Below are 115,343 nucleotides of genomic sequence, written 5' to 3'. Positions count from 1 at the left end.
TAGAGAACTTTCGGATAGCGCCCCCCCAATTCTCATCCGGGATCGGGAGTTCAATCAAATTGTATTCTTTCAGGATTTCATAGGCCTGCTCTTCCAGGGGAAGGGATCTCCATTTAATTAGGCGTTTGTCAATATAAGCGATATGCTCCTCGACTTGCCGTTCAATCTTCAGATTGAGTTCCACTGTCTCATCTAAGTTTTTGCTCGTAATCCGCACGTTCCAACCCCCTCAACGTAAATACAAAGAATAAATATCCAAAATGTTATCCAAGCCATCTAAAAGCTCCCTAACCATCGGGTCCTTCGCTGAACCATCACCATGATCGGAGTAAGCATAGGCTGGGGGAGTGGACGGCAGAGAGATGCGCGATGTGATAAAGTAGTCTTCCGGCAAATCAAAGGCGTGATTGATCTTTTCAATTTGCGAGTTGTATTGCTTAGGGCTGGGGCTTTCGCCTTTAATGATTTGATCGATGGTTGGGCGGGAGATCCCTGTCTGTTTCGACAAAGAGAGTTTAGAGAACCCTTTCAGCCGCAAAAAGTTCAGCACATTCTTAGCAATTGTCTCCCGGTGCTCGAAATAATTGATGGTCATGTTATACACCTCACTTTGTGTAAGATACGTTGTATTATATTTTGTATTATAAAGGAATTGAAAATGATTGTAAAAATTTTTTTTACAAAATGTAAATTTATAAATTAGTATTGGTGGGAAGCTGGAAGAATATACTGGGATCTTGAAAAGAACAGGATGAGGTAATCAAAGTGGGAGCGAGTTGAAGAAATTATTATTTTGCAGAATATGAGCTGTGGAGTAATATGGAATAAAGAGCTGGTGCGAATGCCAAGCTCCCATGAAATCCCTGGGAGATTCGCATCTCGGAATTTATCGGAAGTTTATAAATATGAGGGTAGTCTTTAGAAGTCAAGGATGGTAGTATAATCTTTCCAAGAATAGATTAGGGGAACAGTTAGTGAATTTATATGAGAAAAGCATGGGGTACGCTTTTTCCGTTGTCGCACTCTACATGAGTACGTGGATTGAAATACTACTGCTGCGGTTGCAGTGCTCACCTTGGCAGCATAGTCGCACTCTATGTGAGTGCGTGGATTGAAATATGTTGTGTTTTCGCATGTACTTTGTTAAAGTTCCGTCACACTCTACGTGGGTACGTGGATTGAAATATCGTGCATCCAATCCGGTTTCCATGGAGCCTTGGGTCGCGCTCTACGTGAGTGCATGGATTAACCATAATACTCACACAAAAGAAGCTAGTTCCAGACTACTCTGGACTAGCTTCTTTTTTAATAATATTTAACCACAAGTTTCAATCCACGCATCCTTGGGGAGCGACTAAGCACTTTATTTATATTATATGGAGTACTTGCAGGATGCAATACATGGAGGATGGTATATTTCGGATCATATTGGATTTTTTTGTATACAAATCATCAGAGATAAGTTAAAATATAAACAATATTTAATTTTTAAACACAAGAAAGTTAATATGAGGTGAATAATGTACTACGCGCACAGTACAGATTCTGCAGATAAAAGTGAGTGGCAGCTATTATTGAATCATCTAACTGAAGTGGCCCAATTAACAGCTAAATTTGCTAGTCGATTTGGAATGGAGAAATGGGGTTACATAGCCGGATATCTTCATGATCTTGGGAAATATTCTGATGAATTTCAAAGTAGGCTTAAGGGATCAAGTAGAAGAGTGGATCATTCCACAGCAGGAGCAAGAGAAATCATTGAGGCTGGTTCTAATCAACGCTTGGCTGTAATCTTATCCTACATCATTGCTGGTCATCATAGCGGCTTGCCAGACTATGGGACAATTTCTGGAGCGGATTCTTGCCTTGCGCGCAGACTGGTAAAAGATTTGGATGATTATAGTGCAGCATTTCGTGAGATCAAAATTCCTGAACTGCCAACACAGTTTTCGTTGCAGCCGGGAATATCATCATCTTTTCAGTTGTCTTTTCTTACTCGAATGCTTTTTTCTTGCCTGGTCGATGCAGATACTTTGAACACAGAACGCTTCTTAAATCCGGATCAAGCGGATAAGAGAGGAGTGGTTGCCAATTTCCCTGTTTTACTTAAGCGCTTTCAGGATTTTATGGCGAAGCGATTCTCTAAACCTAGTAGTCAAATTGATTATTTGCGCACCGAAATATTCAATGAGTGTATGGGCATAGCCTCACAGCCCCGGGGCCTATTCTCATTAACCTTACCTACCGGCAGTGGTAAAACGTTGATCTCGCTGGGCTTTGCTTTGGGACATGCAGTGCAGCATAAGGAATTGGAGCGAATCATATACGCAATTCCTCATACCAACATAATCGAGCAAAACGCTGCTATTTTTGGTGATGTATTAGGGGAAGAGGTTGTGCTGGAGCATCATTCCAATGTTCACCATGACACGGATGAGTCGGAAGAATTATTAGAAGAAGAGAAGGAAGTGCGCAGGCTCCGTGATACGAGAAGGCTTTCTGAAGAGAATTGGGACATGCCTGTTATCGTGACGACAAATGTGCAGTTTTTTGAATCCCTGTTTTCTCACAAACGTTCCCAGACCCGCAAGCTGCATAATCTTACGAACAGCGTTATCGTGCTGGATGAGGCACAGATGATGAATGGAGCTTTTTTCAAACCTTGTATGTACGCACTGGAGGAGCTTGTTCGGAATTATGGGTGTACTGTGATTATGTGTACTGCAACACAACCGCCAGCTTCGGAAACATTGAATCACCCCCGTATGAAGCGGCAAATTGATGTTAAAGAAATTGTGACTCACCCGGAATTACGCTTCAGACAATTTGAACGTGTAAAAGTATTCAGCCGTGGAATTGTAAGTCTTGACGGCTTAGCTGAAGAATTGAATGGTCTGCGTCAGGCATTGTGTATTGTTAATACCCGTAAGACTGCCCGTGAGCTATTTAAGTCTTTGCAGCGCCTACATTCCAAATCCGCTAATACACTTGAGGGATTGTATCACTTAAGTGCGAGAATGTGTCCTAGACACAGAATGGATATATTAAACGTGGTTCGTCAACGCCTTGAGTCTGATCAGCCTTGCCTCTTAATCAGTACGCAATTAATTGAAGCAGGAGTGGATGTAGATTTCCCGGAGGTTTACCGTGAGTTAGCTGGACTTGATTCAATTGCTCAGGCGGCTGGACGATGTAACCGGAATGGGAAATTGTCTCATGGTAAAGTACATGTTTTTGAACTGGAGCGGGGGCTACCTGCGGGTTGGATGAGTTTAACGGGCAATATAGCTAGAACTATTCTTAAAGATAGTTTGGAGGAAGGGCTTGATCCGCTATCCGTCTCAGCAGTTGAGCGGTATTTTGCCGAACTTTCTTATTTTCAACACATCGGGAACAAAGACTCTACGGACGGCAAGGAGATTATTGCCAAGATTGAAAGAAACGGCAGACAGCTCGCCTTTCCTTTTGCTGAGATCGGCCGGGAATTCCGGATGATTGATGAGCAGATGGAGCCGGTCATCATTCCCTACAAGACTGAAGAGGAAATGCTTGTAGAGGATAATAACACTGCATTCTCGATTCTGCTTAAGCGTCTTCGCCATGCTCCTCAATTAAGTAGAGAGCTTGTGAGGAAACTTCAGCCTTATACGGTTCAACTATATGAACGGGAATATGAGGCTTTTAAGCAAGCGGGAGAACTTACAGAGATTAGCCCGGGCATCAGAATGCTAGAACGTCCTGAATTATGGTACAGCCAGCAGACGGGAGTCAAGCCTTACTCTGCTTAATGAGCAAGAAAGCTACCTTAATAGCTAACGGAGGTGAACATATGGGATACGGTATTAAGCTCCATGTTTGGGGGGACTATGCATGTTTTACGCGCCCGGAAATGAAGGCTGAGCGAGTCAGTTATGATGTCATCACTCCTTCTGCAGCTCGAGGTATTCTCGAGAGCCTTCACTGGAAGCCGGCCATCCGGTGGGTGGTCGATCGTATTCATGTACTGAACGAAATTAAATTTGAATCCATTCGCCGCAATGAGACAGAATCTAAACTATCTGCTGCTATTGTTAAGTCAGCTATGAACGGCAAAACAAGCAATGTTCGTCAGAATGTGACGGAGGAACGGCAACAGCGGATGACCTTAATGCTAAAGCAGGTCGGATATATTATAGAGGCACACTTTGAGATGACCTCAAAAGCGGGAGCTATGGACACTCCACAAAAGCATTATAATATTTTTCTCCGCCGTGCGCGTTTAGGACAAGTGTTTCAACAACCCTACTTAGGTTGTCGGGAGTTTCCTGCCAATTTTCAATTAATTGAGAGCGGACAAGCCGCGCCTATTTCTTATTATGCCGGGGCTGGAGAACGAGATTTGCAGTGGATGCTCTGGGATCTCGATTACGAAGCTAGTATGGAGGCAAAATTTTTCCGTGCTGTAATGAATGCGGGAATTATTGACGTACCGGATTTGAGTAAAGGAGGGAAATAAGATGATCACCCAGTCTCTTTATGAGCGTTATCTAAAGCTCTCTCAAGATCCGGCTTCAGGTATGGCTCCACCTGGTTTCAGCACGGACAAGATCTCTTTTGTGCTGGAGCTTGCTACAGACGGCCGACCGCTGCGTATTTTGGATATCCGTGATAATCGTGGCAAAAGGCCTTTGTCCATTTCGATGGATGTACCGGAGCATGGAGCACGTTCAAGCGGGGTGAAGCCTTACTTTTTATCGGATAAAGCAGAATATATTTTTGGTCTGATTGAAAAAAACGGAGTTCTTTCCACATCGCTCAAGAAATTTGAGGCCAGCCGCGTGTTGCACCGTTCTCTGCTCGATGGTTGTGTTTCACCTGATGGCCTTGCAGTCTTGAATTTTTTTGAACGTTGGAATCCTGAAGAGCCTGAAGGTGATGAATTTTTTCAACTGAGTCTGAACAAAGCGCTATCTGGAACAGATAATAACTTTATCTTTAGGCTGCAAGGAAGCGATCCCTTCGTTCACCAGACAGCTGAAATGATAAGTATCTGGACCCATTCTCGAAGAGAAGACAAGGAGGGAGCCGTCTATGGAACCTGTCTCATCTCCGGTGAAGCGAACCGTCCCATTGCCCGTACTCATGAGATCAAGATCAAAGGGGTTGCAGATGCTCAATCCGTTGGAGCTAATTTGGTTTCTTTTAATTTTCCTGCACTCCTATCCTATGGTAAAGAACAAAGTTATAACGCACCAGTGAGCGAGGAAGCGGCAGCAGGATATGCTAAAGCATTAAACCATCTGCTTGCCTCTAGGGAGAATCGGCTGCGGGGCGTAGGTGATATGACAGTTGTCTTCTGGGCGGACCGTCAGCCAGGGCAAGGAAAGGAGTGGGCTGCTCAAGAGGAAATGTTCGGAAGTTTTTTTGATAACGAACCGGAGGAACAACTGGAGGAGGATTCTCAGGGTACTGAACAGCTAAAGGATATAATGCTTCGTGTTCGCAGCGGTATAGAAGTGTCAGAAGATATGTTGCCTGCTCCACAGGCACTGTTTACTGTACTGGGGCTATCGCCGAATGTTGCCCGTCTGGCTGTTCGTTATTTCTGGCAGGGTACTTTTGATTCTCTATTTGTACGATTGTCACAGCATTCCGCAGACATGGCTATGAGTCGTCCTGGGGACAAGTCTCCTGTGCTGCCAAGCCTTTATCGGGTTATGCGGGAAACGGTCCACGCAAATATGGATTCAGGCAAAATAAAAAAGGCAACCGCTGCAATGGCTGGTGCATGGTTTCGTTCTGTACTTCAAGGCAGCGCCTATCCATATTCAGTATTTGCAGCAATTATCGGTCGTATTAGGGTGGACGGAAGAATATCACCTTATGGTGAATCGGCGGGAAGTGCATGGGTTCGGGCATCAGTCATCAAGGCGTATTTGCAGCGTTATGCACGGATCAATAACAATGATGTGCTGAAAGGAGCACTGACGATGGAGCTTAACGAGAATAGTGAGACACAAACCGTAGCCTATAGACTTGGCAGATTATTCGCGGTTCTGGAACGGGCGCAGATCGAAGCCTCAGGGGGGTACGGCAAATTAAATACGACGATTAAAGATCGGTACTTTTCCTCTGCTTCTACTACCCCATTGGCGGTTTTTCCGAACCTAATCCGTTTGGCGCAGGCGCACATCTCTAATCCAAAGGCAAAGTTCGGAAAGTTTAGAGACCGGGATATCGGTGAGGTATTATCCGGCGTTCCTAAATTTCCAACCCATTTGAATCTTGAAGAGCAAGGCTTGTTTATTCTTGGATACTATCATCAGGCGCAGCATACTGCCAGTAAAATAAGCGGGACTGGCACTAATTCGGAAACGGATGCCCCTACTCCAAATAACAAGGATAAGAAAGGTGAGGATGAACAATGAGTACCCCTATTAACCGCCATGAGTTTACGATCTTTTTTGATGTTAAGAATGGCAATCCGAACGGAGATCCTGATGCTGGTAATATGCCGAGAATTGATCCGGAAACAGGGCATGGAATCGTAACAGATGTATGTCTTAAACGCAAAATCCGCAACTATGTAGAGGTAACAAAAAATGGGCAAGAAGGCCATAATATTTATGTGTCTGAGGGCGCGGTGCTCAATGAACAACATCGTCAAGCCTATCGGGCGTTGCGCGAAGAGGATACAGATAAATTGAAAGAGTTGAAACCTGCGGATAAAGCAGAAAGCTATAAACTTACCCGCTGGATGTGTGATAACTTTTTTGACGTTCGCACGTTTGGGGCGGTTATGACTACTAAGATTAACTGCGGACAGGTTCGTGGTCCTGTACAGTTTACTTTTGCAAGAAGTATTGACCCCGTATTCTCTCAAGAGCTAACCATAACCCGCCAGGCTGTTACTCAAGAGGGAACTGATAAGGAGCGGGAGATGGGGCGCAAGCATATCATCCCCTACGGACTTTATAGAATGGATGGTTACATCTCGGGGCATTTGGCTCAACAGACGAACTTTACTTCGGATGACCTGGAATTGTTGTGGGTTGCGATTGAGAACATGTTCGAATATGATCGCTCTGCCGCCCGTGGACAGATGGCACTTCGCAAATTGATTATTTTTGAACATAGTTCTGTCTTAGGTAATGCGCCTGCTCACAAGCTGTTTGAACGTATTCATGCTGAAAGTGTTCCTGGAGTGCCAGCGAGAGATTATAAGGATTACCATATCACTATTGATCGTTCCGAGTTGCCTGAAGGGGTAAATATGATTGAGAGATAGAATTATTGGACAAAGAGGGTCTCATGCTTAAGTATTGCTGCTTGCCCGCCATTTGCATAATGATCTGTATGAGTCTTCGGAAATAGGTTTAGGAAGTGTTAGTGCTAATCAAGTATGATGTAAGTACAACCACGAGTACAGGTCAGAGCAGGCTGCGGCGGGTAGCTAAGGTCTGCCAGAATTACGGGCAGCGTGTTCAGAGCTCAGTGTTCGAGTGCATAGTGGAAGCAGCGCAATTTACTGAGCTGAAGTTGAAGCTGAAGGACATTATTGATCAGAAGGAAGATAGTCTCAGATTCTATCAACTGGGAAAAAACTATAAAAACAAGGTTGAACATGTGGGGATTAAGGAATCCTTTGACCTTGAAGGCCCGTTGATCCTGTAGTGCGAATGTGAGGCTCACATGAAATCCCTGGGAGATTCGCACCACGGTTTTAGAAAATTATGTTAATATATTGATGGGTTTATGTTTGAAAGTAATTAAATACATGAATTTTCATCTATAAGGAGGAGTTGTTTCCTTTTTTTGATGTAAAATCGCTGTCGCTCCTAGTGCGGGAGCGTGGATTGAAATTTGTTAATCAGCATCAAGACGAATTTATCGGCCATGTCGCTCCTCATGCAGGAAGGTGGATTGAAATTGGTTGGTGAGCCCCCGGATCTGCTTTTGCAGTTGTCGCTCCTCGTGCAGGATCGTGGATTAAAATGCTGATACATACTGGGGTGACTTGAACTTTGACGGTCGCTCCTCATGCAGGAGCGTGGATTGAAATAAAGCAGAGCAAGCAAAAAAGATCCAGCAACAAGTCGCTCCTCATACAGGAGTGTGGATTGAAATCGGATGAAGCCTGGCTTCGCGATCGCGCGCCGCTGTCGCTCCTCATGTTGGAGTGTGCATTATCACAGGCATGGTCTGTCCCCTCCATATGTACAAACATGAATTGAAATCGCACAAAGAATAATCACCCACATACCAACACCTGCCCCCGATATCCAACCCAACTTCTCCCCTAAACATCTCCCGTACATATCCCACAAGTGAGTATCCGACCCGGACACTGGCGTGTTAAAATAGGAGAAATGTGTACATCCTAGTGAATTTAATCGGGGGGCAACAGGTGAGAGCGTGGAGATTGAGAGATTACATGGGCCCTTCGGAGACTTCTGCGCACCGGCAGGCGAAGTGGGTCAAGCGGTTTCTGTATACGTACTGGCTGGTGATTGTTCTGCATTTTCTAGCCCAGCTTGGGTCTTTCATCTGTTTGCCGTATCCCATGGGGGCGCATGAATTCTATTATGAGGTGCTGCTGTATCCGACGGTGCTGATGAGTGCGGTGGTCGGGTTGACGCAGCTGGTGGATGTTGCGGCACCGAAGTATTCCTTCGTGCTGCTGTTTGTGGCGGGGACGATTATCGCGATGATGATTATTCACCTGAATATGGACATCCGGATTATCGGGGCGTTGATGCTGCTGCCGATTATGGCGTCGGCGATCTTTTTTCGGCTGGATCTGACCTTGTTTACGTCTGCCCTCCAGGGGGCCGCATTCTTCATTCTGTATCGCTGGGATTACTGGTTCAAGTATTATCTGACGGATTTCGATCTGATTGCGATCCCGCTCTTCCTGCTGGTCGGCACACTGGTCGCGGGGATTATTATCATTAACGGGCGTGAGCTGGCGAGCGATCTGGAAGCTACCTTAACGGCCAAGCAGGATCTGATGATCGAGAACGCGGTGATCCGCAAGCTGTCGAGCACCGATGCGTTGACGGGGCTGTATAACCATATTTCTTTTCACGAATTCTATGAAAAAGCGCTGGAATACGGCAGCCAGGGCGCCCCGTTCCATCTTGCGCTGGTGGATATCGATAATTTCAAGCAAATTAACGATAAATATGGACACCGTACGGGGGATCTGGTGCTGGCCCGGGTCGCGCAGATCATCAAGGACCATCTCTCTGCGGCAGATATTGCTGCCCGCTACGGCGGCGAGGAGTTTGCGGTATTGCTGTTCGAGAAGAGCTTCGAGGAGGCTTATGAGCTAATCGATTGGATACGTCACCGGCTGTCGGAGACGCTCCATGAAGAGATGGAGAACCGGGCGGTGACCGTCAGCATTGGCCTCAAGAGCTATGCCGAAGGCACCACCAAAGAAACGCTCTTCGAAGAAGTTGATAATCTCCTCTATACGGCCAAGCACTCCGGCAAAAATACTACGCTGACGCAGCGGAACGCTGTGTAGTCAAATTTGTCTCAACTGGTAACTTGCTTACGCTGCCGATGATTCATCCGCCGTCGGTAACACGCTTACTCCTTCGAAGCTTCACCCTCCGCTGCTTTTTTGCGTGCCCGGAACCGCCGCACCTTCATCAGATTCCCGCACAGCTTGTCGTCACAGTACCGCTTCGAGCGGTTGCGGGTATCGTCGTAATAGACCCAGAGACAGTCAGGATTCCCGCAAATGCGGAAGCGGGAGGGTTCCTTCTCCAGCAGCGCAGCCGCAAAAGAGGCGGCAATCTCCGCCATAATCTGCCCCCAGTCCGCACGCTGCGGCTGGAGGGAGATCTCTGCGTCACCTGCGGGCGTCCAGACCACACGGCGCACAACCGGCCCGTTGCCCATGTACGTATTTAACTGCGCAATCAGTTCTGTAGACGGAGACTCTCCCGCGACCAGCCGCTGCAGCTCGTCCCACAACAAGCCGCGCAGTTCTTTCAGTTGCTCCAGCTCCTCCGGGAGGAGAGGGCCGGCCGCCGGCAGTTTCTGCTCCTCCAGCCAATTCTCCACCCATTCCGGCTCGTCCAGCCGGTCCTGGTCTGTGCTCCGGTCACTAGTCCGCCAATTCCGCCAATAGCTGTTCATGAAATCTACCCACAGCAAGCTTCATCTGTCCCTTCGCATGATCTTTCCCTTGATTGTAACAGTTAAAAATAAGTTATGCTAGTTACTTGATACACTCCGGCAAATATGTTAAAGTGCTCGTGTAACTGTTATTATGGTTGTTTAGTCGTTACCAAATCATTGACACCCACAAATTACAGGAGGAATTCAAATGGAAAACAAAATCAGCGATGTTCTATTGGAGAATTGGGATTATGTAATGGATGTAGAGGATTGGCAACCGCCGCTGAGTGCTGCGCTTGAAGGTGTGAACAGTGAGCAGGCCCTCTGGAAGCCGGAGGGAGCGGCGGGCAATTCGATCTGGGAGAACGTTAACCATCTGACGTATTATAAGGAGCGTCTGCTGCGTAAGCTTAAGGGGATGGAGAAATTTCCTGATCTGGAGAGCAATGACGCCACGTTCACTGTAACAGGAAGCGGGGAAGAGGACTGGAAGCAGGCGGTAGACAAGCTGAAGTCCATTCATGCCTCACTGCGCGAGATTATTGTAGCTCTGGAGGAAGGCGCTTATGAATGGGGCGGCTCCGGACATGCGCCGGGCGAAGAGGTAATGAGCCTGATTCTGCATGATGCCTATCATACGGGACAGATTGTACTGGTCCGCAAGCTGCAAGGCTCCTGGCCAAGCACCCGCCGTTTCGATTAAGGCGACAGCCATATTTTACAAGAAGTCTGCGCCCTTACACCTCTGTTTCAGCTCCAAATCCCCGGGTTAATGGAAGACATGCAAGTACAACCCGAGAGGAGAGATTGAAGATGGAGCCGAATTACAAGGACAGAAGCGTAGAGTTTGAACGGACAGAGGTGCAGCGGAAGTCGGATTCCAGTCTGGTCGCCTCCACTTTTATTAAATATGCAGCCTACATTATTATCACCTTCGGAGTTCTGTTTTTCCTGGTGAAATACGTATTCCCGATGTTCAAATAATCCGGCAGCCCCGTGCAGGCTTGGACGGATTCACGCCAAAAAGCCACGATACCTCTCAGGGGATCGCGGCTTTTTTGAATTCAACCGGTTATACGTTCTTCTGGATCATCTCGTGGGGATCGGCGGTATTCCGGTAAAAGAACCAGCATTCATTCAGCAGTCTAATCTGACGGCAGTCCTTCTTGAAATAGGCCTTCATAAGCTGTTGGCGAAGCCATTGTGGCAAGGGTACCCCTCCTCTGCATGCTTCCTGTGTATAGATAGCATATGGGGGAATTCGCCCAAAGGTGCACGGTTAGTTTCAGATAGCCAAGCCGAATTTCACATGGACGTTCGGAAACGGAGTTACTGCACCCGTTCTTCTTCCTCTTCATACCATTGTTCAAGCTGGGCCTGGAGCGCCCGGATTTCGGTCAGTAGTGAGATCAGCGGGTAATGCTCCTCCTTAATAGAGGCAAAAGCCTGCTCCAGCCGGTTAATATACGCCAGCCCCGACTCCAGGTGATGCTCTTCGCGCAGCAGCTCCAGCGCCTCGCATTCGGCCACCGCCCGCGGCAGTCCGGGCACATTCTCGGCGGTCAGCTTGTCGATTTCTTTGTTCAGGCGAAGATTGAGGGCGCTTAGCTGGTAAGCATATTCCTCCGGCATCTCCACGAATAGCAGTTCCTGCTCCTGCTGCATAATTACGTAACGCATTCTCGGCATCTTTCATTCTCCCTCCGAACTTGTCTTCCTTCTTGACAGTGTAGCCCATGGGCAAGTTACAATTCAAGTAGAGATCTGATTTCCTTGAGGAGAGGACCGTGAAGGACCGTTATGACAAGTATGAGCAACGAAGAGCTGCAGCTGTGGATTGAGCAGGTGTCGCTGAACAGCTTCGGCGTGCCTTTCCGGCATACGGCGAGCTTTAACAGCAGACTTACGACAACCGGCGGACGGTATTTTACCAAGAGCCATAATATAGAGATTAACCCCCAGCAGCTGGCGATGTACGGACGGGAGGAGACGGAGCGAATCATCAAGCACGAGCTCTGCCACTACCATCTGCATCTGGCGAAGCGGGGGTACATGCACCGGGATGCCGATTTCAAAACGCTGCTGGCCCGCGTCGGCGGCAGCCGGTATTGTCAGACCCTGCCGGGAGCCAAGGCCCGCAAGCCGCAGCCTTACCGGTATAAGCTGGTATGCATCACCTGTGCCACTGAATATCTGCGTAAGCGCCGGGCTGATCCCGGGCGGTACCGCTGCGGTAAATGCTCCGGCAAGCTGAAGCTAATTGCGCTAGAGGCGGGCGCGGGTCCGGCTACTTAATTTTTGATAACCAGACCTAGTAGTCCGGCAAAAGAAGCCGCCTGCTCCGCAGAGATGATGCAGCCCTCCAGATCCTGGAGATCCACCAGAAGGCCGGTGAACTCGCAGTCGCTCAGGTCAACGCCCTTCAGCTTGCATCCTGCCAGCGTGGCCTGCTCCAGATTACATTCCGAGAAATACAGGTCTTTCAGGGTGGACTGGTAATAATCCGCGCTGACCAGCGAGCTGCGCTCGAAGGAAGCCCCTTTGAAGTTGGCGAAACGGAAGACCGCGAATTCCCCGATACATCCGGTGATGGATACATTTTGAAATCGTGCTCTGGTGAAGTCTGTGCCGATCAAGCGGCAATCCCTGAATTCGGTCCGGTGTATGAAGGCGTCGCTGAAATCCACATTGGACAGGTCGCAATGATCGAAGATCACATCGGTAAGCTCGATGCGCTCCAGCGAGGATTCGGTGATGGTGACGTTTTTGAAAATGGTTTTATCGAAGGCTACCCGCGTAGCCTCCTGATATTCAATGAGCGCCCCTTCAATGAGGCAGCGGCTAAATTCGTCTTTGGAAGCAAGGGTGTGAATGTCCTGCGGCGTAAGTAGCCCGGGATCTGGGATTCTGGGTGGTTCTATCTTGTTATTCATGTCGGCCTCCTTGGCATTTCCTATCCTTATTTGTCTCTATTTAATCTGGCCCATGTCCAGGTTGACCCGGTAATTCCCATACTTCAGTAATTCGTCCAAAAAAGCGTTCAGCGCGTCCTGATCCACAGTGCGGACCCTCATCCAATAACAGCCTTCCCCGCTGATGCGGTACAGCTCAGTGACACTCTCATGGGTCTTCGCAAAAGCCTGAAAAGGCGGATGATCCTTGTTGCTGCTGAGAAAAACCGTTATAAAGGCATGAATGCTCTGACCCATCCGCAGCGGGTTATAACGGATGGTGTAGCCTTCAATGATGCCAAGCTCCCGCATTCTGCGGACACGTGCGCCTACCGCCTGGCCGGTCAGATGGACCATCGCCCCGATATCCTTATGGCTTAATGTGGAATCTTCGATCAGGAGCTGAAGGATGCGGTAATCGGTGTTGTCGAAGAGATAAGGGGACATATTCGTGATTTCCTTTCCGGCTGAAAGCAGAACGTAAGAATCTCTTTCGCGGCACAATGTCTTCTGTTCTTGCGCTGATCTATACTTATTGTATCAGAATTTGATCTTAAGGAAGAGATCCGGGAAGAGGTGCATATGATGAAAATAAAGCTGATCCGCCACGCCACCCTATGGCTGGAATACGGCGGTACGACGTTTCTGATCGATCCCATGCTGAGTGCGCAGGGTGTGAATCCGCCGATTATGAATTCGGGCGATGAACGCCGGAATCCCCTGGTATCCCTGCCCGGTCCGGTTCAGCAGTGGCTGGAGCCGGATGCTGTGCTGATCACACATCTTCATCAGGATCACTGGGATGCAGCAGCGGCAGAAGCACTGTCCAAGGCACTGCCGGTGTATTGCCAGGAAGGTGATGGGGAGCGAATTGCTGCCCAGGGCTTTGGGCGTGTTACAGAAATTATGGATACCGGCTCTGTGTCCGTCGGCGGTGTGACCCTGACACGTACAGGCGGGCATCACGGGACAGGGGAGATAGGAGAATTAATGGGCAAGGTCTCCGGCTTCGTCTTCCGGGCGGAGGGCGAACCTGTGCTGTACCTGGCGGGAGATACCATCTGGTGCGAAGAGGTTCAGCAGGTGATAGCCGGGGAAGTGCCGGAGGTGATTATTGTCAACGCCGGAGGCGCCAGCTTCCTCAGCGGTGGCCCCATTACTATGAATGAACAGGATATTGTGGAGGTGTGTCATGCTACTCCGGCTGCTTCGGTCATTGCTGTGCATATGGATACGATTAACCACTGCCATGTGACGAGGGAGCTATTGAAGCAACGCCTTGAACAGGAAGGCTTGTCCGGCCGTGTTGCGGTACCGCTGGACGGTGAGTGGATCTGATGCAGGAGAGTCAGGCGGGATGTGGAGTAATTGTAAACGATCTCATAATCTCTCTTTCCCCGCTTGACTAACCTGTAGAATCATGATAAATTAATCCTTGTTCATGTTAATGTTCCCTGATAGCTCAGTTGGTAGAGCACTCGACTGTTAATCGAGTTGTCACAGGTTCGAGTCCTGTTCGGGGAGCCATTACTTGGAGAGATACCCAAGTGGCTATAAGGGGACCCTCTGCTAAGGGGTTAGACTGCGTAAGCGGTGCGAGGGTTCGAATCCCTCTCTCTCCGTTTTGATTAAACTTCCCTGCTAGGGATGAGAACCCTCGGTGGTTCGTTGGAGCATAAGCTTCGTTAGGGTTGCTTCGCAATCTTTCGCGCAGCGAGAGTATCCCTCTCTCTCCGTTCTTCAATTAACACATAAGGAGCTCATATTGAGCTCCTTTTTTGCGTTCACCCAGCGGGAGTAGCTGAATCTCTGGATGATACGATCTCCCTGTCTGATGTCGTAATTCCATATAATCGATGTCGCATTTATCTACTAAAAATCCTGCTTATTATATGATACTTTATAGGTGATGTCAGAATAATGTATATGGAGGTGCAGGTGAGTGAGCATTAGGATTGGCAAGATTAGCTTTTGGCATGTACATGCCTGGGATTATACGAAGCAGGCTCAGGAGCATGGCGATACGGAAATTGCTGCGGTATGGGACGAGGATGCGGAGCGGGGCAGGAAGGCGGCAGAGAGCTTGAATGTCCCGTTCTATGATTCTTTGGATGACATGCTTGCCCGGAAGGATATAGATGCCGTTATTGTCGATGCGCCAACCCAGATGCACCGGGAGGTCATGATTGCGGCGGCCAGAGCAGGTAAGCATATCTTCACCGAAAAGGTTGTAGCTGCAACGCTGAGTGAGGTTAACGAAATCCTCTCAGAGGTCGAGACTCATGGAGTGAAGCTAACCGTATCCCTGCCGCGGCTGAATGACGGTTATACGTTATCGGTTCAAGACATTCTAAGCCAGGGACTACTAGGGGAGATTACGTATGTCAGAGTCCGCTTATCGCATAACGGTGCAACGGCCAACTGGCTTCCCGAGCATTTCTATAGCCTGGAGCAATGCCAGGGCGGGGCTTTGATTGATCTGGGATGTCATCCCATGTACCTGACCAGGTTGTTTCTGGGTCAAGAGGTGACCGGAGTAAGTGCGAGCTTCGGATATGTGACGGGCAAGGAAGTGGAAGACAACGCAGTAGCGATGCTCTATACCGATTCGGGAGCGATCGGTGTGGTGGAAGCCGGCTTCGTGAACAGCTACTCCCCGTTTACCATAGAAGTGCATGGAACGGAAGGAACTATACTCTATGGAACGCCTGAAGCGAAGCTGCTCGTCAGAAGTACTAAGGCGGCAGATCAAGGAGCTTCCTGGAACGATACGCCTGTGCTTGCTAACCGGGACAGCGCTTTCCAGCAATGGGTCGCCCACATCCAGAACAACACACTTGCTTCTGACAATATTCAAGCGGCAACCGAGCTTACCCGGTTAATGGAGGCGGCGAATCTCTCGGCGAAGGCAGGACGGGTGTTCCGGTTAGCCGAACTGAAATCTTAATCACTTATCCGGGTACAGAGCGCAGCTTAAGCAGGAGGTTAACATGAGCCCTTTTCCCTTCGAGATTATGTTTGAGAAGATGGATCTGCTGGAAAGACTGGATATTTCCATCCTGTGGGGACATTATGAAATTTCTGTTCTCCGGTTTCATTTGACCTCTTTTCCGCCGGGGAAGGTCATTGATTTCCATAACCATGCTGAATTTGAATTTCATTTCATCCCGCGGGGCAAGGGAACGGTCATTCTTGGGGATCAGCAGTATCCTTTATCGGAGGGAATGCTCTATTTGACCGGACCGGGAGTGATGCACCGTCAGGAAGCGGATGCGGAAGAGTCGATGGAGGAGTTATGTCTGCATGTCAACATTACGGAGAAGCAGAGAGACGATGCAGACCCATGGGAGGTTGCGGAAGCGGAAGAATGCGTGGAGAAGCTGAGGAGGCTGCCGCTGATCCCTGCGCAGGATTATCACAGGGCGATGAAGTGTTTTCTGGAAGCCTATGAGGCCTGTGACGGCAAGCTTGCGGGATATTACACCTCTATCAAGCATCTCGTGATCAGTATCCTGCTGAAGGTAACCAGAGCATATGATGCAGGCGGGATGGGAGCTGCGGCACCCGTACGGGATATGGTGACCTACCGCTATCAATATGCCGTTCAATACATGGAAGCGAATTATTCAGCAGCCGTGACGCTGGAGAATGTTGCCGAGAAGCTGAATATCAGTCCGAGGCAGCTACAGCGGATATTTAAGCAGGTTGATCCGGATCACACCTTCAGCCGGATTCTTGAAGACATCCGGTTGCAGGCGGTGTGCAGCAAGCTTGAAGCCAGCAACCTGTCGATCGAACACATCGCGGAGTCTGAGGGGTTCACCAATGCAACCTATCTGCATTCGGTATTCCGCAAGCGGCTGGGCATGACCCCGGCTGCTTACCGCAAGGCCCGAAAAATACTTGAACAGTGAGGATGAGATGGCTATGAGCAAAGTGTATCGTGTTGGCGTGATCGGCTGTGGAGGAATTGCGAACGGGAAGCATCTGCCTGCCTTAAGCAGACAGGATAAGGTTGAAGTGGTGGCCTTTTGCGATATTATCAAGGAACGGGCTGAAGCGGCTGCTGAACAATACGGCAGTGCGGATGCGGCTGTCTATACGGATTACCAGGAATTATTGAAGGATGCTTCCATTGATATTGTTCATGTGCTTACTCCCAATGATGCGCATGCGGAAATATCCATTGCGGGCTTGGAAGCGGGCAAGCATGTGATGTGTGAGAAGCCCATGGCCAAAACAGCAGCCGACGCCAATCGTATGGCTGAAGCAGCGAAACGTACAGGGAAGAAGCTGACTATAGGGTATGACAACCGGTTCCGGCAAGACAGCTTGTATCTGAAAAAAGTCTGTGAATCAGGCGAGCTCGGTCATATCTATTATGCGAAAGCACATGCTATCCGGCGCAGAGCAGTCCCTACCTGGGGGGTCTTCCTGGATGAGGAGAAGCAGGGGGGCGGCCCGCTGATTGATATTGGAACCCATGCGCTGGATCTGACGCTCTGGATGATGGACAACTACAAACCGAAGGTTGTGCTGGGGACCAAATACCACGAGCTCTCCCAGAAAGAAGACGCTGCCAACGCCTGGGGGCCCTGGGACCCGAAGAAATTCACCGTGGAAGACTCTGCGTTCGGGATGATTGTAATGGAGAACGGCGCAACGATTACGCTGGAAGCAAGCTGGGCGCTGAATTCGCTTGACGTGGATGAAGCCAAGTGCAGCTTGAGCGGAACCGAGGCGGGTGCGGACATGAAAGATGGTCTCCGGATTAACGGGGAGAAGCACAGCAAGCTATACACGAATAAAATTGAGCTAGGTGCCGGGGGAGTAGCCTTCTATGACGGCAAAGAGGAGAAATCTACGGATATCGAATTAAGAAAGTGGATCGAAGCGATCGAACAGGATAAAGATCCGGTCGTGACTCCTGAACAGGCCTATGTAGTCTCCCGGATTCTGGAGGCCATCTATGAATCGGCCCAGACGGGTAAGGCGGTATATTTAGACTAGGCGATCATTGTTAGGTCAGATCTCAAATTTCGTAAAAGCTTCAAATGTTAAAAAAGCAGCGATTCTCTTATAGGAGAATTGCTGCTTTCTGTTTTTGGTCCCTTGATGTTTGGAGGGTTTCTTTTTTGTGTTAAAAAATCTGTTTTCGCATCCCGCTTAAACAGCGGAGCGGACGGAACGATTGTGGAAAAGCGGCAGCGGTCGCCTTTGTGTCCGGATTTTCACCGCTAAGGGGAATGAAAAAAATCTGGACACAACAGCGATTGTAACAACGTTCCGTTTGCGGAGCGTCCACCCAAGTGCTAACGTTGATCCTGCTCAAAAAAGCCAGCTGTCTCGTATTTGCCGAATTTCCATTTACAATCTGACATCTAGCGTAGATCTTCTGTAGAAGAACCACGCTGCAATCACAAGTGTAACAGCCACCAGTATCCCCGACTCACCTGTCCAGAGATAGGCATTCTTCCCGCTGGTGAACCGGTCGAAAGCGTCCTGAATGATAGCATTCCATGAAGCGTGGAGCAGAACTGCCGGCCATAGGCTCCCCGTGCTTAAGCGCAATAGACTAATAATGATGTTGAATGAGCTGATGGTTACCATGAACAATACGACCGATAAGGCCAGAGAAGGGCCTGAATAGTAGCTGCCGATTAGAATCGCCGGGATATGCCACACGCCCCAGATCAGACCGCCCGTGATTATAGGTCTGGGTACGCGGGCCTCTATGAGCCGGGTCAGCATGTAGCCTCTCCACCCTAATTCCTCGCCTGCACTGCTGATGATTCCCATCGCGGTCCCGATGGACATTTGAATAAGGATTGCCCCGGCCAGCGAACCTGCAACATTGCCATTGTGTCCGGTATACTCTGCCAGTCCTGTGATCCAGGCGGTCCCGTAGGCCACCAGGCCAACCGCCACCGGCAACAACAAGATGAATGGAATCGTCCTGAGCGTGCGCCGTCCCCCGAATCTCAGGGAGATATCCGCGAAGCCCTCACGCAGCAGGATACGGGTGAGTATAGAGGAGATCCCGGGCGCCCACATCAGCAGCAAGCCATACACAGGCGTTACAGTAAGAGCCAGTATGTAACTAATAGCCGTAAGAGGAATGAGTAACAGGAAGAATACTAACAAGCTTCTCCTGGCAGATTGGACGGTCTCCTTTTTTTCAATGGTGCTCATTTCAATTTCACTCCTTTGAATGTGTGTAATGCTTGGTAGAGTATAGCAACGAACGGAAATGCGAGGAACAATCTGGAGCCTAGCAGCCCCTTGGGACCTTGGCCCAGTCATCAATGAGACTGTAGATGTAGGGAGACTATTCTACCCTTCAGCCTGACCTCCACCTCCATACACTGCCGGTTCAATCCGTTACCCCTTTAATTAATTGAAGGAATGATGCTGTAAAGAGACAAATGTTATATTAATTCCGCAGAAAAAAAGTATTGTATAAGAAAAGGAAACAACTTCTAAAACGTTCCTGCTTGAAAATCCTCTGTTTTTCTCCTGTTTTCTGTGCATTTTTCGTAAACCTACAATAACCTACTGAATCCTACATATATCATGTTATGTAATATAACACCAACTATTGAATTTTGTATTAATTCCCACAATTATTAGTGACGATTCTCTGACCATGTGTTAATATAAATGACATCATAATCCAAGAAAAGAGAAGCAGCACAGAGAAAGGGGTATACAAGATGAACATGGGGAGAAGGGGATGGCGATGGAGTACTTCATTCAGCAACTAATAAACGGAATATCCGTAGGCAGCATTTACGCTCTGATCGCCCTTGGTTACACAATGGTGTACGGTATCATCAAGCTGATTAATTTTGCGCATGGCGATGTATTCATGGTAGGGTCGTTCATCGGTCTGTACAGTGCCAAATACCTGGCGAATGCCGGATTGCCGCCTATCGTTGTACTGCTCTTGTCGCTGATGATCTCGATGACGATCAGTGCACTGCTAGGTATCAGCATTGAACGTCTGGCGTATAAGCCACTTCGTAAATCCACACGGATCGCGGCGCTGATTACAGCGATTGGCGTATCCTTCCTGCTCGAATATACGGGGGTGCTGATCCTTGGGCCGCAGGCCAAGGGCTTCCCGGATATTATGGATAAGAAGCAGTATCACCTGTTTGGTTCCTCCATTCAGGTCGAGTCCAATCAGATCATGATTCTGCTAACAACGATAATTCTTATGCTGGTGCTGCAATATATCGTCAGGTACACCCGAACGGGCAAAGCCATGCGGGCCGTATCCTTCGATGTTGAAGCGGCGCGGCTGATGGGCATCAACGTAGACCGCACCATTTCCGCCACCTTCGCCATCGGTTCGGCGCTTGCCGCTGCAGCGGGCGTGATTTTCGGCATGACGTACAATTCGGTTGATCCTCTCATGGGCGTAATGCCCGGGCTGAAGGCTTTTGTCGCGGCAGTGCTTGGAGGGATTGGCAGTATACCGGGTGCGCTTGTTGGCGGATTGCTGCTGGGAACCGTGGAGACAGAGATTTCTTCCCTCGGGTTCTCGTCCTGGCGTGACGGCGTAGCCTTTGCGGTACTGATTCTAATCCTTATCTTCAAACCATCCGGGCTGTTCGGCAAGAATGTCCGGGAGAAAGTGTAGGGGGAAGCTGCCGTGAAAAAAATAAATAAAAAATTCTGGCTGGGCATTCTTATTGCCCTTGCGTTCTATGGAATCGTAAAAGTTCTTCTAACAACAGAAATCCTTAGTGATGTGAATCAGTCTATGCTGCTGCTCATCGGGGTTAATATCATGCTGGCCGTGTCGCTGAACCTGATTACCGGGATTACCGGGCAGTTCTCGATTGGTCATGCCGGATTCATGTCGGTGGGCGCGTATACCTCGGCGATTCTTACCCTTGACTACAATGTGCCGTTCATTCCGGCGATTCTTGCGGGCGGACTGCTGGCAGCGGTATTCGGTGTATTAATCGGGATGCCTACGCTCCGGCTTAACGGGGACTATCTGGCTATTGCGACGCTGGGGTTCGGTGAGATTATCCGCATCATTATGCTGAATACGGAATATGTCGGCGGAGCTTCAGGGCTTAGCGGGATTCCGGCCAAGACCACCTGGACCATGCTCTTCTTCTTCACTCTGCTCTCAGTCGTCCTGATTAATAACTTCATTAGATCTACTCACGGCCGGGCCTGTATTGCGATCCGCGAGAATGAGATTGCCGCTGAGGCGATGGGGATTAATACAACACGCTACAAAATCATCGCCTTCACCATCGGTGCGCTGTTTGCCGGTATGGCGGGCGGCCTGTCGGCCCATACGTTCTATGTCATTACGCCGGGCAGCTTCAACTTCCTGAAGTCTTTTGAAATCATCGTCATGGTGGTTCTTGGGGGGCTGGGCAGTACGGCAGGCTCTATCGTAGGTGCGGTGTTCGTTACCCTGCTGTACACCTACTTACGTGAATTCCCGGAATGGCGCATGATTATCTACTCCATCGTGCTCATTCTGATGATGATCTTCCGTCCAAGCGGCCTGCTTGGCGTAAGCAAGTTCTCATTCTTCAAGTTCAGCAAAAAGGAGGCGAAGGCAAATGACGCAATCGAGAGCAGCGGTACTCCTTGATGTGAAAGCGGCCAGCCGGGCCTTCGGCGGACTGAAGGCGGTCAGCGAGGTCTCCCTTCATATTGATAAAGGCGAGCTGATCGGCCTGATCGGACCCAACGGTGCCGGTAAAACGACACTGTTCAACCTGTTGACCGGAGTGTACCCGCCATCGTCGGGCAGCATTCTTTTGAACAATGAGTCTATCGGCGGGATGAAGCCCTACAAGATCAATCATAAAGGCGCTGCGCGTACGTTCCAGAACATCCGCCTGTTTACGGCTATGACCGTGCTGGAGAACGTTAAGATTGCCTTCCATCAGCATGCGAAGCACTCGTTGTTCTCTTCGATGCTACGTCTGCCGAAGCATTTCCGGGGCGAAGAGGAGATTACCCGGAAGGCGATGGATATTCTCTCCATCTTCAATTTGGCTGACCAGAGTGACGAGGTGGCGAGCAACCTGAGCTATGGGAATCAGCGGCGTCTGGAGATTGCCCGGGCGCTTGCGGCCGGACCCAAGCTGCTGCTGCTTGATGAGCCGGCAGCCGGGATGAACCCGAATGAGACGCGTGATCTGATGAATCTGATTGCCTGGATCCGGGAGGAATTCGACCTGACCATTCTGCTGATCGAGCATGATATGTCACTTGTTATGGGGGTCTGCAGCCGCATCTACGTTCTGGACCGCGGAATCCTTATCGCTGACGGAACGCCGGCGGAGATCCGCAACAATCCGAAGGTCATCGAAGCGTATCTGGGACAGGAGGCGTAGCGCCATGCTTACAGTACAGGGAATCAACGTATATTACGGAGCAATTCATGCCTTGAAGGATCTGAGCATCACCGTGAAGCAGGGGGAGATTGTGACCTTGATCGGTGCCAATGGTGCCGGCAAGTCTACGCTGCTCAAGACGCTCTCGGGGCTGCTGAAGCCAAAGACAGGAAGTATTGAATTCCTCAATAAATCGATAACGAATCAAAGCGTGCAGGCGATTGTCAAAGCAGGGCTGATCCATTGTCCCGAAGGACGGCGTGTATTCGCCAATATGTCCGTCGAGGAGAATCTCGAATTAGGCGCTTATCTGCAGGATGGAAGCAGCCTGGCTGCGGACTTCGAGCATGTCTACCGTACCTTCCCGCGTCTCCTGGAGCGCAAAAAGCAGCAAGCCGGAACGCTGTCAGGCGGGGAGCAGCAGATGCTGGCGATGGGGCGCGCCCTGATGGGCCACCCGAAGCTGCTGCTGCTGGATGAGCCGTCGATGGGGCTGGCGCCGCTGCTGGTCCAGGATATTTTCAAGATTATCAAGGAAGTCAACGATGCCGGAACCACTGTCCTGCTGGTCGAGCAGAATGCGCACCAGGCGCTCAAAATCGCCGACCGTGCCTATGTACTGGAGACAGGCCGGGTAGTGCTTGAAGGGGATGCCAAGGAAATGGCCGATTCCGATGAGATCAAAATGGCTTATCTCGGGCACTAGCAGGCTATCCATACTACAGCAGCATCACAGAAACAACATATATAAACTAAATAATCAGGAGGCTGGGAGAAACTATGAAGAAACTTGGGGCCATTATCTTGTCGACAGTATTGACTGCGGTATTAGCATCCGGCTGCGGCAACAACACAGAGAACAGCGGTAACTCTGCAAGCGGCGGCAACACGGCCGGAGGCACCATCAAAATCGGGGCTGACCTTGAGCTCACAGGCGGTCAGGCTTCTTTCGGCGACTCCGCATCCAAGGGCGCAAAGCTGGCGGTTGACCAGATCAACGCCGCAGGCGGTGTACTCGGCAAGCAGCTGGAGCTGGTCGTTGCAGACAATGCATCGAAGTCTGAAGAAGCTACCCAGGCGGCACAGAAGCTGATCACCAATGACAAGGTCGTGACCATCATCGGCGCCTCCACTTCGACCAACACGCTGGGGATTGTTCCGGTAGCTACGGAGAAAAAGATTCCGCTTGTCTCGGTAGGAGCTACCAATCCGAAGGTTACTGTGGATGAGCGCAGCGGCAATGTGAATGAATTCGTGTTCCGCGCGGCGTTCATCGATCCGTTCCAGGGGGAGGTAATGGCTAACTTTGCACTTGATTCCCTGAAGGCTAAGACGGCTGTCATCTATACCGATACTTCGTCCGACTATTCTAAGGGTCTGCAGAAGTTCTTCGAAGAGACCTTCAAGGCCAAAGGCGGCGAGGTGCTGAGCCAAGAGTCTTACCAGCAGAAGGATTCGGACTTCAAAGCAGTTCTGACCCGGATCAAAGCAGCGAACCCGGATGTCATCTACCTGCCTGGTTATTATGAAGAAGTAGGTAAAATTGTGAAGCAGGCCCGTGAGATGGGCATCACCGTTCCGTTCCTCGGCGGCGATGGCTGGGATTCCCCGCAGCTGGCGGAAATCGCCGGTGCCAAAGCGCTGGAGAACACGTTCATGTCCAATCACTACTCACCTGAAGATACAGCTCCTGAAGTAACCAGCTTCGTAGACGCCTACAAGGCGGCTAACGGCGGAGCGGTTCCCGATGGTATGGCGGCCCTGGGCTATGATGCCTTGAAGCTGGTAGCTGATGCGATTACCCGTGCGGGTGAAGCTGATCCGGCCAAGATTACAGAAGCACTGGCAGCGACTAAGGATCTGCAGCTCGCTACAGGCAAAATCACCCTGAACGACAAGCATGACCCGGTCAAAGCAGCAGTTGTCCTGAAATTCGTGGACGGGAAGCAAACCTTTGAGACCAAGGTTAATCCTTAAGCGGCGAAATTGCATATACTGAGGTGAAGGGAACGGGGAGCCGGTCCGCAGGAGGCCAGGGAGCCTCTTGCCTCACCTTAACCGTGAAGAGGAAGGCCCCGAATGGGAGCCTTTCTTTTCGCATCTTACAGGGATACAATATTGACTATAATAGAACAACTTTGAGGGGGAATCGGCATGATTATTGGCGTACCCGCAGAAATCAAGAATAACGAGAACCGCGTCGCCATCACCCCGGCCGGGGTGGAAGCGCTCCGGAAGGCAGGTCATGAAGTGTATATTCAAGCTTCTGCTGGAGCGGGCAGCGGCATGGGTGACAAGGAGTACTCAGATAAAGGTGCAGTGATACTCGATACGGCTGCTGAGGTCTGGAGCAAGGCGGAGATGATTATCAAAGTGAAGGAGCCGCTGCCGGAGGAGTACGGTTATTTCCGCAAAGGGCTGATCCTCTTCACCTATCTGCACTTGGCACCTGAAGCAGAGCTGACCAAAGCACTGGTAGATAGCGGTGTGACCGCTGTGGGCTATGAGACGATTCAGCTTGAAGACGGCTCGCTGCCGCTGCTGATTCCGATGAGTGAGGTCGCCGGACGCATGGCGGTCCAGATCGGTGCCGGACTGCTGGAGAAGCCGCATGGCGGCAAAGGCGTTCTGCTGGGCGGTGTGCCTGGCGTACAGCCGGGAGAGGTCGTCATTGTCGGCGGCGGCATCGTTGGCACCAATGCGGCCAAGATCGCGCTGGGCATGGGGGCGCGCGTCACCGTGCTGGATCTGAATGCGGGCCGTCTGCGCGCGCTGGATGATATTTTTGGCGGACGGCTGGTGACCGTGATGTCGGATTCCTATCATTTGGAGCAGGCTGTGCGCCGGGCGGATCTGCTGATCGGAGCGGTGCTGATTCCCGGTGCCCGTGCCCCGAAGCTGGTTACAGAGGACATGGTGAAGCAGATGGAGGAAGGCTCTGTTATCGTAGATGTTGCGATTGACCAGGGCGGGTCGATCGAGACCATTGACCGGATCACCACCCATGAGAACCCGACCTATGTGAAGCACGGCGTGGTCCATTACGCTGTAGCTAATATGCCTGGAGCAGTCGCCCGGACCTCGACACTGGCGCTGACCAATGTCACGATTCCCTACGCGCTACAGATTGCCAATCTGGGCATCCGCGAGGCTGCGGTGAAGAACGCGGCGCTTGCGCGCGGCCTGAATGTGGTAGCTGGACAGGTGACCAATGCTGCGGTGGCGAAGAGTCTGGGGTATGAATATGCGGATGGAATCCAGGTGCTGGCTGCGGGCGGGGAGAAGTGATCTATAGAGGGGAGAAGCAGATGTTGTACACTGTAGTTCTCCCCGTATTTTTCAGGAAAGTTGACCTTCGAAAAAAGGCTTGTCAAATTGCTTAAGGTTTGATATACTCATTTTTGTTGTCACAAAGAAAAACTTAAAATTTGGCTCGTTGGTCAAGGGGTTAAGACACCTCCCTTTCACGGAGGTAACATGGGTTCGAATCCCATACGAGTCACCAAATTCTTCTATGGATTATGGGATGAGAATTCCCTGGGTTCGTTGAAGCATAGGCTTCGTAAGGAATACTTCGCAATCTCGTAACGGAGTGGAGAGTATCCCATACGAGTCACCAATATGCGGTAGTGGTGGAATGGCAGACACGCTATCTTGAGGGGGTAGTGGGTGTATACCCGTGGAGGTTCGAGTCCTCTCTACCGCATAACATGGAATGAGCAGAGACCTTTGATGATTCGAGGGTCTCTGTTTTAGTTTTCGTCTATGCGAAAACCCGAATACAATGGTGCTGCTGCGCCGAAGGATGGTTCCCCTGCCCCACAGCCAGTAACATTTATAGAGAAATCCTGCAAGAATTGCAACAATACTGATCCATAGAGACGGTCTATGCTGAAATCATGCACGAAATGCAACAAATCCAGTGCTAACTTGCTCTCTGCACCGGAAATTGTGCAAATAATGCAACATTGTGCTTCAGCCAGTCATAGATATAGAGGAATCCTGCAAAAAGTGCAACAATTCTCCATACAAGCGGCCGGTGAGAGAAGGCAGGCAGCCTGTATGGCACAATGCGTAACAGTATGCGATTTTAAATGAAGAGTGGAGTTCTATCGTATAATCCTATCAATCTTGGAGACAATACTAGTAAACGCCTTATTGGGAGGTAGTCTACGGTAATGAATTACTCTGAGATCTATGATCTTCACCTTCAATTGTTAAAAGCTTATTCTGCTCATAACAACGGAGAGTACTCGGCCTATCAAAGGGAGATCGATTACTACACGAATCAGCTGCGTTTGGCGGAAGATATGGTGCAGCGGATTTTTGTGCTGAACCAGTTAGTCAAGATTCGTGAGAAAGAGCGGGACGGTCTGATCAGTTGGTGCTCTGACACATATTTTAATCAAAAGCAAGATTATAGCGGCTCACAGGATGGAGTTATGAGATAACCCGCCTGTGAGTTTTTTATTTTCCTGCCGAAGCGGCTGTCCGTCAGGGAAGCCTTTCCATTGACAGCGCCTCCATGTTCCGTTATACCTGCATATATATCAGGATTCGACAGGGACGGGGGGATTTCTACAGTGAATTCATTAATTTCAGTCATGCTCGTAGATGATGAGCCGCTTGCACTGGAGCATGTGTACCACTCGGTTCCGTGGGAGGAGAACGGCTTCCGGGTGGTCGCCCAGGCGACCAGCGGGCGCATGGCACTGCGGAAATTCGAGGAGCTGCAGCCGCAGATTGTGATTACCGACATCTCCATGTCCCCTATGGACGGGCTGGAGCTGGGACGTCATGTGGTTCAGCTTGCTCCCAGGACCCGGCTGATCTTTCTCACCGCTTACCGTGACTTTGACTATGCCCGGCAAGCGCTGGAGCTGCGAGCGGCCCATTATCTGCTTAAGCATGAGATCAGCCGTAACCGTCTGCTGGAACAGTTAAAGCTGCTGAAGGAAGGTCTGGCAGCGGAGGCCGCTGAGGAAGAAGGGCACGGACATGCGCTCCATATCCTGCTTAAGGATATGTTAGCAGGCAAGTATCAGGCTCCTGCAGGAAATCAGGAATCCCGGCTGCACCGTCTCGTGGCAGATTATCAGCAGGGTCAGCCCGGACTGCTGTATTTCGAGCTGGAGGCCGCATTGAAGCTGGACGGCAGCCGGAGTAATGCACGCAGTACCACTGCCCTGGTATGGAAGAATATCGAAGAAGAGATCCGCCGTCAGACAACGGACTTGGAGGAGCTTCAACTTCTGGAGATGGATGAAGGCGGATACATCGTGCTGCTGAAGTTATCCTCTTCCAGCAGTCTGCTGCTCCAGCATTATAACTTGCGGCAGCTCGCGGCCCAAGTTCTGCTCTGCCTGGAGTCTTACTATCGGGGGGACCTTCCCAGAGTGATCCTCTCCGCAGGCAATGGTGCAGAATTGCCGTACCGCCGGTATGCGGCGATGAGACAGGCATATGATTTTTCCGTATTTCTGCCGCCGGGCGGTGTATTTCTGCTGGAGCAGGCTGCTTCTGCCGGAGAAGCTACCGGTATTGCCCAAGAGGTCAGAGCATACCTGTTATCCCCGGAACGCGGTCTGCTGGAACGGCTGAAGACCGGTCTGGACCACATCGCAACCCAGGCCTACTTGGGAGATTTGCGCGCCGTCATGAGTGAGATTCATGACGCATGCCGTAAGGACGGAAGCCCCAGCCCTGATCAAGTGCTGGGTACAGACGCGCGGCAAGTAGTTAACAGCTTGTACCGGATTCTTGAAGAATGCTTGCAGCAGCCGCAGAGTCCGAAGCGGTATTCCCGCTGGGTCAACAAAGCGATGGAGTATGTTGCCGGGAATTACGCTGATCCCGATCTGTCCCTGGAGACGGTCGCAGGCCATCTGCAGATCAGCAGCATCCATCTGCGGACAACCTTCAAGCGGGAGACCGGCCAGTCGCTGCTCGACTACACGACGGAATATCGGATCGGGCTGGCGAAGCAGCTCCTGCAGACCGGTGAGTACAAGATCTACGAGGTATCGGAGAAGGTAGGGTACAAAACCAGCCAATACTTCAGCCAGGTCTTCAAAAAAACCACAGGTATACAGCCCAAGGATTTCCTGCAACAGAGGGGCAGGGAATAGCTATGCGAAAAATTAAGAATAAAATTCTCGGCAGCGTGATTCTGATCGTTACGCTGTCGGTAACGGCCATCAGTGCTCTGGCGTATGAGCAGTTCTCTTCGATTCTCGAAGCGCAGGCCCTGCGTGAAGATACCATCCATCTGGAGCAGACCACGAATCAGATGAACCACCTGATTGACGATGTGCAGAAATATGCCGCCAATATGGTCAACGATGAGCTGCTTCAGCAGTTTGCTGCAAGGTTGAAGTATTCCTCTACGTATGACGAGCTTAGTGCATACCGCGATGTGGTCACTCAGCTAACCAAATTCAATGTACTGCGGGACTACCTTGAGAGCTCGGCCATCGTCCGCTCGGACGGTAAGATTTTCTGGTCCTCCCTGTATATTGACCCGTATTTTGAACGGCTGCTGCAAGAGGATTGGTATCAGGATGCTTTGAAGAACAATAGCAAAAGCGGGTTCACAGCCCCCCACATCATCCAGGACCCTGACAGCAAAAAAATCGTCAGCTTCTTTATCCGTTTTGATCCCCAGTATGGCGGAGTACTGCTTCTGAATATTGATTATGCAGCTTTTGAGAGTCTGTTCCAGTACTTGGGCCAGTCCTTCGACCAGGTAGCCTGGATCGGCCCGGGTCAATCATTGCTCTATCAGCGAGGCACCGCTACAGAGCTGCCTGCCCACACGCTGAGCGCAGACAGCCCGGGCATTCAAGTTGTTAAGCATGATAAGGGGTATTATCTGGCCAGCGCTTTTGAGAAATCGGACTGGTCTGTCTCCACGTTTACCTCCAACGAACGGTTCTATGAATGGGTGGGTTATATTGTCCGCTACTGGGCCATCTTCCTCGCCTTGTGTCTGGTGCTCTGCTTCCTGTTGTTCCTTCCCATCATCTCGAGTATTATCCGGCCGATCCTGCAGATGACCAAAGCGATGAAGCAGGTGTCTATGGGCAACTATAATGTTCAGCTCTCGTTCCGCAGCAATGATGAGCTGTCTGTGCTGAAGAATGGGTTTGAGACGATGCTTGGGGATATTGAGCGGCAGATGAGCGAAAGGGTAGAGCAGGAGCGCTGGAAACGTAAAATGACGGCCGAGCTGCTGTTCGCCCAGATCAACCCCCATTTTATCTACAATACTCTAAATACGGTTGTGTATCTGGCCCGCAAAAAGAATTACCCGGCTATTGAAGAAATGGTTGAATCCTTCATTGGCATTCTGCATGATGCCGTCAATATCGGTGATACCAGTCTGTATATCACGGTGGAGCAGGAGATGAACATTATCAATCACTTCGTAACGATTCAGAAGTACCGGTATGCAGACCGGTTCGAGGTAGTCTGGAGCGTAGAAGAGGAAGCGAAGGGTGACTATATTCCGAAAAGCCTGATCCAGCCGCTGGTGGAAAATGCTATTTTTCATGGATTCTCAGAGAAAGAGACTGTAGGCCATATAGAGATCATTATCCGCAAGCGCAGCGGAAGGCTGCTGGTCTCGGTCAGAGATGACGGCTGCGGCATGAGCCAGGAGAAGGCCCGGTCTATTATGAATGGAACCCTGCCGCCCGCACGCCTTCCTTCAGGGGCTATGAAGCAGATTGGATTATGGAATATCCGGGAACGAATCGAGTATTTGTACGGACAGGAAGGCCGCCTCGTCATCCGGTCAAGTGAGCAGGGTGGCACCAAGGTGTCTGTTCTCCTGCCAATCCGGCAGCAACCGTCCGAGTGAAAAGCACTATCATTATTTATACAAAATCATCAGATCGTCTAATTGTTGGGTGATCCCTTCAAGCTTATAGTTCTACTATACAGACGGACGGAAGACATTACAGGAACCGCCCGCTGTCACAACAGATGCAAGGGGGATCTTAATTTGCACAATCTATTCAGTAAAAAAGCATCGGTTATAGCGCTTGTTCTAACGTTATGCTTCACCTTAGTGCTGGCCGGCTGCGGCAATGGCAACAACAACGCTTCCGGTGACTCCAGCGGCGCAAGCCCTGCAAACACCTCAAGTGATCCTGCGAATGCTTCCGGTAAATTGACCGTATGGGGCTGGGACAAGGCCTGGTTCGAAGGCACCGGAGCGAAGTTCAACGAGAAGTTCCCGAATATCAAGCTGGAATTCGTCGAAGTCTCGGCGGGGGATTATCTGAAAAAAATCCAGACCTCCATCGCTGCCGGCTCGGGACTGCCGGATATTATCTGGGGAGAAGCGGCCTTCCGCGGCGCTCTCTATGAGCTTAACGTACTGCAAAGCTTGTCCGAAGAGCCCTACAATTTCGATACCTCCAATCTGCTCGACTTCGAGCTTCCGCTGCTGACGAACAGCAAGGGAGAGCTTGTCGGTCTGGAGCAATCCGGCTCGCCTGGAGCACTGGCTTACAAGCGTGATCTGGCTAAAGAATACTTCGGGACAGATGATCCTGATGCATTGACTGCAATGTTCCCTGATTGGGATACCTTCATTGCCAAGGGCAAAGAAGTCTATGAGAAGAGCGGCGGTAAGACATTCATGCTGGGAAGCCTGATGGATGCGTATACTATCCTCTCCAACCAGGGTACAACCGCAGTTGTAGACGGAACCAAGGTGAATACTCAAGAGCTGCTTAGGATCTTCACTCAGCTGCAGTCCATCCGCGACAATAACGCAGAGGGCAAGCTGGCAATGTGGTCACCCACCTGGAATGCTTCGTATTCGCAGGACAACGTAATCTTTTATCCGTCGGCGAACTGGTCGCCAGAATTTGTAATCAAGCCTAACGACAAGGCCAGTAATGGCCGCTGGGGTCTGATGGTGCCTCCGGAAGGCGGATATCCATACGGCGGTACTACTATCGGTATTTGGAAGGACAGCAAGAATAAAGATGCAGCCTGGGCGTATCTTAACTGGCTGTTAGGCACGGACGAAGGCGCTGAAGCCAACTTCGCCGTCTCCGATTACATTTTGCCGCTGAAATCCTTCTTCAAGGATACCTCCAAGCTGTCTTCCGGGGCAGATGAATATTTCGGCGGGCAGGATCTCGGCAAGTTCTGGGTAGAGAAGGTATTCCCGAACATGAAGTCCAAAGCGGTGACCAAATACGACCAGGATATCTATAGCTCCTCTGAGCTGGTGCTGCAGGTTATGGCGCAGGATAACAGCTTCGATGCCAAGCAGGCCCTGGATAAGTGGGAAGAGCAGCTGAAGAAGAACCACCCTGAGCTGACATTTGAATAATGATGCAGAAATCTAAAGGAATCAGCAGTAAAAATAAATGGCCGTATCTGTTCATCACGCCTTATTTCTTATCCTACTCCGTACTGAGCTTGTTCCCAATCCTCTTCACTCTATATATCAGTCTTACGGACTGGGATTTGTACGGCAACCGGAACTTCATCGGATTCAGCAACTACACGCAGTTATTTTTCCATGATGCCTTCTTCTGGAAATCCCTGCTCAATGTCATGATCTTCATGGCGGTATACCTTCCGGCCCTTGTCCTTATGGGCATGCTGGTAGCCAGCCTCATCGAGAGCAAGCTGATCCGCCGCAAAACCTTGTTCCGGCTCAGCGTGTTCAGTGCCTATATGACGACCCCGGTCGCTGTCGGGATTATCTTCTCCCTGTTGTTCGACTGGCAGGGCGGATTCTTCAATAATATGCTGATGGAGCTGGGCCTTATTCAGGAGAAGATCAATTGGCTGGGCTCGGCCAGCTCCTCCCGCTGGGTAGTCATTCTGATGGTCTTCTGGAAAAACCTCGGGTATTTCGTCATGTTCTACACGGCGGGGATGGCCAGTATTGATACTTCCATCTATGAGGCCGCAGTCATTGACGGAGCCTCTTCCAAAGATGTGTTCACGCGCATTACGATTCCGCTGCTGAAGCCGATCAACCTGTTCCTGATTATTACCTCTATTATCAGCGGCCTGCAGCTGGTGGAAGAACCGATGCTGCTGTTCAGCGGCTGGGCTTCCGGCTCCAGTATGGTAGGGGGGCCAGACGGGTCCACCTTCACACCGATCTGGTACATGTTCGATGCTTCCTTCAACGGCAGTGCGTTCAAGTATGGTAAAGGGGCAGCGATCGCTTACGGCACCTTCCTGTTCATCGCCTTGTTCTCAGTAGTTGGCATGAAATGGATCAACAGGGACGGTGACGACAAATGAGAGCGAAGAAATTTTTTACCGTATTGCTGCTTAGCCTGATCGCGATCGCGTTCCTGTTCCCGTTCTATATGATGATTGTGATGGGAACCTACTATTCCGAGGACCTGTTCAAGCAGCTTCCGATTCTGCCCAGCGGCTATCTGCTGGAGAATCTGCAGACGATCATGTCCGCCAGCTTCCTGCGGAATTATTGGAACAGCTTCTATGTTGCTGTGTTGTTCACCCTGGTGACGGTTGGGGTGGCCTCGATTACCGGGTTTGCTTTTGCCAAATATGAATTCAAGGGTAAAAATGCGCTGTACGGCTTCATTCTGCTGACGATGATGATTCCCGGACACCTGGGCCTGATTGCTTATGTCATGGAGATGAAGTGGTTCCACCTGAACAACACCCATGCGCCGCTGATTCTGGCCGGACTGAATAATGCCTTCGGCGTATTCTTCATGACCCAGTTCATCCGCTCCTCCGTCCCGACAGAGGTTATTGAGAGCGCGCGGATCGACGGCTGCTCGGAACCGGCTATTCTCACAAGAATTGTTGTTCCGTTCCTCATGCCGGCCATCAGCACCCTGGGGCTGATCTCCTTCCTCGGGTCCTGGAACGGTTATCTGCTGCCGCTGGTCACGATCAACAAGCCGGAGCTGTACACGCTGCCGCTGGGCATTGCCAATCTGTCCACCGTCTTCCGCACGGATTATTCAGCCAGTATCTTGGGTCTGACCCTCGGTACGCTTCCGCTGATTATTCTCTTCCTGTTCGGCTCGAAGACCCTGGTCAGAGGACTTACCGGCGGAGCGGTTAAAGGTTGAACACAATGAATCGGTAATCAATCGGAAATAACAGGAAAGAAACCTCTCTTGTGGTGAAATGGAGTACACTCAGCCATTTCACCGGAGAGGTTTTTTTGTGTATGAATAGAGTGCGCGGGAAAAGAAGGATTTTGCCAGGATAAGGTAGAATAACAGTAGCTACAAGAAGAATAATTGCCGGTCGGCCCACACATGGAGAACTGCTGCACCAACTGGAACTAAGATGGCGGCAGATTCAATAATTCAGCGACTTGACGGCGGTATCTGTCTGCCTTGCGTGTACCGTGAATCAGGTTGGACAGCCGATAGGGTGGGATGTCATGTAATTCACAGAATTTCTTCTGATCCAAGTGCAGTTCTGCCAGACGCTGCTTAATGGCCCAGCCGTAGGCAGTAATAGGGCGTTTGCTGTTCAGATTGCTCACCTCGTATCGACTATCCAGCCGGTATGATATAAAATAGGTAAAGATATAATAATAGTTAATTATATACTTTTTTACGTCATTTTTCAATAAAAAATAACGTTTTTACGTATTATATTTTTTGGGGGAGGCAGTTGACTGATGCAATCCATTTATGAACGTATTGAATTATTGATTAAACGGCAAGGAATTACGAAGAAATCCTTCTGTGCACAGCTCGGAATCAGCACCGGCAATATGGGAGACTGGAAGCGTGGCAAATCTACGCCTGGCACACATAAGCTGATTGAGATTGCTGCATTTTTTCATGTAAGCTTAGATTGGCTGATCCTGGGCAAACAGCCCCAGACGATTCAGGAAAGCGGCGAGGATTATTTTTTTGGCCAAATGCGGCAATTGAATTGCCAAACGGAGGAGCTGCTGCCGGAGGAAAAGAACTTTATTAAGGAATATCTGGCCTTTACCAAGTATCGTAAGGATAAGGATAAGGACAAGGATCAGGATACGAAAGGCGAAAATTCTTAAGCTGGTACCTTTACTTTTGAGCGCAACCGATTTATAATATTGAATGTTGGCCTCAAACAATGCTTCAACGTTAGACACACCGCGCGGTAGTGGTGGAATGGCAGACACGCTATCTTGAGGGGGTAGTGGGTGTATACCCGTGGAGGTTCGAGTCCTCTCTACCGCATATTTTTCATAAAAGCCGAGATCCTTGATCATTCAAGGGTTTCGGCTTTTTTTGAACTCAAAAACACCCTTCGCACGGAACTAATCCGGGCATGAAGGGTGTTTTTGTTGAATCCGCTCTAGCGCAGCAGCTTCTCGATATCCTCTTCGATCTGATCCGGTGTTGTCTGCGGGGCGAACCGCTTCAGCACACGGCCTTCCTGGTCCACCAGAAACTTGGTGAAGTTCCATTTGATGCTCTTCGAGCCGAGTACTCCTGGTGCCTCTTTGGACAGATACTTGAACAGGGGATGGGCGTCGGCGCCTTTGACGTTGATTTTCTCGTACATCGGGAAGGATACACCGTAATTGATCTCGCAGAACTCGGCAATATCCTCGCTCTCACCCGGCTCCTGTCCGGCAAACTGGTTGCTGGGGAAGCCCAGAATCTCAAAACCGCGGTCTTTGAATTTATCGTACACTTCCTGGAGACCCTTATATTGCGGGGTGAGTCCGCACTTGCTGGCTGTATTCACGACGAGCAGAACCTTGCCTTTGTACTTGGAGAGTGATTCTTCCTGGCCCCTCAGAGTGTTGGCTTCAAAATCATGGACATTCATGAATGATTCCTCCCGAACATTGATTTATCACAATTTAATTGTACACTATTCACCGCCGGAAGCAAGTTTTAAAAGGTAATAATGTGCCTGATCGTTTCAAAAATGTGAGGTTGTTTAAGTTAAGGATAAGTGTTCTTACAAAATTTGTGTTGAAAAAGGAGAAGATTAAAGATGAGTACAGTGAAACTGAAACCCCTATATACTGCTACAGCCAAGGTTCGCGGAGGCCGTGAAGGTTCGGTGGAATCGTCCGACGGAGCGCTGAAGCATGATCTCAAAATTCCGAAGGAGCTTGGAGGTCCTGGCGGTGCAGGGACAAATCCGGAGCAGCTGTTCGCGGCAGGTTATGGTGCGTGCTATGAGAGTGCCCTTGCTAATATTGCCCGTAAAGAAGGCGTAAAGCTGCAGGATGTCGAGATTACCTCGAATGTGCTGATCGGCAAGGACGAGAGCGACGGAGGCTTCAAGCTGGCCGTGAAGCTGGATGTGAAGCTGCAGGGTATTGAGCGCTCTGTGGCAGAGGATCTGGCTAAGAAAGCCCATGATTTCTGCCCGTACTCCAAGGCGACCCGGGGGAATATTGAGGTTGAACTGAACGTTCTGTAGAGATAGATAGCAATGTTCGATTGAATAGCATGCTTATCTGAAAGACCAGACATTGGATGTCTGGTCTTTCATTATGTTGAGCGCAGAACCACGGGTAGGAATGGACAAAGCTGGGAATAATGGCTAAATAGAGTCTGAGAAGGCCGGAAGTGTGGTAAATAGCGTGCAGGAGCCTGTACTTTGGTTGACATCACCCCGGAAATTCTTTAATATGTCTAAGTATCTGTTAATGTCGCGCGTGTTATTAACTACCAAAAATTTAAATAATGGGTGATGAGATGTCTTACAAACCGAGTATTACGAATGTGACCAAAGCCAGCAGCAATGATAAGGAAGGATTGTACGAGTTCATTATCAAGCTTGCTGACGGAACGGAGTGCCGCGCGTTCTACAACCGTTTTCCGGAATGGAAAATGACGAACATCAGCCGCCTGCTCAAGACTCCTTGTCCGGTATGCCGCAAAGATTTCATCTGCAAATGCATGGAATCCTTCACTGCTGATTTCGAAGAGCAAATGACCGGGGACGAATGGATCAACAAGGCTATTGCTGAATAATTAGACGAACGGACGTTGTAGGCGCGGGAGCTATCCCGCGTTTTTTGTTTTTTTTTCAAAAGGGGACAGGAATGTTACACTATGCTTAAGAGGAAGGGGGCGGTGATGTGGCTGAGGAGCATGGGGAAATGCAGGGCCAATCTATTGTGCTGATCGATGGGGTGTGTCATCTGTGCCAGGGAGTCGTCCGGTTCATTATTCCGCGTGATCCCAAGGCGCACTTCAAATTCGCCTCCTTGCAGAGTGAAGCGGCCCGGGAACTGCTTAAGGCAGGCGGTCTGCCTGAGCAGCAATTAGACACTGTGGTGCTGATCGAGGACGGCAAGTATTATACGAAATCGGCTGCAGTGCTGCGGATTGCCCGCAGACTCCGGTTCCCGTGGCCCGCCGCCTATGTGTTCATCCTGATTCCGGGGCCGCTGCGTAATGCTATGTACAGGATTGTAGCCAGGAACCGCTACCGCTGGTTCGGCCGGGATGAGCAGTGTCTGCTGCCGACACCGGATATGAAGCGCAGATTTCTGTAGCCGGTAAGGGGGATTCTGAGGGATTCTCTCAAATAGTGGTGAAAAAGATATTGCTGACTTCTTATATATATGCTACTATAGCAGTAAATTACAGGAACAGTAACGGAAGCACCGTTCAATGACCGTATTCACGGTTATTGGCGGTGCTTTTTTGCTGTTCTTTTTCCCATGTATTTAAGAGAGGAGGAGGAGTTCATGACGGCAAGAATCGTGCTTGCAGTCCGGGAGAGCCAGTATATTGAACCGCTGCTTCATTACCTTCACCATAGCGAATATGGAGAGATGCTGCGGATTACGGCTTTCAGCAGACTGGACGCTTTTATGGAATTTATGACAGGTGACGAGCTGCCGGATGCGGTTGCCGGTGACCCGTCCTTCATTGAAGCCTGGCTGGTGGAAGGGAGAAGTACGGTTCCCTGGGCTGTCTTAAGTGAAGGCGGAGAATTGCCGAATGGCCGGGACCTGGCTGGGGGAAGGCATATTGCCAAGTATCAGGCACTGCCGTCGCTGCTGGAAGCGATTCTCCAGCTGAGTGATCTGAAGCGGGTCCGGACAGCAGCTCTGCCTAAGGAAGCAACGCTGCTGCTCGGGATCGTCTCGGCCAGCGGCGGCAGCGGCAAAACCACGGTAGCGTTGAACATGGCGAAGCAGCTTGGAGCGGTGGGCCTGTCCGTATTCTATCTGAACCTGGAGAGTGTGGACAGCAGCGGCTTCATCCTGCGTATGCCGGGGAGTCATGCTCCCGGTCTGGAGCGGCTCTTGTATGAGCTGAAGGCCGGAGGGCCAGAGAATAAGAGGGGGAGAGGGCAGCCGAAATGGACTGATTATGCGTTCAGACATGACAGTCTGCGGTGTGATGCCTTCCGGCCTGTGGAGAACTTCAAGGAGATGCTCCAGATGTCCCGGCAGGACACGCTGGATCTACTGGAGGGGCTGGCCGGAGCCGGAAGCTATGATGTGGTTATTGTAGACACCGGCGCTATTGAGGAAGAGCGGGCCCAGGCAGTTCTGAACAGATGCGGTGTCCTGCTGTGGGTGCTGAAGAATGAACAGGCCGGTATCCGCAAGACCGAACGCTGGCTGGATTATATTGCAAGTCCGCACTCCGGCATGCAGCCGGAGCTGGTGAACAGGAGCCGATTCGTCATGAACGGCTGCACCGGAGCGGAGAATGAAGGGCCGCTATCCGCTGTACTCCGGCTGGATGCTGTACTTCCGTATATTCCATCCTGGGGGTTACAGCATTATGGAGAACTCTGTCTAAGCTCTCCCCAATTCATCGACGGAATTCAGCAGCTCTCCAGAGCTATAGTAGAGCCTGCATTGCCTGGGGTGTTCACCGGGATTCCTGTATGAATGAAGAGATGTTCCGCGCTCTGCGCAGCGACATCCGGGCAGGGCTGGATGTGACCTCGGTCATCGGGAATGATGAGCTGGCTGCTTATATCGAACGGATCATTCTGGAGCGGGAACAATTACGCCTCCTGACTGCCCAGGAGAAGCACGAGCTGGTGAAGAAGCTGTTCGATTCCTTCCGGGGGCTGGATATTCTCCAGCCGCTGGTGGATAATCCGGCGATCACCGAGATTATGATCAACAGCCACGAGGAGATCTTTATTGAGGAAGAGGGGATGATCCGCAGGCTGCCGCTGGCTTTTGAATCGGGGAGCAGGCTGGAGGATATCATTCAGATTATTGTCTCTGGCGTCAACCGTGTGGTTAATGAATCGTCGCCGATTGTGGATGCACGGCTCCAGGACGGCTCGCGTGTCAATATCGTACTGCCGCCTGCCGCGCTGAAGGGTCCGGCTATGACCATCCGCAAATTCCCGGAGACCCCGATGACGATGGCGGAGCTGGTGCGGCGTGAAGCGCTCTCGGAGGAAGCGGCTGAGCTGCTGCGGATTCTGGTTGCTGCCAAATACAATATTTTCATCAGCGGGGGTACAGGCTCGGGTAAAACAACCTTTCTGAATGCCCTGTCGCAGTTCATCCCGCCGCAGGAGCGTGTCATTACGGTGGAGGATTCGGCAGAGCTACAGATCGTTACGGTTCCGAATCTGGTCTCCCTGGAGACCCGGAATGCTAACACAGAGGGGCGGGGTGAGATCACGATCCGTGATCTGATCCGCACTTCGCTGCGGATGCGCCCGAACCGTATTGTCGTCGGCGAGGTGCGGGGAGCGGAGTGTCTGGATATGCTACAGGCGATGAACACCGGCCATGACGGGAGCTTGTCAACGGGGCATTCGAACAGTGCGCTGGACATGCTCAGCCGCCTGGAGACCATGGTGCTTAGCGCTGCTGATCTGCCGGTAACCGTCGTCCGTCAGCAGATCAGCTCAGCGATCAATATATTCGTGCATCTGTCGCGGCTGCGTGACCGTTCACGCCGGGTGATGGAGATCAGTGAAGTTGCTGGTATCCGCAGCGGTGAAGTCATCCTGAATCCTCTATATGAATTTCGGGAATCAGGCGAACAGGATGGCCGGGTGCAGGGGAGGCTTGAGGTGTGCGGCAACCCTCTTCTGCATACAGACAAGCTGCGGATGGCCGGAATCCTTTATTATCCGCTCAAGCAGTATGAGAGTAGAAGCTCTGCTGAGGAGGAGAATGTACCTTGAACGTCATGAAGAAGAGAGACCGGCATCCCCCTGTAAGGCAGAACAAAGGGTTCATGAAGAGGACACCGCCCGTACTGCCGGTTAGCGCATCTCAAGGGGGAGAGCAGATACTGTTGCCGGATTATACCGTATACGAGTTGACCTCCCTGCAAAGAATGCTGGTCATTCTGGGTGCCGGAGTCCTGTTGTTCGGTATTGGTTACCTGTTCTATCACCGGCTGCTCCTGGCGGCACTGCTTGTCCCCGGAAGCGCCTATGGGCCGCGGCTGCTGCGCGAATATCTGCTGCAGCGCCGCCGTGCTGCACTGAATCTGCAATTCAAGCAAATGCTATTCTCGCTCTCTTCGTCGCTCTCCGCCGGACGTTCGGTGGAGAATGCCTTCCGTGAGGCCGTGCAGGACCTGCGGATGCTTGACCCGGAGGGCGCAAGTGACATGATCTCCGAGCTGAATATTATCTGTGCCCGGATGGAGAACGGGGAGCCGATTGAAGATGCGCTGTATGAATTCAGCAAAAGAGCAGGAATGGAGGATGTGGAGCGCTTCGCAGATGTGTTCATGGTCTGCAAGCGTACCGGCGGGGATCTGGTTGAGATCGTACGTCGCACCTCATCCATCATCGGCGAGAAGCTGGATATCCAGCAGGATATAGCCGTCAGTATCGCCCAGAAGAAATTCGAGGCGAAGGCGCTGCTGGTCTCTCCGCTGATGATGGTGATGTTCATGAGTCTGAGCGCCGGAGACTATATGCAGCCTATGTATACTGGTGCAGGAATTGCGGTGTCCACACTGGCGCTGATTGCACTATTCCTCTGTTACCTCTGGACCAACAAGATCATGGATATTCCGCTGTGAGGGAGGGTGAGTGAAGGGGATGTCATTGATCTGCGGTGCGATTCTGCTTCTGCTCGCAGCGGGCTGGCTCATTCTGAGGATGAGCTGCGGCAGCCGCTACGCCGCACTGCGGGAGCTGCCTATGGAAGGCCTGCGGCTGCGGCGGCTGGGTGAGCCTCTATTGTTAGTAGTCGAGAAGGGAAGAATCGCCAGTTATCTCCCGTCCGTGATGTTCAGGATACAACGTTCGCTGCAGCGGATCTATGGTATGCGCTACAGTGCAGAACGGACCTTACTGTTCATGGGGGAGATGCTTAGCTACAGCTGGCTGCTTGCCGCAGGCGGAAGTGCACTGACAAGCTTTACAGGAGAGCAGGCGGGAATCATCCTCGGAGGGCTCTTGGCAGTTGCACTCCCGGTGGCGATGGTTAGCGATCTGCACAAAAAGGTGCGTGTACGGGAGCAGAATATTATGCTGGAGCTTCCTGAGCTGCTGAACAGTATTGTTCTGCTGGTCGGCGCAGGTGAGACCGTTCAGCGGGCGATTGTCCGCTGTGTGAACAGCCGTCATGGGGATAGCACCCATCCGCTCTACGCTGAATTAATGAAGATGACAGCTGAATGGGACGGCGGTTACTCCTTCCAGCAGGCGTTCGAGAACTTCAGTAAGCGCTGTGCTGTACAGGAGGTCTCCATCTTCACAACTACAGTGCTGCTTAATTACCGCAGAGGCGGGGCCGACTTTGTTCTGTCACTGCGGGATCTGTCACGGATGCTCTGGGAGAAGCGCAAGGCGATCAGCCGCACACGCGGCGAACAGGCATCGTCGAAGCTGGTTTTTCCGATGGTGGTTATCTTCTTGATTGTGATTGTGCTGGTGGGAACACCAGCGATTATGATGTTAAAAATGTAGGAGGTAGAGGTGTATGTTAACACAGATGGCAGAAGGAGCAAAAAGCTTTTGGAGAGATGAAGAGGGGCTGGGGACGCTGGAGATGATCCTGATCATTGCTGTCCTGATTGCGGTCGTTTTGGTATTCCGTGAGGAGATTGTGAAGGTGGTTAAGGATCTGATCGGTACTGCCGGAGATAAGAGCCAGGAAGTCTTTGAGTGATTCCGCTACGGGAGGATGAGGGGAGCTTCACTATCGAGGCTTCGCTTCTGCTGCCGATTCTTATGGGGATTACGATGGTGCTGCTGTTCTTCTCCCTGCACAGCTATCAGAAGTCGATGCTGCTGCAGATTGCCTCAGCTACTGCGGAGCGGGCTGCTTATAACTGGGAGAATAGTAACCGGGAGGTAAGCGGAGAATTCCAGACTGGAAATGTTGATCCGCTGTACTGGAGAATCGGTGAGGATGGACTGTTGGCTTCGCTATTTGGTTCAGGAGCAGACAATGGCAGTACGGCTATTACGCTGCCTGGTAATGCTGAGGAAGGAGGGCCCCTGCCGGTAGTGAAGCTGCGCCGGGCATCACAGATGGTGCCTGCCGGATTACAGGGAGAAATGAGCTATGTCTACGGATTAACTGGCCGCAGGATCAGTACGGAGCTGAAGAAAGTGCTACATCTGCCTGTTCTGGACAATCTGCTAGCCGATAGAGCCGCACCTGAGGTATATGCCCGCTCCTACGTTACGGAGCCTGTTGAATTCATAAGAACAGTGGATCTTATGCGTTATTACGGGTCGAAGTTCAAAGAGCATTCCTCCGCCGGCAAGGAGGGCAGCGGCATGGAGAAGAAGCAGGCAGCCCTTATGCTTGATAAGCTGCATTAAGGATGGCTGGTGATGGAACAGCTTGGGCCGGGTTGTTCAAGAATAAGGTTAAGGGGAAGTTCGGATGCATATTTTCAGTCACAGCAGGTTCTTAAGAAAGTATCCCGGCCTGAGCCGCTGCTTGTATCGCGGATTTATATTAAGATGTCTTCGTTCAGCGGAAGGTTCGGTATCGGTCTTTCTTATTATGGTGCTGGCGTTTGTGTTTCTGTTTAATGCTGTGCTGATCGATTACGCACGGATGGCGGCGGTGAATGTGCAGGAGGAACGTCTGGCGAGAGCCGCTATACGCTCTGTAATGTCGGCATATGACATTGAGCTGCGCGAGAACTACGGCTTATTCGCCTTCGGCGGCGGGGACGGCAATCAGCTGCTATCGAAGGTGCTTAACGACAATCTGTACGAGAGCGGACGGGGGGATGCATTTAACCTGCTGCCCGTGATGGTGGATTCCTCTTCGCTGGACTGGAGCCGCCCGCTGGGCACCTATGAGGTCTTCCGGCGGCAGATTATTGAAGAGATGAAATACAAAGCGCCGGTTGATTTCGCCCTGGAGCTGGCAGGCAAGCTTAAGCCGTTATCGGCGGCGATGACTGAGGCTTCACGGACAACAGAGATACTGGGTGATTTACAGCCTTTATATGATCAGCGTGAGGAAGCGCTGGATCTCATGCTGAAGAAGCGCAAGGAAGCTGCTGACAGTGCACAGAACCTGCAGAAGCTGCTGATGAGTCCTCCTGGTGACAGTATTCCCGCGCGTTCGCTTGCATCCTTGGCCGCAAGCTCCGATATCCCGGCGATGTACGGGGATTATGTGAACAAGTATTATGACGATTATTACCGTCCCCCCAAGACATGGCCAAAGTACACGGCAGTGCTATCACAGTATCAGGTTCAGATTGGCGAAATAACAGGCAAGATACCAGTAGTTCTGGCTGACTTCCAGGAGAGAAATGGCCGTCTTCTGGATGAAGCAGAGGCTGCACTGGAGCAGGTGAATGCGCTAAACCTGCAGATGAAGAGTGTCATTGATCAGGCGGAGGCGGATGCCAGCACTGCGGGGGATGATCCTGCCCATAACTGGGACATTCCGGACACGGCCGGAGAGCTTAGCTCAGAGCCTCTTAAGAAGCTGAGAGCACAGGTGGAGGGACTTATCCTTCCTCCAGCTGAGCTTAGCGGGCTGGGGAATAACATCGGGGTACAGCGAAGTACCGCGCTTCCCTTGGAACTGCTGGTCTCCGGCTTGCCGGCTATATTAAGTACAGCATCCGGGCTGTATGCCGACTATTCTCTTATGAGCGCAGGGGTTCTTAATGCTTCCAGAGCTGTTCACGGCTATATAAGCAGCTACGGGCAACACGGAACTGTTATAACGCAGGAAGCGGAACAGATTGAGAGCCGCCGCACTGCTGACAGCCAGCGCAAGCAGATAGAAGGGCAGGCCAAGAAGAAGCTTGGCGATGCCATGAAGCTGCTGGATCAGATCCGCGCGCTGGGAAGCAGCGCACAGGAAGCGATGGAGCAGTATGGTAGTCTGCGTCAATACTACCAGCAAAATGTGGCCTTTAACGAAGGTCTGGAACAGGAGCCGGGGGCTGCTGTGAATACTGGCGATCAATACGCTGCAGGCAAGTCGTCCATGAAAGATATGGATGGGATATATGCTGCTATGGGCAGTGTGTTGGCAGGAGCCAGAGACCGGCTGTACCAGACGGAGTACTCTGCGATGTATTTCCGGCATTTCGATCTGTCTGCGCTAACCTCACTGGCCTTCGGGTCTGCTGAAGGATTCGGTGAGCAGCTGGGAGAGCAGCTGAAGCCGCAGGCGCAAGAGCTGGAATATATTTTGTACGGATTCTATAATCCTGCAGGCAATGTGGCAGCCGCTTATGGCGAGATCTTTGCTCTGCGGCTGGCTGTGCGGACGATGGAAGGCCTGATTGAGAAATCTGGTATGGGAAATCCGCTTGTCGTTCTGGCCGCTGGACTGCTGTACGGCATTGAGCAGGCTATCCAGGATATGATACAGCTCTGCACCAAGGGGGAGATTCCCTTATCCAAATACATGACCGCACAGCTCAGCTATCGTGACTATCTTCGGCTGTTCCTGCTGTTGCATGGGGGAGGGGAAGAACAGTTGTCCCGGATGCTTGCGCTGATCCGCCTGAATACCGGCATCAATCCGGTAGAGAAATATACATATGCCTCTGCCGGGATCACGATGGGGATGCAGCTTTGGTTTCTGCCGGGTGTAGTGAAGCTGGTGAATTACAGTGCCGGACTGCCAGGGGATGTACGGGGGAAAGTGTATTTCAGACAAGCAGCGGCTGACTTTTCTTACTGAGGGGGAGGGTAGAATGAAGCGGTGGCTGAGGAAATCGCCGGATCCTAAGGATGAAGGCAGCATGGTTGTGGAGGCGGCACTGATTCTGCCTGTGTTCCTGCTATTTGTCCTGTTCCTCATCTTCATTATCCAAATGACCTTGTATTCAACAGCGCTGCAGAGTACGGCTTCTGACACTGTCAAAATAATCTCAACTCATATATATCCGGCAGCTCTGGCCATGCAGCAGCAGGAGGGGGAAGGTGGAGAGGAAGCCGGAGAAGCAGGTGAGGCTGAGCACTCAGATGATGCGGACTTCTCCAGCATCTGGAGCATACCGCGGCTGTCGATAACGGAGTGGAGTGAGGACTACGTGGAGAAGCTTCCGCAGACTATGGAATCCTGGGTCAAGGCTGTCATCCGGGAGGGAGAAGGGCCGCTGCAGAAGGTGCAGGCGGGAGCATCCGAGGCTGCACTGGATCTGGTGCTTAAGCCGATGCTCCGGCCATATCTATCTTCGGACTGGCTTGAATATAGCAGAATTCATGTATCGAATGTCACTGTACCTGATCTGAGGCAAGGAACACATCCGTATTTCGGTATGGTAGTCAGCTATGAGCTGCCCATGAGAGTCCCGTTCCTGAATGAAAAAATCGTGCTGGAGGCCAGCGCAGTTGAACGCTTATGGGTCGGCAACACCGATTCTACCGGGGAAGAAAACACGGCTGAACCTGCTGAGGAGGCCGGAACCATTGTGATCCTGGAGAAGCCGAATCCGGGAGTAGCGAATCACCAGGGCATCATCAAGGTGAAGGTGCCTCCCGGGTCATCGGCCAATCTGTCGATCTTTTACAAGAGCGGCCAGAGTACTGCCAAGTATCTGGGCTGGAAGCAGGCAGATGAGCAAGGGTACATCGAATGGGAATGGAAGATCGGCGTGAATACTACGCCGGGCACCTGGCCCTTTGTGGTTAGTCTGGCTGATGGAGCTACACTTCAGGCGACTTTTACAGTGGTGAACAAATAAAAGAGTAGAGAAAAGGGGAAGGCAGATGACGGAATGGGCGCTATGGGGCTGCCTGCCGTTCCTGACAGCGGCATTATTCACAGATATACGCTGGATGAGAATTCCTAACTGGATTACACTGCCCGCGCTGATTGGCGGACTGCTCCTGCAGTGGATTATCAATGGCTGGCAGGGGCTGCTGTTTTCACTTTGCGGCAGCGGAGCAGGCTTCCTGCTCCTGCTGATTATGTATTTTACCGGGGCGGTGGGGGCTGGTGATGTGAAGCTCTTTGCGGCTATCGGTGCTTGGACGGGAGTGCTTTTCTCGCTTCAGGTCATTGTCTATTCGGTGCTCCTGGGGGCAGTCGTAGGCTGGATTATCATTCTCTACAAAAGGGAGACAGGGCGTAGGCTGCGCAGCATGATTAGCAGAACAGCCGGGTTCCTGCTGCTCCGCAATATGAGTCTGGCTAAGGGCCGGGAGGGGGAGTTACTCCGGTTTCCCTTTATGCTGGCCGTGTTTCCGGGCTTCATTTGTGCTTATATTTATTTCTGACTTGGAGCTTATCGTTGACGCTTAGGAGGTGAAGAGACTTGTATGGACTGGAACGGGATTTCATCCAGCAGGACGGAATAACGATGCTGCTGGGCAGATCCGGGGGGCTGAGCGCAGGAGAGCTGAATATGGTGCAGGCCCGGATGCTGATGACCAGCGGGATACCGCATCATTTACGCTTGCTGCTTAGAGAGATAGATCTGCAGGTCACACTGGAATACTCGGTGGCAAGACGTAAAATGCTTGGAGCTCTGCTTAAAAGCGGGAAGCTGAGCATGACGGAATTCTTCGGGCTGATGCTGCAGATCGCTGCCGGGATGGAGGAGGGGCAGCTGTATATGCTGCGTACAGAGCAGTATGCGCTCCATGAGGACTTTATCTTTATCGAAGGTACGCTCAGCAGCGGCAAGGTCTTCCTGACCTATATTCCGCTGGAACTCACAGATCCCGCACCGAAGCCGGGAGAAGCCTTGAAATCGCTGATCATGGTCTTCATGGGAGCCATTAAGGAGTTATCAGGTGACGGGATTCAGCGGCTGCTGAAATATTGCGGGGAAGAAGCTTTTAGTCCGGCGGGGCTGAAGGAGCTGCTCGCAGAAATGCTGACGGAGGTTACACCCCATAACGCCAATATTGAAGGAGCGGAGCCTGCACATCTAAGTCCTATGGCTGGCCTAGGCACTTCTACCGCTGTACCAGGAACGAGGATAGATTGGGCGCAGTCTACGGCTCGCAGGCTGGAGGACCCGGGCAGGGAAAGGTCCGCAGCCGCATCGTTTTCCCATGTACATGGAGATAAGGAGGCGCGGCCTTCCGGTTCGATGCTTAATCCCACGCCTTGGATGAGCGGTACGCCACAGCTGAAGCTGGGGGAGGGATTATCAGGGGTTCAGACAGCAATGGATGCAACAGTTGGACCTGTTCAGGCTGAGGGCAAGCAGAGTCCTTACAGGACATATATATTGCTGGGGGCATTATTAGGTGATGCGTTACTATGGAAGTTTCTCTATCTTAATGCCCCCCGGACACCATGGCTGGCAGTTTGTGCTGCGGTGACTCTGATACTTGCGGCAGTGTGCTGGCTGGTATGGAGTGGAAGGCTGGCTTGGGGCGAAGCTGAGGAAGAGATGGATACTCTGGAGGAGGGGGCAGAGGATTATAATAGTATAGCCCGGAACCGTAAGCTGAGAAGCGATCTGGAGTGGGATTTCGGCAGGAATCCGGTAGATCAGCATCGTCCTCCTGCCCCGGTCTACACTCCTCAGCAACAAGAAGCAACTGTGGGAGTCAACGGCTTCACAGCTACACCGGCTGACAGACAACAGGCTCCGCCGGGGAAAGCCGCCAGCAGTCCGCAGAAGAAGGAAGCGGCGATGGCTACAGCGCTGCTGACCCGGGAACCCGTTCAGGCTACAGGCAGCAGTCTTCCTCAGGCCGGAAGGACAGTACCTTATCTGGAAAGAAGCGACCCGGATGACGTTGGAGCTATTGAGAGAATTGAGCTGAACCGGCCCAGCTTCATTATTGGACGCTCCTCTGAAGTGGCCCAGTACATTGAGAAATCGGAGGGTGCTTCACGGGTTCATGCTGAAATCTCCAGAGCCTCAGGAGGATACATTCTGAAGGATCTGGATTCCAGGAACGGGACGCTGCTTGCAGGCGAAGCTATGGTTCCCTACAAAGAATACCCGCTGACCGAAGGCACCGTGTTCACCATTGTTAAGGGTACCTACACCTTTCGCACAGCTTAGCAGAGACAGATGGGATGAATAGAAGGGTGCGTTTCCAGCAGCCTACTGATTTTTCAGTTGCTCCAATGCAGGCTGTAGCGTGGGATAGTTGAAGGTGAAGCCGTGGTTAATTGCTTTGGAAGGAAGCACACGCTGGCCTTCCAGCAGAATCTCTGACAGCTCGCCAACAGCGGTTTTTAGCAGAAATGCCGGAATCGGGAACCAATGCGGACGATGGTAGACTTTGCCGATCATCCGTCCGAACTGTTCATTGGTGACCGGCTGTGGAGCGGTGGCATTAACGGGACCCTCAATCTCAGGCTGAAGGATGCAAAATTCGATTAGGCGCACAATGTCTGTAAGGTGAATCCAGGACATCCACTGCTTGCCGGTGCCGATTTTGCCGCCGAAGCCAAGCGAGTAAGGCAGCTTCATTTTGGGAAAAGCACCGCTCTCATTGCCAAGCACAATCCCTGTGCGCAGCTTGACCAGACGGATACCGGCATAGGCTTCATCTGCAGCCTCCTCCCAGGTCTTGACCACCTCGGAAGGGAAATCGATCACCCGGGTCTCGGAAGCTTCGTTATAGGTATCCTGCACAGATGTACCATAAATGGCGACGGCTGAGGACTGGACGATCACGTTTGGCTTATGCTGGAGTGAATTTAGCAGCTTCCCGGCAGCGGCAACGGTTTCAAGACGCGATTCAATAATCGCCTGCTTCCCCTTAGAGGTCCAGCGCTGGCTTAGCGATGCTCCGGCAAGATTAATCAGCGCATCTGCGCCTTCTGCCGCTTCAGGATGGGCTGCCAGGCTGTCCCAGGTGAGATAGCTAAGCCCCGGATGATCCAGCTTGTTCTCGGGGTTCTTGCGCCCGACACTGATGATCTGATGTCCGCTGTGCAGCCAATATCCGGTAAGCTCGCTGCCAATGAATCCGCTGCCTCCGCAAATGATATATTTCATAGGGATTGCTCCTATTCTGGACGCCTGTGGCGGCGTGAGTAGATAAATTCATTTGACCAGGTGCTTGTAAGGCGCATAATCAATACCGTTCTTCTCCAGGAAGGTGATCAGGAACCTGTTGTCACGCCGGGGCGTGGCAATAATGTACCCTTGGATACAGTGCTCACGGGTAACCTCCGTTGCATGGCTCTCTACAGCCAGCTTGCCGATCTCGGCAGCGATAGAATGCTTGGCAATGTCGCGGAATGGACTAGGCACCGGCTGTACAAGCTGGTCCAGAAAAGACTTCATCTCGTCGCTCCACAGCGGACGGCTGCGTTCCACCCAGTAGTTCTGCCAGTCCAGCTTGGATTTGCCGTCAGCCTTGGGCAGCACCTTCAGAAATTTGCGGAACATAAAATAGCCGCCGATACACATGCTGCCCAGCAGTAAAAAAGTCCAAAATGCGATGGAGTTCATAAACCAGTTGCTTGGAGATGTGGACAATAAGCTTGAGGGTAAATGGAAATGCATGAATACACCGCCTTTGACAATGATGATTGTCACTTTCCTTTTGCTCCTCTTGAGTATAGCGTATTTCCTTAGGTTTGCGAAGCGGAAGCGGTCTTTCAGGGCTTGCCTAGATTTATTCTCCCGATCACGGTAGAATAAGGGTTAATTCGTGAAGGAAAGAGGGAAATTAAGCATGCTGAAAATAGGTTCACATGTGTCCTGCGCGGACAAGGGTCTCCTGAGCGCGGCCAATGAAGCAAATGAGTACGGATCTACCTCGTTTATGATATATACGGGAGCGCCGCAAAATACGCGCCGGAAGCCGATTGAATCGATGTTCCCCGAGGAAGGCAAGCAGAAGATGCGGGAGAATGGCGTCGGAGAGATTGTGGTTCACGCCCCTTACATTATTAACCTGGGCTCCTATAAGGAGAATACCTACCAGCTGGCAGTAGATTTCCTGCAGGAGGAGATCCGCCGGACCCATGCGCTTGAGGTCAAGCATATTGTCCTGCATCCGGGTGCATTCACTGATAAGGATGCTGATTATGGCATCCAGCGCATTGCAGACGGCCTGAATGAGGTGCTGGGCGGTACGAATGAGACCGATGTGCATATCGCACTGGAGACGATGGCTGGTAAAGGCACAGAGATCGGCCGCACCTTCGAGGAGCTTGCCTCCATTATAGATAAGGTCGAATTTAATCAGCGGCTATCGATCTGTCTTGACACCTGTCACATTCATGATGCCGGATATGACATCGTGAACGATCTGGATGGGGTGCTGAAGAAGTTCGATGATACCATCGGCTTGGAGCGGCTCGGCGTGATCCATCTTAATGACAGCAAGAACCCGCGCGGAGCGGGCAAAGACCGTCATACACCGATTGGCTCCGGCTACCTGGGATTCGAGACGATCAACAATGTAGTCCAGCATGAAGCACTCGCAGGTCTGCCGTTTATTCTGGAGACACCCTGGATCGGTAAGGATGCCAAGAAGCTCCGCCCCATGTATGAAGTAGAAATCGCCCTGCTGCGCGGCAATGTTGCTGAACGCTTCGGAGCGGAATTCCTGCAGGAGCTGGAAGAGCTGCATGCCTTTTTTGCCAAGCAGGAGCTGGATTCCCGCCGTTATGTGCTGGATGTGTGGGAGCTGCTCAAGAATGACGCCAAGGCCAAAAAAGCAGATCCCCGTGAACCGCTGGAGCGTCTCTATGATCAAGTCATAGCTGCCGGATTATTCCCTCAGCTTAGTGAGGAAGCTGTTAATCACCGGCTGATCGCCTGGCTTGCAGGCAAACAGCTGCTCGTGAAGGCATAGACCCGCATAGATAACGCAAGCAGATGAGAGGATGAACCGAGAACTATGGAATTACATGTGAAGAGAGAGCATTCAACAGGCAGACCCTACCCGGAGCGGGCGCGTATGCTCATATCTTGTCCTGACGGACCTGGGATTGTAGCGGCGGTATCGCATTTTTTGTATCAGCATGGCGCGAACATTGTGCAGTCGGACCAATATACGATGGACCCGGACGGCGGAATGTTCTTCATGAGAGTAGAGTTTGATCTGCCTAAGCTGGATGAGCGGCTGGAAGAGGTACGTAACATCTTCGGCGGTGTTGCCGAACGCTTCAAGATGAACTGGCAGATTTTCAAGGTAAGCCATAAGAAGCGGCTGGCGATCTTCGTCTCCAAGGAGGACCATTGTCTGGTGGAGCTGCTCTGGCAGTGGCAGGCGGGTGACCTGGATGCAGATATCGCGCTTGTGGTCAGCAACCACACTGATATGCAGGGTTATGTGGAATCTTTCGGCATTCCGTTCCATCACATTCCGGTTACCGCAGAGACGAAGGCTGAAGCTGAAGCGCGTCAACTGGAGGTTATCGGTGAAGATATCGATGTCATTATACTGGCCCGGTACATGCAGATTATTTCCCCTTCATTCATCGAGCATTACCGGCACCGGATCATCAATATCCATCATTCGTTCCTGCCTGCCTTCGTCGGTGGTAAGCCGTACGCCCAGGCCTATCAGCGCGGAGTCAAGATCATCGGGGCGACTGCCCATTACGTGACCGAGGAGCTGGACGGCGGGCCGATTATCGAGCAGGACGTTCAGCGGGTCAGCCACAGTGATGATGTGAATGAGCTGAAGCGCATTGGACGTACCATTGAGCGGGTCGTTCTGGCCCGTGCGGTCAAATGGCATATTGAGGACAGAATCCTCGTGCATCACAATAAAACAGTAGTATTTAATTAATCAGCTAATCTTGCCTTAACCATTACAACCACTCCGGTAAAAGTCAGCATCCTGCGTAACGCAGGGGATATGGAACATCGTTCTGGCCTGGCTTTTACCGGCATTCATCTTCAGCGGGAGCTTCCCGCAGCCTCAGGCTTCACAACCTCACAAGGATAATCTAATACACTTCTCAACCACTAAGGTAAAAAAGCATTTTACCGGCATTTTGGACACATGCGCCAAAGTGTATTTTGCTATGTGCAGAAATCACATTCAAAGGGGGTAAAGGGCTTGTCAACAAAACGCGGACGTCTATTAAAACGCAATTATTTCTTCGCCGGACTCATCCTGCTCACCGGCTTCGGCGGACTGCTCGGCTATGATCTGTATTTCAAGCCTTATGTACTGTCACAGACCGTCGTCAAAATCAAGGTGGAAGGCGGGGGCTTCCTGCCGAAGAACCATGAGCTGACAGCGGAGAATCTCTATCTGGATTCCGTACAGACCAAAGACATCCCGGCAGGGGTCGTCCGTAGTCTGGAGCAGGTGGAACAGAAGATTACGAATGTTAATCTGACGGATGGCAGCATTCTGACCGAGTCGCTGGTGGATGTAAGCGAACTGGAGCCACAGCAGGACGAGGGGATTTTCCCGATTCCCAAAGACACGATCTATGCCATCAACGGTTCACTCCGCAGCAGGGATAAGGTAGATATCTATCTGGTCGAAGGAGACTTACCCGCAAAAGAACGCAGAGGATACAGTCCGGCTGCATCTGCATCTGTAACTGCTACTGGAGTAGGGCAGACCTCAGACGCTTCTTCGCTGCCGGAAGCAGAGGTTCCGCCGGAAATCCCTGCGCGCAAAGTATTCTTAAGTGGAGTGACTGTAAACTACGTGCGTACGGAAGATAACAACGATGTACTCGACTCGGAGAATGGCAATAACAATAACCGTTTTACTTCAACCGGGAAGGTGGCAGCCCCGGAGCTGAAGCTGAAGAAGAGCGACGGTGAGCTGCTGGGAGCTTATCTCGAGCAGGGCAAGAAGCTATGGATTGTCCGGGTGGAGTAGAAGAGCAGACAGAAAGGAGGAGGAATAAACTTGAGAATATTCAGTCTGGGCATAGATCAGCTGACGATTAATGAGATTAAGCTGGCAGGATTCACCGTTATTGCCCAAAGTGTGCTGCCTGAGCCTGAGCATGCCGGAGGGCATCTGTTAATGGTAACGAGCGAGCAGGTGCCGGTAGCGGAATTAAGAGAGCTGAGAGGGCGGTATCCGGACTCTTCGATTTTATATATCTATTTGCAAAAAGGGGTGCGGGGTTACCAGGCCATACATATGCAGTGTGAGAGTCTGGGCATATTCTTCATGCCTCCGCGCTGCACCTCAGCGGCAATCATCGATAAGCTGCGCTATATGCTTGAAGATGAGCACAAGGAGAGCGGTAATCTGGTAGGCTTCTTCGGCTCGGGGCCAGGGATTGGCTGCACGAGCATTGCCAAGCTGTTCGCCAGGAGGATTGCCGCTTCAGGGCTGCGGGTGATTATGCTCGGTCTCGACCTGTACGATCCGGGCTATGACCGGAAGGCAGCGGTTAGTCTGGACAGGCTGCGGCCGCGAATTACCGGTAAAATGCTGCATGATGAGGACTTCAGCGCGCTGGTGAAGCAGGAAGGCTATGCCTATCTGCCCGGGAACTTCGATTATCTAAGCGCCCAGGATTATCAGGAGGAGGAAATCGAATATCTGCTAGCGAGAGCAAGTGAAAGTGCTGATGTGGTGATCGCGGATTTCGGTTCGATTCCCGAGAGTGCTGCGTGGTATGTGGGAATGCAAAAGTCGGTGCTGCGTATGATCGTTACACACCCGCGGCATGAACACAGGCTGCAGCCCCTGATGGAGCTGGCTGGACATATGGACCTACATCCGCAGGACTTCCAGTGGATTATCAACCGCAGCAATGTGGAGGAGTTAACTTCACCGAAGAGCCTGGCGCTGCGTTTTGGCAGCGAGCTTTTGCTGGAGCTACCGTATTATCCATCTTTTCCGGAGAGTCTGCCGCTGGGCAAAAAAGAGCTTCAGCAAGTGGACGATAAGGTCCACGCATTGCTTGTATCACTGGGCCTCGCCCAGGAAACCCGCAAGAGGGGGAGATTTCAATGATGAACAACAAGGATGACAGCTTGCCGTTACAGCAGAGGCGGGTGCTGTCCGGATGGGCTCCGCTGGACCCTGAGCAGGGCAGGCGGCAGGAACAACAAGATGAGAGCTTACAGGCGGTGCCTGGACTCGCGGACGAAACGCAGAGCAGACGGCTATTCTCACTGAAGCAGAGCGTACTGCGTACCAGCAAGCCCGGTAAAGAGGACTTTTACAGCTTCCTGCACACCATGAAAAGTGAAATGAACGCCGGGCTGGAGCGTGAGGACGACGGCTATTTCGAACTGAATGCGAAGGCGCTGGTTGGTGATCCGCAGGCGGTCAGCTTTTTCATGAACGAGATTGAGAAATACCTGCGCCGGACCCCGTTTACCGGAAAAGTGCCGGAGGCTTACCGCACAGCCGCTGAAGCGCTGTTTCATGAATGGAAGGGCTTCGGCCCCGCCTACCGCTGGTTCACAGACCGAGCCTATAGCGAATCCACCGGACTGCAGATGATCGGGCGGCAAATTTTTTATAACCATCAAGGCAGGTTCGTGGCGTATCCCTATGAGATGCCTTCGCTGGACCGGGTGGAGCAGCTTAAGCGTTCTCTTCTCAAAAGTGATCCGGGCAAGAAGCTTAACAAGGATAATCCTTCTGTTGAATTCAAAATGGATGATCCTCTCTGGCCCGGCCGGTTCATTCGTCTAGCCATCTGGGTCTCCCCGCGGGTATGGGAGGGCTTCACTACTATCTCACTGCGGCGGCAGGTCGTTGAATTTCTGGATCTGGATGATCAGGCTGGCACGGAATGTATTCCTGCGGAAGCGATTGATCTGATTCGTGCGCTTACCGGGACATTCCGCAACACGATTATCGCGGGTGCCGTAGGCTCGGGTAAAACCACTTTTGCCAATACGATTGTCGGCGAGCAGCTGCTCGGCTCTTCCTCCTGTATGGGCGTCGTGATGATCGAGAAGCATCCGGAGTCGATTTTACCGTATCAGATCAAAGGCCACCGGATCATTCCCATTCAGGCGTCTAATGAAGAATTAATGGAGGTAGGAGTGGAATCGCTGCGGCATGACCCGAACATTTTGTACATGACGGAAATGCGTTATAACGAGTGGGAATTCTATCTGTGGAGCGGGGAGAAGGGGTATGACGGCATTACGGGTACCTTTCATACCGTAGATTCGGAGGATATTCCTTATCAGGGGGCGTTTGCTGTATCTACACGGATCGGTGGCAGCCTGAAGGGACATTTAATCTCGGCGCTGAAATCCTGTGAGCTGGTATTCATTCTGGAGAGCGTCCCGGATGGGAAGAAACGGCTTGCGCGTATCTCCGAGGTCTTTTATGAAGAGGCCAGTAATTCAGTCTTCGCCAATGATCTGATGCGCTGGGAACCGGAGCAGGCGGGCTGGACCTATAATGACAAGCTGACCCAGGCGCTGATCGATAAGATGAAGAAGAAGAATGCCAGAGCAGCACGGATGCTGCTGCAGGAGCTTGGACATCTCGCTGCGCAGAAGCCGATGACTGACCCGCTGAAGGAAAGTCTGAAGTCCAAAATCGTTTTGAACGAATGAGAGGAGGGAGAGCCTGTGGGGCTGCTGTTCTATATCATCCAGTTTGTGCTTCACCTGCTTGTTGCAGGCGGACTTTGGCTGCTGGTCAAGCCGCTGATTGAGCGGCATCTATGGCAGTGGGGTCAGAAGCTGGATCTGCGGATGAACCTGCGGATGAGCTTGTTCGGCCACAAGGTCAGCAGCGCGAAGAGGAAAATGTGGCTGTACCGCCATCTGGATGATCTGCTGTATTTTGCCCATAAGCGATACGAGCCGGGCATCAGTGTGCTGCGCTTCGTCACCCGTTCGGGGATGCTGTTCCTCGGGGTATTCCTATCGAGTCTGCTGACTCTTAAAGAGCTGCCGGGGCAGATGAGCTTCAGCAATCCTTTTCTGGAAGGCATGGTGTTGAATGACGGCGCACCTGTGGCGAATGCCTGGCGGCTTCCGCTGTTTCTGGCGGTGCTCTCCGCCTGTATTCCTTATCTGCGAATGAGATATAGCTATGCCCAGCGCAAGGTGCGGGGGAGCTACGATCTGCTCGATGTGATCAAAATCGCCACCAAATTCACGCATTTGTCTGCGGATTCCATTTTGTCCAAGACCAGTGACTTGCTGCCGGTGGAGAATGTGTTGAAGACGCCCTTGAGGCTGCTGGGGGCAGCGTTCGCCGGCTATAGCAATGAGCGGGAGCTGAACGAGGAAGCTGGGCGTTTTGCCGGAGCGATTGGCACGACGTTTGCCGTAGAATTCGTATCGGACCTGCTCTATTGCGAGAAGGAGGGCACCCGTTATCTCAAAAGCTCGCTCATGACGCTTAACCGCTCAATGGAGCTGCAACGGGAGACTATTCTGACAGTAAAGGCCAGCAGCAGGGATGCGATCAGCCTGGGGCTGTACGGTAATCTGATTGTGCTGGTGTCTTCTGTGGGAACGTTCATGTACATGCTGAAGCCGGATGTGTATTTCAAATTGCAGTTCGAGACAACGATTGGACTTTCATTTATGATGGTGATCCTGACGGGCCTATTCATCTCGTTCATGATCAGTACCATCCTCGCCAGACCCAGACTGGACTACCATTAAGGTGATGAATGATGGATAGATTACTACTTTTGATAGCTGTAACAGGTATTGTGTATCTTGCCTTACTGGTCTTTGTCAGCAGCAGTAGCCGTCAGGAACGGTATGTGCTCCGTCTGGGCCAGCAGTGGAAGGCTTTCGGGGAACGTGTGCACAATGAGCGGCTGCAGCAATTGCTGGGCCAGAGCGGACTCTCTATATCCGCAGCCAAAATCACCCTGTTCCGATATTCGGCGGCTTTCCTCTATCTGCTGGCCCAGGTAACGGGAGACTTCTTACGTTCAGAGCCAATGTCAATATACGATCCTCTGATTGCTCTGCTGATTCTCGTGTTTACCAGTCCGCAGCGGGCGCTGCCGTTTGGCTGGCTGCTGAGCTGGCTGCATCAGAAGACACTGATCCAAAAAGACGGAGAGCTGATCTCCTTCATCCGTCTCTATGAGAATAACCGTCTGCGCAAGCGGGGGTATGTGGAATTTGGCGCCTTCTGCGCCGGGACGGCCAACCATTTCAGTTACATCCGCCAGGATCTGTATGAGCTGTCAGAGCGGGCGGTGGATGAGGGGACGGAGCGGGCCATTGAATGGTTTTGCAGCAAATTCCCGGAGAACCACATGTTTATCAACGATATCCGTTCGATTCTGCTTGCGACAGAAGGGATGGATGATGACCATGAAGCGGCGAAGTATCTGCAGGAGCAGGGCAAAATTATTACCAAAATCTCAAGTGACCAATATCTGAAGAAGTGGTCCTTTATCGGGGACATTTCCACGATCATCAATGTCATTCCGTCGATCGCCATCTTTCTGATGATTGTGTCGCTGGCGATGCAGTACATTATGCTGATCAAAGGGAATTTTAACGGCGTAGGGATGTTCCAATGATCAATATAGGCAGGCTGGCAGCAAGAAAATAAACGAAGTGAAATTTTTGTTATATTCAAGAATCATTTTAAAATATACAATCAAAAGGGAGATATTAACAATGAAAAAAGACGCTATTTCTACCGGGTTATTTATCGCTATCGGATTTCTGTGTGTGGCTATCGTAATTGCCGTATTGATTCCTGTGGTACGGGACGTAATCGATAAAGCAGATGACAACAGACCTGATATCCCGGCGGTTAGTATGATTCAGCCCGCAGTTTCTGTGGAAACGGCAGTAACGTATACGATCGCCAGTCCGTTGGTTTAACAGAGATGAAGAAGGACTCGATTTCCGTCGCGCTATTTCTGGCTATTGGCTTTGTGATTGCCGGGATTTTTATCGCTGGGGCTACAAGCATGATCGGCGGCAGCCAGGATGATATTATCACTCATGTCAAAGCTGTCGAGAAGTATTAAAAGGAGGCGCTGCGTTTGAAGGCAACCGTCCTCCGGGCCTTGTTCATGTGGCTGGTGTTGTTCATTATCCTGCAGCCGATTTTTACGTACATTGATTATCTGCTCGATCTGCAGGTCAAGGCCAACACCTCTTATATTACGCAAAAGGCAGCGACAGAAGGGATGGTCACTGCCTCCATGAAGGCTGAGGTCATTTCGAATCTGAAAGCTGTAGGATTTCCCGAAGGTTCGATTAAGATAACCAGCGGAACAGAAGTGATCCTTGAACGCAAACAGCGGATTGATGTGTACGTAACCGCACCGCGGGTGAACTTGTTCCCCTACAATTTCTCCGGCGTATCCCAGCCAACACAGTACTATGGACATGGCTCAATCATGAGTGAATATCTCGATTAATTAAGGGATGAAGCTAACCTATGGATTATATTATCAAGCTGGCCTTTGTCCTGTTGATCTTTATTTATTCCTGGTTTTTTCAGATTCAGAATCAGGAATGGGACCAGGTGCGCAGCATGCTTAAGGATGCCAACAATATGGCCGTCCATGACGCATCACAGGAGTTGAACGAAGCAGCGAAGGCCCAAGGCCGTCTGGTCATTGACCCCGCTGAGGCTTATGCCACCTTCCGCCACACCCTGCAGAGTAATCTGGGACTGGATGACGGCTTATCCCCCTTGGCGGGGAGCCGGCTTCAGGCTCAAGTGAAGATCGTCAAGTTCGACATCGTGGATGAATCTACGGGCGATACTTTTCCGCTGCTCTATGAGGACAGTACTTACGGTATCACCAAATACATACAAGGTCCTTCGGTTATTGCCGTGATTCAAACGCAGCATCCGGTGCTGATCTCCAGAAGCAAGGTTCAAGAGGCCATTACAGTGCCGGCGGTTCAGGAATATAAGCTGAATCGATGAACTATCCGGCAGGGTAATCCTGCACCGAGGCGAGCCTTAGCAGGTCGTACAAACTACTAAAGGAGAGATTCAGATGAAAAAGATAATGATGAAAACAATGTTAGCAACTGCACTGTTAGCAGGTTCGATTTCAGGCCAAGTAGGATCTGCACATGCGACAGCTGCAAAACCGACGGCAGCACCTATTATGAGGGACAACCTGTCTAAGTATGGATTGGTGAAGGATGTGGAGCTGCCGGTGACAGTTACGGCTGGGGGGCTTAGTTATACGTTGGAGAAGATTATGATCTTTGATGCGAAGTCGAAGGATGCTCAGGCACTGGCTAAGAAGTATGACTATGCCATTAATGATGCTCAGTATTTTGTATGGACAAAGATTACCGTTGAGAATAAGAGCGGGAATCTTGTTCAACAAAATGTTAAAGACTTAAGTGAAAAATGGGCTCTTAATTTTGGTGACCTCTCAAAAGGAGAAGCTTTCGCTGCTATGCCTAAGGCTAGTTACTATAAACCAAATAGCAAAGAAGCATTGTGGGATTGGAGTTTGAAGCCAGGAGAAAAACTCAATACTTACCAAGGATATCTATATACTGGAGAAATTAATTACTTTAAGATTCGATTAATAAATAAAAATAAAACTGCTAACGCTGTATATGTTGTGGAACCTAGAGGAAATTGAAGATGAGAAAAAAGAAACTATGGATTCCGGCTCTTATTGTCATTACTTGCTTGGTACTAATGCCTAATGTGATCTATTCTGCAGACACTGGTACCAAGCAGGGCAGTGTTAGTGTACCGGTCACGACAGGCTTAACTGGTTCGAATAATAGTGCTAAAACGTTCTATCTCGATCTGCCAAGTGGGGTCGCTGCTACTGCGATTAAGGCCGGTACACTCAAATACAATGGTAACAATAGTATTGTAGGAGCATTAACGGTTGAAAATGGTAAGATAAAGGTTATCCTGAAGGGTACTGTGAAGGACGAAATATTTCCAGTAACAGGAACCTCTGGCGGTTTTGAAGATCCATTTAAGAGCACACCTGGTAACTCTATCTGGCGATATGCAGACGGCCGACGTTGGCAAATTAACGACTACAAAGATGATAAGGGCATTAACGAAAGCTATAACAGAAATGCTACAGATTACTCCATGCCTTCAAACGATCCGCCTAAAACGATTGTTTCCACGAAATCAGATCCAGTAAGTCCGAACCAAGCAACCTGGTACCGGAATGCTATGAATCAAGTACCGTTTAGCAGTGTCATACAATCAAGTATTAAACTCGATCCAAAAGATCTTATTGGCTACAAAGGCACAACTGCAGTAAAAAATGGTCGGTTTGTTGTTACGTACCAAGTACCTTCCGCTCAACAAAGACCGGAACAAGTGTCTGATAACTTTCCTAAAGGGCAATGGGTAGAAGGCAGGCTCTATTATGTAACACTTCCATATTTTTTTACCGCCGAAGCCAAGGTCACATCCTACAGCTACGCCGGAACGGTCACCTTCGATTACTCCCCACCTGACCAAGCTACGCTGAACGGAACGGCCACCCTAGAGAAGCCAAGCCCGAATCCAATCAAATTGGACGGCAGCAAGGTCGATGTGAAAATCAGCGTTAAAGGCGAGTTGCTGGGTTACGAAAATTCTTCTAACATCGAGGAATGGGTATTCTATGCCCGTGAAAAGGATGGGTCAGCTAAGGCTGACATGAAGAAAGAATTCGGTAAAATGCTCACCGCATCGAAAAGCTTTGACTTCCAGATCCCGGCCAGCCGGGTGACCGGTGACAGCTTCAAGCAGGATTACGCGCTGACAGTGATTATTCGGTTCAAGAATCCGGTGGTTACCAAGTCGGGTTCGATAACCTCCCTGGAACAGAAAATGGAAGTCTCGGCCGGGGTGTATAAGAAGGACACCCCCATTACCTACCCATCCATACCGGGCACACCGAGCAAGCCGGAAGGCAAGCCGCCTATTGCCCGCATCAGTGCACCCAAGTACGTCAAGGCTGGTTCAGACATGATGGTCTATGGGGGAGCTTCTTCCGACCCGGACGGTTACATCACCGACTATGCCTGGGGAACTCCTGGAGCAGAGGGCGGGATTGAAAATACAGCCAGAGGCTATGTATGGTACACACGGGATAAGGTTGGACAGACATTCCCCATAATGCTTACCGTTGTCGATAATGACGGGCTGATCGGGAGCACCAGCACCGAGGTAACGGTCATTGAGCCAACCCCATCCGCAAGTCTGGAGATTACCGGGGCGCTGAAGCAGAACCGTAAAACCACGCTCACCAATAGCAGCCAAAGCCCGAACCGGTTCCCGATCATTAAGTCCAAGACCCAGGTCACGATCAGCGCCGTCAGCGGCGGAACCAGTGCGGACATAAGGTACAGCGGCAGTCTGGCCGAGCTGGAGAGCAAGGACGTACTATTCCGGAAGCCGGGCAAATACAAAGCGACCATTCACGTAGAGAATACAGCCGGCTATGGTGCAGATGGTGAAATCACGTTCGATATTGTACCCGATGAAGTACCAAGTGTGTATTTTGACATTCCCCAAAAAATGTATCGCGACCCGGAGAAGGGGAACAAAGCAATCCTACAAATTATGGACAGATCCTTCTCAACAGACAAGGACGACCTGAACCGTCGAATCTGGGAGTACCGCTATGACTCCAATAATGACGGGCGGTTTACCGATGAGAAATGGGAGATCTTCAATAATGGAAATGAGATTAATCCTAAGCTGGAGTTGACTCAGGTAGGGAGATATGAAATCCGGCTGACGGTCTTTGAAGAGTTTGGCCAGCCGACCATTGAGGATTACGTGACGGAAGCGGACCGGCGCTCTGCAGATTCGTATACCGATCCCATCAAGCAAGCATTGGTGGAGCGGACGATAGAGATCGATAACCGCGCGCCGGAAGTCGATTGGGATTTGTAAGGGGGAGACACGCAGACCATGAAGAGGATTCATTTTTTCAAAAGAAGCATCATATTACTTATGACCTATCTGCTGCTGATTCCCGCACTTCCGCAGCCTGCAGTCGAAATGACAGGGGTTGTTAGTACAGTGCAGGCTGCAGAGGACAATTTCATTTACTACCGGGATATTATCTTTGAAGCCGGGAGAGGGGGACATGCCAATCAACAAGATAGGGTTGTTATCGACTTCCCTGCGATGAAGGTGACCAATCTTAAATTTAATAAAACGACCAAAAGAATGACTTATGATATTGCTCCAGGATCCAATTTACATGTCACCTATACAACGGGGAGATCTGACGGTGGCGGATATACTGAGCCCATGGAAATCGAAATGTGTAGTTCCATTTATACCAAAGAGGCGTACCAGTATGAATTAAACAGAAATGCTTATAACGATGATAATAACTGGGGCTGTAATGATCCTAGAACACCTGACTATTATGGTATGTATTATAACTGGTCAGCAGATTGGGGAAAGTTACACACCAATGCTGTAGCCTCTCCGGGATTTTACATGCCTGCAGTTCTCGATTTAGATATGTCCAACCTACGGAACTTAATGGCGAACACCTATCCTAATGAATATGCACAAGGATATAACTATTATCAGCCAAGTGATTATACTCCAGGACTGGATAAAGATCCAGAAATGTTCCGCATTCGAGTGTTGGCTTGGACAAAAACCTATTGGTGGTCGCCGTACATGACTAGAGTAGCTCAATTGATACCCAATTATGCCCCTAGCCTGTCGGTAGGAACAGCAAATGGAATTACCCTGGTTAATGCTCCGGGCCTCAGCGGAATCAACATAGAGGGGTATGTCAGCGATCCAGATAACGAGGACGTTACCGTCACGGCTGAGATCCCTGGTGTCTTCTACAAGAAGACGGTGGTCCCTCAAGCCAAGATGTCCAAACCATTCAATATCCCGCTGGATGTGCTGCAAGACTCGATACCGCCGGGAACCTACACCATGAACATCACGGCCTCCGACCCGTCGGGGATGACCGCGAAGGCGGCGCTTACGATCAATGTCAGACAGCAGATGAGGAACAAGTCCTTTGTCCTGGTCAATACCCCTGTAGAAACCAGAACGAAATTCTTTGACTCGGAATGGGACCCTAAACGGGAAGAGCGGTACAGATTTGATCATGACCCCTACTTCTTTGACAATTCGATGGGGATCATTTGGGATTCCGGATTATGGCGAAGTTCATCCTACACGACCTTCCCGTTTAGCGGTTCCTACGTGGCCACGTTCCAGGGGCGTGACAATCCCAAGGATGACGACCGGTTCGATGTGTACCGGAAATGGAGCCGGAATAACCTGTCTTCGATGACCTTCCATGTACACCGGAAGCCGATTGCTTTGTTCAGTGCCAGGCTGTCAGGCGGATGGCTGCAGATCACGGATAGCTCCTACGATTTGGATCATGTCACCGCCTCCAATAAAGGGATCATGGATTGGCAATGGCAATACAAGAAGACAGAAGGGCAAGTCTGGACGGATGGATATCCGCCGGCACAGCTGCCGACCAATGACCAGTATGATATCCGGCTAAGAGTGCGGGACATCGATGGAGAGAACGGGGTTGGCGTCTGGAGTGACTGGTCACAGCAAACGGTGGGTGCGGCCGGCAATCTGCCGCCGGTAGCGCTGTTTACCGTAGAGCCCAACATCGTATCGTACCGCAAAGTTACCACCATCACTGATAAGTCCTTCGACCCGGATAATGATCCACTCGATGTGTATAACTGGACGGTGATCAAAGATGGCTGGCAACAGGTATGGAGTCATTCGGGCGGGGCGGCGGTGCCGCCGAATATCGCTGCCTTTGGCGTGGGGACGTATCAGTTAACCCTTCAGGTCCATGATAACCGCGGGCTATGGTCGCAGCCCTACAGCCAAACGGTACAAGTCCTGAATCACCCGCCAGCAGCTGCCTTCAATATGCCGGTGGAAGTGTACCGGGATACGGTCATTACGATGGAGAATATGACACCAGACCCGGATGAGGATGGGGATTGGCTAAGCTATGCCTGGAATGCCCGGATCAATAGCAGCCCGTACTATTATGCCGGAGGTAACCGAAACCAGGTGATCACCATCCGGGATCTGATCGCGCGTAGTGGCATTGCACCACAACAAGCTATTTCAGATGGCTGGGAAATGCGCCTGACAGCTTCAGACGGGTCGCTTTCCTCTAATGCGACACGGACGTTCAAAGTCCTCAACCATGTCCCTACGGCTGCCATCAACGGGCCAGGGGCGGTGTATCAGTTCGATACGAAGCAGTTCACATCATCTGATAATGATGGAGATCCATCGGATATCGCCAGTCTTCAATATTTTTGGAAGGTGACAGACAGCGACAGCACCACCAAATTATATAAGACGCCGAGCATCGAAATCAGCTTCCCGGAACCGGGGATATATACCCTGGAGCATTGGGCGGTGGACCAGATCGGAGCGAAGTCCAACATCGACACGCTAAAAGTGAATGTAATCAAAAACGAAGCCCCGTCCATGACAATTACTTCTCCTCCAGGTACAGTCGCGAGCCCAACGGTCCTGGATGCAGAAAAGCAGGGGGACCCGTTGATTCAGTGGACCTACTCCGATCCGGAGAATGATCCGCAGGAAAAGTACATGCTTGAATTTTTTACCAAAGAAGGGTTATTGGAGAAAACGGTAGAGAATACAGATGGCAGCGGAGCAATCCGTCAGTATCAAGTGCCCAACCCAACATTCAATCGCTTCGAGTACTTCACTGTATTGGGGCGGGCGTATTCCAAAGGTTCCTGGTCCGAGGTGTCAAATGAGAAATCGTTCATCATCGACAATCCGCCCCAGCCGGGATTCACCCTCATTACGGATACCGGAAAGGATGCGGCGAAGGTACCGATCTACCGGACGGATGTGCTGAACATTCAAAGCACAGCAACAGATGCAGATATTCCGAAAGGAGACACCATAAGTCATCAGTATTTCTTGAAACCGGCGGCTGGTGTAGAGGGGCTTGTGAGCACAGAAGGCGATTTTAACAAAAAGTTTACTACAAACGGTACCTTTACGTATCGGCAGCTTGTTACGGACTCTCTGGGACTGTTCAGAGAGCTGTCCCATAGCATTACCGTGTTGAACCGGTTGCCCAAGGTCTCAATTACCTATCCGACAAGTGACAGCCCCAACAAGCCTACCATTGCCAGCACGCTGACACCAATCATCAAGTGGGATTATCAGGATGAGGACGGGGATCAGCAGCAGCGCTTCCGGGTGCGGATAATTAATCTAGCCACTGGTGCGGTCAAGGTGCAGTCGGGTGACCAGGGTTCAAGTTCAAAACAATGGAAGGTACCGGATGGAGCCTTAGCAGAGTACGAAAAATATGCTGTAGAAGTTGAGGTCTTCGATGGATTTGATTGGAGTGTTGTGTCCGCAAGAAAGTACTTTATGGTTAACCTGCTTAGCATCAAGGGGGCTGTCCGTCATACAGAGGAGTGGAATGGCAACCGTCAGGCGTACAATATGAAGCAGAGCGGCTCGCCTGAAAGTCCGCGGGGGTATAGTGTCTATTGGGCTGGCGAGAAATTTGTGCTGCAGGGGACAGCTACCGGACTGCCGGATACCGTGCAAGTCACAATGACTGGAGGATACACGGCTGCGCTGAGTCCGACCGGGAGTGACAAGACCTTATGGACGGGTGAGCTGGCCGACCCATCGTTCGAACAGCTGCCGGATGGTCCGGTTACTTTTACCTTTACCGCAACCAATGAGTATCAGACCAAGGTGGATACAGTGGCGGTAACGATTCTCGGAGATTGGACAAAATATTATCAGAGCCATCGTGTAAAATAACGCGGGACGCAATCCTTAAGCCTTATGCGCTTGGTTTTACTTGGCATCAAGCGGGCGGAGGGTGATCGTTCAGACGATTCCCTCGGTCCGTTCTTCATGCAGCCGCAGTCTTGGAGCTGCAAAATCTGCCGGATTAGTAGCTTGGGGGTTATGTAGACTGGAACCTCGGAGGGCCGCAGAATGACTCCGGTGCATATAGCAGGAGAGTTTGCCGCTGAATATTTTGTGAGCGCATAGAGATAAAGCGAAATCCTCCGGAGTTACGAAGCAGGAGGGCTTGGCTACCGGATGAACAGTAGTTTCCTCCAATACAGAGGCGACGAACTGGGAGCAGAAAAAGGCGTTCTCCCGGTCAATCCGGACGTGTAGCAGTACACCGACCAGACCGAGCAGATGATATTTATAACGCTCCTGATTCTGCATCATGCCCTGGACATGATTATACATGGTATTATATTCGTCTTCACTGACTCTGAGCTGGTAGATGGCACAGTCTGCACTGCTGTAGAACGGGTGAATGAAGTTCTCATGAATAAGTCCGGCGATGAACGGGTTGTACACTTTTTTCCGGCCGAAGCTGTAGACCTCACGCAGCTCACTGTCAAAGGCAATCGAGGCATGGTTCAGCTCTGCTTTGGTGAACCATTTAATAATTCCGCTGAAGGCCGTGCCTGTTCCGGTGAGCACAATATAAATATCTCTGTTTGCAGTCATCTTCTGAATTCCTTTCTGCTGGAAGTTATGGATAATCCGGCTAAAATTCCGTTGAGGTACCTCCATCTTACTGTATAAACCCGCTTTGTAAAACAAACTTTAGTCTTAATTAGAAACTAGACTTAAGGCTAAGTTTCTGGATTCCCCTCCGTATCTCCAAAAAGAACCTCCTGAAGCACCGTGAATCTGGCACATGCGTGCATAGACCCGGCAGAAGCCGCTAAATATAAGCTGCGGCAAAAACAATTGGAAATGCTTCCACTTCCGTGATACAATAATAGTCAAAATGACATTCTTGATTCGAGGAGGATTATTGTAATGACTGAACAAGCAAAAGATCAAGCCATTCATAAAGCAGAAAACTCAACGGTGGACAACCTGGCCATCACTACAATCCGTACACTTGCCATTGATGCCATTGAAAAGGCAAACTCCGGACATCCGGGTATGCCGATGGGCTCCGCACCTATGGGATACCAATTGTTCGCCAAGACGATGAATCATAACCCGGACCACCCGACTTGGGTCAACCGTGACCGCTTCGTGTTGTCTGCCGGACATGGCTCCATGCTCCTCTACAGCCTGCTGCACCTCAGCGGCTATGATCTGCCTATGGAAGAATTGAAGCAGTTCCGCCAATGGGGCAGCTTAACTCCGGGACATCCGGAAGTCGGCCACACGGCCGGTGTAGATGCAACAACCGGACCGCTTGGACAAGGTATCGGTATGGCTGTAGGTATGGCAATGGCTGAAGCGCAGCTGGGTGCCACTTACAATAAAGATGAACATAACGTGATTGACCATTATACGTACGCCATCTGCGGTGACGGCGATTTGATGGAAGGGATCTCTTCAGAGTCTGCTTCACTTGCCGGACACCTGAAGCTGGGCAAGCTGATTGTAATGTACGATTCGAATGATATCTCCCTGGACGGCAAGCTGAACCTTGCATTCTCCGAGAATGTTGCTAAGCGTTTTGAAGCTTACGGCTGGCAGGTCCTGCGCGTAGAAGACGGTAACGATCTTCCTGCACTGGCTAAGGCTCTTGAAGAGGCTCAAGCAGACAGCAGCAAGCCTACGCTGATCGAAGTGAAGACGGTCATCGGCTACGGCAGCCCGAACAAGCAAGGTAAAGGCGGCCACGGCGGTACCCACGGCTCTCCGCTGGGTGCTGATGAAACGAAGCTGACGAAGGAATACTACAAATGGGTATATGAAGAAGATTTCTATGTACCGGATGAAGTCCGTGCCAGCTTCGCTGAAGTGAAGGCCAAAGGAATCGCCGCTAACAAAGCATGGGATGAGAAATTTGCAGCCTACAAAAAAGCATACCCTGAGCTTGCTGCACAGCTCGAAACTGCACTGAACGGTGAGCTTCCTGCAGGCTGGGATGCTAATCTGCCATTCTACAAAGCAGAAGACAAAGCTGTATCTACCCGTGTGGCTTCCGGTAATGCACTGAACGGCTTGACTGGCGGTATCCCGCAGCTGGTTGGGGGTTCTGCCGACCTGGAGAGCTCGACCATGACGCACTTGAACGGTCTGTCCCAATTCACCTCCGAATCCTATGACGGCCGTAATATCTACTTCGGCGTACGTGAATTCGGAATGGCTGCAGCTATGAACGGGATTGCACTGCACACCGGTCTTAAGGTATTCGGCGGTACGTTCTTCGTCTTCACAGATTACTTGCGTCCGGCTGTCCGTCTGGCTTCCATCATGAAGCTGCCGGTAACCTATGTGCTTACCCATGACAGTATCGCTGTCGGGGAAGACGGTCCTACCCATGAGCCGATTGAACAGCTTGCTTCCCTGCGTATCATTCCGGGTCTTACGGTCATTCGTCCGGCTGATGCCAACGAAACCTCTGCGGCTTGGGCATACGCTATGGAGAATACCGCCAATCCGGTAGCACTGGTCCTGACCCGTCAGAACCTGCCGATCCTGGCTGGAACCGTAGACGGTGTACGCGATAACATCAAACGCGGCGGGTATGTGGTCTCCGATTCCAAGAACGGCACTCCACAGGCACAGATCATTGCTACAGGCTCTGAAGTACAGCTGGCGGTTAAGGCTCAGGCTGCGCTTGCCGAAGAAGGCATTGATGTTCGTGTCATCAGCTTGCCGAGCTGGGATCTGTTCGAGAAGCAGGATAAAGCATACCGCGATTCCGTTATCCTGCCTGAAGTGAAAGCCCGTCTGGCTATCGAAATGGCGCAAACCTTCGGCTGGGAACGTTATACAGGCGATCAGGGCGACATTCTGGGAATCACTACCTTTGGCGCTTCCGCCCCTGGCGACACCGTAATCAGAGAATATGGCTTCACTGTAGAAAATGTAGTCAGCCGCGTAAAAGCGCTGCTATAATAGAAGGATCTAACAAGTGTTGAACAAAGGGGAGAATAAGCATATGAGTCAGTTCACCAACGCGACAATTCAAAAAGCAGCCAATATTTATTACGACGGAAAAGTGACCAGCCGTACAGTTACACTGGAAGACGGCACTAAGGTGACACTCGGCATTATGCTGCCTGGCGTATACGAATTCGGCACCGATGGCCCCGAGACGATGGAGATTCTCTCCGGCAAGCTCAAGGTGCTGCTTCCCGGCACTGAAGTGTGGAAGGACATTGACGGAGCGGAAACCTTCCATGTTCCCGGCAACTCCAAGTTTGCCCTGGAAGTATTCGCTTTAACTGATTATTGCTGTTCTTACCCGATTGTGTAAAAGAAAGTGGCAGAAAAAAAGCACCCCTGGAAGATTCATGGTCCCGGGGTGCTTTTTTTGTATTGTCAGCTTCAGCGGAGCTTAGCTCCCCGTGCTTTTGTAATGCCTCACGCCTATGCGCCATACCAGCAGAGACATTCCGAGGAAGGCAGCTCCAGAGGGAAGCGAGAGGAAGCCCAGCCAGCGGGGATAATTCCAGCCGCAGACGGTGGCCGCCGGATAGAAGCTGATGAACAGCATTGGGAGCACAAAGCTGAACACGGATTTTAGCATTCGCGGCAAATAGGGCTCTGGGCAGCGGGTAATCTGGTAGCTGGCGTTGGTCAGCAGAAAGATCCAGTCCAGCCCTTTAATCGTGAAAAAAGCAAGACCTGAGGTTAGCACGAACACTCCGCAGTACATCAGACAGCCTCCGGCCAGCGCCATCGCCAGAATGCCGAGTCTGCCGGGCGTCAAGGGAACGCCGAGCTGTCCCAGCGCCCAGCCCGCAGCACAGATCCCTGTAAACGGCCGGACCAGCCGGTGCAGATGGAATCTGGAAGCGGCGACCTGCACGAACAGGGACCGCGGGCGGAGCAGCAGCCGGTCGAAATCACCGGAGCGCAGCAGATGCCACGGGAAATAATCAAAGCCGCGGCATACGCTCTCGGCAAGTCCGAAGGAAGCCACCGCCAGCGAGTACACCAGAATGATATGGGCGACGGTCCATTCGCCGATATTGCCAAAGCGGGAGAACAGCAGGACGGTGGCTATGGGATCGGAGATCACCACAGTAAGCACCTGAATCAGCATCAGCCACCAGCCCTTGTATTCCATGCCGGACAGGAGATGCATCCGCAAGTATTTGCAATAAATTTTACCTTCAGCAAGCATACGGTACTCTCACCCTCCCTGGACGATAATGCTGTGCAATCTGCGTTTCATGATCATCCGGCCCGCCAAGATAAAGATAAGGCTCCAGAGGAGCTGTAAGCCGATACCGGGCAGTGCGGCGGCAGGAGCTACGCTACCTATATATAGCTGCAGAGGGATGTCGGCGAATCCGCCAAACGTCTGCAGGTACAGGAAGGTCTGCATGAAATCAGGCCACAGCCGCAGGGGGAGGTAGGTGCCGGACAATATGCCGCTTAGCAGTAGAAGCATATAGGTCGGTCCGTCCCCCCAAGTGATATTCAGCCGGATCGCAGTTACAAGCATAGCGAAGGCCGAGCACAGCACAAACGCCATAACCGCCGACAGAAGGAAATAGAATAGTGCAGGCAATGAGGCGGGGCCCCCTAGGGCATATCCGGCAGGCATCAGTAGCCCGGCGAGTACGGTGGCCAGCCCCCTGATCCAACTGGTGCCGAGCTTGCCGGCCGAGCTTTTGACAAACCAGTGGGTGTACAGGTTCATGGGCCGGCACAGCTCGATGCCGACGTCACCGTTGTTGATTTTGCCCATAATTTCGCTGTCGATGTTCATACTCTGGAGTACAAACAGCCCCTGAGCTAACCAAACATAGGATATGGCCTGAGGAAGGCTGAGTCCGTTATTGTTCCAGGAGCCATTGTCGCTGTATGTATAGAACACGGTGAACAGCACACATTCTATAAGCGCCCAGAACACACCGACCATCGTGCCAGATATGGCGGACACCCGGTACTGGAGCCCTTCTGCCATGCGGATTCGGAAGAGGGAGCTGCAGGCCCGCCATGTATTTCTAAAATTCATTGTGCACCTCCTGATAGGCTTAACCCAAAGCTAAGTCATTGTACATAGCCGCAATCATCGCATCCGTGTTCACTTTCATGACGACCTCCGGCGCATATTTCTGCTGCAGACCTGAGAGCTGCCCGTCATAGAGCAGTTGACCGTGCCCGATCACCATGACTCGCTGGCATAATGCCTCAATATCGTCCATATCGTGTGTGGTCAGCAGCATCGTAATCCCGTACTTACGGTTCTCTTCCTTCAGAAAATTGCGCAGCGCGAGCTTGGATACCGCATCAAGTCCGATGGTTGGCTCATCCAGAAAGAGAAGCTTCGGCCGGTGCAGCAGCGCTGCTACCAGCTCACAGCGCATCCGCTGTCCGAGCGAAAGCTGTCTCACCGGGGTCCTTAAGAGGGCCTCCACACCAAGTGTTGCCGATAGCTCGGATAATCTTAAGCGGTAGTCGCCTGGAGGGATAGCATAAATATCCTTCAGCACATCAAAAGAGTCTGCCACCGGAACATCCCACCATAACTGTGAGCGCTGGCCAAACACGACGCCGATCCGGGATACATGCTCTATGCGGTGCTTCCATGGAATCTTGCCCAAGATGGTGCATTCTCCGCTGTCGGGTGTCAGAATGCCGCTCATTACCTTGACGGAGGTGGATTTGCCGGCGCCGTTCGGGCCAATGTAACCTACCAGTTCACCCTCTTCAATATCAAAGCTGATGCCGCCGAGCGCGTCCACATGGGTAACATTCCGCATAAAAGCGCCTCTCAGCAGCCCCCATTTTCCTTCGGGCCGTTTGTACACCCTGAAGCTTTTGCGGATATCTCTCAGTCTAATTTGCATGTCAGTCGCCTCCTTCGCGCAGAAGATCATATCATCAGTGGAGGAGAGGGGGACAGCCGCACCGGGGGCCTTCTTGATCCTTGCTGCCAGTCTGACGGGGGGAGAATCATTTGTTTTCTTCATTTTCCATAAAAATGCTTGTTATGTTGACATTTCTGTGCTATATTAATTTTATAGTTAACGCAAGGAAAACGTATGTTTTTTTGTATATGTACTGTAAAATAAACTTCTCGTACCGGTGATGAAATCACCGGTATTTTTGCGTTCTCACTCCTGACAAGAAGGCCGTGCTCGCATAGTAAAAGGGCGCAGCCGATACTGCCTGGCTGCGCCCTGCTTCTGCATTCTTTTATGTTCAGTTCAAAGGGGTTCTACTCTGTGTCCGCTGGACCGCCGCCGATCTTCCGGCCGATCCAGTCCTCGTAGGATTTGACCACAGCGGACAGGTCCTCGTCGCCATAGCCGTGGTTGAAGCCTGCCTGGAACATGCTCTTGGCTACGCCAAGCATAGGGGAAGGGACGCCGGTGGAATCACTGAGCGAGGACGCCAGCTTTAGATCCTTGAGCATCAGGGCAAGGGAGAACTGGTTGCTGAAGTCGTTATCAATGATCTTCTGGCCCTTCAGCTCGGCCTGTTTGCTGCCTGCTGATCCGTTCTTCACCAGCTCCAGGAACTTATCTGCGGGTACCCCGGACTTCACCGCAATGGAGAAGCCCTCGGCGAGCGCGACATTGTGAATGCCGACCATGGCATTGTGAGCCAGCTTGGCTACAGCGCCGCTGCCGTTAGCACCCATATGCAGCAGCAGACGGCCCATGGAGTCGAAGAGATCCCGGTGCTTCTCAATCACTTCGGCATGTCCGCCGACCATGAAGACCAGTGTTCCGTCGATGGCTGCCGGCTTGCTGCCGGTTACAGGGGCATCCAGGAAGCTGCCGCCCCGTGCTTCAACTTCAGCAGCGATCTCTTTTGCAAGGCCGGGGGAGATGGTGCTGGAATCAATTACGGTTGTTCCCGGCTGAAGGGTGGCGAGAATGCCATGGTCACCGTAGAAGACTTCACGGATCGAATCATCGTTGCTGATCATGGTGATAATAACATCCTTGCCTTCCGCTGCTGCCTGAGGTGTGACGGCTATCTTCGCACCTTCCTGTTCCAAAGGTTTGCATTTCTCTGCTGTACGGTTGTACACCGTAACCTCAAAGCCGCTTCGCAGCAGGTTCGACGCCATAGGTGCTCCCATTGTTCCGAGTCCGATAAAGCCGATGTGCTTCATTTCAATTCCACCTTTGCTTTCCTGAGATCATATTATAGAAACTAAGTTTGCCTTCATTCTATCAGAAGGTTACGGCCTGTTCCACAGAACAGGTCTGCTTGTCTGCTTAGTAACCGCTTTCAGTTATTTTTCATAAACAGGGCTCCAAAGCCGGGGATATGCCTTAAGACCTTGCCAGTCAAGGCAAATTAAAGTATTCTAGATTATAATGTTGCAACACACGGTGTCAAATCTAAAGAGATAAACAGGAGGCTACCATTACCGATGTCCAAGAAGATTAATTTTGACTACACCAAAGCCCTTTCCTTCTTCAGCCAGACCGAGATCGACTACTTCGCCGCTCCGGTGAAGCTGGCCCACGAACAATTGCATAACAAGAGCGGAGCCGGCTCCGATTACCTGGGCTGGATTGATCTCCCTACAGCGTATGACAAGGAAGAGTTCGCCCGCATTCAGCAGGCCGCCAAGAAGATTCAGAGTGATTCCGAAGTGCTGATCGTGATTGGTATCGGCGGCTCTTATCTGGGGGCACGCGCAGCTATTGAGGCGCTGTCGCATTCCTTCTACAATAACCTGTCCAAGGACAAGCGCAAGACACCGGAGGTTTATTTTGCCGGTAATAACATCAGCTCTACCTACATCACGCATCTGCTTGATCTGGTAGAAGGCAAAGAATTCTCCGTGAACGTAATCTCCAAATCTGGTACAACTACCGAGCCGGCTATTGCCTTCCGTATCTTCCGTGCAGCACTGGAGAAGAAATACGGCAAGGAAGAAGCACGCAAACGGATCTACGCTACAACAGACAAGGAGAAGGGCGCACTCAAGAAGCTGGCTAACGAAGAAGGCTATGAGTCGTTCATCATCCCTGATGATGTAGGCGGACGTTATTCCGTACTGACACCGGTAGGCCTTCTGCCTATCGCCGTAGCGGGAATTAACATTGAAGAAATGATGCAAGGGGCCGCAGCCGCAGCCGATGAGTTCAACAACCCCGATGTGGCTACGAACCAGAGCTATCAATATGCTGCAGTACGTAACGCGCTCTACCGCAAAGGCAAAACAACGGAAATCCTCGTGAACTACGAGCCGTCCCTGCACTTTGTCTCTGAATGGTGGAAGCAGCTGTACGGCGAAAGCGAAGGCAAGGACTTCAAGGGAATCTATCCGTCTTCGGTGGACTTCTCGACTGACCTGCACTCCATGGGCCAATTCATTCAGGAGGGTAACCGCAACATCTTCGAGACGGTTATTCAAGTGGAGAAGGTACAGCACCATGTAACGATCGAGAATGATCCGGACGATCTGGACGGCCTCAACTTCCTGACTGGCCAGACCATGGACTTCGTGAACAAGAAGGCGTTCCAGGGAACTATGCTGGCGCATACCGACGGACAGGTGCCGAACCTGATCGTTACCATTCCTGACCAGACGCCGTATACTTTCGGCTATCTGGTGTACTTCTTCGAGAAGGCTTGCGGGATCAGCGGATACCTGCTGGGTGTGAATCCGTTCGACCAGCCGGGTGTTGAAGCCTACAAGAAGAACATGTTCGCACTGCTGGGCAAACCAGGCTACGAGAAAGAAAAGGCAGAGCTGGAAGCAAGACTTACCGAATAGTCCCACTCTAACCGCAGATCATTCAACCTAATGTAAGTCATCAGGGAGCAGTCCATAGGTAACCACTACCAGGGCTGCTCCTAATATATATCAAGTCATCACATGTAGAGTAAGGAATGGACAACAATGCTGGAACAATACCGGACGGTACGTACCCCCGGCTCGCGGGAGGTCGTAATCCGTAAATCACGCTTTATCGGGCATGTTATGCCGGTGGAGAACGAGGAAGAAGCTGTGCAATTTATCGATTCGATCAAGAAGCAGCACTGGAATGCTACGCATAACTGTTCTGCTTATATGATCGGAGAGAGGGATGAGATCCAGAGACAGTCGGATGACGGGGAACCGAGTGGAACGGCCGGGAAACCGATTTTGGAAGTAATCCGCAGCCAACAGGTGAAGAATGTCGCTATTGTAGTTACCCGTTATTTCGGAGGCATTATGCTGGGTGCAGGCGGGCTGATCCGGGCCTATACCGATGGCGCTGTACTGGCGCTTGCGGCCGGAGAGGTCATTACACGTGTGCTGAGGCGGGAGGTATTCGTGGAAATCGAGTACACTTGGCTGGGCAAGGTGGAGAATGCACTGCGGGGCCGGAATATTCAGACCGGAGAGACTTTGTTTACGGATAAAGTTACACTGCTGTGTCTTCCGCGCAATGATGAAGGTGACGCATTTATCGCATGGATAACCGATCTTACGGAGGGGCAATCCCTGATTACGGAAGGGCGGCGGCTTTACTACAGCGAAGGGGAATAGATTATGGCAAGAAGAGCAGTGGAACAGGAGTTGTCGAGAGAAAGAATTCTGGAGGCGGCGAGGCATCTATTCATCACCAAAGGGTACCGTGCCATTTCGATGCGCAGCATTGGCCAGCACCTGGGTTACAGCCACGGCTCCCTATATTACCATTTCAAAGAGAAGGCCGAACTTTTCTACGCCATTGTAGTTGAGGATTTCAATCATGTGGCTTCGCTTCTGAATCAAGCCATGACCACTCCGCCTGAAGAGGGAATGACCCGGGTGGAGCAGCTGATTATGGAGTTCATCCGGTTCGGGCTGAACCATCCGTATCAGTATGAGATCATGTTCATGATCCGCGACGAAGAGCTACTGGCTTATTGCCGGGCAGAACAGGGCCGATGTTTCGAGTTATTTGCAAGCATTGTCCGCCGTCATATGAAGGAAGAGGGATATGTATCGGAGGATTGGCAGAACGTGCCGTTGACCTTATTCTTATCTGCTCACGGATTCATTTCGTATTATATTCAGGATAAAGTGTTGTTCGAGGATGTGAAGCAAGCTGCCCTGACACATGTCAAGGTATTAAGCCGCAGTTTATAAAAAGCTGTTTTTTTTAACAGCTCGTACTTTAGAGCGTTGCATTGGTATAACTTTGCATGGTGAAAGTGTTACAGGAACTATAAATTGTATAGAGAGCAGCTTCGCGGTTCATGCGCAGCTGCTCTTCTACAAGGACAGGCAGTGCTAGCCTTCCATAATTTTGAGGTGGCACTGGCGTTGCCTTGGACCATCGAACTCGCAAAAATAGATGCCCTGCCAGCGGCCCAGCAGCACAGCTCCTTCATGAATTATAAGGGTCTGCGAAGGACCGGCCGTAATAGATTTCAGGTGGGAAGCAGTATTGCCCTCCGCATGGCGGTATTTAGGATGCTCCCAGGGATAGACCTCATCCAGACGCATCAGCACATCACGTTTCACATCAGGATCGGCGTTCTCGTTAATCGCAATCCCTGCGGTGGTGTGCGGGCAATAGACAATCAGCAGTCCGTTAAGTACTCCGCTATTCTTCACATAAGCCTGAACCTCGCGGGTAATATCCCGCATTTCATCCCGTTTGCTGGTGGTGATCTCCATAGTATGCAGCATCATGAACAGCCCCTCTCTGATTTGGATGCAACGAGTGCTACTTATACTTTAACCCAAAAACTAACAAAGTAATTGACGGCAGCAAGCGGTATTTGGTAAAGTAGGAATAACTTTAAACCAAGTATATTAATAGGAATAATCAAACCTTAAAGTTGAGTATACCGACCGGTTATCCGGAGGTGGGAGGTTGACCATTGAATTCGCTGATCAGGCACAAGGGCTGGACCTGGGGATTTAGATCAACAGTTGTACTGTATTTCGTCATTCTGATCGTACTGCCGATCCTCGGGGTCTATTACAATTCATTCTCATCCGGGCTGGGAAGCTTCACTGAAAGCGTGAGCGATCCGATTGCCTGGAAGTCGGTCCTGTTAACACTCAAGCTGGCGGTCATTGCGGCTCTTACTAATGTGCTGCTGGGCACGATGATCGCCTGGGTCCTTATCCGTTATAAGTTCCGGGGCAGGGCGCTGCTGAACAGCCTTGTCGATCTCCCCTTTGCCCTGCCTACTGCGGTGGGCGGACTGATGATTCTGCTGCTGCTGGGTCCGGGAAGCCTGATCGGGGGCCTTGCGGAATCACTGGGCTTCACAATTGTTTTTCACCAGCCTGCGATTGTGATTGCGATGGTCTTCGTCACATTCCCCTTCGTCATCCGGGCGGTGCAACCGCTGCTGGAGGAGCTGGACGCTTCGGAAGAAGAGGCGGCCTATACGATGGGGGCGAAGCCGAGCAGAGTCTTCCTCCAGGTCATCTTGCCGTCTATGGCACCTGGGATGATAGGCGGCGGGATGCTGGCCTTCTCGCGTGCGCTTGCTGAATTCGGTGCGGTTGTCCTCGTGGCAGGCAATATTCCGGGGCGCACGCTAGTGTCTTCTGTTTATATTTTCGGAGAGGTCGAAAGTGATAATCCGGCGGGAGCCGCTGCGGTGTCGATCATTCTGTTGACCTTATCCTTCCTGATCCTCTGGCTGATCAGCCTCATACAGATGCGGGGGAGAAGATCATGAGAAGATTGTGGATTGGACTGACCTACCTCGTGTTCTTCGTCCTGATCGCAGCTCCGCTTGGCAGGATGACAATGGGGGCCTTCAGCGAAGGCTGGAGCGGCTTCTGGAACGCCCTGACCCGGCCCGAGGCGCTACATGCGCTGCTGATGACCGGATACGTGGTGGTCGTTGTGACGCTGCTGAATACGCTGTTTGGGATCATGACGGCCCTGTATCTGGTACGGGCGAACTGGCTGGGCCAGCGCCTCAAAAGCCTGCTGAACAGCATCGTGGATCTGCCTTATGCGGTATCGCCGGTGATCGGCGGGCTGATGATCGTTCTGCTGCTCGGGCCGGACAGTGCGCTGGGTGCGTTGTTTGAGCAAATCGGAGTGAAGATTGTGTATGCTTTTCCGGGAATGGTGATTGCTACGCTGTTCGTGACGTTCCCGCTAATGGTGCGTGAGGTGATGCCGGTACTGCAAGAGATCGGGTCCCAGCAGGAAGAGGCCGCGTCCACACTCGGCGCATATGGCTGGACGACCTTCTGGAAGGTGACCTGGCCTTCTATCCGCTGGGCGGTCATCTATGGAGTGATTCTGACGGTGGCCCGCTCGCTGGGTGAGTTCGGTGCAGTGCTCGTCGTCTCAGGCAATATTATGAACCGGACCCAGACGGCTACCACACTGGTCTATCAGGATGTCGAGAATTTCAATGTTACGGCTGCGGGCGGGATAGCACTGGTGCTGGCCGCATTCTCCGCAGGACTGCTGCTGCTTATGGAATGGAGCAAGAGAAGAAAGGGAGGGCACTAATTATGCATGTAGAGGTCCGGGGACTCGATAAGCATTTTGGCGATTTTCATGCGGTGAAGGATGTCCATTTCGGCATTACCAAAGGCCATCTGATCGGGCTGCTCGGCCCAAGCGGCGGCGGCAAAACCTCGATCCTGCGGATGCTGGCGGGCCTTGAGACGCCGGACAGCGGCGAGATTATTTTCCACGGCAAGGCGGTGAACCATCTTCCGCCGCAGGAGCGTGAGATCGGCTTCGTCTTCCAGAATTATGCGCTGTTCAAGCATATGACGGTGTTCGAGAATATCGCCTTCGGCCTGAAAGTGAAGAAAGCCAGTAAGGCTGTCATCCGTGACCGTGTCACCGAGCTGGTGGAGCTTACCGGACTGAAGGGCTTCGAGAACCGGTATCCGCATCAGCTGTCCGGGGGGCAGCGCCAGCGGGTGGCTTTTGCCCGGGCGCTGGCCCCTGAGCCGCAGCTGCTGCTGCTGGATGAGCCGTTCGCCGCGATTGATGCGAAGATCCGCCAGGAGCTCCGTTCCTGGCTGCGGGAGCTGATTGAACGCGTCGGGATCACCTCGATCTTCGTCACCCACGATCAGGATGAGGCGATTGAAGTAGCGGATGAGATAATGATCATTAACCAGGGCCGTCTGGAGCAGAAGGGTACGCCTTGGGATATCTATAAAGAGCCGAAGACACCGTTCGTGGCCACCTTTATCGGGGAATCTACGCTGATCGAGAGTGCTTCCGAGCTAAAGGGCTTCGAGGGCGCAGGTGACGGTAAGCCGACCAAGGCGCTGATCCGTCCCGAGTACATTGAGGTAGGCCATCTGCATGAATTCAAAATGGCTTCCGCTACGGAGCAGGGTACGGTCAAGCATCTGCATTTTCGCGGAAGTGAATGGCTCGTGGAGGTTGAGGTAAAGGGACATAAGCTGGTCACCTACCGCTCCCTGGAAAAAGAAACGCTGACTCCGGGCCAGGAAATATCCGTGCTGGTACACCGTGCTTACCTGTTTAATGAGGAGCGGAGCTGGATTCAGGAGAATGGACTTAAGAAAGATCCGATGCCTGTATTTATCTAAAAAATAAATGATGTGGGATGTGTCGCCGGTATGAGGCTTATCAGAAGGAGCAGACAACTGCACGGATGGCTGACGGTCTTGCTGCTGGTGGTGTTCACCCTGACCGCATCGGGCTGCGGGAATGAGCAGCCGGATGCAGGAGAGGCAGGTGCACCGCCGCAGGGAGATCTAACGCTTGTGGTGGGTGCCTACAGCGTGGTGAAGGATGCCATGGGCGAGATTCTCCCCAGGTTCGCGGAGAAGTGGAAGGCGGATACCGGTCAAACGATCGTATTCCAGCAGTCCTATGAGGCTTCCGGAACCCAGGCGCGGGCGATCGCCGGCGGCTTCGAGGCGGATGTCACGCTGCTTGCCATGGAAGGCGATGTCGGGAAGCTGGTCAAGGCGGGTCTTGTGGAGAAGGACTGGAAGCAGCGCGGCGGCGAGGCGGGCATGGTGACACGGTCGGTTGTGGCCCTGGGAACGCGGGAGGGCAATCCGAAGGGAATTCATGATTTTGCCGATCTGGCGAAGCCGGGGGTGAAGGTGCTTTACCCTAATCCGAAGACCTCCGGCGGTGCCCAGTGGGACATCAACGCGATCTACGGGGCCGGCCTGAAGCGTTCTGAGGAGCAGGAGGGGGCGAAGGACCCTGCGGCTGCCAAGGCCTTCCTGGAGAGCATACACAGGAACGTCGAATCTCTGGATAAAAGCGGGCGGGCATCCATGGCTGCCTTCGAGTACGGGGTGGGCGATGTGATCGTCACTTATGAGAATGAGCTGCTGGCGCGGATTGCAGAGGGTGTGAAGTATGAGGTGGTCATTCCCCGGAATACGATCCTGATCGAGAATCCTGCGGCTGTGGTGGATAAATACGCGGATAAGCATGGTACCCGTGCGGCCGCAGAAGCGCTGGTCGATTATCTGACAACCCCGCAGGCGCAGGAGATCTTCGCCAAGTTCGGCTTCCGTCCCGTGAACCAGCAGGTCTATGCGGCACATGAGAGCCAGTATCCGGTTCCTGCCGGCCTGTTCGATATCAGCTACCTTGGCGGCTGGGAGGAAGTCCGCACCACGTTATACTCCAAGCGGGGCATATGGTATCAGGTGCTGGCCGGGATCTAGGCGGGTAGATGAGGCGGAAGAGGATTAGAAGACATTTGCTCAGTGTGGAGTGCGAAGGAGTAAAGGAGCTGTTCTCCGGCCTGATGAGGCTGGAGGACGGCTTTTTGCCGTTCTTATAGGCCAGTATGCAAAGGACCCGCTGCTGTTCTATAATAAACTGACGGATATTCGAGAAAAAAGACGATGAGGTGGGCAGGCATATGGATACATTAGTGTTCCTTGGAACAGGGGATGCCATGGGCGTACCCCGCGTCTATTGTGATTGTGAGACCTGCACGGAGGCAAGAACCACCGGGCGCAATAACCGCCTGCGTTCTTCTGTGCTTATAGATAACGGCAGCGGCTTCCTGGCGATTGACTGCGGACCGGACTGGCGGCGGCAGATGGAGCTGCAGGGGCACCGCACCATGAAGCGTCTGCTCGTGACACATGCGCATTTCGATCATATCGGCGGGCTGCCGGAGTGGGCGGACAGCTGCCGCTGGATGAGCTTCCGGGGAGAGCTGTACGCTCCGGCGGAGGTCATTCCCGTCATCCAGCGGCAATACCCGTGGCTTACTGGGCATATCGACATGATCCCGTGCGATGACGGCATTACGCTGGATGGCTGGCAGATTAGCACATGGCGGGTGAACCATGGCAAGAATGGTTACTCCTATGCCTACAGGCTGGAGAAGGAGGAATATGTCTGGGTGTACTGCCCGGACTCGATCTCTCTGACCACGGAGGAAACCAGGCAGATGCATGGAGCGGACCTGCTGGTGCTGGGAACCAGCTTTTATTACGAGGCAGCTGAGTTGTCTACCCGCTCTGTGTACGATATGACCGAAGCTGCCGACCTGCTGGAGACCGTTCAGCCGCGCCGTGCGGTCTACACACATATGTCGCATGATATCAATCTGGACAAGGATTATATTCTGCCGGAGAAGGTTACGCTGGCCGTTACGGGGATGAGGCTTCCGCTATGCCGGGAGGAGTCCTGAACAGGGGACGGGCAGTATGAGACAACAAATAGGAGCTTTCCGGAGAGTCAGAATGTACTGACTTTTTGGAAAGCTCCTTCTTGTTGTTTAGGAAATTATGATTTTCTTTTGTTGGGATGGGTTCAATGCTCCACACAGCCAGCAACAGTTATTGAGAATCCTGCAGAAATTGCAACAATACTGTCTCATAGAAGCGGTCAAAGCCTGAAATCCTGCACAGAATGCAACAAATCCCGCGCTAACTTGCTCTCCACACCGGAATTTGTGCAAATTATGCAACATTGTGCTTCAGCCAGTAATAGGTATAGAGGAATCCTGCAAAAAGTGCAACAATGCTGCTCCTCACAAGCAGCCGGTGTGAGTAGGCGTCAGTATCCTTCACCCGTTAGGGTGAATTTGTGCTTTGCATGGTCACTCATCGGATTTACTTAACGCAGCTGGTTGCCCGCAAAATAATCACCCTGTGCGATTTCGGCCAGCAGCCCGCGCTCCTGCGGGTTCCAGCCGAAGCGCTCACGGGTTAGCGCTGAAGACACGGGATTGTCGGCCGAGACAAACGGGCCCAGCCAGCCGTAAAAAGAGCTGGCTTCAGCCGCTTCGATCCGCTTGGCGGGCAGATTCACCTGCTGCGCTATCGCTTCCGCAATCTGCCTGAAGGGCACACCTTCTTCCCCAGCCGCATGGAACCGCGTGCCTGCCGGAGCCTGCTCGGCAGCCAGCTTGAACAGGCGCGCCGCATCCAACCGGTGTACGGCGGGCCAGCGGTTGGCGCCTTGCCCGATATAAGCGGCCGCGCCTTTGGATCTTGCACTGCGGATCAGGCTCGGCAGCAGGCCGCCCCGGTCGCCCGTGCCATAGACGATTGGCGGCAGACGCACCAGCGACGCACGGACGCCTGACCCGGCCAGCGCGAGCAATGCGTTCTCCGACGCCAGACGTCCTCCTCCGATGGAGGAGGCATCTCCCCGGTCATCCTCGGCCGCCAGCCTGCCGGGAGTGAGCGTCATGGTCGGCATCGCGATCACAAGTCCGCCGGAGCGCCCCGACAGCGAGGCTCCAAAAGCTTCGATGGCGCGCAGTTCCGTTTCTACCGCTGCCTCCATGAAACGGGCCGGCGTACGGGCCGGACTTCCGCCCAGCATAATCTTCAGCTTCATCTTCAGGCTGGCATGGGAGAACTTATGATAAAAGGCCGTATGGATAACCGCGTCCGCTTCAGCCGCTTCCCGGCGCAACAGGTCTGTGTTCTCGACAGAGCCCCGGACGGCTCTCGTTCCTGAGGCCTCCAGCCGCTGGGCCGCTTCCTTCGAGCGTACCAGCCCGGCCACTTCATGTCCGCCCTCCAACAGCTCCCGGACCACTGCTGATCCGATAAAGCCGCTTGCTCCCGTAACAAAAATACGAATTTCGGTCTCCTCCTTATGGAATCAAGCCTTGTTCAGGCTGCTTGTTCCGCGATGATTTCCGCTTCGCCGCCCGGCGTGTTCGGATAAGATCAGTATAGACGGATCACAGCACGAACATTTGACCGTTCCGCTTGAATATTTGCCTGATTCAACGGAAGGAGTACTCTTATTCAACTTGTGGCAGAATGGGCTTCCCCGATTGGGTTCAGGAAATGCGGCCCGACTTCCATTTGGCAATATCCCGGCTCGGCGGATTGCCGAAGAAGCGGCTGTAATCCCGGCTGAACTGGGAGTCGCTGATATATCCGACCAGTTGGCACGCCGTGGTGATATCCCGTCCGCCGGACAGCATGAGCCGCCGCGCTTCCTGCAGCCGTAGCGCCTTCTGGTATTGGAGCGGGCTCATCGAGGTCACCGACTTGAAATATTCACGGAACGAGGATTCGCTGAGATGGACCATGCTTGCCAGCTCGGCAATTTTTAGCGATTCCGCGAAGTGGCTGCGCAGCCAGTCGATCGCTTTGGCGACGCGCTGGACATCCGATCCGGCCAGCACGGACTCGGCCACATACACGCCAATTGGACTGCGCAGCAGCCGGACAAAAATCTCATCCGCTGCCATGGAGGCCAGCAGACCGTTATCGCCGGGCTCGTCCAGACACGCGACCAGCCGGGCCACCGCGCCGATTAAGGCAGGTTCGCCTTCCAGCACATAGCTTGCGCTGCGCTTGCCGGTTTTTGGCAGACCGTTCGGATAAACCTTAGGGATAAGCGCAGCGATTTTGTGCGGATCAAGATAGACGCCGACGCCGAGGAACGGTTCCGAAGCGCTGGCCTGAATTGTCTGCATGCGGATGGGCACCGCTACGGGAGCAACCAGAATGCGCGATCCGCTGTATTCGGAAGTGGATTCGCCGATCTTGATCATTTTGGTGCCCTGCGCCGCAATCCCTAACGTGGGCCACTGCATTGTGTACAGGTAATCAGACGGTTCTGTTCTGGAGTAGCGGTTGAAATACAATCCTTGAATCGGTGTCTCGGCTGTCCCGTCATGTGTAACATGAGCCTCAATCAGACGGGCCAATCTAAGCGTTTCCAGCCTTGTTTGCTCTTCTGCTGATTCTTCCATATGTGTTTTGGCCATGACCATTCATTCATCCTCTCTCCATCAACCATCCATGCTTTGTGCAAGTATACAATACTCTCCCTCATATTTCCCCCAAGTGATCACCAATCATCCGCAATGATTTGCTCATAACCCCCGCAGTGCCTTTTGAAGCTACAGCGTTCATTTTATTGGAAATTTTTTTCATTTTCAGTCTCTGGACCGATCCGGGAATCCGCCCTCCGCCGCTGGGTCCCTTTGCCAGGGGGCTAGTAAACTATAGGCATTGGAGCCGAAGAGAGTGGGCCCATTACGAGCCCGCCTTCCAGTTTTATGTATATGATGCGTATTTTTCTTTATTTTCAAAAAGGGAAGGAGGTACTATACTATAACGATGCGTAGTGGATTAGAGGGAAAAACTGTTAGTGCGATAATCCAATTAATCGATCATCGTGGAGGTTTAAGAATATGAGTAATGATTTTATTCCGATTATGCTGGATATTTCAGAGAGCTTTGAGACAGAGCGGCTGCTTGTCCGTGCTTTGCGGCCTGGAGATGGCAAGGAAATAAATGAAGCCATCCGGGAGAGTCTGGATGAGCTGAAGCCGTGGATGCCCTTTGCCCAGAGTATGCCGACTGTGGAGGAAACTGAGCAATACGTCCGTGAATCGCAAGTAGCCTATCTGAAGCGTACCACCCTGAACATGGAGATTTTCCGCCAGGAGGACGGCAGATTCGTGGGCAACATAGGTCTGCATCATGTGGATTGGGATTGCCGCCGATTCGAAATAGGCTACTGGATCAGAAGCTCATGCTCAGGCAATGGATACATTACGGAAGCGGTGAACGGAATTACAGATTTTGCAATCAGAGAACTTGGAGCAAGCCGGATTGAAATCCGTTGCTGCGCCCTTAACCGGAGAAGCGCCGCCGTAGCGGAGCGTGCTGGATTTATACTGGATGGCATTCTCCGCAAAAGCACCCGTGAGTCGGACGGGGAACTCCATGACTGCAAGGTATATGCCAAGGTGCAGGGTGCGGAATTCTAAAGGGGAGCTGATGATGTGAAGAAGAAAGGTGCTTTTGCCAGATTAAGTACATATATGCTAAGACATAAGCTGATCTATGCTGTACTGCTCTTAGTGACGTTATTTAGTATTGTGCTGGATCTGACCATGGCCTGGTTCCTGGCCCGGATTACGGATGCGGCAGTCCGGCTGGATGTGGAGGCGTTCACGGGGCTGGCCTGGTTCGGGGCTATATTCTTGCTCGTAACCGGAATTGTTAACTACCTGAGTGCGTATCTCAAAACCAATGTATCGGCCAAAATCAGAAATGAGCTGCGTCAGGACATGATGGGGCATACGCTGGCCTTGCCGCAGTCTTATTTCGACCGCAATCATTCCGGTGATTTGTTGTCCCGGTTCACGAATGACAATCAATCGGTCGGAGAAGCCTGCGGGCAGGTGATGCTGGATCTGCTGCGCAACCCGCTGCTGGCGATAGCCTCCTTCGGTTATCTGCTCTATATTAACTGGCTGCTGGCGCTGATCTGCCTGTCCATCGGGCCGCTGCTGTTCCTGACCGGTAAAATCTTCGGCAATGCGATGCGCATCAACAGTGTGCGGGTGCAGGAAAGTATGAGCCGGACTACGGCTTTTCTGAACGATATTCTGGGCAGCAGCATGGTGTTCAAGGCATTCTCCATGGAGCGCAGGCTGCAGAAGCAATATGTTGGCTACAGTGAAGATATTGCCTCAGGAGAGAAAAAGAAAGCGAGAATCGAAGGGGCAACCGGAGCGATCTCCTCCTTGCTGGGGAATCTGACCTTCCTGCTGGCTCTGGTGATTGCCGGGTGGTTCGTGGCGAATGGACGGCTTGAGGTCGGGGCGATGATTGCCTTCATTCAGCTGATGAATTATCTGGTTGGGCCGTTCTCGTCTCTGCCGGGCCTGGTCGCTTCCATGCAGCAGTCGCTGGGTGTGGCGGAGCGGATCTTCGAGGTGATGGATGCGCCTGCTGAGGTTGAGGTGCTGCCTGAGGTCCGGGCGGATCTGCCGGGGTTCGGGGAGCTTCGGCTCGCAGAGGTATCATTTAGCTATCCGGGCAGTGAGAAGCAGAGCCTTAACAAGGTCAGTCTGGAGCTAACATGCGGACAACAAATGGCCGTAGTAGGTCCGAGCGGCGGCGGGAAATCTACCCTGTTCAAGCTGCTGCTTGGTTTCTATCAGACGGATGCGGGTGAGGCTGCGATCAACGGCCGTCCGATCAGCGGAATACCGCTGGCAGAGCTGCGCAGCTACTTTGCCTATGTGCCTCAGGAGTCGGGCCTATATTCCGGGAGCATCCGGGACAATATCGAGAGCGGCAAGCCCGGTGCGTCAGACGAGGAGATTGTTGAGGCGCTGCGGCAGGCGAATGCGTACGAGTTCGTGACGGAGCTGCCGGAAGGCATACACACGGACATTGGCGAGCATGGCTCCCGGTTGTCCGGCGGTCAGAGGCAGCGGCTGTCCATTGCCAGAGCGATGCTTAAGGATGCACCGATTCTGCTGCTGGATGAAGCTACGGCTGCCCTCGACAATGAGTCGGAGCGAATGGTCCAGCAGGCGATCCGTAAGCTGATGAAGGATAAGACAACGCTTGTGATCGCCCACCGGCTCTCAACCATACAGAATGCCGATGTCATCCTGGTAATGGAGAACGGGGAGATTGTGGAGCGGGGCGGACATGAGGAGCTGCTTGCCTCGGAGGGGCGGTACTCGGATCTGTATCATTCACAGCTTGAGCAGGAGAACACGGAGGAGCTGATTCCTACCGCTTCTTATTAGAGATCGTTCATGGCTTCAATCACCTGCTCGAAGGCTGTAAGTCTTCTGGATAAAAGCGTTTGTTGCGGACTGCCCGGCTTAGCTTTGGTATAACTCTGTTTAACCGAGACGATTAATCCGTTAATCACTTCGCGGGCCTCCGCACAATCAGCGGGAGTATAGGAATGAGGTTTGAGCTGCCAGGCCTTGTCCAGAACGGCTAACCCGATGTTAACGGCACGGAGCCGTTTTGCGACAAGGGTAGTGCTGGCACCGCTCTGTGTCATTTGGGTTAATGCAGCTTCGAGCTTACGGATGGTTGATTGCATAGATTGCAGGGATTCCAGTTGTCCGGCAGGAGATACTTCTTGCATGGAGGATCATCCTTTCTGCTTAAAGAATAAATAGGGTGGCGTAGCCGCAGGTTCGATTTCAGAATCTCCGGGACGCCGCCCTTTTTGGTGTACAATTCTCTGCAATGCTCCGAGATTATGCTTCCTGGTTCACCCCAAGAATGAACTTATCAATGGCGTATTTCACGCCGTCCTCATTGTTGCTAAGTGTAACGAAATCAGCGATTTCCTTCAGCGCAGGAATGGCATTCGCCATTGCCACACCGAGACCCGCAGCTTCAAGCATCTCATGATCATTCCAGGAATCGCCGACAGCCATCGTCTCGGACAGCTCGCAGCCAAAGTGTGCAGCCAGGAATTCCAGGGCCAGACCCTTGGTGCCTTCATGATGCATAATCTCCAGGAAATGCGGCTTGGACTTCGTGATGTGAACCGAATCGCCGAGCAGGCTGCGCAGGATCGGGGACAGCTCATCGAGGAAGTCGGGATCGTCGATAATGAGCATTTTTGGTGTTTTTTGCGGAACCAGCTTGGCTTCCCAGTCCGGCTCGATATAGTACTGCGTTCCGTTCAGAGTCGAATAGTCAATCAGCTTCTGGTTCTCTTCCCGGGCGTACAGCTTGTCGTCAATATAAGTCTGCAGGTGCAGATCATGCTCTACACAATATTGGAAAAGCTTGCGCACCGCGTCCTGCGGCACATAACGCTCATACAGGACCTCTTCATCGAGCAGGTTCTTCACCAGCGCTCCCTGATAGGTGATGATCGGCACGTTCAGACCGGTCTGGCGGGCAATCGCCTGGGCGGAAGCATAGGCGCGTCCGGTAGCTAGGGTGACTACCACGCCAGCAGCTACAGCCTGCTCCAGTGCGGTCTGCGTGGCCGGGGTCACTTCCTTATCGTCGTTAATCAGGGTGTCGTCAATATCGATGGCAATCAATTTGTACATTTGGGTTCTCTCCTAAGCGTGGTTAGTAGTCCGGCTGTCCGCTGAATCCTCTATAGGAAGGGTAGCGGAAGCACGGCTCTCTGTCTGTAGCAATGGAACTTATTAACGTGAAGTCTGGCAAAAGGGTCCGCGGACTCCGGCTCAGCCCTCCGCCTGCGTCCCGGACGGCGCGGGGCTGAGCTCCGCCAGCAGCATAGCGGCCAGAATGCAGCCGCAGCCGAGCAGCGCGGATACGCCCAGCGTCTCTCCGCCGAAGAGCAGGCCGGTGACGGCAGCGAACACCGGCTCCATGGCATAGATGATCGCCACCCTGGACGGGGTGGTGTATTTCTGGCAAGCCGTCTGAATCCAGAAGGCGAAGGCGCTGGTCGGGCCGATGGAGATCAGCATAGCAGAGAGCACCTCCGGCTGGCGGAGCAGCTCTCCGCTATGCAGCAGCGGGCCGCTTCCATCCACGAGCAGGGAGGCGGCGATGCTGAGCAGGCCTACGAAGCCGAGCTGAAGCGCCGCCAGCGGCAGGGCCGGATAACGCGGTGCGTATCTGCCGGTATACGCGATCTGCAGCGCAAAAGCCACGGCGCAGAGCAGAATCAGGCCATCGCCCTTATTCAGGGAGAAGGCAGGGCCGGTAAAGGTCAGCAGATACAAGCCCCCCGCTGCAAGCCCGGCGCTCACCCAGGTATATCTGGAGATGGCCGTCTTCAGCAGTGCCAGAGACAGGAACGGGACCAGCACCACCGACAGCCCGGTGATAAATCCCGTGTTGGAGGTGGTGGTGTACAGCAGCCCCACGGTCTGGAAGCCGTAGCCAAGGAACAGGAAGAGGCCCAGCAGCAGGGCATGCATCACCATGCGCAAGCTCAGCTTACGCCATTCCTGGCGGTAGAAGACAGCGGTAATCAAGGCCAGCAGCACGGCGGCACCTGTAAACCGGATGCTGTTAAAGGCAAGCGGCGGCAGCACCCGTACGGCGGACTGCACGATCAGAAACGTGCATCCCCACATCATCGCCACCAGTAGCAGACTTAGATCGGCGATTCGGGAGCGATTCACAGGGTTCATCCTTTCAGGGCCAGTTGAGTTGTCCAAATTGTATCCTAAAACAGGGGGCAGGACAAGCCGAAACTCTGCGGCATCCTTGGCCCCGTGGGCGTGAAGAGCCTGGAAACTACATATAAGCTGGACAAAAAAGGAAAGCCTTGGTATACTTCGGTAACCGCACACCTGTTCTTATTTCGGGACATCCAGAAGCATTTATACTTTCATCTAAGGAGCGGATTCACCATGATGGGCAAATCCCATTTAGTTATCAGCACCGGGGTTACCCTGTCCGCCATGAGCCTGCTAGGGCATGCTATTACCCTTCCGGCTGTTGCCGTCGCTGTGGTCAGCTCGCTGCTGCCCGATATCGACGAGCCGAATTCCATGCTGGTACGCAAGGCCGTGCCGGAGTTTTTGCTGCGTATTCTGCAGGTAGCGCTGATCGGAGCGGGCATTTATCTTTATTTTGCCGGGATAGCGGAGCCGCCCTGGAATATCGCACTGGCGCTGCTGGTGGGCAGCGTATCCTTCCTGCCCAGCCGCAGGCTGCGGCATCTGGTGATGCTGCTGATTGCGCTGGCCTTGTTTGCTTTTGCCGATGCCTATGATCCATGGAACTATATCGCCGCCTGTGTGCTGGTCGTAGCTTCCATAGTTCCTCACCGGGGAATCACGCATACGCTATATGCCGTTGCCGGATGGGGCGCGCTGCTGTACTTCGTCTCCCTTGACATGAATGACGGCGGCAGTCTGTGGATTGCCGGGAGCCTGTCCTACGGACTGCATCTCCTCGCCGACTCCCTGACCCAGCGCGGGATCACGCCGCTGCCTCCGATTCCCTTCAAGCTGCGGCTGAAGCTGATGAGCACCGGCACGAAGAAGGGCAACGCGGTGGAGAAAGTATGCGTGATGCTTACGCTGGCGCTGGTGTTGTATGTGTTCGTGCTTGTATAGCAGCGAACCCGGCAAGCATACGGAGGCAAAGAACCCCACTAGCTCTGCGCAGGATGCGGCAGGTTAGCGGGGTTCTTTTTAAAATATAAAATTCGACTTGCTATAAAGCTATTCCTCAAGAAACACAAGTCCGATGAAATCCTCCGGCTCAATACGGCCGAAGTAATGCTTCAGATCGAGATCAGCCAGCGCCTGGCGGACCTCGGCTTCCTCATAACGCTTGCCGCGCAGCGCATTCTCCACATCTGCCACATCGCCGACGCCGAAGAAGTCGCCGTAGATTTTGATCTCCCGGATGACCGAATCTTCAATATCCATGCGGATATCCACGAGCCCTGCCGGGAATTTGCGGGTGTGCTTCACGTTGCTCTTCGGCGACAGACCGTAGTTCCAGTCCCAATTCTGGTAATGCTCCTTGGAGATTTCATTGATCCGCACCCAGTCGTCCATGGTCAGCTTGTACTGCGGAACCTCGGAGGCTTCCATGCCGAAGATTGAGCGCAGCAGGCCCTCACGGAATTGTTCAATCGTCATGTCAGGATTGCCCAGCAGCTCCTTGATATTGGCGACCCGGCTGCGCACGGACTTGGTGCTCTTCGACTTGAACTTCTCGGGATTCACGTTCAGGGAAGCCTGGACATCATCCAGATTCAGATCGAACATCAGGGTGCCGTGGCTGAACATGCGTCCGCGGGTGGAGAACTGGGCGTTGCCGGAGATTTTCTGCTCCCCGACCTGAAGATCATTGCGTCCGCTCAGCTCGGCGTTCACGCCCATAGATTGCAGATAGTCGATGACCGGCTGGGTGAATTTCAGGAAGTTATGGAAGGACTGGCCGTCATCCTTGGTAATGAAGCTGAAGTTGAGGTTGCCGAGATCATGATACACCGCGCCGCCGCCGGACAACCGCCGAACGACCTGGATATTGTGCTCCTTCACGTACTCCTGGTTGATCTCCTCGATCGTATTCTGATGCTTGCCAATAATGATTGACGGGCTGTTGATATAGAAGAGCAGGTAGCTCTCGTCCATCGGCAGGTTTTTGAGCGCAAACTCCTCAATGGCGAGATTGATCGATGCGTCTGTAATTCCGGTATTATCGATAAAAAGCATTCGTGATTCCTCCGCGTGACCATAGTAAACTGCTGTACTTATTCTAAACTAAAAGAGAGATTTCTTCAAAAGAGGAGTGAACGGCGGGGGAGGGGCTATTGGCGGATAGGATGAGGGAATAGGGTTAACTGGCGCGTGTGGCGGATAGAAACGATTGATGAGTGCGTGTGCAGCATGAACAGGTGCGGCATGTATAGAAAGTTTACGGGTTCAAGACCGGATGCATAGGCAATATGACGTTGACGTACTTCCGCCCTTAGGCCAATAATTGGGAGACAGATGTAACGTAAAGGGAGTGTACCTATGCTTGAAAAATACGGCCACGGCGGTGATCTCCTGACTGCCGCCGAGTTATACGGGGGCAGCAGCGGCGGATTCCTGGATTTCAGCGCTAACATTAACCCGCTGGGGCCGCCGCCGGGCGTGCTGGCGCAGCTGCGGGATGCGGGCGCAGCGGTCACCGCATACCCCGATCCGGGCCACCGCAAGCTCAAGGCGCTGCTGGCGGAGGAGCTGGGTCTCGGCACGGAGTGGATTACCGTGGCGAACGGGGCGGCAGAGTCGATGGCACTGCTGCTGCTGGCGGTGGCTCCGCGCCGGGTGGGCATCGTGGAGCCGTGCTTCTCCGAGTACCGCCAGCTCGCGGAGCAGTTCGGCGCGGAGGTCTTGTCCGTTCAGGGGACCAGCCGGATGGATTACCGGGCTGCCGTGGACAGCGTCTCCGACCTGCTGGAGCAGGTCGATCTGCTGTTCCTCGGCCAGCCGAATAATCCGAATGGCGTCCAGTATCCGCTGGACGAGCTGCGGCAGCTCGCGCAGCAGGCAGAGGCCTGCGGGACGGTACTGGCGGTGGATGAAGCGTTCATCGACTTCATCCCGGAGGCGGACCGGCAATCTCTGCTGCCGGAGCTGGGGGCTTATCGTCATACGGTGCTGGTGCGCTCGATGACGAAGTTCTTTGCCATTCCGGGGCTGCGGCTGGGCTTCACTGCCGCGCATCCGGCGCTTGCCGCAGCCATGACCGGCAAGCAGGTGACCTGGAGCGTGAACGGCCTGGCGCTGCTGGCCGGGGAAGCTTGCCTGCGCTGCGGAGACGGCTACAGGCAGGAGACGCGTGCGCTGATCGCAGCTGAGCGGCAGCGGCTGCGGGAGGGCTTGCTTGAGCTCGGCTGCGGCGTGCCGCCGGGCCAAGCGAACTTCCTGCTGCTGCGGCTGCCCGCTCCGTGGAGCGCGCAGGAGATGCAGCAGCGCTTGGGTGCGGGCGGCATCCTCGTCCGCAGCTGCGCGATGTACCCCGGCCTTGAGCCGGGACACATCCGCGTCGCGGTCAAGGGCCGCGCGGACAACGACCGTCTGCTGCGGCAGATGGGGGAGCTGCTGCGGGCGGGGATGTGAGACATCCGCACTCAGGAGATTTTGAGAGTCATTAATGAATGGAGTCGATGATACGTGGATGAGATCGAGGTTAGTTTGCCTTTTAATCTTGAAGCTGGAGTGAAGACGTACCGCAGTAAGGTGTGGCCCGGGCTGACGCTGGAATGGCGGGAGGGCCATCTGCTGCTGGAATTGCCGGCTGAAGCGGACGGTATATCAAGTGCTGTATATGGCGGAGGCATGGGACGTCTGAAGCGTGCGGTGAACCAATACGTCAGCCGGGACTACGAGTGCAGCAATCCGGTGCAGGATCTTGAAAACAAGCTTCAGGAGTGGGGCTACCCGCTGGAAGGCTGCGCCGGGCTAATGACGGCCGTTCCGCTGGAGCACGCTGCTGTTGCCGAGGAGGATACGGGATCAGCGGGCATATTCTGCTGCGTAACAGCGGCGGCGGGCAACGCGGCCCGGGCCGGGTCGGTGCGCAGTGTGCTGGCGGCCTACCGTCCAGGCACGATCAATATTATGCTCGGCATCGACGGCTGGCTGTCACAGTCGGCCATGGTCAATGCTGTAATGACGGCCACGGAAGCGAAGGCTGCGGCGCTGGCAGACCTCGGAATCACGGATTCCGAGAATGGGCTTAGTGCAACGGGAACCACTACGGATGCCATTGTGATTGCGGTGAGCGGAAGCCGCCGCTATGCTGCGGAGCATGTGTATGCCGGAACGGCGACTGACCTCGGCGGAGCCATCGGCAGACTGGTGTACAGCGCGGTGACGGAGAGCCTGCGCTCAGTGGAAGCAGCGAAATCCATGAGTAGAGCAGAGGCGGAAGCATCGCAGGCTGCGCGAGGAGTAGACGCGGAGTCGTTACGAGCTGAGCACGGGGTACACGCGGAAGAATCGCAGGCTGCGCGAGAAGTAGACGCGGAAGTGTCACATGTTGAGCACGGAGTAAACGCGGAAGCGTTACAGGCATCACATTCTCCACTGCCCCGTGTCTCTCAGAGTGGCGGCCGGGAATGACGAACACGGACTGCTATACAGAGCGGCGGGGTGAGCCAAGGTGAAGCTTGCTATCATCCTGCTCTCTGCTTATATTGTGGACCGGGTGGTTGGTGATCCGCGCAGCCTGCCCCATCCGGTTATTTACATAGGGAAGGTCATTAGTGCTCTGGAGCGGGGGATTCGCCGCTTCGCCGCAGCTCCCAGTGCTCTGAAGCGTGCCGGTATTCTTCTTCCGCTGCTGGTGGCGGGCGGCGCTTGGGCGCTGACCGCGCTGCTTGTTATGCTGCTCGCCCGCCTGTCTCCCTGGCTTGCCGGGCTTGCCGAAGTCTGGCTGATCTCGACCACCATCGCCTCCAAGGGATTGAAGGATGCAGGCATGGCCGTATACGCCGAGCTGCGTTCAAGAGATATTCCCGCCGCCCGCCGGGCGCTGGGGATGATCGTGGGCCGGGATACGGCTCATCTGGACAGCCCGGAGATTGTGCGCGGTACGGTGGAGACGGTTGCGGAGAATATCGTCGATGCGATCATCTCGCCGCTGTTCTTCGCTCTGCTGGGCGGGGCGCCGCTGGCCATGGCTTACCGTGCGGTGAACACGCTGGATTCCATGGTCGGCTACAAGAACGATAAATACCGCGACCTTGGCTGGGCATCGGCCCGCTTGGACGATGTCGCCAACTACATACCGGCGCGGTTGACCGCGCTGCTCTTAACCTTATGTGCTGCGCTCCTGCGGCTGGACTGGCGGAGATGCTGGCGCACCGTGCGCCGGGATGCCCGCCTTCATCCCAGTCCGAACAGCGGCTACCCGGAATCGGCAGTTGCCGGGGCCCTCGGTATCCGGCTGGGCGGCGAGAATGTATACCATGGCATCGTCTCCTTCCGCGCGTACATGGGTGATCCGCTGCGGACGATGGAGCCGGAGGATATTATTGTGACCTCGCGGATGATGATGTGGTCATCCGCAATATTTGTCTGCATCTGTGCAGCCGTTGCCCTGCTATGGCACGGGATCGGGGGCTAAAGCGGAATGGAGAGAGTTCAAGCAGGAGGGGCGGGGGATTCTTCTCCGGTTGACCAGAATGCGGAGGAAGCTCAAAGGTTGCAGGGGATACAGTCGCTTCTGACCCAGCCTGCGCAGCCGGAGCTTGAGGTGGTGTTAGTCCGCCATGGCTATACGCAGTGGAATCAGGAACGGCGTTATCTGGGGAGGACCGATGTGCCGCTTGTGCCGTGGGAGGCGGAGCGGTTGAAGGAGCTCCGGACACAGCCGCCGCTCAGCGGGGAATTCCGCCGTGTCTATTGCAGCGACCTGTGCCGGTGCAGAGAGACTCTGGCAGCCTTGGTTCCGCACCTGATGCCGCAGGCCATCTATGATTCCCGGCTGCGGGAGATGGACTTCGGGGCGTGGGAAGGCTGCACGTATGAGCAACTTAAGGATCATGCGCTGTACCGGAGCTGGATTGACAACCCCGGGTCGGCCACGCCGCCGGGAGGGGAGGCGTGGGAGGAATTCGCCGCCCGGGTTGATCATTTCTGGACGCAGCTTCAGTGGGAGGCGCAGGCTCCCGAAGTATCTCGTATATTACTGGTGACCCACGGCGGTGTCATCCGGCAACTGCTGGCGCAGATCATCGAAGACATGACCTTCTATACCGCTGTAGCACCAGTTCCAGGTGAGGTTACGGTCCTGCGCCTCCGGAGAGAAGGAGAAAGCTGGAGGATGGTAGAGCAGGAATGCTAATGTGTGATTGCACTATGTACATCAGATTGATCCAAAAAACGTGCCAAAACCCGTTCTGCTGTATTTCCTGCAACAGAATATCAGCAATTGCCCCCATAATAGGCAAAATCCAAATTTCTGATGTACATAATGCAACTGAACACGAAATAGGGCCAATATACTTTAATCTGACTGTACAAAATACAATAGAACCCTCACGGGGGCAACCGAATGGCGTCTTGAGCTCTCCCACAGAACCACGCCCGGAAGAAAATCCCGGGGCGGTGGTTCTTTTTTTACGGCAGCGACTGTGCCATGATAGCTATGGAGGCGATCACAGGATGTTTAAGGATTTCAAGCTCATTGCCGGGCGTCCGGTATCGATCCAGGTGAAGGATTACATGAAGCATCTCATCATCAAAAGCGCGCTCCAAGGCGGGCAGAAGCTGCCCTCCACACGTGAGCTGAGCACCTTGCTGAAGGTCAGCCGGAACTCGGTGATCTCGGCTTATGAGGGGCTGGAAGACGATGGCTTCGCCTATACCGTACAGGGCCAGGGCAGTTACGTCGCACAGGGCGCAGCAGCGGGGCAGCGTGAACCGGAAGCGGCAACCTGGAGCATGGACTGGACAGAGCGGCTCAGCAGCCAGGCGCTGCTCGCGGAGGAGCTGGACATTATGAAGCGGGGGATACGCGCGGAGAAGGGTACGATTTCTTTTACCAGCATCGCCCCGGATGAGCGTCTCTTCGATCTGGACCATGTGCGTAGAGCGTTCCTGGAGCGTATGTCCGTAGAGGGCAACGTTCTGCTGAATTATGGATATGCCAAAGGCTACAAGCCGTTAATAGACCATCTCAAACAATATATGGAGCATAAAGGCGTGGATCTGCGCGGCAAGGATCTGCTGATTACGAACGGGTTCACGGAGGGCTTCGACCTGGTGCTGTCGGCTCTCGGCAAGCGTCACGGCACAGTGATCTGCGAGAATCCGACGCATCATACGGCGATCAAGAATCTGAAGCTGCACGGCTTTGGAATTCATGGGGTCACGATGGAGCGGGATGGCATTCACCTCGGGGAGCTGAAGCAGGCGCTGGAGAAGCAGCAATACGACTGTGCTTATCTGGTTCCCTCCTACCATAATCCCACCGGCATCGTCATGTCACCCGAGAAAAGACAAAGGCTAATGAAGCTGATGCAGGACTACAACGTGCCGGTGATTGAGGACGGGTTCAACGAGGAGCTGCGGTATTCCGGCGCCCATGTGGCTCCGTTAATTGCGGCGGCGGGCGGCGGGAACGGCGTGGTGTATCTCGGCAGCTTTTCCAAGGTTCTGTTCCCCGGGCTGCGGGTGGGCTGGGTGCTGGCGGATCAGGAGCTGATCTATTATCTGGAGAGCGTCAAGCGGGCGCGGACCATTCATACCTCGACGCTGGACCAGTCCATACTGTATCAATATCTGCTGGGCGGCAATCTGGAGAAGTATCTCAAAAAAGCCCGGCTGGAGTATAAACGCAAATACGAGCTGACCCTGGCCTGCTGTAAGGAGCATATTCCATATGCCACCTTGTCGGGTGATGGGGGGCTGCATCTGTTCGTAACGTTCGCGGAAGGCTTCAACACAAGGGAGTTGCTGGCGGCTTGCCATGCGCAGGGGGTTATTTTTACGGCGGGAGACATCTTCTTCACCGACGGTGCAGGGCAGAACACGCTGCGGCTGGGCTTCTCCAGGGTGGCGGATGAGGATATCGTGAGGGGCATTGCAATCATCGGGAAGACAGCACGGAAAATTATGGGAGAATGAGGTGAGGATATGCTTAGAGTAGGGGTTATTATGGGCGGGGTGTCGTCCGAATATGAGGTATCGCTGAAGACCGGCAGGGAGATGCTGAAGGCGCTTGATCCGGCAAAATACACAGCGGTTCCGGTACACATTACCTCGCGCAAAGAGCTGCTGGAACGGGTAGCGGGACTGGACTTCGCTCTGCTTGCCCTGCATGGGGCCTACGGGGAAGATGGTACGGTGCAGGGAGCCCTGGAGACGCTCGGAATTCCGTATTCCGGGAGCGGGGTGCTCGCAAGCAGCTTATGTATGGATAAAGGGCTGGCCAAGACGGTCATCCGCAGCAAAAGCATCCCTACACCCGATTGGCTGCGCTGGGACAGCATGGATGAATATGCCCCGGAAGCCGTGCAGCGGCTCGGTTATCCGGTGATGGTGAAGCCGAATTCCGGCGGGTCCAGCATCGGCATGACCAAGGTGAATCATCCGCAGGAGCTGGCGGGCGCGGTAGAGAAGGCTTTTGCCTGCGCTGAAGGAGGCTCTGTGCTCATTGAACACTATATCCCGGGACAGGAGATTACCTGCTCTATCTTGGGGGGAGAAATGCTGCCGGTCATCGGCATCCAATCGCTGGGTGCGGACTGGTTCGATTATGAGGCCAAATACGAGCGTGGCGGCGCGGAGGAGCGGATCATCCGGTTGCCGGATGCGTTGCAGGAACAGGTGCAGACGGCGGCGTTAACCAGCTACCGGGCGCTCAAATGCGCAGTGTATGCACGGGTGGATATGCTGTTGAAGGATGGCATCCCTTATGTGCTGGAGGTGAATACCCTGCCCGGAATGACGGCAACCAGTCTGTTGCCCCAGAGTGCAGCGGCAGCCGGGATGGACTTCAGCAGCCTGTTGGATGAGATTATTACCAGATCACTGCGGGAGCGCGGGGGGCTGCAAGATGCATCTGGAGAGGGAGCGCGGATGGATATGGATGCTGGAATGAAGCAGATGGGGCAGGTTAAGGAGGCGCAGCAAGCCAATCATACTCATCAAACCCCTCAAGCGCAGACTGTAGAATATGGAGGTGTCAGGCTATGAACACGATCAGAAGGGACAATGCCGTCCTGCCTGCGGATAGAAGCAACAGCCCTCAGCACAGTCTTATCATTAATCCGCGGTTACAAGAGATTCCGCCTTCGGGCATCCGGGCTTTTTTTGATCTCGCTGCGGGTAACAACGATATTATCTCATTGGGAGTAGGCGAGCCGGACTTCGCAACACCCGCGCAGGTTCGGGCTGCCTGCATCCGTGCGCTGGATCGCGGGGAGACGGGGTACACCTCTAACAGCGGACTGCCGGAGCTGCGGGAGGAGATTGCGGGCTATATGCAGACCGGCTTCGGATTGCGTTACGATCCTGCGGATGAAATCTTGGTTACGGTGGGCAGTAGTGAAGCGGTGGATCTGGCGCTGCGGGCCTTCATGGCTCCCGGGGATGAGATTCTGATTCCTTCTCCGGGTTATGTTGCTTACGCGCCTATCGCCTACCTGAACGGCGGGACGCTGGCACCGGTGGAGACGAAGGTTGAGGAAGGGTTTAAGCTCACTGCCGAAGCGCTGCGTAAGGCGGTAACGCCGCGTACGAAGCTGCTGATGGTGAATTTTCCAAGCAATCCTACGGGGGCGGTTATGACTTATGAAGACTGGCTGCCTGTGGCTGAAGTGGTGAAGGAGCTGGGCCTGATCGTCATTTCCGATGAGATCTATGCCGAGCTGACCTACGACAGCAAGCATGTGAGCATCGCTTCCCTGCCCGGGATGCAGGAGCGGACGGTGGTGATCAGCGGGTTCTCGAAGGCTTTTGCCATGACGGGCTGGCGGGTGGGTTATGCCTGCGGGAACCGTGAGCTGCTCTCGGCCATGCTCAAAATCCATCAATACACCGCCATGTGCGCCCCTGTACCGGGACAGATTGCTGCTGCCGAAGCCCTGCGCAGTGCGTTGCCGGATATGGAACGGATGAAGGCATGCTTCAAAGAACGACGCTCGCTGCTGGTGGAGGGCCTGCGGTCCGCCGGATTGTCCTGCCATATGCCGCAGGGGGCCTTCTATGCCTTCGCTTCGATCAGCCACACCGGGATCGGGTCAGAAGAGTTCGCGATGCGCCTGCTTCAGGAGGCAGGGGTTGCCGTGGTGCCGGGCCATGTGTTCGGAGCCGGAGGGGAAGGCTATATCCGCTGCTCCTACGCCGCTTCTACGGCGAAGCTGACCGAAGCGCTGGAGCGGCTCGAAGATTTCATGAGGGTGACAATGCTGCATAGTGTTGAAGGTAAAAATGTAATTGTAAGATGATTTCATATCACCTATAATCCTTAAAGGAAGAAATAGGGATATTGTAACAGCATTCCGGCCCGCCGCCGGATCAGGAAGCCCCCTTCTTCATTTGGAGGGGGGCTTTTGGGCTTGTATTAGGGGGAGGTTGGGGGGCCAGTGGAAGCTGGATGGTGCTGGAAGTTGTCGGGCGGAGAGACGGTTGGCAGGTAACTAGGTAATTATGGCGGGATGTAAGCTGGCAGGAGAGAGCAAAGTAGGCGGGGGAGCAAAGAGAGGGAGAAATCCCTTTGATTGTGGTGGAAAGTAGGCTGGTGAAGGAGATGGGAGGAGGAAATCCCTTTGATCCTACAGTGCTGAGGTGCATAAGTGCACCTGAATTTGCTGAAATGGGGCTAGGCGGTCAAATGAGGTGCACAAGTGCACCTGCTTTCGGCGAAATGGGGCCAGGCGGTCGAATGAGGGGTATTAGTGCACCTGATTCCAGCGAAATGGGGCTAGGCGGTCAAATGAGGGGTATTAGTGCACTTGATTTCGGCTAACTTGACCTGCCAGACGCCGCACCACTTCACCACTCCACCACCCCGCACACCCGCACCCTGCAACTTTTACAGTGCATGCTCATACACTTCACCACCTCCATGGCAGCAATTGGACTAAATTTTCCTTCTCATACAGGCTTATACTCTTCAGTGCGCTAATGAGCGGCATGACCTGCAATACTTGCGAATTTAAACTTCAACGAGTGTTACACAACTTCAACGTAACCTGATCAGCAGACACAGATGTATTCTTGCAGCGGGAGTCCGCTTCCGCACTATCTAATAGGAGGCATTATTAATGATCTCAGCCATTCAAGAAGTAACCGGACGGATCGCCCCGCCTGACGAAAAAGCTACGCTGCGCGCGGTACTCCGCCTGAACAGTCTGACCAAGCCGCCCGGAAGCCTCGGGCGGCTGGAGGCGCTGGCTGTCCGGCTGGCCGGAATCTCCAAAGTAGAGCAGCCCTGTTACAGCAAACGAACGGTAGTGGTTATGGCCGCAGACCATGGGGTCTGCTGTGAAGGCGTCAGTGCTTTTCCGCAGGAGGTCACCATGCAGATGGCCTATAACTTCCTCAGCGGCGGGGCGGCTGTGAATGTGCTGGCCCGCCAAGGCGGTGCAGAGGTGCAGTTCGTGGACATCGGGATTAACGGCGATATCGGGCACCCGCAGCTGATTAACCGTAAGGTCCGCCGGGGCACAGACAATATGGCAGCAGGCCCGGCGATGAGCCGGGAGGATGCGCTGCGCGCGATTCTGGCCGGAGTTCATGTGGCGCAGGAGGCGGTGAAGAACGGAACGGAGATTTTTATTACCGGGGAGATGGGCATCGGGAATACGACAGCCAGTGCGGCGGTCTTGTGCGCACTCGAAGGCATTCCGGCAGAGACGGCGGCTGGACGGGGGACAGGCATTAACGATGAGCGGCTCCAGCACAAAATCTCGGTAATCGAACGTGCCCTCCAGGTGAATAACCCCGACCCTGCAGATCCGGTTGATGTGCTCGCTAAGGTCGGGGGGCTTGAGATTGCCGGGCTGGCCGGGCTGATTCTCGGAGCGGCGGCCCTGCGGATTCCGGTCATTCTGGACGGCTTCATCTCCGGGGCGGCAGCCCTGATCGCCCGGGCACTGGCGCCGGAATCCACAGCGTACATGATCGCTTCCCATGTCTCTGGGGAGCAGGGGCACAAGCTGATGCTGGACCGCCTCGGTCTGGAAGCGCTGATTGATATGGGCCTGCGGCTGGGCGAAGGCACCGGGGGCGCGCTGTGTCTGCATTTCATCGAAGCGGTCTGCCGGATTATGCGTGAGATGGCAACCTTCGAGAGTGCGGGCGTCTCCGGATCGGAGAGCGTATGAGCATTCTGGTCACAGGCGGGGCACGCAGCGGCAAAAGCGGCTTCGCCGAGCGTCTGACCCGCAAGCTGGCTGACTCGCGGCAGGCGGTCTATGTGGCAACCGGACAGGCTTTTGATGCGGAGATGGAAGCGCGGATTGCGTTGCACCGGCAGCAGCGGCAGGCGGACGCGGACGGCTTCCAGTGGGAGACACTGGAGGAGCCGCTTAAGCTCGCAGCGCTGCTGGAGCAGCTCTCCGGCAGCGGCCAGACTGTGCTGGTGGACTGTCTCACGCTCTGGCTGTCGAATCAGCTGCTGGCTGTGGAGGAGAAGAGCGACAGGCAGGAATTAGCAGAGGCTGCAATTGCCGGACTGGAGCAAGCCGTCTCCGGCTTCGAGGGCACGCTGATCCTTGTTACCAATGAGGTCGGCGGCGGCATTGTGCCGGAGTATCCGCTGGGCCGGCTGTACCGTGATCTGGCCGGAAGGATGAACGCCCGGCTTGCTGCCCGGTGCGGGCAGGTATTTCTTGTTACCGCCGGAATCCCGGTTGAGCTGAGAAGCCGGGAGTATCTTCTGTGAGTGCGCGGGGAAATGCCGCGGCCGCGTTTCAGTTCCTGACGCGGTTTCCGGTCCGCAGCCGGGAAGACTTCTCGCCGGAGCTGCTGCGCGCGAGCGTGGTCTATTATCCGCTCGTCGGGGCAGCCATCGGCCTTAGCACCGCACTCGGCGCCGCCGCAGCAGGCTGGCTGCTGCCGGCTTGGCCTGCCGCTGTCGTCACCCTCATCCTGTGGGTGGGGCTGACCGGCGGGCTGCATTTGGACGGCTGGATGGACAGCGCCGATGCGCTGCTCAGCTACCGCTCCAGGGAGCGGATGCTGGAGATCATGAAGGACAGCCGTGTCGGCGCTATGGGCGTGCTGGCCTGCGTGCTGCTCCTGCTGCTGAAGGCCTCGCTGCTGGCGGCATGGCTCGAAGGCGGCAGCTTCAGCCTGCTGCCGCTGCTCCTGCTGCCGCCGGTCTGGGGCCGCTGGTACATGGTGCGGGCGATGGCCCGCTATCCTCTGGCCCGCGGCAATGAAGGGCTGGCCGCCACCTTCGGCGGGCTGCCTGCCCGGCAGGAGCGGCGCGCGGGCCTGAGCGCCGCACTGCTGACGGTGGCCGCTGCCGCTGCGCCTCTGGCGCTGGGCGCGGGCAGCGGGGCCTGGCCGCTGCTGGCGGCTGCAGCCATCCTGGCACCGCTGGCGGCTGCGGCCTGCGGCCGGCTCGCGGCGCGGCGGATTGGCAGCCGGCTCGGCGGGCTCACCGGCGACGTCTACGGCGCGCTGGGCGAGCTGCTGGAGACGGTGGTCCTGCTTGTGCTGGTGCTGGTCCAGCACAACTTACCTTAGCGGGCTGCGCGGCAACTGCCCGCGTCCGTCTGAATGATGCGCCGTACCTACGCAGCAATTATGCGCCGCTTCGCGCCGCGCCCGTAGCGAACAATCAGTGATACATGTATTCTGTGCAACTAAAAATAGTGAAACGGCAGGCTGTCTTCTTCTAACTGTAGTCTATACAACTAAATTAGCCTGAATGGACGAAAATCTAGATATAGAGGCGGTTTAATTGCACGAAATGCAGCTAACCGGAGATTCGGCGGCAGACAAGGCGATTTAGTTGTACAAATTGCAATTCCGCCATGGGCTCCGATGTATGCGGAAAACTGAATACAATGTACCAGCGGCGAGGGGACGGATCGAATATATACGGAAAACTGAATACAATGGGTGCAATGGGTGCTGCGCTGAGGGATGGGAGCAATGCTCCACAGCTAGTAACATTTTTAGAGAAATCTTGCAAGAAGTGCAACAATGCTGCCCAATAGAAGCGGCTTATGCACAAATCCTGCACGAAATGCAACAAATCCAGCGTTAACATACTCTAACCACCGTAATTTGTGCAAATTAAACAACATTGTGCTTCTGCCAGTAACATTTATAGATAAATCCTGCAAAATGTGCAACAATGCTCTCCATCTCCATACAAGCGGCCGGTGAGAGAGAAAACCTTCAAAATTAGCCGGAGTTAGGTGGAGCACGGATTGGAAAGAGAGAAGACTTAAGAGAGTGTGCGAAAAACTGAACATAATGGGCAGGCGTAGAGGGATGTGGACTGGATGCTCCACATCCCCTAAAGAAGTTGGAGTCCTCCCCCACAAAAATGTAGACTGAACAGAGGAGGAAGATGAACATGGAAGATACAGCCGCACACACAAGCGCAGCCCGGGCAGCGGAAGCCGGGCTGCGGCGGCCCGGCGCCGTGCTGATGATCCAGGGGACGGCCTCCGATGTCGGCAAAAGCCTGGTCACCGCCGCCATCGGGCGGATTATGACCCGGGACGGCTACCGGACGGCCCCGTTCAAGTCGCAGAATATGGCGCTGAATTCCTATGTCACAGCGGACGGCAAGGAAATCGGCCGTGCCCAGGGGATGCAGGCGGAAGCCTTCGGTATTACGGCTACCAGCGATATGAATCCGATTCTGCTGAAGCCCTCCGGGGAGATGAGTGCGCAGATTGTCGTGCATGGGGTGCCGCATGCCGCCCTCAGCGCGAGGGAATACCGCGAGAAGTTCCTTCCCGAAGCTAAGGACACCGTAATGGATGCGCTCGGGAGGCTGCGGGAGGCTTATGATATTGTGCTGATGGAAGGTGCGGGCAGTCCGGCGGAGATCAATCTTAAGAGCCGGGATATCGTCAATATGAATCTGGCCGGCTGGGCAGATGCGCCCGTGCTGCTGGTCGCCGACATTGACCGGGGCGGCGTCTTCGCCTTCATCGTCGGCACCCTGGAGCTGCTGGAGCCGCATGAACGCGCCCGGGTCAAGGGCTTCATCATCAATAAATTCCGCGGGGATGTCTCTCTGTTACAGCCCGGACTGGACTGGCTGGAGGAGCGGACAGGCATTCCGGTGCTGGGAGTGCTGCCGTTCCTGCCGCAGCTGCGGATTGAGGCAGAGGATTCCGTAGCACTGGAAGGAACGTCCCGCCGCCAGCGGGAGGAGTCCGCGAAAGAGCTTGATATCGCGGTCATCCGTTATCCGCGGATCTCCAACTTCACCGACTTCGATCCGCTGGAGGAGGAGCCGGATGCTGCCGTACGTTATGTGCAGTCGGCAGATGAGCTTGGAACACCGGATGTCATTATCCTGCCGGGCACGAAGAATACCGCTGCTGACCTGCACTATCTGCGCGAGCAGGGTTTCCCTGCTGCAATCGAGCGTGCGCTGGAGCGGGGAACGCAACAGCTTGCCGGAATCTGCGGCGGGTATCAGATGCTGGGCTTGAAGCTGCTAGATCCCCATGCCGTAGAGAGTGCGGAGCCGGGAGAGAGCGAGGGGCTGGGCTATCTGCCGCTCTCGACAGCTTTTCTCCAGCACAAGACTACGGTGCGGGTGAGCGGCGGAATGGCTGCGGATCACCCCCTGCGGTTAAGCACCACAGCCACTGGTGTAACACCGGAAGCATTGCCTGTTGCCGGGTATGAGATACATATGGGAACAACCACGAACCACGATCCGTCTTCTGTACTCAGCCTGTTTACGCTGGCCGGACCGGAAGGACAGGCTGTGCCGGAGGGTTGGGGAACCCGGGATGGTAAAGTCTGGGGCAGCTATCTGCACGGGCTGTTCCATAACGATGCCCTGCGCCGGAGCTGGCTGAACGGACTGCGTAGCTCCAAGGGACTGGCACCGCTAAGCGCCACCTTCTCGGCGGCTGCACTTCGTGAGCAGGAATTCGACCGGCTGGCAGATGCCGTAGCGTCCCATTTGAATATGGCTGCGGTATATGCAATCATGGGCCTGCCGGGAGGGGGAGAATAGCGATGCTGCTTGCCGTGCTGCTGTTTGTCGTAGCTGGTCTCGCCGAGATCGGCGGCGGATACCTCGTCTGGCTCTGGCTGCGGGAATCGCGCCCGTTATGGTACGGATTAACAGGCTCGGTTATCCTGATCGCCTATGGCATCATCCCGACCCTGCAGAAGTTCCCTTCGTTTGGCCGGGTATACGCCGCTTATGGCGGAGTATTCATCGTGCTGGCTGTACTATGGGGCTGGCTGGTGGACCGCAAGACGCCGGATCTCTACGACTGGGTCGGAGCGGGCATCTGCGTCATCGGGGTATCCGTCATTTTATGGGCGCCAAGGCACTGAGCAACAACCGTCCCTTTTCCAAGAAAAAAGCAGTTCCACAGGCCGCATCGCCTCGGGAACTGCTTTTTATACTTTTTGAGACACCTAGTCAAGCAGCAGCTCCAGAGGTAGCAGGATTCCTGGCAATCCAGCAGTCCCACGCTCCCTCTATCTCCACGTAACTGTTGTCTCAGCCCCTCAAATCTTAAACTGCTGAGCGGCCTTCTGCAGCTTCACGGCCTGCTGGTAGAGGTGCTCGACGGTCAGCGCGTGGCCTTCCAGCTCTTCATGCTGGCGTGCCGAGTTGCCGGCAAGCGTGTCTGCATTCTGCTGCGACTTGGCGGTAATCTGCGCCGTTTCTTCTACAGAGGCACTGACTTCCTCGGTGCCTGCTGAGATCTGCTGGGTTGCGGCAGAGACGGACTGGATGCTGTGATTGATGCTCTGAATGAGGATCAGCAGGTGGTTGAAGGCATTGCCGGCTTCGACTACCTTGTTCATCCCGGAGGCCACTTCAGCGTTGACATGATTCATTTCAGATACGGACTGGTTCATATCCTCCTGCAGACTCAGCAGGAATTCGCGGATCTGCTCATTGGATTCCTTGGACTGCTCGGACAGCTTGCGCACTTCACCGGCCACCACAGCGAATCCGCGGCCATGCTCCCCGGCACGGGCAGCCTCAATGGAAGCATTCAGCGACAGCATCTGAATCTGCTTGGTAATCTCGGTAATGCCCTGCACGACCTCACCGATCATCAGCGAGCGTTCGTTCATCAAGCGGAACTGCTCCAGCGACTGTTCGGAGGCCTGCTCTACCTGGCGCATCTGCTCCACTGCACTCTGGGCAATATCATTGCCGCTCTGGGCTTCGGTGGAAGCCTCGCTGATCTGCTCAGTGACCTCTCCAGCGGCGGAGGCAATATGCTGGATGCCCATATTGATCTCATCCATCGCGCGGGAGTTATCCATCGCGCTGCTGGCAATCATGGTACTGCCCTTGCCGATCTCCTCCACAGAGGCCGCTGAATGTTCAGCCATCTCATTAAGGATCTGGACACGCGTCTTCAGATCATTGGAATCGGCCACTACGGTCCCGGAGGTATCCAGCACATGTCCGATCATCTCCTTCAGGCGTTCACTCATGATGCGGAAGCTCTCGGAGAGCTGTCCGACTTCATCGGTACCCTTAAGCGTGAGCGCTTCGGTGAAGTCGCCGCTTGCCAGCTTGTTGCTGTAGGCAGCAAGCTTAGTGATCGGGCGGGTAATTCTGCGGCTCATGAAGCCAGCGGCAGTGACGCCTACCACCAGCGCCAGCAGGGTGATTCCTGCGCTTGTCCACAGGATGCTGCTCATTTTGTCTTGGACGAAGTCCATATCTGCGCTTGCGGCTACAATCATGGTTGTTCCGGGAACACCGACATAGGCACTTTTATGTATACCGTGGCTATCACTATAAATTTCACTAAGCCCTGTCTTTCCTTTGGAGGCCTGCTCCATGGCAGGGGATACTTCGATGGCTTCATCCGGCTGGAGCTTGGCGCCATGATCTGCAGTCAGGACAGTGGCCTGGCCATCCTTCAGATTGATGAGGAAAAGGGTATCCACATCCAGCTTTTTACGCTTGTCCTCCAGATAGAATTCGACATTGGTCCTGGCCTGCTCGTTCTTGTTCAGGGTCTGCTGCGCACTGGTTGCATTCAGGTTCTTATAGGTATCCTGGGCGGCGGCAGTCAGAGACTTGTCGATCTGCGGAATGACATAGCTGTTAATGGTGCCGATAGATATAATGTAGAAGCTGATACTCAACGTAAGAGAAGTGAGTAACAAAACGACAAACAGCAACAGCGTAAATTTGCGACTAATTGATTTTTTGAAGCCAAACATGGCATTCGCTCCTTTTTACGTGAAATGCATCTTAATCTCCATATTCTATAGAATTAACCTCCGGTTGAATAGTGAAAATTTGCAATATGCTGCATTATTTTCAGAAATAACTGAATATTTAATGACTCTATCACCAATTCGCCAAAAAGATGCAACGAAATGCCGTTTTTCTGAAAATTTAAAATTTCATAGCATGTTAGCTTTGTATGTGATAGAGTAGTAATGTTTTGTTTCATGACTACTGCGATCCGCGGTTCGTAACCATCCCGCGTAACCAAAACTAGGAGGAATACCAGGCATTATGTTTAATTTGTTGTGGGGCGTTTGTTTTGTCGTCGTTAATTTTGGTTTTTTTCTGCTGTGCTACCGCTTATTCGGTAAAAAAGGGCTCTACGCCTGGGTCGGCATGGCGACCGTAGTCGCTAATATCCAGGTTGCCAAGACCATTGCGATGCCGTTCGATATTGTGATGACGCTGGGCAATACGATGTATGTCACGCTCTATATGACCAGTGACCTGCTCAATGAGCGGTACGGCCGGGCTGAAGCGCGGAGCGCTGTGTGGTTCGGCTTTTTCACGCTGCTGATGACGACCGTCATTATGCAGATGGTGCTGGTGTTCAAGCCGCAGGAGACGGACATTGCCCAATCCGCGCTGCAGACGATATTCGGCCTGATGCCGAGACTAGCGCTGGGCAGTCTGACCGCTTATTTTATCAGCCAGTTCCTGGATGTACGGCTCTACGCCTGGATACGAAAATATTACGGCAGCTCTAAGCAGCTATGGATCCGCTCGAACGGCAGCACGATGATCAGCTCCTTTGTTGATACGCTGATCTTCTGCACGATTGCTTTTGCCGGAACCTATGACATGAAGGTGTGGACCGAGATTCTGCTGACCACCTACCTGTCCAAGTTCATCCTCACGGCCGCCGGCACGCCGGTGCTCTATCTGGGCCGTTCCTTCAAATTTGCCGAAGAAGAGCAGAAGCCTGTTAGCCGGGACTAAGCCTCCAGATGATTAAAGCCCCAGCCCCCGAAGATCCGGGAGCTGGGGCTTTTGTGTGCCGTGATGTATAGTGGGCTCGCGCGCTAAGTTTGAGGCTTCCTGAACGCTCAGCAGAATTACAGGTTAAGTACTGTCCATTCTTTGGGGAAGCGGGTCAGCGTCTGCGGACCTTCGGCGGTGACCCGCACATCGTCCTCAATGCGCACGCCGCCGAGACCCGGCACATAAATTCCCGGCTCTACGGTGAAGACGTTGCCGTTCTGGATGATATCCGTATTCAGCCCGTGCAGCGAAGGGTATTCATGGGTGTCCATGCCCAGTCCGTGTCCGACACGGTGCATGAAGTACTCCCCGTAACCTGCGGCTTCAATCACATCACGTGCCGCCTTGTCGACAGAACCGAAGGACGCTCCGGCCACGGAGGCGGCAATGCCCGCTTCATTGGCAGCAAGCACAGCATTGTATATATCACGCAGTCTGCTGTCCACTTCGCCTACCGCGAAGGTGCGGGTAATATCGGAAGCGTAGCCTCCGGCATACACACCGAGGTCGAACATAAGCAGATCGCCCGGCTGAATAAGGCGTTCGCCCGGTACACCGTGCGGGAGGGCCGTTTTCGGACCGGACAGCACCATCGTGTCGAAGGAGGGGCCGGAGGCACCGACTTTTTTCATCAGATACTCCAGCTCCGCTACCAGTTCAATCTCGCTGACTCCGGCTTTGACATGCGCCAGACCCTGACGGAGAACTTCCTCCACCAGCTCGGCGGCATGCTGCATGATGCGCACTTCCTCCGGGGTCTTGACCGCGCGCATCGCCCGTAGCAGATGGCCGATATCCTGGTAGGAACCGGCGGCGACCGCTTCTGTGAGGAGTTCATACCGGCTGACGGAGAAGTGTTCCTTCTCGATGCCGATGCTGCCCGGACTAACACTGCCGAAGCGTGACTTCAGCAGAGCGTACGGGTTGTCCGTGTCGCTGTGTGTCAGAATCGTCTTCACCGAGGAGGCGGCATGCGCGGCTTCGGCGTCCAGCGCCGGAACGATCAGCACCGGGTTCTCGCCCCGGATCAGCAGCAGGCCCAGAAAACGTTCATGCGGGTTGCTGGCAAAGCCCGTCAAATAGTACACATGCTTGGGATCGGTTACGAGCAGGGCATCCAGCTTACCGGCTGCCATGTCCTGCTCCAGTTGTTGCAGAGCTGCATTCATTTCATTAGTTCCCCTTTCGTCTACACGCTTGAACAGCAATGTTCCTATTATAATTCATACAAATGGATGCTGCACCTCCCGTTATCGCTGCCGCCTCAGTCGTTTGAGGAAGAGAAGCACAGGGTAATAGTTGCCACAATCAGGATCTGATAATACCTGAAGGAGGTTAAGGAATATGACTAGAGCCAAAATAAGGCTGCTCTCCCGTACCTGTCTGCTGCGTGTAACACTGGTCTTGCTGATGACGTTGCTGTCAGCCTGCACTTCCGCTGCACAGGAGGATAAGCTGGAGGAGAATGGAGCAGAAGGCAGTCCGCAGGTTAATGCGCAGCCTGACGAAGCTCAGGGTGCATCCCCGGACTTTCCCTATACTGCCCAGACGCTGGCCAGCGGGCTGGAGGTTCCCTGGGAGATGGCATTTGCACCGGACGGACGGATTTTTATTACGGAGCGTACCGGCAGCCTGCGTGTCATGGAGAACGGCAAGCTGCGCGATGCTCCGCTGCTGAAGCTCTCTGATTCTTTTGTCGGCAAGGGAGAAGGCGGGCTCTTGGGCCTCGCGCTTGATGCTGATTTTGAGCAGAATGGACGGGCATATGTCTATCACACATACCGCACCGAAGAGGGCGGGACGGCGAACCGGGTGCTGCGGATCGTAGTTGGAAGCAGCACAGCTGAGATCGACCGCGTCCTGCTGGATAACATACCGGGCGATACGAATCATAACGGCGGACGGATCAAGATCGGGCCGGACGGGAATTTGTACATCACCACAGGTGACCGCTATGAACCGGAGCTGGCGCAGGACAAGAATAGTCTGGGCGGCAAAATCCTGCGGATTATGCCTAGCGGCTCTATCCCCGAAGACAACCCGTGGCCCGGATCGCCGGTCTACAGCATGGGCCACCGCAATGCCCAGGGTCTGGCCTGGCAGCCGGAGAGCGGGGCGCTCTACAGCTCCGAGCATGGCCAGTCCAGTCACGATGAGCTGAACCTTATCGAGGCCGGAGCCAATTATGGCTGGCCGCTGATCGAAGGCGATGAGACCGAACACAGCCAGCCCAAGCTTGTGACTCCGCTGGTTCACAGCGGGAAGGAGACCTGGGCTCCGTCAGGAATGACCTTCATTACGCAAGGGCCCTGGGCAGGTAAGCTGCTGGTTGCCAATCTGGCGGGACAGCAGCTCCTAAAGGTATCGCTGGCTCCTGCGGGCGGAACGCCTTCAATGACCAGCCTGTTCAAGGACAAGTACGGGCGAATCCGTAATGTGGCGGAAGGGCCGGATGGTACCCTGTACCTTATGACCAACAACCGCGACGGCAGAGGCGACCCGCAGGCGCAGGATGATCAGCTGATTGCGCTCCGGCCGGACTGGAAGTGAAGAATTGGCGGGTCTTTGACTATGTTAACCCTCGGAAATGATGTAACATGAGCTTATCGCATATACTCGGAGATGGAGTAAGGTTAGGCCGGTGCTTGAGCTGTACCGGCCGGCGAGGAAGGGGAGGATGTCCATGCAAGGCAAAACCGTGCTGGTCACCGGTGCAAACTCCGGGATGGGGCTGGCTACAACCGTGGAAATGGCCCGCAGGGGAGCAACTGTCATTATGGCCTGCCGCAGCCTTAAGCGGGGGGAAGAGGCTCTTGCCGAAGCGGTGCGGCAGAGCGGCTCCAGCCAGATCCGGCTGATGCTGTGCGATCTTGCTTCCTTCGATAGCATTCGCGCTTTTGCCGGGGAGTTCACTGCCGAATATCCTGTGCTGGATGTTCTGATCAATAATGCGGGGGTGGTCGCGCTGAAGCGTGAGCTGACAGCAGACGGCTACGAGCTGGATCTGGGCGTGAATCATCTGGGGCACTTCCTGCTGACCCGCTTGCTGCTGGATAATCTCAAGGCTGCTGAACAGGGCCGGATTGTGGTTGTAGCTTCAGGAGCATATAAGCTCGGTAAGCTGTATCTGGAGGATCATACATTATCCCGCGGCTTCAATCCGGCGAAGGCGTATGCCCGCTCCAAGCTGGCGAATATTCTGTTCACCCGTAAGCTGGCTTCGCGCCTGAAGGACACCCGGGTTACTGTGAATTGTCTGCATCCGGGCGCGGTGGGAACGAGTATCGGGGTGAACCGGGAGACCGGCTTCGGGCGCGGAGTGCTGAAGCTGCTGTCCCGCTTTTTCCTGACGCCTGAGCAGGGGGCGGATACGGCCATCCTGCTGGCGACTGCGCCGGAGCTGGATGGGGTAAGCGGGCAATATTATTACCGCCGCAAGATCAAGGAACTGACGCCACGGGCGGAGGATGCTGAAGCGGCCGCACGATTATGGAAATGGAGTCTGGAGCAGACCGGGCTTGAATAATGCTGTTTCAGTGAGGTTGCTTCAGCTTTACTGAAACTGTAGAACTGCTGCGTAATAAGACCGGCTTGGAGTATAATCACTGTAACGGATGTTTATACCACAACTAGGGGGATACTTTGGATGGATTGGCAGGCTTACAGCATAGAGGATGCAGTAATTGAGGATTTGGAAGACATTGTGGAGATTTATAATTCGACAGTTGCCGGAAGAGTGGTAACTGCGGATCTTGAACCGGTAAGCGTAGAGGAGCGGGTGGGGTGGTTCCATGAGCATAACAGCCATCACCGGCCGCTGTGGGTACTGAGACAGGGGGGCGAGATCGCCGCCTGGTTCAGCTTCCAGTCGTTCTACGGACGCCCGGCTTATAATGGAACAGCAGAGATTAGTGTCTATGTAAATGAGAAATTCCGTGGCAGCGGTGCGGGAAGCATTCTGCTGGCCAAGGCGGTGGAGGAATGTCCGCGCCTTGGGCTGCAGAATCTGGTCGGGTTCGTCTTCGGCCATAATGAGCCCAGCCTCGCCCTGCTGCGGAAGTTCGAATTCAAAGAATGGGGTCTTTTGCCGGGAGTCGCGGTGCTTGACGGCATCCCGCGCGATCTGGTCATCATCGGCCGCAAGCTGTAAATATATAAATCGACAGGCGTTATTGAGGTTGCGGAGGAGCGCTTAAGGCGGAACGGCATTCCTCTTCCGTAATCCATGATTCCGACCAGACCTGGAGATCGCGGATGACGGATTCCAGCGCCCGGCCTTTGCCTGTAAGCGAATACTGGATGCGGACGGGGGTCTCAGGGAATACCTCGCGCAGCACGATGCCTTCCTGCTCCAGCTCCTTCAGCCGTTCCGACAGCAGCCGGCCGCTGACAGGCAGCGAGGACTCGATTTCCCCGAAGCGCTGGGGGCCCTGCAAAAGCTGATAGATGATTAAGCCCGTCCAGCGTCTGCCGATAATATCCATGCTTTTTTGTAATCTTGGACATAACTCTGTGGATTTCATTAGGCTCACCTCTTACTGTACATTATAAACGAAAAGCCCTGTGCCTAAAACAAATTTGAACGAAAAGCACGGCTTGAAAGGATGATTTCTCTTGGCTAAAAAGAAGAAAAATACCCCGGCTCCGCGTCCTGCGCAGGCGGATGCTCCCGCAACCCTTAAAGACATGCTCAGCCGCGAGGTGCTGGATAAGCTGAAGGCGCAGTCCGATGCGCTGAAGGCTGAAGAGCAAGGTAAGAAGGACGCGGCTCTGAAGGCGGCGGAAGACAAGCGCAAGGCGGAGCAGAAGCGGCTGGAGAATGATTTCGGCCATCTGCTGGAGAACAGCAATCAGGACTGGTCCAAATTTAAATAAAATAAATCTTTACCAGAAAAAGGGTTGACAATCTGCTGCAATGCCATATATTATTGGGTTTATCATTTAGAGAAGGGAGGCTGACGGGTCATGATTGGAACAAATGAACGGAACAGACAGCAGGATCACATGACAACCGCATATGTACGATCTGATCTCATCGCCTTCGTCCGGAAGACATAATGCGCAGGGTATTGCTGCTGATGTCTGAACTGAATACGGGTGTGCTTTGAACGGGTGCAAGCTTCAACGGGAAGCTGTACCTTGCACGCCGGGAGCCGCATGATCAGTACTGGTCTGCGGCTCTTTTTTGTGTACCTGGAAACTCGAAATTCACTGAACCCCCTATGGAACCGAACCAGAAACCCAACCTGAGAGGAAATGAAAATAGACATGAATAGCATGAAGCAACAAGCGGAAGAGATGTCCCGCTATAAACACGAGGTGGCCCTTCCGGGCGGCGATCTCAAAATCTACGCCAGTGAGCAATTATTCGGCACACTGGATTACAAGGTCTTGGAGATGGCTAACAATAATCTGCAGATTCCCGGCATCGAATATATGAGCTACACGCCCGATGTGCATGTAGGCGTCGGAACCTGCATCGGCACTACCGCCGTCTGGGATGCCGAATCCGGTTACGTCTCGCCGTCCATTGTCGGCAGCGATATCGGCTGCGGGATGCGAGTGCATCTGACCAACCTGCATATGGAGGATCTGCGTGAAGTGAAGCTGCGCCGCAAGCTGGTCCGCGCTATTGAGAAGTATCTGCCGATGGAGGCCCAGCAGCGCGGCCATTACAGTGATATCCGGCTGGAGAATGTTGTGCGTAAAGGGCTGCACGGCCTGCCGAATAAATATATCCCGGACAGCTACACGCCGAAGAAGTCAAGTGCGCTATCCCACGTTGAGATCAGCAAGCTGGGCTTCGACGAGGAGATTCTGAATGAGCTGCCGGACATGGCCTGGCACCGGGGCCACCGCCAGCTCGGGACCCTTGGCGGCGGCAACCATTTCGTCGAGATTCAGGCGATTGAGATCGCGGAGGAGCAGCGGGAGGTGGCGGAAGCCTGGGGGCTTCAGGACGGGCAGATTGCTGTCATGATCCACTCCGGCTCACGGGCCTGGGGCGGCATGGTCAATCAGTTCTGTACCCCGGCCTTCGCCAAGGTCATGGGCCAGCTGGGGCTGGGCAGCGCTGATCCGCGCCTGATCTATGCGCCTCTGGCGCATCCGCAGGCTCAGCGTTACGTCAATCTGATGTATTCGGCACTGAACTATGCGGTCGTGAACCGCCATTTAATTGCTTATGGGGTCCGCGAGGGCTTCCGTGACGTCTTCGGCACGAAGTGCGAATTGCGCACTCTCTACGATCTGATGCACAATTACGCCTGGGAAGAGAAGACTTCCTCAGGCAGCAAGTTCGTACACCGTAAGGGGGCTACCCGCGCTCTGCCGGCAGAGCATGCGGATAATCCGCGTCCTTATGCAGCGACCGGACATCCGGCGCTGATTCCCGGCTCGATGGGCACCGCTTCCTATATCATGGTCGGCCAGCCCGGAGGGGAAGAGAATTATTATTCCATCTGCCATGGTGCAGGACGTATCCGCTCCCGCTCGGCCACGAAGCGGCTGGTGAGTGTCCAGGAATTCTCCCGGTCGATGAAGGTGGGAACGGAAGACGAGATTGTCGTGAACCAGCATTCCCTGGAATCTATCATTGACGAATCCCCCCAAGCCTATAAGAATGTAGATGAGATCATAGAAAGCGTTACGGGCGCCGGCCTGGCTGCCGTGGTGGCCAAATGCAAGCCGCTCGCAGCGATAAAGGGGACGAAATAAGGATGGAGCAGGAGAACAAGAAACCGGCTGTAATCTATGAATATGATGAAGAGAGAGCCGGCATTATCAAAGGCTATGATGTGTACGCCCGTCTGGTGGACGGCATCCTTGAAGCCCTCTACACCCGCTACGGTGTCCGTTACGAGCTGTATGCCAGCGATGATCCCAACAGTGAGTACTGGAAGCTGCTGGAGAACGATGTGCAGAGCGGGAATGCCGGAGTGGAGCATGTGGCGCGGATTTTTGACCGCCTGGAGGACCGGACCTTCGTGTTCGATGATGAGAAGGAGCAGCCGGAGTATCATATCCATCTGTCGGTCCGTAATAATGTGCTCGCTTATCCGGCGATGGGCATTGCGCTGGCGCGGGTTCCGGTGTTTCAGGAGAACGGGATTAACTTTCAGGATTATGTATTTGCCGCATCGGATCAGCAATTGCAGTTCTTCCTTGGTAATGTGCGCAAGCGTCAGCGGGAGCAGAATATCAACAAGGTGACGGTGTTCACCGACCGGCGCAACGGAATTTCCCGGGAGGATGAGCCGATTA

At 53.2% G+C, this 115,343-nt stretch carries 112 protein-coding genes and 5 tRNA genes (2 of these 117 only partly in view); 90 read left to right on the top strand and 27 right to left on the bottom strand.

What is annotated here, in order from left to right; genetic code table 11:
* Positions 1–217 carry the 5' end (the start) of an ImmA/IrrE family metallo-endopeptidase gene (locus NSS64_RS22645; RefSeq protein WP_341141598.1) on the bottom strand. It extends 602 nt beyond the left edge of the window, so only the first 217 of its 819 coding nucleotides appear in the window; its start codon is at positions 215–217; its stop codon lies off the left edge, out of view.
* A gap of 12 nt (positions 218–229) precedes the next feature.
* Positions 230–595: an XRE family transcriptional regulator gene (locus NSS64_RS22640; protein ID WP_341141597.1), complete on the bottom strand. Its 366-nt coding sequence runs from the start codon at positions 593–595 to the stop codon at positions 230–232.
* Positions 596–1,520: 925 nt separating this feature from the next.
* On the opposite strand from NSS64_RS22640, the gene cas3 reads away from it, so the two are divergent.
* From cas3 to NSS64_RS22610, 6 genes are all read left to right on the top strand, one after another.
* Positions 1,521–3,788, top strand: a complete 2,268-nt coding sequence (gene cas3, locus NSS64_RS22635) for a CRISPR-associated helicase Cas3' (RefSeq protein WP_341141596.1) — start codon at positions 1,521–1,523, stop codon at positions 3,786–3,788.
* Positions 3,789–3,829: 41 nt separating this feature from the next.
* Entirely contained in the window at positions 3,830–4,495 is a 666-nt protein-coding gene (cas5c, locus tag NSS64_RS22630) for a type I-C CRISPR-associated protein Cas5c (protein WP_341141595.1), read from the top strand.
* Position 4,496: 1 nt separating this feature from the next.
* The gene (gene cas8c / locus NSS64_RS22625) at positions 4,497–6,407 is read left to right on the top strand and encodes a type I-C CRISPR-associated protein Cas8c/Csd1 (protein WP_341141594.1); all 1,911 of its coding nucleotides are present in this window, start codon (positions 4,497–4,499) and stop codon (positions 6,405–6,407) included.
* Positions 6,404–7,267 carry a type I-C CRISPR-associated protein Cas7/Csd2 gene (gene cas7c, locus NSS64_RS22620; RefSeq protein ID WP_341141593.1) on the top strand — a complete coding sequence of 288 codons (864 nt, stop codon included), beginning with the start codon at positions 6,404–6,406 and terminating at the stop codon, positions 7,265–7,267. The genes cas8c and cas7c overlap by 4 nt, the downstream gene beginning before the upstream one ends.
* 95 nt (positions 7,268–7,362) lie before the next feature.
* Positions 7,363–7,653 (top strand): CRISPR-associated endonuclease Cas2, encoded by a 291-nt coding sequence (gene cas2, locus NSS64_RS22615; protein WP_341141592.1) that lies wholly within the window; start codon positions 7,363–7,365, stop codon positions 7,651–7,653.
* 733 nt (positions 7,654–8,386) lie between these two features.
* Complete coding sequence (locus tag NSS64_RS22610) at positions 8,387–9,511, top strand: GGDEF domain-containing protein (protein WP_341141591.1); 1,125 nt, start codon at positions 8,387–8,389, stop codon at positions 9,509–9,511.
* Positions 9,512–9,576: 65 nt separating this feature from the next.
* On the opposite strand, the gene NSS64_RS22605 is transcribed toward NSS64_RS22610, so the two are convergent.
* Positions 9,577–10,149, bottom strand: a complete 573-nt coding sequence (locus NSS64_RS22605; RefSeq protein ID WP_341141590.1) for a CGNR zinc finger domain-containing protein — start codon at positions 10,147–10,149, stop codon at positions 9,577–9,579.
* Between the two features lie 172 nt (positions 10,150–10,321).
* Here NSS64_RS22605 and NSS64_RS22600 point away from each other — a divergent pair, with 172 nt between their 5' ends.
* Both NSS64_RS22600 and NSS64_RS22595 read left to right on the top strand, forming a co-directional pair.
* Positions 10,322–10,816 (top strand): DinB family protein, encoded by a 495-nt coding sequence (locus NSS64_RS22600; protein WP_341141589.1) that lies wholly within the window; start codon positions 10,322–10,324, stop codon positions 10,814–10,816.
* Positions 10,817–10,926: 110 nt separating this feature from the next.
* Positions 10,927–11,097, top strand: a complete 171-nt coding sequence (locus tag NSS64_RS22595) for a hypothetical protein (protein WP_341141588.1) — start codon at positions 10,927–10,929, stop codon at positions 11,095–11,097.
* 88 nt (positions 11,098–11,185) lie between these two features.
* Here NSS64_RS22595 and cmpA read toward each other — a convergent pair whose 3' ends face one another.
* Both cmpA and NSS64_RS22585 read right to left on the bottom strand, forming a co-directional pair.
* Positions 11,186–11,323 (bottom strand): cortex morphogenetic protein CmpA, encoded by a 138-nt coding sequence (gene cmpA, locus NSS64_RS22590; protein WP_340991369.1) that lies wholly within the window; start codon positions 11,321–11,323, stop codon positions 11,186–11,188.
* A 119-nt stretch (positions 11,324–11,442) separates the two neighbouring features.
* Complete coding sequence (locus tag NSS64_RS22585; RefSeq protein WP_340991370.1) at positions 11,443–11,802, bottom strand: hydrolase/acyltransferase; 360 nt, start codon at positions 11,800–11,802, stop codon at positions 11,443–11,445.
* A gap of 120 nt (positions 11,803–11,922) precedes the next feature.
* Between NSS64_RS22585 and NSS64_RS22580 the strand changes: the two genes are divergently transcribed.
* On the top strand, positions 11,923–12,408 hold the full coding sequence (locus NSS64_RS22580) for a SprT family protein (RefSeq protein WP_340944730.1): 486 nt from the start codon (positions 11,923–11,925) through the stop codon (positions 12,406–12,408).
* Here NSS64_RS22580 and NSS64_RS22575 read toward each other — a convergent pair.
* The gene (locus NSS64_RS22575) at positions 12,405–13,046 is read right to left on the bottom strand and encodes a pentapeptide repeat-containing protein (RefSeq protein ID WP_341141587.1); all 642 of its coding nucleotides are present in this window, start codon (positions 13,044–13,046) and stop codon (positions 12,405–12,407) included. The two genes, NSS64_RS22580 and NSS64_RS22575, sit on opposite strands and share 4 nt — an antisense overlap.
* 36 nt (positions 13,047–13,082) lie before the next feature.
* On the bottom strand, positions 13,083–13,511 hold the full coding sequence (locus tag NSS64_RS22570) for an Lrp/AsnC family transcriptional regulator (RefSeq protein ID WP_341141586.1): 429 nt from the start codon (positions 13,509–13,511) through the stop codon (positions 13,083–13,085).
* 138 nt (positions 13,512–13,649) lie between these two features.
* Here NSS64_RS22570 and NSS64_RS22565 point away from each other — a divergent pair, with 138 nt between their 5' ends.
* From NSS64_RS22565 to NSS64_RS22540, 6 genes are all read left to right on the top strand, one after another.
* Positions 13,650–14,402 carry an MBL fold metallo-hydrolase gene (locus NSS64_RS22565; RefSeq protein ID WP_341142882.1) on the top strand — a complete coding sequence of 251 codons (753 nt, stop codon included), beginning with the start codon at positions 13,650–13,652 and terminating at the stop codon, positions 14,400–14,402.
* Positions 14,403–14,515: 113 nt separating this feature from the next.
* Positions 14,516–14,591, top strand: a tRNA-Asn gene (locus NSS64_RS22560).
* 6 nt (positions 14,592–14,597) lie between these two features.
* Positions 14,598–14,686, top strand: a tRNA-Ser gene (locus tag NSS64_RS22555).
* 320 nt (positions 14,687–15,006) lie between these two features.
* The gene (locus NSS64_RS22550; RefSeq protein WP_341141585.1) at positions 15,007–16,011 is read left to right on the top strand and encodes a Gfo/Idh/MocA family protein; all 1,005 of its coding nucleotides are present in this window, start codon (positions 15,007–15,009) and stop codon (positions 16,009–16,011) included.
* A gap of 43 nt (positions 16,012–16,054) precedes the next feature.
* On the top strand, positions 16,055–16,978 hold the full coding sequence (locus NSS64_RS22545; RefSeq protein WP_341141584.1) for an AraC family transcriptional regulator: 924 nt from the start codon (positions 16,055–16,057) through the stop codon (positions 16,976–16,978).
* Positions 16,979–16,991: 13 nt separating this feature from the next.
* Positions 16,992–18,074 carry a Gfo/Idh/MocA family protein gene (locus tag NSS64_RS22540; protein ID WP_341141583.1) on the top strand — a complete coding sequence of 361 codons (1,083 nt, stop codon included), beginning with the start codon at positions 16,992–16,994 and terminating at the stop codon, positions 18,072–18,074.
* A 357-nt stretch (positions 18,075–18,431) separates the two neighbouring features.
* Here NSS64_RS22540 and NSS64_RS22535 read toward each other — a convergent pair whose 3' ends face one another.
* A complete protein-coding gene (locus NSS64_RS22535) occupies positions 18,432–19,256 on the bottom strand; it encodes a type II CAAX endopeptidase family protein (RefSeq protein WP_341141582.1) in 825 nt (274 codons plus the stop codon).
* 547 nt (positions 19,257–19,803) lie between these two features.
* On the opposite strand from NSS64_RS22535, the gene NSS64_RS22530 reads away from it, so the two are divergent.
* From NSS64_RS22530 to NSS64_RS22465, 14 genes are all read left to right on the top strand, one after another.
* Positions 19,804–20,709 carry a branched-chain amino acid ABC transporter permease gene (locus NSS64_RS22530; protein ID WP_036723345.1) on the top strand — a complete coding sequence of 302 codons (906 nt, stop codon included), beginning with the start codon at positions 19,804–19,806 and terminating at the stop codon, positions 20,707–20,709.
* A gap of 12 nt (positions 20,710–20,721) precedes the next feature.
* Positions 20,722–21,690, top strand: a complete 969-nt coding sequence (locus NSS64_RS22525) for a branched-chain amino acid ABC transporter permease (RefSeq protein WP_339254191.1) — start codon at positions 20,722–20,724, stop codon at positions 21,688–21,690.
* Positions 21,659–22,441, top strand: coding sequence for an ABC transporter ATP-binding protein (locus tag NSS64_RS22520; protein ID WP_341141581.1), 783 nt, complete (start codon positions 21,659–21,661; stop codon positions 22,439–22,441). The genes NSS64_RS22525 and NSS64_RS22520 overlap by 32 nt, the downstream gene beginning before the upstream one ends.
* 4 nt (positions 22,442–22,445) lie before the next feature.
* Positions 22,446–23,147 (top strand): ABC transporter ATP-binding protein, encoded by a 702-nt coding sequence (locus tag NSS64_RS22515; protein ID WP_340943459.1) that lies wholly within the window; start codon positions 22,446–22,448, stop codon positions 23,145–23,147.
* A 74-nt stretch (positions 23,148–23,221) separates the two neighbouring features.
* Positions 23,222–24,418: an ABC transporter substrate-binding protein gene (locus tag NSS64_RS22510; RefSeq protein ID WP_339254195.1), complete on the top strand. Its 1,197-nt coding sequence runs from the start codon at positions 23,222–23,224 to the stop codon at positions 24,416–24,418.
* 177 nt (positions 24,419–24,595) lie between these two features.
* A complete protein-coding gene (gene ald, locus NSS64_RS22505; RefSeq protein WP_341141580.1) occupies positions 24,596–25,729 on the top strand; it encodes an alanine dehydrogenase in 1,134 nt (377 codons plus the stop codon).
* Positions 25,730–25,871: 142 nt separating this feature from the next.
* Positions 25,872–25,946 (top strand) — tRNA-Glu (locus NSS64_RS22500).
* Positions 25,947–26,064: 118 nt separating this feature from the next.
* Positions 26,065–26,147 (top strand) — tRNA-Leu (locus NSS64_RS22495).
* Between the two features lie 472 nt (positions 26,148–26,619).
* Positions 26,620–26,892, top strand: coding sequence for a hypothetical protein (locus NSS64_RS22490; RefSeq protein WP_341141579.1), 273 nt, complete (start codon positions 26,620–26,622; stop codon positions 26,890–26,892).
* 132 nt (positions 26,893–27,024) lie between these two features.
* A complete protein-coding gene (locus tag NSS64_RS22485) occupies positions 27,025–28,569 on the top strand; it encodes a response regulator (protein ID WP_341141578.1) in 1,545 nt (514 codons plus the stop codon).
* 2 nt (positions 28,570–28,571) lie between these two features.
* The gene (locus tag NSS64_RS22480) at positions 28,572–30,302 is read left to right on the top strand and encodes a cache domain-containing sensor histidine kinase (RefSeq protein ID WP_341141577.1); all 1,731 of its coding nucleotides are present in this window, start codon (positions 28,572–28,574) and stop codon (positions 30,300–30,302) included.
* A 144-nt stretch (positions 30,303–30,446) separates the two neighbouring features.
* Positions 30,447–31,793, top strand: coding sequence for an ABC transporter substrate-binding protein (locus NSS64_RS22475; protein ID WP_340943449.1), 1,347 nt, complete (start codon positions 30,447–30,449; stop codon positions 31,791–31,793).
* Positions 31,793–32,725, top strand: a complete 933-nt coding sequence (locus NSS64_RS22470; protein WP_341141576.1) for a carbohydrate ABC transporter permease — start codon at positions 31,793–31,795, stop codon at positions 32,723–32,725. The genes NSS64_RS22475 and NSS64_RS22470 overlap by 1 nt, the downstream gene beginning before the upstream one ends.
* Positions 32,722–33,534 carry a carbohydrate ABC transporter permease gene (locus NSS64_RS22465; RefSeq protein WP_076082389.1) on the top strand — a complete coding sequence of 271 codons (813 nt, stop codon included), beginning with the start codon at positions 32,722–32,724 and terminating at the stop codon, positions 33,532–33,534. Before NSS64_RS22470 ends, NSS64_RS22465 begins: the two co-directional genes overlap by 4 nt.
* Positions 33,535–33,752: 218 nt before the next feature.
* On the opposite strand, the gene NSS64_RS22460 is transcribed toward NSS64_RS22465, so the two are convergent.
* Positions 33,753–33,950 carry a hypothetical protein gene (locus NSS64_RS22460; protein ID WP_036697411.1) on the bottom strand — a complete coding sequence of 66 codons (198 nt, stop codon included), beginning with the start codon at positions 33,948–33,950 and terminating at the stop codon, positions 33,753–33,755.
* A 147-nt stretch (positions 33,951–34,097) separates the two neighbouring features.
* Here NSS64_RS22460 and NSS64_RS22455 point away from each other — a divergent pair, with 147 nt between their 5' ends.
* Together NSS64_RS22455 and NSS64_RS22450 are read left to right on the top strand one after the other, a co-directional pair.
* The gene (locus NSS64_RS22455; RefSeq protein WP_341141575.1) at positions 34,098–34,481 is read left to right on the top strand and encodes a helix-turn-helix domain-containing protein; all 384 of its coding nucleotides are present in this window, start codon (positions 34,098–34,100) and stop codon (positions 34,479–34,481) included.
* An 83-nt stretch (positions 34,482–34,564) separates the two neighbouring features.
* A tRNA-Leu gene (locus NSS64_RS22450) sits at positions 34,565–34,647 on the top strand.
* 118 nt (positions 34,648–34,765) lie between these two features.
* Here NSS64_RS22450 and NSS64_RS22445 read toward each other — a convergent pair.
* Positions 34,766–35,245, bottom strand: coding sequence for a glutathione peroxidase (locus tag NSS64_RS22445; protein ID WP_036727508.1), 480 nt, complete (start codon positions 35,243–35,245; stop codon positions 34,766–34,768).
* Positions 35,246–35,431: 186 nt separating this feature from the next.
* Between NSS64_RS22445 and NSS64_RS22440 the strand changes: the two genes are divergently transcribed.
* From NSS64_RS22440 to NSS64_RS22380, 13 genes are all read left to right on the top strand, one after another.
* Positions 35,432–35,851, top strand: coding sequence for an organic hydroperoxide resistance protein (locus NSS64_RS22440; protein ID WP_341142881.1), 420 nt, complete (start codon positions 35,432–35,434; stop codon positions 35,849–35,851).
* 278 nt (positions 35,852–36,129) lie between these two features.
* Positions 36,130–36,408, top strand: a complete 279-nt coding sequence (locus NSS64_RS22435) for a hypothetical protein (protein ID WP_036727511.1) — start codon at positions 36,130–36,132, stop codon at positions 36,406–36,408.
* A 128-nt stretch (positions 36,409–36,536) separates the two neighbouring features.
* Complete coding sequence (locus NSS64_RS22430) at positions 36,537–36,935, top strand: thiol-disulfide oxidoreductase DCC family protein (protein WP_341142880.1); 399 nt, start codon at positions 36,537–36,539, stop codon at positions 36,933–36,935.
* A 195-nt stretch (positions 36,936–37,130) separates the two neighbouring features.
* Complete coding sequence (locus tag NSS64_RS22425; protein WP_341141574.1) at positions 37,131–38,291, top strand: hypothetical protein; 1,161 nt, start codon at positions 37,131–37,133, stop codon at positions 38,289–38,291.
* The gene (locus tag NSS64_RS22420) at positions 38,288–39,559 is read left to right on the top strand and encodes a CpaF family protein (protein ID WP_341141573.1); all 1,272 of its coding nucleotides are present in this window, start codon (positions 38,288–38,290) and stop codon (positions 39,557–39,559) included. The genes NSS64_RS22425 and NSS64_RS22420 overlap by 4 nt, the downstream gene beginning before the upstream one ends.
* A 53-nt stretch (positions 39,560–39,612) precedes the next feature.
* Positions 39,613–40,413: a type II secretion system F family protein gene (locus NSS64_RS22415; protein WP_341142879.1), complete on the top strand. Its 801-nt coding sequence runs from the start codon at positions 39,613–39,615 to the stop codon at positions 40,411–40,413.
* Between the two features lie 19 nt (positions 40,414–40,432).
* The gene (locus tag NSS64_RS22410; RefSeq protein WP_341142878.1) at positions 40,433–41,305 is read left to right on the top strand and encodes a type II secretion system F family protein; all 873 of its coding nucleotides are present in this window, start codon (positions 40,433–40,435) and stop codon (positions 41,303–41,305) included.
* Positions 41,306–41,318: 13 nt separating this feature from the next.
* On the top strand, positions 41,319–41,507 hold the full coding sequence (locus NSS64_RS22405) for a Flp1 family type IVb pilin (protein WP_340943436.1): 189 nt from the start codon (positions 41,319–41,321) through the stop codon (positions 41,505–41,507).
* Positions 41,504–42,169: a TadE/TadG family type IV pilus assembly protein gene (locus tag NSS64_RS22400; protein ID WP_341141572.1), complete on the top strand. Its 666-nt coding sequence runs from the start codon at positions 41,504–41,506 to the stop codon at positions 42,167–42,169. The genes NSS64_RS22405 and NSS64_RS22400 overlap by 4 nt, the downstream gene beginning before the upstream one ends.
* Positions 42,170–42,371: 202 nt before the next feature.
* On the top strand, positions 42,372–44,516 hold the full coding sequence (locus NSS64_RS22395; protein WP_341141571.1) for a hypothetical protein: 2,145 nt from the start codon (positions 42,372–42,374) through the stop codon (positions 44,514–44,516).
* A gap of 13 nt (positions 44,517–44,529) precedes the next feature.
* Entirely contained in the window at positions 44,530–45,522 is a 993-nt protein-coding gene (locus tag NSS64_RS22390) for a TadE/TadG family type IV pilus assembly protein (RefSeq protein WP_341141570.1), read from the top strand.
* Between the two features lie 25 nt (positions 45,523–45,547).
* On the top strand, positions 45,548–46,057 hold the full coding sequence (locus NSS64_RS22385; RefSeq protein ID WP_341141569.1) for an A24 family peptidase: 510 nt from the start codon (positions 45,548–45,550) through the stop codon (positions 46,055–46,057).
* A 38-nt stretch (positions 46,058–46,095) separates the two neighbouring features.
* The gene (locus NSS64_RS22380; RefSeq protein ID WP_341141568.1) at positions 46,096–47,808 is read left to right on the top strand and encodes a DUF6382 domain-containing protein; all 1,713 of its coding nucleotides are present in this window, start codon (positions 46,096–46,098) and stop codon (positions 47,806–47,808) included.
* Between the two features lie 42 nt (positions 47,809–47,850).
* Here the strand turns inward: NSS64_RS22380 and NSS64_RS22375 are convergent, their stop codons facing one another.
* Positions 47,851–48,753, bottom strand: coding sequence for a TIGR01777 family oxidoreductase (locus NSS64_RS22375; protein ID WP_341141567.1), 903 nt, complete (start codon positions 48,751–48,753; stop codon positions 47,851–47,853).
* A gap of 48 nt (positions 48,754–48,801) precedes the next feature.
* A complete protein-coding gene (locus tag NSS64_RS22370; RefSeq protein ID WP_209991726.1) occupies positions 48,802–49,266 on the bottom strand; it encodes a DUF2621 family protein in 465 nt (154 codons plus the stop codon).
* A gap of 172 nt (positions 49,267–49,438) precedes the next feature.
* Between NSS64_RS22370 and NSS64_RS22365 the strand changes: the two genes are divergently transcribed.
* From NSS64_RS22365 to NSS64_RS22300, 14 genes are all read left to right on the top strand, one after another.
* Entirely contained in the window at positions 49,439–50,566 is a 1,128-nt protein-coding gene (locus NSS64_RS22365) for a deoxyribonuclease IV (RefSeq protein WP_036727528.1), read from the top strand.
* A 45-nt stretch (positions 50,567–50,611) separates the two neighbouring features.
* A complete protein-coding gene (purU, locus tag NSS64_RS22360; RefSeq protein ID WP_340991398.1) occupies positions 50,612–51,508 on the top strand; it encodes a formyltetrahydrofolate deformylase in 897 nt (298 codons plus the stop codon).
* A gap of 273 nt (positions 51,509–51,781) precedes the next feature.
* A complete protein-coding gene (locus tag NSS64_RS22355) occupies positions 51,782–52,564 on the top strand; it encodes an SAF domain-containing protein (RefSeq protein ID WP_341141566.1) in 783 nt (260 codons plus the stop codon).
* Between the two features lie 30 nt (positions 52,565–52,594).
* Entirely contained in the window at positions 52,595–53,659 is a 1,065-nt protein-coding gene (locus NSS64_RS22350) for a hypothetical protein (protein ID WP_341141565.1), read from the top strand.
* Positions 53,656–55,230: an ATPase, T2SS/T4P/T4SS family gene (locus NSS64_RS22345; protein ID WP_341141564.1), complete on the top strand. Its 1,575-nt coding sequence runs from the start codon at positions 53,656–53,658 to the stop codon at positions 55,228–55,230. The genes NSS64_RS22350 and NSS64_RS22345 overlap by 4 nt, the downstream gene beginning before the upstream one ends.
* 15 nt (positions 55,231–55,245) lie before the next feature.
* Complete coding sequence (locus NSS64_RS22340; protein ID WP_341141563.1) at positions 55,246–56,295, top strand: hypothetical protein; 1,050 nt, start codon at positions 55,246–55,248, stop codon at positions 56,293–56,295.
* 11 nt (positions 56,296–56,306) lie between these two features.
* Complete coding sequence (locus tag NSS64_RS22335) at positions 56,307–57,176, top strand: hypothetical protein (RefSeq protein WP_341141562.1); 870 nt, start codon at positions 56,307–56,309, stop codon at positions 57,174–57,176.
* Between the two features lie 100 nt (positions 57,177–57,276).
* Entirely contained in the window at positions 57,277–57,486 is a 210-nt protein-coding gene (locus NSS64_RS22330) for a hypothetical protein (RefSeq protein ID WP_341141561.1), read from the top strand.
* A 5-nt stretch (positions 57,487–57,491) separates the two neighbouring features.
* On the top strand, positions 57,492–57,635 hold the full coding sequence (locus NSS64_RS22325) for a hypothetical protein (protein WP_340826409.1): 144 nt from the start codon (positions 57,492–57,494) through the stop codon (positions 57,633–57,635).
* Between the two features lie 15 nt (positions 57,636–57,650).
* Entirely contained in the window at positions 57,651–58,031 is a 381-nt protein-coding gene (locus NSS64_RS22320) for a hypothetical protein (protein ID WP_339254249.1), read from the top strand.
* Between the two features lie 20 nt (positions 58,032–58,051).
* Complete coding sequence (locus tag NSS64_RS22315) at positions 58,052–58,549, top strand: hypothetical protein (RefSeq protein WP_341141560.1); 498 nt, start codon at positions 58,052–58,054, stop codon at positions 58,547–58,549.
* 73 nt (positions 58,550–58,622) lie between these two features.
* On the top strand, positions 58,623–59,228 hold the full coding sequence (locus NSS64_RS22310) for a hypothetical protein (protein WP_341141559.1): 606 nt from the start codon (positions 58,623–58,625) through the stop codon (positions 59,226–59,228).
* Positions 59,229–59,938: 710 nt separating this feature from the next.
* Positions 59,939–61,507, top strand: coding sequence for a hypothetical protein (locus NSS64_RS22305; RefSeq protein WP_341141558.1), 1,569 nt, complete (start codon positions 59,939–59,941; stop codon positions 61,505–61,507).
* A 747-nt stretch (positions 61,508–62,254) separates the two neighbouring features.
* Positions 62,255–65,410 carry a hypothetical protein gene (locus NSS64_RS22300; protein WP_341141557.1) on the top strand — a complete coding sequence of 1,052 codons (3,156 nt, stop codon included), beginning with the start codon at positions 62,255–62,257 and terminating at the stop codon, positions 65,408–65,410.
* 69 nt (positions 65,411–65,479) lie between these two features.
* On the opposite strand, the gene NSS64_RS22295 is transcribed toward NSS64_RS22300, so the two are convergent.
* Entirely contained in the window at positions 65,480–66,124 is a 645-nt protein-coding gene (locus NSS64_RS22295; RefSeq protein ID WP_341141556.1) for a hypothetical protein, read from the bottom strand.
* A 318-nt stretch (positions 66,125–66,442) separates the two neighbouring features.
* Here NSS64_RS22295 and tkt point away from each other — a divergent pair, with 318 nt between their 5' ends.
* A complete protein-coding gene (gene tkt / locus NSS64_RS22290) occupies positions 66,443–68,491 on the top strand; it encodes a transketolase (protein ID WP_340991410.1) in 2,049 nt (682 codons plus the stop codon).
* A 43-nt stretch (positions 68,492–68,534) separates the two neighbouring features.
* The gene (gene ppnP, locus NSS64_RS22285; RefSeq protein ID WP_036727552.1) at positions 68,535–68,852 is read left to right on the top strand and encodes a pyrimidine/purine nucleoside phosphorylase; all 318 of its coding nucleotides are present in this window, start codon (positions 68,535–68,537) and stop codon (positions 68,850–68,852) included.
* An 81-nt stretch (positions 68,853–68,933) separates the two neighbouring features.
* Here the strand turns inward: ppnP and NSS64_RS22280 are convergent, their stop codons facing one another.
* From NSS64_RS22280 to NSS64_RS22265, 4 genes are all read right to left on the bottom strand, one after another.
* Positions 68,934–69,725: an ABC transporter permease gene (locus tag NSS64_RS22280; protein WP_341141555.1), complete on the bottom strand. Its 792-nt coding sequence runs from the start codon at positions 69,723–69,725 to the stop codon at positions 68,934–68,936.
* Between the two features lie 9 nt (positions 69,726–69,734).
* Entirely contained in the window at positions 69,735–70,565 is an 831-nt protein-coding gene (locus NSS64_RS22275) for an ABC transporter permease (RefSeq protein ID WP_341141554.1), read from the bottom strand.
* Between the two features lie 19 nt (positions 70,566–70,584).
* Positions 70,585–71,400: an ABC transporter ATP-binding protein gene (locus NSS64_RS22270; protein WP_341141553.1), complete on the bottom strand. Its 816-nt coding sequence runs from the start codon at positions 71,398–71,400 to the stop codon at positions 70,585–70,587.
* Positions 71,401–71,771: 371 nt separating this feature from the next.
* Positions 71,772–72,683: an NAD(P)-dependent oxidoreductase gene (locus NSS64_RS22265; RefSeq protein WP_341142877.1), complete on the bottom strand. Its 912-nt coding sequence runs from the start codon at positions 72,681–72,683 to the stop codon at positions 71,772–71,774.
* A 258-nt stretch (positions 72,684–72,941) separates the two neighbouring features.
* Between NSS64_RS22265 and NSS64_RS22260 the strand changes: the two genes are divergently transcribed.
* From NSS64_RS22260 to NSS64_RS22250, 3 genes are all read left to right on the top strand, one after another.
* Entirely contained in the window at positions 72,942–74,297 is a 1,356-nt protein-coding gene (locus tag NSS64_RS22260) for a glucose-6-phosphate isomerase (RefSeq protein WP_341141552.1), read from the top strand.
* A gap of 126 nt (positions 74,298–74,423) precedes the next feature.
* Entirely contained in the window at positions 74,424–75,056 is a 633-nt protein-coding gene (locus NSS64_RS22255) for a YigZ family protein (RefSeq protein WP_340943395.1), read from the top strand.
* 3 nt (positions 75,057–75,059) lie between these two features.
* Positions 75,060–75,641 carry a TetR/AcrR family transcriptional regulator gene (locus tag NSS64_RS22250; protein WP_340943394.1) on the top strand — a complete coding sequence of 194 codons (582 nt, stop codon included), beginning with the start codon at positions 75,060–75,062 and terminating at the stop codon, positions 75,639–75,641.
* 144 nt (positions 75,642–75,785) lie between these two features.
* Here the strand turns inward: NSS64_RS22250 and NSS64_RS22245 are convergent, their stop codons facing one another.
* Entirely contained in the window at positions 75,786–76,187 is a 402-nt protein-coding gene (locus NSS64_RS22245) for a secondary thiamine-phosphate synthase enzyme YjbQ (protein WP_036727896.1), read from the bottom strand.
* A gap of 194 nt (positions 76,188–76,381) precedes the next feature.
* Here NSS64_RS22245 and cysT point away from each other — a divergent pair, with 194 nt between their 5' ends.
* From cysT to NSS64_RS22220, 5 genes are all read left to right on the top strand, one after another.
* The gene (gene cysT, locus NSS64_RS22240) at positions 76,382–77,197 is read left to right on the top strand and encodes a sulfate ABC transporter permease subunit CysT (RefSeq protein WP_340943392.1); all 816 of its coding nucleotides are present in this window, start codon (positions 76,382–76,384) and stop codon (positions 77,195–77,197) included.
* Positions 77,194–77,991 carry a sulfate ABC transporter permease subunit gene (locus NSS64_RS22235; protein WP_340943391.1) on the top strand — a complete coding sequence of 266 codons (798 nt, stop codon included), beginning with the start codon at positions 77,194–77,196 and terminating at the stop codon, positions 77,989–77,991. The genes cysT and NSS64_RS22235 overlap by 4 nt, the downstream gene beginning before the upstream one ends.
* A gap of 2 nt (positions 77,992–77,993) precedes the next feature.
* Complete coding sequence (locus tag NSS64_RS22230) at positions 77,994–79,058, top strand: sulfate/molybdate ABC transporter ATP-binding protein (protein WP_341141551.1); 1,065 nt, start codon at positions 77,994–77,996, stop codon at positions 79,056–79,058.
* 30 nt (positions 79,059–79,088) lie between these two features.
* Positions 79,089–80,162, top strand: coding sequence for a sulfate ABC transporter substrate-binding protein (locus tag NSS64_RS22225; RefSeq protein WP_341141550.1), 1,074 nt, complete (start codon positions 79,089–79,091; stop codon positions 80,160–80,162).
* A 200-nt stretch (positions 80,163–80,362) separates the two neighbouring features.
* The gene (locus NSS64_RS22220; protein WP_341141549.1) at positions 80,363–81,145 is read left to right on the top strand and encodes an MBL fold metallo-hydrolase; all 783 of its coding nucleotides are present in this window, start codon (positions 80,363–80,365) and stop codon (positions 81,143–81,145) included.
* 428 nt (positions 81,146–81,573) lie between these two features.
* Here NSS64_RS22220 and NSS64_RS22215 read toward each other — a convergent pair whose 3' ends face one another.
* Both NSS64_RS22215 and NSS64_RS22210 read right to left on the bottom strand, forming a co-directional pair.
* On the bottom strand, positions 81,574–82,545 hold the full coding sequence (locus NSS64_RS22215) for an SDR family oxidoreductase (protein WP_341142876.1): 972 nt from the start codon (positions 82,543–82,545) through the stop codon (positions 81,574–81,576).
* Between the two features lie 211 nt (positions 82,546–82,756).
* The gene (locus NSS64_RS22210) at positions 82,757–83,695 is read right to left on the bottom strand and encodes an AraC family transcriptional regulator (protein ID WP_341141548.1); all 939 of its coding nucleotides are present in this window, start codon (positions 83,693–83,695) and stop codon (positions 82,757–82,759) included.
* Between the two features lie 429 nt (positions 83,696–84,124).
* Between NSS64_RS22210 and NSS64_RS22205 the strand changes: the two genes are divergently transcribed.
* Both NSS64_RS22205 and NSS64_RS22200 read left to right on the top strand, forming a co-directional pair.
* On the top strand, positions 84,125–84,706 hold the full coding sequence (locus tag NSS64_RS22205; protein ID WP_341141547.1) for a GNAT family N-acetyltransferase: 582 nt from the start codon (positions 84,125–84,127) through the stop codon (positions 84,704–84,706).
* A 15-nt stretch (positions 84,707–84,721) separates the two neighbouring features.
* Entirely contained in the window at positions 84,722–86,488 is a 1,767-nt protein-coding gene (locus tag NSS64_RS22200; RefSeq protein WP_341141546.1) for an ABC transporter ATP-binding protein, read from the top strand.
* Here the strand turns inward: NSS64_RS22200 and NSS64_RS22195 are convergent.
* The 3 genes from NSS64_RS22195 to NSS64_RS22185 form a co-directional block, all read right to left on the bottom strand.
* On the bottom strand, positions 86,485–86,841 hold the full coding sequence (locus NSS64_RS22195; protein ID WP_341141545.1) for a hypothetical protein: 357 nt from the start codon (positions 86,839–86,841) through the stop codon (positions 86,485–86,487). The two genes, NSS64_RS22200 and NSS64_RS22195, sit on opposite strands and share 4 nt — an antisense overlap.
* A gap of 115 nt (positions 86,842–86,956) precedes the next feature.
* A complete protein-coding gene (locus NSS64_RS22190; RefSeq protein ID WP_341141544.1) occupies positions 86,957–87,769 on the bottom strand; it encodes a Cof-type HAD-IIB family hydrolase in 813 nt (270 codons plus the stop codon).
* Positions 87,770–87,910: 141 nt separating this feature from the next.
* The gene (locus NSS64_RS22185) at positions 87,911–88,822 is read right to left on the bottom strand and encodes a DMT family transporter (protein ID WP_341141543.1); all 912 of its coding nucleotides are present in this window, start codon (positions 88,820–88,822) and stop codon (positions 87,911–87,913) included.
* A gap of 231 nt (positions 88,823–89,053) precedes the next feature.
* On the opposite strand from NSS64_RS22185, the gene NSS64_RS22180 reads away from it, so the two are divergent.
* Positions 89,054–89,764: a metal-dependent hydrolase gene (locus tag NSS64_RS22180; protein WP_076082502.1), complete on the top strand. Its 711-nt coding sequence runs from the start codon at positions 89,054–89,056 to the stop codon at positions 89,762–89,764.
* 108 nt (positions 89,765–89,872) lie between these two features.
* Here NSS64_RS22180 and NSS64_RS22175 read toward each other — a convergent pair whose 3' ends face one another.
* Complete coding sequence (locus NSS64_RS22175; RefSeq protein WP_340943377.1) at positions 89,873–90,877, bottom strand: lipoate--protein ligase; 1,005 nt, start codon at positions 90,875–90,877, stop codon at positions 89,873–89,875.
* A gap of 303 nt (positions 90,878–91,180) precedes the next feature.
* On the opposite strand from NSS64_RS22175, the gene cobD reads away from it, so the two are divergent.
* The 12 genes from cobD (at position 91,181) to NSS64_RS22115 (ending at position 105,163) form a co-directional block, all read left to right on the top strand.
* Positions 91,181–92,272 carry a threonine-phosphate decarboxylase CobD gene (cobD, locus tag NSS64_RS22170; RefSeq protein ID WP_341141542.1) on the top strand — a complete coding sequence of 364 codons (1,092 nt, stop codon included), beginning with the start codon at positions 91,181–91,183 and terminating at the stop codon, positions 92,270–92,272.
* A gap of 54 nt (positions 92,273–92,326) precedes the next feature.
* On the top strand, positions 92,327–93,277 hold the full coding sequence (locus tag NSS64_RS22165; protein WP_341141541.1) for an adenosylcobinamide amidohydrolase: 951 nt from the start codon (positions 92,327–92,329) through the stop codon (positions 93,275–93,277).
* A gap of 40 nt (positions 93,278–93,317) precedes the next feature.
* Entirely contained in the window at positions 93,318–94,283 is a 966-nt protein-coding gene (cbiB, locus tag NSS64_RS22160; RefSeq protein ID WP_341141540.1) for an adenosylcobinamide-phosphate synthase CbiB, read from the top strand.
* A 6-nt stretch (positions 94,284–94,289) separates the two neighbouring features.
* Complete coding sequence (locus tag NSS64_RS22155) at positions 94,290–95,003, top strand: histidine phosphatase family protein (protein WP_341141539.1); 714 nt, start codon at positions 94,290–94,292, stop codon at positions 95,001–95,003.
* 320 nt (positions 95,004–95,323) lie between these two features.
* Entirely contained in the window at positions 95,324–96,787 is a 1,464-nt protein-coding gene (locus tag NSS64_RS22150) for an aminotransferase-like domain-containing protein (protein WP_341141538.1), read from the top strand.
* Between the two features lie 9 nt (positions 96,788–96,796).
* Positions 96,797–97,858, top strand: a complete 1,062-nt coding sequence (locus NSS64_RS22145; protein WP_341141537.1) for a D-alanine--D-alanine ligase — start codon at positions 96,797–96,799, stop codon at positions 97,856–97,858.
* Positions 97,855–99,111 (top strand): pyridoxal phosphate-dependent aminotransferase, encoded by a 1,257-nt coding sequence (locus NSS64_RS22140; RefSeq protein WP_341141536.1) that lies wholly within the window; start codon positions 97,855–97,857, stop codon positions 99,109–99,111. The genes NSS64_RS22145 and NSS64_RS22140 overlap by 4 nt, the downstream gene beginning before the upstream one ends.
* 819 nt (positions 99,112–99,930) lie before the next feature.
* A complete protein-coding gene (cobT, locus tag NSS64_RS22135) occupies positions 99,931–100,992 on the top strand; it encodes a nicotinate-nucleotide--dimethylbenzimidazole phosphoribosyltransferase (protein WP_341141535.1) in 1,062 nt (353 codons plus the stop codon).
* A complete protein-coding gene (gene cobU, locus NSS64_RS22130) occupies positions 100,989–101,552 on the top strand; it encodes a bifunctional adenosylcobinamide kinase/adenosylcobinamide-phosphate guanylyltransferase (RefSeq protein WP_341141534.1) in 564 nt (187 codons plus the stop codon). Before cobT ends, cobU begins: the two co-directional genes overlap by 4 nt.
* Positions 101,549–102,361: an adenosylcobinamide-GDP ribazoletransferase gene (gene cobS / locus NSS64_RS22125; protein ID WP_341141533.1), complete on the top strand. Its 813-nt coding sequence runs from the start codon at positions 101,549–101,551 to the stop codon at positions 102,359–102,361. The genes cobU and cobS overlap by 4 nt, the downstream gene beginning before the upstream one ends.
* Positions 102,362–103,202: 841 nt before the next feature.
* Entirely contained in the window at positions 103,203–104,834 is a 1,632-nt protein-coding gene (locus tag NSS64_RS22120; RefSeq protein ID WP_445667806.1) for a cobyric acid synthase, read from the top strand.
* Between the two features lie 2 nt (positions 104,835–104,836).
* Positions 104,837–105,163, top strand: a complete 327-nt coding sequence (locus NSS64_RS22115) for a YnfA family protein (RefSeq protein WP_340943361.1) — start codon at positions 104,837–104,839, stop codon at positions 105,161–105,163.
* 177 nt (positions 105,164–105,340) lie between these two features.
* On the opposite strand, the gene NSS64_RS22110 is transcribed toward NSS64_RS22115, so the two are convergent.
* On the bottom strand, positions 105,341–107,029 hold the full coding sequence (locus NSS64_RS22110; RefSeq protein WP_341141532.1) for a methyl-accepting chemotaxis protein: 1,689 nt from the start codon (positions 107,027–107,029) through the stop codon (positions 105,341–105,343).
* Positions 107,030–107,330: 301 nt separating this feature from the next.
* Between NSS64_RS22110 and NSS64_RS22105 the strand changes: the two genes are divergently transcribed.
* On the top strand, positions 107,331–108,038 hold the full coding sequence (locus NSS64_RS22105; RefSeq protein WP_076081866.1) for a queuosine precursor transporter: 708 nt from the start codon (positions 107,331–107,333) through the stop codon (positions 108,036–108,038).
* A gap of 116 nt (positions 108,039–108,154) precedes the next feature.
* Here NSS64_RS22105 and NSS64_RS22100 read toward each other — a convergent pair whose 3' ends face one another.
* Positions 108,155–109,249: a M24 family metallopeptidase gene (locus NSS64_RS22100; protein ID WP_341141531.1), complete on the bottom strand. Its 1,095-nt coding sequence runs from the start codon at positions 109,247–109,249 to the stop codon at positions 108,155–108,157.
* A 175-nt stretch (positions 109,250–109,424) separates the two neighbouring features.
* Between NSS64_RS22100 and NSS64_RS22095 the strand changes: the two genes are divergently transcribed.
* The 3 genes from NSS64_RS22095 to NSS64_RS22085 all read left to right on the top strand — a co-directional run bounded on the left by NSS64_RS22095 (position 109,425) and on the right by NSS64_RS22085 (position 112,230).
* Positions 109,425–110,630 (top strand): PQQ-dependent sugar dehydrogenase, encoded by a 1,206-nt coding sequence (locus tag NSS64_RS22095; protein WP_341141530.1) that lies wholly within the window; start codon positions 109,425–109,427, stop codon positions 110,628–110,630.
* Positions 110,631–110,763: 133 nt separating this feature from the next.
* A complete protein-coding gene (locus NSS64_RS22090; protein ID WP_341141529.1) occupies positions 110,764–111,606 on the top strand; it encodes an SDR family oxidoreductase in 843 nt (280 codons plus the stop codon).
* Positions 111,607–111,726: 120 nt separating this feature from the next.
* Positions 111,727–112,230: a GNAT family N-acetyltransferase gene (locus NSS64_RS22085; protein WP_341141528.1), complete on the top strand. Its 504-nt coding sequence runs from the start codon at positions 111,727–111,729 to the stop codon at positions 112,228–112,230.
* A gap of 19 nt (positions 112,231–112,249) precedes the next feature.
* Here NSS64_RS22085 and NSS64_RS22080 read toward each other — a convergent pair whose 3' ends face one another.
* The gene (locus NSS64_RS22080; RefSeq protein ID WP_341141527.1) at positions 112,250–112,603 is read right to left on the bottom strand and encodes a winged helix-turn-helix transcriptional regulator; all 354 of its coding nucleotides are present in this window, start codon (positions 112,601–112,603) and stop codon (positions 112,250–112,252) included.
* A gap of 91 nt (positions 112,604–112,694) precedes the next feature.
* Between NSS64_RS22080 and NSS64_RS22075 the strand changes: the two genes are divergently transcribed.
* The 3 genes from NSS64_RS22075 to NSS64_RS22065 all read left to right on the top strand — a co-directional run.
* A complete protein-coding gene (locus NSS64_RS22075) occupies positions 112,695–112,955 on the top strand; it encodes a YqkE family protein (protein WP_340943357.1) in 261 nt (86 codons plus the stop codon).
* A 393-nt stretch (positions 112,956–113,348) separates the two neighbouring features.
* Positions 113,349–114,797, top strand: a complete 1,449-nt coding sequence (locus tag NSS64_RS22070) for an RtcB family protein (protein ID WP_341141526.1) — start codon at positions 113,349–113,351, stop codon at positions 114,795–114,797.
* Positions 114,798–114,799: 2 nt separating this feature from the next.
* On the top strand, positions 114,800–115,343 hold the beginning of the coding sequence (locus tag NSS64_RS22065) for an ATP-binding protein (RefSeq protein WP_340943353.1). Its footprint extends 743 nt past the window's final position; the window shows 544 of its 1,287 coding nt (coding positions 1–544); the start codon lies at positions 114,800–114,802; its stop codon lies off the right edge, out of view.

The organism is Paenibacillus sp. FSL H8-0122, assembly GCF_038005345.1.
Classification (GTDB): domain Bacteria; phylum Bacillota; class Bacilli; order Paenibacillales; family Paenibacillaceae; genus Paenibacillus_AQ.
This window is presented reverse-complemented; position numbering and strand designations above follow the sequence as displayed.

What these genes read in the sequence shown, in the direction of transcription:
- NSS64_RS22110 (WP_341141532.1), bottom strand. Translation starts at nt 107,029, where the DNA reads ATGTTTGGCTTCAAAAAATCAATTAGTCGCAAATTTACGCTGTTGCTG.
- NSS64_RS22275 (WP_341141554.1), bottom strand. Translation starts at nt 70,565, where the DNA reads ATGAATTTTAGAAATACATGGCGGGCCTGCAGCTCCCTCTTCCGAATC.
- NSS64_RS22370 (WP_209991726.1), bottom strand. Translation starts at nt 49,266, where the DNA reads ATGCATTTCCATTTACCCTCAAGCTTATTGTCCACATCTCCAAGCAAC.
- NSS64_RS22540 (WP_341141583.1), top strand. Translation starts at nt 16,992, where the DNA reads ATGAGCAAAGTGTATCGTGTTGGCGTGATCGGCTGTGGAGGAATTGCG.
- ald (WP_341141580.1), top strand. Translation starts at nt 24,596, where the DNA reads ATGATTATTGGCGTACCCGCAGAAATCAAGAATAACGAGAACCGCGTC.
- purU (WP_340991398.1), top strand. Translation starts at nt 50,612, where the DNA reads ATGGAATTACATGTGAAGAGAGAGCATTCAACAGGCAGACCCTACCCG.
- NSS64_RS22270 (WP_341141553.1), bottom strand. Translation starts at nt 71,400, where the DNA reads ATGCAAATTAGACTGAGAGATATCCGCAAAAGCTTCAGGGTGTACAAA.
- NSS64_RS22310 (WP_341141559.1), top strand. Translation starts at nt 58,623, where the DNA reads ATGAAAAAGATAATGATGAAAACAATGTTAGCAACTGCACTGTTAGCA.
- NSS64_RS22385 (WP_341141569.1), top strand. Translation starts at nt 45,548, where the DNA reads ATGACGGAATGGGCGCTATGGGGCTGCCTGCCGTTCCTGACAGCGGCA.
- NSS64_RS22335 (WP_341141562.1), top strand. Translation starts at nt 56,307, where the DNA reads ATGGATAGATTACTACTTTTGATAGCTGTAACAGGTATTGTGTATCTT.
- NSS64_RS22455 (WP_341141575.1), top strand. Translation starts at nt 34,098, where the DNA reads ATGCAATCCATTTATGAACGTATTGAATTATTGATTAAACGGCAAGGA.
- cobT (WP_341141535.1), top strand. Translation starts at nt 99,931, where the DNA reads ATGATCTCAGCCATTCAAGAAGTAACCGGACGGATCGCCCCGCCTGAC.
- NSS64_RS22315 (WP_341141560.1), top strand. Translation starts at nt 58,052, where the DNA reads ATGGATTATATTATCAAGCTGGCCTTTGTCCTGTTGATCTTTATTTAT.
- NSS64_RS22145 (WP_341141537.1), top strand. Translation starts at nt 96,797, where the DNA reads ATGCTTAGAGTAGGGGTTATTATGGGCGGGGTGTCGTCCGAATATGAG.
- NSS64_RS22235 (WP_340943391.1), top strand. Translation starts at nt 77,194, where the DNA reads ATGAGAAGATTGTGGATTGGACTGACCTACCTCGTGTTCTTCGTCCTG.
- NSS64_RS22390 (WP_341141570.1), top strand. Translation starts at nt 44,530, where the DNA reads ATGAAGCGGTGGCTGAGGAAATCGCCGGATCCTAAGGATGAAGGCAGC.
- NSS64_RS22405 (WP_340943436.1), top strand. Translation starts at nt 41,319, where the DNA reads ATGTTAACACAGATGGCAGAAGGAGCAAAAAGCTTTTGGAGAGATGAA.
- NSS64_RS22580 (WP_340944730.1), top strand. Translation starts at nt 11,923, where the DNA reads ATGAGCAACGAAGAGCTGCAGCTGTGGATTGAGCAGGTGTCGCTGAAC.
- NSS64_RS22120 (WP_445667806.1), top strand. Translation starts at nt 103,203, where the DNA reads ATGGAAGATACAGCCGCACACACAAGCGCAGCCCGGGCAGCGGAAGCC.
- cas5c (WP_341141595.1), top strand. Translation starts at nt 3,830, where the DNA reads ATGGGATACGGTATTAAGCTCCATGTTTGGGGGGACTATGCATGTTTT.
- NSS64_RS22410 (WP_341142878.1), top strand. Translation starts at nt 40,433, where the DNA reads ATGTCATTGATCTGCGGTGCGATTCTGCTTCTGCTCGCAGCGGGCTGG.
- NSS64_RS22095 (WP_341141530.1), top strand. Translation starts at nt 109,425, where the DNA reads ATGACTAGAGCCAAAATAAGGCTGCTCTCCCGTACCTGTCTGCTGCGT.
- NSS64_RS22330 (WP_341141561.1), top strand. Translation starts at nt 57,277, where the DNA reads ATGAAAAAAGACGCTATTTCTACCGGGTTATTTATCGCTATCGGATTT.
- cobU (WP_341141534.1), top strand. Translation starts at nt 100,989, where the DNA reads ATGAGCATTCTGGTCACAGGCGGGGCACGCAGCGGCAAAAGCGGCTTC.
- NSS64_RS22470 (WP_341141576.1), top strand. Translation starts at nt 31,793, where the DNA reads ATGATGCAGAAATCTAAAGGAATCAGCAGTAAAAATAAATGGCCGTAT.
- NSS64_RS22480 (WP_341141577.1), top strand. Translation starts at nt 28,572, where the DNA reads ATGCGAAAAATTAAGAATAAAATTCTCGGCAGCGTGATTCTGATCGTT.
- NSS64_RS22545 (WP_341141584.1), top strand. Translation starts at nt 16,055, where the DNA reads ATGAGCCCTTTTCCCTTCGAGATTATGTTTGAGAAGATGGATCTGCTG.
- NSS64_RS22535 (WP_341141582.1), bottom strand. Translation starts at nt 19,256, where the DNA reads ATGAGCACCATTGAAAAAAAGGAGACCGTCCAATCTGCCAGGAGAAGC.
- NSS64_RS22255 (WP_340943395.1), top strand. Translation starts at nt 74,424, where the DNA reads ATGCTGGAACAATACCGGACGGTACGTACCCCCGGCTCGCGGGAGGTC.
- NSS64_RS22515 (WP_340943459.1), top strand. Translation starts at nt 22,446, where the DNA reads ATGCTTACAGTACAGGGAATCAACGTATATTACGGAGCAATTCATGCC.
- NSS64_RS22430 (WP_341142880.1), top strand. Translation starts at nt 36,537, where the DNA reads ATGCAGGGCCAATCTATTGTGCTGATCGATGGGGTGTGTCATCTGTGC.
- NSS64_RS22115 (WP_340943361.1), top strand. Translation starts at nt 104,837, where the DNA reads ATGCTGCTTGCCGTGCTGCTGTTTGTCGTAGCTGGTCTCGCCGAGATC.
- NSS64_RS22205 (WP_341141547.1), top strand. Translation starts at nt 84,125, where the DNA reads ATGAGTAATGATTTTATTCCGATTATGCTGGATATTTCAGAGAGCTTT.
- cas3 (WP_341141596.1), top strand. Translation starts at nt 1,521, where the DNA reads ATGTACTACGCGCACAGTACAGATTCTGCAGATAAAAGTGAGTGGCAG.
- NSS64_RS22585 (WP_340991370.1), bottom strand. Translation starts at nt 11,802, where the DNA reads ATGCCGAGAATGCGTTACGTAATTATGCAGCAGGAGCAGGAACTGCTA.
- NSS64_RS22365 (WP_036727528.1), top strand. Translation starts at nt 49,439, where the DNA reads ATGCTGAAAATAGGTTCACATGTGTCCTGCGCGGACAAGGGTCTCCTG.
- NSS64_RS22375 (WP_341141567.1), bottom strand. Translation starts at nt 48,753, where the DNA reads ATGAAATATATCATTTGCGGAGGCAGCGGATTCATTGGCAGCGAGCTT.
- NSS64_RS22435 (WP_036727511.1), top strand. Translation starts at nt 36,130, where the DNA reads ATGTCTTACAAACCGAGTATTACGAATGTGACCAAAGCCAGCAGCAAT.
- NSS64_RS22180 (WP_076082502.1), top strand. Translation starts at nt 89,054, where the DNA reads ATGATGGGCAAATCCCATTTAGTTATCAGCACCGGGGTTACCCTGTCC.
- NSS64_RS22595 (WP_341141588.1), top strand. Translation starts at nt 10,927, where the DNA reads ATGGAGCCGAATTACAAGGACAGAAGCGTAGAGTTTGAACGGACAGAG.
- cas7c (WP_341141593.1), top strand. Translation starts at nt 6,404, where the DNA reads ATGAGTACCCCTATTAACCGCCATGAGTTTACGATCTTTTTTGATGTT.
- NSS64_RS22175 (WP_340943377.1), bottom strand. Translation starts at nt 90,877, where the DNA reads ATGCTTTTTATCGATAATACCGGAATTACAGACGCATCGATCAATCTC.
- NSS64_RS22260 (WP_341141552.1), top strand. Translation starts at nt 72,942, where the DNA reads ATGTCCAAGAAGATTAATTTTGACTACACCAAAGCCCTTTCCTTCTTC.
- NSS64_RS22070 (WP_341141526.1), top strand. Translation starts at nt 113,349, where the DNA reads ATGAATAGCATGAAGCAACAAGCGGAAGAGATGTCCCGCTATAAACAC.
- cas8c (WP_341141594.1), top strand. Translation starts at nt 4,497, where the DNA reads ATGATCACCCAGTCTCTTTATGAGCGTTATCTAAAGCTCTCTCAAGAT.
- NSS64_RS22085 (WP_341141528.1), top strand. Translation starts at nt 111,727, where the DNA reads ATGGATTGGCAGGCTTACAGCATAGAGGATGCAGTAATTGAGGATTTG.
- NSS64_RS22195 (WP_341141545.1), bottom strand. Translation starts at nt 86,841, where the DNA reads ATGCAAGAAGTATCTCCTGCCGGACAACTGGAATCCCTGCAATCTATG.
- NSS64_RS22080 (WP_341141527.1), bottom strand. Translation starts at nt 112,603, where the DNA reads ATGAAATCCACAGAGTTATGTCCAAGATTACAAAAAAGCATGGATATT.
- NSS64_RS22190 (WP_341141544.1), bottom strand. Translation starts at nt 87,769, where the DNA reads ATGTACAAATTGATTGCCATCGATATTGACGACACCCTGATTAACGAC.
- NSS64_RS22100 (WP_341141531.1), bottom strand. Translation starts at nt 109,249, where the DNA reads ATGAATGCAGCTCTGCAACAACTGGAGCAGGACATGGCAGCCGGTAAG.
- NSS64_RS22230 (WP_341141551.1), top strand. Translation starts at nt 77,994, where the DNA reads ATGCATGTAGAGGTCCGGGGACTCGATAAGCATTTTGGCGATTTTCAT.
- NSS64_RS22640 (WP_341141597.1), bottom strand. Translation starts at nt 595, where the DNA reads ATGACCATCAATTATTTCGAGCACCGGGAGACAATTGCTAAGAATGTG.
- NSS64_RS22150 (WP_341141538.1), top strand. Translation starts at nt 95,324, where the DNA reads ATGTTTAAGGATTTCAAGCTCATTGCCGGGCGTCCGGTATCGATCCAG.
- NSS64_RS22465 (WP_076082389.1), top strand. Translation starts at nt 32,722, where the DNA reads ATGAGAGCGAAGAAATTTTTTACCGTATTGCTGCTTAGCCTGATCGCG.
- NSS64_RS22490 (WP_341141579.1), top strand. Translation starts at nt 26,620, where the DNA reads ATGAATTACTCTGAGATCTATGATCTTCACCTTCAATTGTTAAAAGCT.
- NSS64_RS22220 (WP_341141549.1), top strand. Translation starts at nt 80,363, where the DNA reads ATGGATACATTAGTGTTCCTTGGAACAGGGGATGCCATGGGCGTACCC.
- NSS64_RS22300 (WP_341141557.1), top strand. Translation starts at nt 62,255, where the DNA reads ATGACTAGAGTAGCTCAATTGATACCCAATTATGCCCCTAGCCTGTCG.
- NSS64_RS22325 (WP_340826409.1), top strand. Translation starts at nt 57,492, where the DNA reads ATGAAGAAGGACTCGATTTCCGTCGCGCTATTTCTGGCTATTGGCTTT.
- NSS64_RS22575 (WP_341141587.1), bottom strand. Translation starts at nt 13,046, where the DNA reads ATGAATAACAAGATAGAACCACCCAGAATCCCAGATCCCGGGCTACTT.
- NSS64_RS22570 (WP_341141586.1), bottom strand. Translation starts at nt 13,511, where the DNA reads ATGTCCCCTTATCTCTTCGACAACACCGATTACCGCATCCTTCAGCTC.
- NSS64_RS22510 (WP_339254195.1), top strand. Translation starts at nt 23,222, where the DNA reads ATGAAGAAACTTGGGGCCATTATCTTGTCGACAGTATTGACTGCGGTA.
- NSS64_RS22530 (WP_036723345.1), top strand. Translation starts at nt 19,804, where the DNA reads ATGGAGTACTTCATTCAGCAACTAATAAACGGAATATCCGTAGGCAGC.
- NSS64_RS22295 (WP_341141556.1), bottom strand. Translation starts at nt 66,124, where the DNA reads ATGACTGCAAACAGAGATATTTATATTGTGCTCACCGGAACAGGCACG.
- NSS64_RS22280 (WP_341141555.1), bottom strand. Translation starts at nt 69,725, where the DNA reads ATGCTTGCTGAAGGTAAAATTTATTGCAAATACTTGCGGATGCATCTC.
- NSS64_RS22600 (WP_341141589.1), top strand. Translation starts at nt 10,322, where the DNA reads ATGGAAAACAAAATCAGCGATGTTCTATTGGAGAATTGGGATTATGTA.
- cobD (WP_341141542.1), top strand. Translation starts at nt 91,181, where the DNA reads ATGCTTGAAAAATACGGCCACGGCGGTGATCTCCTGACTGCCGCCGAG.
- NSS64_RS22140 (WP_341141536.1), top strand. Translation starts at nt 97,855, where the DNA reads ATGAACACGATCAGAAGGGACAATGCCGTCCTGCCTGCGGATAGAAGC.
- NSS64_RS22250 (WP_340943394.1), top strand. Translation starts at nt 75,060, where the DNA reads ATGGCAAGAAGAGCAGTGGAACAGGAGTTGTCGAGAGAAAGAATTCTG.
- NSS64_RS22445 (WP_036727508.1), bottom strand. Translation starts at nt 35,245, where the DNA reads ATGAATGTCCATGATTTTGAAGCCAACACTCTGAGGGGCCAGGAAGAA.
- NSS64_RS22520 (WP_341141581.1), top strand. Translation starts at nt 21,659, where the DNA reads ATGACGCAATCGAGAGCAGCGGTACTCCTTGATGTGAAAGCGGCCAGC.
- NSS64_RS22210 (WP_341141548.1), bottom strand. Translation starts at nt 83,695, where the DNA reads ATGGCCAAAACACATATGGAAGAATCAGCAGAAGAGCAAACAAGGCTG.
- NSS64_RS22565 (WP_341142882.1), top strand. Translation starts at nt 13,650, where the DNA reads ATGAAAATAAAGCTGATCCGCCACGCCACCCTATGGCTGGAATACGGC.
- NSS64_RS22155 (WP_341141539.1), top strand. Translation starts at nt 94,290, where the DNA reads ATGGAGAGAGTTCAAGCAGGAGGGGCGGGGGATTCTTCTCCGGTTGAC.
- NSS64_RS22420 (WP_341141573.1), top strand. Translation starts at nt 38,288, where the DNA reads ATGAATGAAGAGATGTTCCGCGCTCTGCGCAGCGACATCCGGGCAGGG.
- ppnP (WP_036727552.1), top strand. Translation starts at nt 68,535, where the DNA reads ATGAGTCAGTTCACCAACGCGACAATTCAAAAAGCAGCCAATATTTAT.
- tkt (WP_340991410.1), top strand. Translation starts at nt 66,443, where the DNA reads ATGACTGAACAAGCAAAAGATCAAGCCATTCATAAAGCAGAAAACTCA.
- NSS64_RS22245 (WP_036727896.1), bottom strand. Translation starts at nt 76,187, where the DNA reads ATGCTGCATACTATGGAGATCACCACCAGCAAACGGGATGAAATGCGG.
- NSS64_RS22225 (WP_341141550.1), top strand. Translation starts at nt 79,089, where the DNA reads ATGAGGCTTATCAGAAGGAGCAGACAACTGCACGGATGGCTGACGGTC.
- NSS64_RS22425 (WP_341141574.1), top strand. Translation starts at nt 37,131, where the DNA reads ATGACGGCAAGAATCGTGCTTGCAGTCCGGGAGAGCCAGTATATTGAA.
- NSS64_RS22345 (WP_341141564.1), top strand. Translation starts at nt 53,656, where the DNA reads ATGATGAACAACAAGGATGACAGCTTGCCGTTACAGCAGAGGCGGGTG.
- NSS64_RS22105 (WP_076081866.1), top strand. Translation starts at nt 107,331, where the DNA reads ATGTTTAATTTGTTGTGGGGCGTTTGTTTTGTCGTCGTTAATTTTGGT.
- NSS64_RS22415 (WP_341142879.1), top strand. Translation starts at nt 39,613, where the DNA reads ATGAAGAGGACACCGCCCGTACTGCCGGTTAGCGCATCTCAAGGGGGA.
- NSS64_RS22090 (WP_341141529.1), top strand. Translation starts at nt 110,764, where the DNA reads ATGCAAGGCAAAACCGTGCTGGTCACCGGTGCAAACTCCGGGATGGGG.